General features: G+C 60.9%; 99 protein-coding genes, 2 tRNA genes, 2 rRNA genes, 2 pseudogenes and 1 riboswitch. Of the genes and pseudogenes, 57 read left to right on the forward strand and 48 right to left on the reverse strand.

Annotated elements, in window-relative coordinates:
- Positions 1–9: 9 nt before the first annotated feature.
- Positions 10–85: transfer RNA gene (locus tag BSY240_RS13375), tRNA-Ala, on the reverse strand.
- Positions 86–240: 155 nt separating this feature from the next.
- The gene (locus BSY240_RS13380) at positions 241–627 is read right to left on the reverse strand and encodes a TIGR02300 family protein (RefSeq protein WP_054149375.1); all 387 of its coding nucleotides are present in this window, start codon (positions 625–627) and stop codon (positions 241–243) included.
- A 220-nt stretch (positions 628–847) separates the two neighbouring features.
- Between BSY240_RS13380 and cmk the strand changes: the two genes are divergently transcribed.
- Both cmk and rpsA read left to right on the forward strand, forming a co-directional pair.
- On the forward strand, positions 848–1,474 hold the full coding sequence (gene cmk, locus BSY240_RS13385) for a (d)CMP kinase (protein WP_150127473.1): 627 nt from the start codon (positions 848–850) through the stop codon (positions 1,472–1,474).
- Positions 1,475–1,626: 152 nt separating this feature from the next.
- On the forward strand, positions 1,627–3,330 hold the full coding sequence (rpsA, locus tag BSY240_RS13390; RefSeq protein ID WP_054149374.1) for a 30S ribosomal protein S1: 1,704 nt from the start codon (positions 1,627–1,629) through the stop codon (positions 3,328–3,330).
- Positions 3,331–3,401: 71 nt separating this feature from the next.
- Here rpsA and BSY240_RS13395 read toward each other — a convergent pair whose 3' ends face one another.
- Complete coding sequence (locus tag BSY240_RS13395; protein ID WP_150127474.1) at positions 3,402–5,114, reverse strand: hypothetical protein; 1,713 nt, start codon at positions 5,112–5,114, stop codon at positions 3,402–3,404.
- 213 nt (positions 5,115–5,327) lie between these two features.
- Here BSY240_RS13395 and BSY240_RS13400 point away from each other — a divergent pair, with 213 nt between their 5' ends.
- Positions 5,328–6,725, forward strand: coding sequence for a nicotinate phosphoribosyltransferase (locus tag BSY240_RS13400; RefSeq protein ID WP_069042633.1), 1,398 nt, complete (start codon positions 5,328–5,330; stop codon positions 6,723–6,725).
- A gap of 1 nt (position 6,726) precedes the next feature.
- Here BSY240_RS13400 and BSY240_RS13405 read toward each other — a convergent pair whose 3' ends face one another.
- The gene (locus BSY240_RS13405) at positions 6,727–6,978 is read right to left on the reverse strand and encodes a hypothetical protein (RefSeq protein ID WP_069042634.1); all 252 of its coding nucleotides are present in this window, start codon (positions 6,976–6,978) and stop codon (positions 6,727–6,729) included.
- A gap of 154 nt (positions 6,979–7,132) precedes the next feature.
- On the opposite strand from BSY240_RS13405, the gene BSY240_RS13410 reads away from it, so the two are divergent.
- Positions 7,133–7,456, forward strand: a complete 324-nt coding sequence (locus BSY240_RS13410; RefSeq protein WP_054149371.1) for a DUF6665 family protein — start codon at positions 7,133–7,135, stop codon at positions 7,454–7,456.
- A gap of 14 nt (positions 7,457–7,470) precedes the next feature.
- Here BSY240_RS13410 and BSY240_RS13415 read toward each other — a convergent pair whose 3' ends face one another.
- Positions 7,471–8,094 carry a ribonuclease D gene (locus BSY240_RS13415; RefSeq protein ID WP_054149370.1) on the reverse strand — a complete coding sequence of 208 codons (624 nt, stop codon included), beginning with the start codon at positions 8,092–8,094 and terminating at the stop codon, positions 7,471–7,473.
- A 175-nt stretch (positions 8,095–8,269) separates the two neighbouring features.
- On the reverse strand, positions 8,270–8,440 hold the full coding sequence (locus BSY240_RS24170) for a hypothetical protein (protein ID WP_171901535.1): 171 nt from the start codon (positions 8,438–8,440) through the stop codon (positions 8,270–8,272).
- A 226-nt stretch (positions 8,441–8,666) separates the two neighbouring features.
- On the opposite strand from BSY240_RS24170, the gene BSY240_RS13425 reads away from it, so the two are divergent.
- Positions 8,667–10,091, forward strand: coding sequence for a phosphomannomutase (locus BSY240_RS13425; RefSeq protein ID WP_069042635.1), 1,425 nt, complete (start codon positions 8,667–8,669; stop codon positions 10,089–10,091).
- Between the two features lie 52 nt (positions 10,092–10,143).
- Positions 10,144–10,899, forward strand: coding sequence for an SDR family NAD(P)-dependent oxidoreductase (locus BSY240_RS13430; RefSeq protein ID WP_069042636.1), 756 nt, complete (start codon positions 10,144–10,146; stop codon positions 10,897–10,899).
- Between the two features lie 36 nt (positions 10,900–10,935).
- On the opposite strand, the gene BSY240_RS13435 is transcribed toward BSY240_RS13430, so the two are convergent.
- Genes BSY240_RS13435 through BSY240_RS13445 form a run of 3 tightly spaced genes read right to left on the reverse strand, consistent with a single transcriptional unit; the run spans position 10,936 to position 14,287 of the window.
- Entirely contained in the window at positions 10,936–12,153 is a 1,218-nt protein-coding gene (locus BSY240_RS13435; RefSeq protein WP_069042637.1) for an SAM-dependent methyltransferase, read from the reverse strand.
- Positions 12,150–12,944, reverse strand: coding sequence for a DUF1365 domain-containing protein (locus tag BSY240_RS13440; RefSeq protein ID WP_069042638.1), 795 nt, complete (start codon positions 12,942–12,944; stop codon positions 12,150–12,152). Before BSY240_RS13440 ends, BSY240_RS13435 begins: the two co-directional genes overlap by 4 nt.
- On the reverse strand, positions 12,941–14,287 hold the full coding sequence (locus tag BSY240_RS13445) for an NAD(P)/FAD-dependent oxidoreductase (protein ID WP_069042639.1): 1,347 nt from the start codon (positions 14,285–14,287) through the stop codon (positions 12,941–12,943). The genes BSY240_RS13440 and BSY240_RS13445 overlap by 4 nt, the downstream gene beginning before the upstream one ends.
- 253 nt (positions 14,288–14,540) lie before the next feature.
- Between BSY240_RS13445 and BSY240_RS13450 the strand changes: the two genes are divergently transcribed.
- Genes BSY240_RS13450 through BSY240_RS13470 form a run of 5 tightly spaced genes read left to right on the forward strand, consistent with a single transcriptional unit; the run spans position 14,541 to position 18,896 of the window.
- Complete coding sequence (locus BSY240_RS13450; protein WP_006725285.1) at positions 14,541–15,110, forward strand: sigma-70 family RNA polymerase sigma factor; 570 nt, start codon at positions 14,541–14,543, stop codon at positions 15,108–15,110.
- On the forward strand, positions 15,107–15,784 hold the full coding sequence (locus tag BSY240_RS13455) for a ChrR family anti-sigma-E factor (protein ID WP_069042640.1): 678 nt from the start codon (positions 15,107–15,109) through the stop codon (positions 15,782–15,784). Before BSY240_RS13450 ends, BSY240_RS13455 begins: the two co-directional genes overlap by 4 nt.
- A 39-nt stretch (positions 15,785–15,823) precedes the next feature.
- Entirely contained in the window at positions 15,824–16,225 is a 402-nt protein-coding gene (locus tag BSY240_RS13460) for a DUF2177 family protein (protein WP_069042641.1), read from the forward strand.
- 39 nt (positions 16,226–16,264) lie between these two features.
- The gene (locus tag BSY240_RS13465) at positions 16,265–17,278 is read left to right on the forward strand and encodes a ligase-associated DNA damage response exonuclease (RefSeq protein ID WP_082347633.1); all 1,014 of its coding nucleotides are present in this window, start codon (positions 16,265–16,267) and stop codon (positions 17,276–17,278) included.
- 1 nt (position 17,279) lies between these two features.
- Positions 17,280–18,896, forward strand: coding sequence for a cisplatin damage response ATP-dependent DNA ligase (locus tag BSY240_RS13470; RefSeq protein ID WP_069042642.1), 1,617 nt, complete (start codon positions 17,280–17,282; stop codon positions 18,894–18,896).
- Between the two features lie 4 nt (positions 18,897–18,900).
- Here BSY240_RS13470 and glpK read toward each other — a convergent pair whose 3' ends face one another.
- The 13 genes from glpK to BSY240_RS13535 all read right to left on the reverse strand — a co-directional run bounded on the left by glpK (position 18,901) and on the right by BSY240_RS13535 (position 33,620).
- Positions 18,901–20,394, reverse strand: a complete 1,494-nt coding sequence (gene glpK, locus BSY240_RS13475) for a glycerol kinase GlpK (RefSeq protein ID WP_054149360.1) — start codon at positions 20,392–20,394, stop codon at positions 18,901–18,903.
- Positions 20,395–20,475: 81 nt separating this feature from the next.
- Positions 20,476–22,194 carry an ABC transporter substrate-binding protein gene (locus BSY240_RS13480; RefSeq protein WP_069042643.1) on the reverse strand — a complete coding sequence of 573 codons (1,719 nt, stop codon included), beginning with the start codon at positions 22,192–22,194 and terminating at the stop codon, positions 20,476–20,478.
- A gap of 83 nt (positions 22,195–22,277) precedes the next feature.
- Positions 22,278–22,559: a DUF2160 domain-containing protein gene (locus BSY240_RS13485; protein WP_054149358.1), complete on the reverse strand. Its 282-nt coding sequence runs from the start codon at positions 22,557–22,559 to the stop codon at positions 22,278–22,280.
- A 10-nt stretch (positions 22,560–22,569) separates the two neighbouring features.
- On the reverse strand, positions 22,570–23,388 hold the full coding sequence (locus BSY240_RS13490; protein ID WP_054149357.1) for a carbohydrate ABC transporter permease: 819 nt from the start codon (positions 23,386–23,388) through the stop codon (positions 22,570–22,572).
- 11 nt (positions 23,389–23,399) lie between these two features.
- Entirely contained in the window at positions 23,400–24,266 is an 867-nt protein-coding gene (locus BSY240_RS13495) for a carbohydrate ABC transporter permease (protein ID WP_054149356.1), read from the reverse strand.
- A gap of 3 nt (positions 24,267–24,269) precedes the next feature.
- A complete protein-coding gene (locus BSY240_RS13500) occupies positions 24,270–25,340 on the reverse strand; it encodes an ABC transporter ATP-binding protein (protein WP_069042644.1) in 1,071 nt (356 codons plus the stop codon).
- A gap of 11 nt (positions 25,341–25,351) precedes the next feature.
- On the reverse strand, positions 25,352–26,431 hold the full coding sequence (locus tag BSY240_RS13505) for an ABC transporter ATP-binding protein (protein WP_069043977.1): 1,080 nt from the start codon (positions 26,429–26,431) through the stop codon (positions 25,352–25,354).
- Positions 26,432–26,479: 48 nt separating this feature from the next.
- A complete protein-coding gene (gene glpD / locus BSY240_RS13510; RefSeq protein WP_069042645.1) occupies positions 26,480–27,991 on the reverse strand; it encodes a glycerol-3-phosphate dehydrogenase in 1,512 nt (503 codons plus the stop codon).
- Between the two features lie 91 nt (positions 27,992–28,082).
- Complete coding sequence (locus BSY240_RS13515) at positions 28,083–28,871, reverse strand: DeoR/GlpR family DNA-binding transcription regulator (protein WP_069042646.1); 789 nt, start codon at positions 28,869–28,871, stop codon at positions 28,083–28,085.
- Positions 28,872–28,945: 74 nt separating this feature from the next.
- Positions 28,946–29,941, reverse strand: a complete 996-nt coding sequence (locus tag BSY240_RS13520; protein WP_442855986.1) for a FecCD family ABC transporter permease — start codon at positions 29,939–29,941, stop codon at positions 28,946–28,948.
- Between the two features lie 68 nt (positions 29,942–30,009).
- Entirely contained in the window at positions 30,010–30,966 is a 957-nt protein-coding gene (locus BSY240_RS13525) for an ABC transporter substrate-binding protein (RefSeq protein ID WP_069042648.1), read from the reverse strand.
- A 20-nt stretch (positions 30,967–30,986) separates the two neighbouring features.
- Positions 30,987–31,781, reverse strand: coding sequence for an ABC transporter ATP-binding protein (locus BSY240_RS13530; RefSeq protein ID WP_069042649.1), 795 nt, complete (start codon positions 31,779–31,781; stop codon positions 30,987–30,989).
- A gap of 202 nt (positions 31,782–31,983) precedes the next feature.
- Positions 31,984–32,214, reverse strand: a riboswitch (cobalamin riboswitch).
- A gap of 122 nt (positions 32,215–32,336) precedes the next feature.
- Positions 32,337–33,620 (reverse strand): NAD(P)/FAD-dependent oxidoreductase, encoded by a 1,284-nt coding sequence (locus tag BSY240_RS13535; RefSeq protein ID WP_069042650.1) that lies wholly within the window; start codon positions 33,618–33,620, stop codon positions 32,337–32,339.
- A 121-nt stretch (positions 33,621–33,741) separates the two neighbouring features.
- Here BSY240_RS13535 and BSY240_RS13540 point away from each other — a divergent pair, with 121 nt between their 5' ends.
- Positions 33,742–33,945 carry a hypothetical protein gene (locus tag BSY240_RS13540; protein ID WP_069042651.1) on the forward strand — a complete coding sequence of 68 codons (204 nt, stop codon included), beginning with the start codon at positions 33,742–33,744 and terminating at the stop codon, positions 33,943–33,945.
- Between the two features lie 81 nt (positions 33,946–34,026).
- On the forward strand, positions 34,027–34,851 hold the full coding sequence (locus BSY240_RS13545; protein ID WP_069042652.1) for a manganese catalase family protein: 825 nt from the start codon (positions 34,027–34,029) through the stop codon (positions 34,849–34,851).
- A gap of 441 nt (positions 34,852–35,292) precedes the next feature.
- Here BSY240_RS13545 and BSY240_RS13555 read toward each other — a convergent pair whose 3' ends face one another.
- Positions 35,293–35,472: a hypothetical protein gene (locus BSY240_RS13555; protein WP_054149345.1), complete on the reverse strand. Its 180-nt coding sequence runs from the start codon at positions 35,470–35,472 to the stop codon at positions 35,293–35,295.
- 13 nt (positions 35,473–35,485) lie between these two features.
- On the reverse strand, positions 35,486–36,031 hold the full coding sequence (locus BSY240_RS13560; RefSeq protein ID WP_069042654.1) for a DUF4142 domain-containing protein: 546 nt from the start codon (positions 36,029–36,031) through the stop codon (positions 35,486–35,488).
- 141 nt (positions 36,032–36,172) lie between these two features.
- Between BSY240_RS13560 and BSY240_RS13565 the strand changes: the two genes are divergently transcribed.
- The 17 genes from BSY240_RS13565 (at position 36,173) to hutC (ending at position 55,836) form a co-directional block, all read left to right on the forward strand.
- The gene (locus tag BSY240_RS13565) at positions 36,173–37,126 is read left to right on the forward strand and encodes a sugar-binding transcriptional regulator (protein ID WP_069042655.1); all 954 of its coding nucleotides are present in this window, start codon (positions 36,173–36,175) and stop codon (positions 37,124–37,126) included.
- Between the two features lie 147 nt (positions 37,127–37,273).
- Positions 37,274–38,587 (forward strand): ABC transporter substrate-binding protein, encoded by a 1,314-nt coding sequence (locus tag BSY240_RS13570; protein WP_069042656.1) that lies wholly within the window; start codon positions 37,274–37,276, stop codon positions 38,585–38,587.
- Positions 38,588–38,731: 144 nt separating this feature from the next.
- Positions 38,732–39,604 carry a carbohydrate ABC transporter permease gene (locus BSY240_RS13575; protein ID WP_069043978.1) on the forward strand — a complete coding sequence of 291 codons (873 nt, stop codon included), beginning with the start codon at positions 38,732–38,734 and terminating at the stop codon, positions 39,602–39,604.
- A gap of 10 nt (positions 39,605–39,614) precedes the next feature.
- Positions 39,615–40,439 carry a carbohydrate ABC transporter permease gene (locus tag BSY240_RS13580; RefSeq protein WP_069042657.1) on the forward strand — a complete coding sequence of 275 codons (825 nt, stop codon included), beginning with the start codon at positions 39,615–39,617 and terminating at the stop codon, positions 40,437–40,439.
- A 12-nt stretch (positions 40,440–40,451) separates the two neighbouring features.
- Positions 40,452–41,450 (forward strand): ABC transporter ATP-binding protein, encoded by a 999-nt coding sequence (locus tag BSY240_RS13585; protein ID WP_069042658.1) that lies wholly within the window; start codon positions 40,452–40,454, stop codon positions 41,448–41,450.
- Positions 41,447–42,226: an L-iditol 2-dehydrogenase gene (locus BSY240_RS13590; RefSeq protein WP_054149339.1), complete on the forward strand. Its 780-nt coding sequence runs from the start codon at positions 41,447–41,449 to the stop codon at positions 42,224–42,226. The genes BSY240_RS13585 and BSY240_RS13590 overlap by 4 nt, the downstream gene beginning before the upstream one ends.
- A 34-nt stretch (positions 42,227–42,260) precedes the next feature.
- A complete protein-coding gene (locus BSY240_RS13595; protein WP_069042659.1) occupies positions 42,261–43,745 on the forward strand; it encodes a mannitol dehydrogenase family protein in 1,485 nt (494 codons plus the stop codon).
- Positions 43,746–43,751: 6 nt separating this feature from the next.
- Positions 43,752–44,459, forward strand: coding sequence for an HAD family hydrolase (locus BSY240_RS13600; protein WP_069042660.1), 708 nt, complete (start codon positions 43,752–43,754; stop codon positions 44,457–44,459).
- The gene (locus tag BSY240_RS13605) at positions 44,452–46,077 is read left to right on the forward strand and encodes an FGGY family pentulose kinase (protein ID WP_069042661.1); all 1,626 of its coding nucleotides are present in this window, start codon (positions 44,452–44,454) and stop codon (positions 46,075–46,077) included. The genes BSY240_RS13600 and BSY240_RS13605 overlap by 8 nt, the downstream gene beginning before the upstream one ends.
- A 136-nt stretch (positions 46,078–46,213) precedes the next feature.
- Positions 46,214–47,587 carry a formimidoylglutamate deiminase gene (hutF, locus tag BSY240_RS13610; protein WP_069042662.1) on the forward strand — a complete coding sequence of 458 codons (1,374 nt, stop codon included), beginning with the start codon at positions 46,214–46,216 and terminating at the stop codon, positions 47,585–47,587.
- A 43-nt stretch (positions 47,588–47,630) separates the two neighbouring features.
- The gene (locus tag BSY240_RS13615) at positions 47,631–49,139 is read left to right on the forward strand and encodes an HAL/PAL/TAL family ammonia-lyase (RefSeq protein WP_069043979.1); all 1,509 of its coding nucleotides are present in this window, start codon (positions 47,631–47,633) and stop codon (positions 49,137–49,139) included.
- Positions 49,136–50,356, forward strand: coding sequence for an imidazolonepropionase (gene hutI / locus BSY240_RS13620; RefSeq protein ID WP_069042663.1), 1,221 nt, complete (start codon positions 49,136–49,138; stop codon positions 50,354–50,356). The genes BSY240_RS13615 and hutI overlap by 4 nt, the downstream gene beginning before the upstream one ends.
- Entirely contained in the window at positions 50,353–51,888 is a 1,536-nt protein-coding gene (gene hutH, locus BSY240_RS13625) for a histidine ammonia-lyase (RefSeq protein WP_069042664.1), read from the forward strand. Before hutI ends, hutH begins: the two co-directional genes overlap by 4 nt.
- Position 51,889: 1 nt before the next feature.
- Positions 51,890–52,690 (forward strand): N-formylglutamate deformylase, encoded by an 801-nt coding sequence (gene hutG, locus BSY240_RS13630; RefSeq protein ID WP_069042665.1) that lies wholly within the window; start codon positions 51,890–51,892, stop codon positions 52,688–52,690.
- A 12-nt stretch (positions 52,691–52,702) separates the two neighbouring features.
- The gene (gene hutU, locus BSY240_RS13635) at positions 52,703–54,376 is read left to right on the forward strand and encodes a urocanate hydratase (RefSeq protein WP_069042666.1); all 1,674 of its coding nucleotides are present in this window, start codon (positions 52,703–52,705) and stop codon (positions 54,374–54,376) included.
- Positions 54,377–54,393: 17 nt separating this feature from the next.
- Positions 54,394–55,011 (forward strand): HutD/Ves family protein, encoded by a 618-nt coding sequence (locus tag BSY240_RS13640; RefSeq protein ID WP_083229623.1) that lies wholly within the window; start codon positions 54,394–54,396, stop codon positions 55,009–55,011.
- 87 nt (positions 55,012–55,098) lie between these two features.
- Positions 55,099–55,836, forward strand: coding sequence for a histidine utilization repressor (hutC, locus tag BSY240_RS13645; protein WP_069042667.1), 738 nt, complete (start codon positions 55,099–55,101; stop codon positions 55,834–55,836).
- Positions 55,837–55,894: 58 nt separating this feature from the next.
- Here the strand turns inward: hutC and BSY240_RS13650 are convergent, their stop codons facing one another.
- The 3 genes from BSY240_RS13650 to BSY240_RS13660 are packed head-to-tail and all read right to left on the reverse strand — an operon-like array spanning position 55,895 to position 61,154.
- Positions 55,895–58,948 carry an efflux RND transporter permease subunit gene (locus BSY240_RS13650; RefSeq protein WP_069042668.1) on the reverse strand — a complete coding sequence of 1,018 codons (3,054 nt, stop codon included), beginning with the start codon at positions 58,946–58,948 and terminating at the stop codon, positions 55,895–55,897.
- Positions 58,945–60,030, reverse strand: coding sequence for an efflux RND transporter periplasmic adaptor subunit (locus BSY240_RS13655; RefSeq protein ID WP_069042669.1), 1,086 nt, complete (start codon positions 60,028–60,030; stop codon positions 58,945–58,947). Before BSY240_RS13655 ends, BSY240_RS13650 begins: the two co-directional genes overlap by 4 nt.
- Positions 60,027–61,154, reverse strand: coding sequence for an efflux RND transporter periplasmic adaptor subunit (locus tag BSY240_RS13660; RefSeq protein ID WP_171901575.1), 1,128 nt, complete (start codon positions 61,152–61,154; stop codon positions 60,027–60,029). Before BSY240_RS13660 ends, BSY240_RS13655 begins: the two co-directional genes overlap by 4 nt.
- A 187-nt stretch (positions 61,155–61,341) precedes the next feature.
- On the opposite strand from BSY240_RS13660, the gene BSY240_RS13665 reads away from it, so the two are divergent.
- Entirely contained in the window at positions 61,342–61,953 is a 612-nt protein-coding gene (locus tag BSY240_RS13665; protein ID WP_069042671.1) for a TetR/AcrR family transcriptional regulator, read from the forward strand.
- A gap of 21 nt (positions 61,954–61,974) precedes the next feature.
- On the opposite strand, the gene BSY240_RS13670 is transcribed toward BSY240_RS13665, so the two are convergent.
- From BSY240_RS13670 to cyoA, 5 genes are read right to left on the reverse strand one after another with little or no spacing between them, the layout of a single operon-like run.
- Positions 61,975–62,679 (reverse strand): SURF1 family protein, encoded by a 705-nt coding sequence (locus BSY240_RS13670; RefSeq protein ID WP_069042672.1) that lies wholly within the window; start codon positions 62,677–62,679, stop codon positions 61,975–61,977.
- 14 nt (positions 62,680–62,693) lie between these two features.
- Positions 62,694–63,092: a cytochrome o ubiquinol oxidase subunit IV gene (cyoD, locus tag BSY240_RS13675; protein ID WP_054149323.1), complete on the reverse strand. Its 399-nt coding sequence runs from the start codon at positions 63,090–63,092 to the stop codon at positions 62,694–62,696.
- Positions 63,092–63,715, reverse strand: a complete 624-nt coding sequence (gene cyoC / locus BSY240_RS13680; RefSeq protein ID WP_371418499.1) for a cytochrome o ubiquinol oxidase subunit III — start codon at positions 63,713–63,715, stop codon at positions 63,092–63,094. The genes cyoD and cyoC overlap by 1 nt, the downstream gene beginning before the upstream one ends.
- Positions 63,709–65,721 carry a cytochrome o ubiquinol oxidase subunit I gene (gene cyoB / locus BSY240_RS13685; RefSeq protein ID WP_069042674.1) on the reverse strand — a complete coding sequence of 671 codons (2,013 nt, stop codon included), beginning with the start codon at positions 65,719–65,721 and terminating at the stop codon, positions 63,709–63,711. Before cyoB ends, cyoC begins: the two co-directional genes overlap by 7 nt.
- 12 nt (positions 65,722–65,733) lie before the next feature.
- Positions 65,734–66,939 (reverse strand): ubiquinol oxidase subunit II, encoded by a 1,206-nt coding sequence (gene cyoA / locus BSY240_RS13690; protein ID WP_069042675.1) that lies wholly within the window; start codon positions 66,937–66,939, stop codon positions 65,734–65,736.
- 237 nt (positions 66,940–67,176) lie between these two features.
- On the opposite strand from cyoA, the gene BSY240_RS13695 reads away from it, so the two are divergent.
- The 3 genes and pseudogenes from BSY240_RS13695 to BSY240_RS24390 form a co-directional block, all read left to right on the forward strand.
- Positions 67,177–68,511 carry an MFS transporter gene (locus BSY240_RS13695; protein WP_054149319.1) on the forward strand — a complete coding sequence of 445 codons (1,335 nt, stop codon included), beginning with the start codon at positions 67,177–67,179 and terminating at the stop codon, positions 68,509–68,511.
- 248 nt (positions 68,512–68,759) lie between these two features.
- A pseudogene (locus BSY240_RS24385) lies at positions 68,760–68,942 on the forward strand (two-component system response regulator); the annotation flags it as partial.
- Positions 68,943–69,053: 111 nt separating this feature from the next.
- Positions 69,054–69,265 (forward strand): annotated as a pseudogene (locus BSY240_RS24390) (IS3 family transposase); the annotation flags it as partial.
- Between the two features lie 297 nt (positions 69,266–69,562).
- On the opposite strand, the gene BSY240_RS13705 reads toward BSY240_RS24390, so the two are convergent.
- Positions 69,563–69,958 (reverse strand): YybH family protein, encoded by a 396-nt coding sequence (locus BSY240_RS13705; protein WP_069042677.1) that lies wholly within the window; start codon positions 69,956–69,958, stop codon positions 69,563–69,565.
- A 30-nt stretch (positions 69,959–69,988) separates the two neighbouring features.
- Positions 69,989–70,615, reverse strand: coding sequence for a TetR/AcrR family transcriptional regulator (locus tag BSY240_RS13710; protein WP_069042678.1), 627 nt, complete (start codon positions 70,613–70,615; stop codon positions 69,989–69,991).
- Positions 70,616–70,757: 142 nt separating this feature from the next.
- Here BSY240_RS13710 and BSY240_RS13715 point away from each other — a divergent pair, with 142 nt between their 5' ends.
- The 6 genes from BSY240_RS13715 to BSY240_RS13740 all read left to right on the forward strand — a co-directional run bounded on the left by BSY240_RS13715 (position 70,758) and on the right by BSY240_RS13740 (position 76,991).
- Entirely contained in the window at positions 70,758–71,831 is a 1,074-nt protein-coding gene (locus tag BSY240_RS13715; protein WP_069042679.1) for an ABC transporter substrate-binding protein, read from the forward strand.
- 229 nt (positions 71,832–72,060) lie between these two features.
- Positions 72,061–72,924, forward strand: a complete 864-nt coding sequence (locus tag BSY240_RS13720; RefSeq protein ID WP_069042680.1) for an ABC transporter permease — start codon at positions 72,061–72,063, stop codon at positions 72,922–72,924.
- Between the two features lie 2 nt (positions 72,925–72,926).
- Positions 72,927–73,715 (forward strand): ABC transporter permease, encoded by a 789-nt coding sequence (locus BSY240_RS13725; protein WP_054149314.1) that lies wholly within the window; start codon positions 72,927–72,929, stop codon positions 73,713–73,715.
- Positions 73,712–74,797 carry an ABC transporter ATP-binding protein gene (locus BSY240_RS24605; protein ID WP_069042681.1) on the forward strand — a complete coding sequence of 362 codons (1,086 nt, stop codon included), beginning with the start codon at positions 73,712–73,714 and terminating at the stop codon, positions 74,795–74,797. The genes BSY240_RS13725 and BSY240_RS24605 overlap by 4 nt, the downstream gene beginning before the upstream one ends.
- Before the next feature lie 10 nt (positions 74,798–74,807).
- On the forward strand, positions 74,808–75,545 hold the full coding sequence (locus tag BSY240_RS13735) for an MBL fold metallo-hydrolase (protein ID WP_069042682.1): 738 nt from the start codon (positions 74,808–74,810) through the stop codon (positions 75,543–75,545).
- Positions 75,546–75,557: 12 nt separating this feature from the next.
- Complete coding sequence (locus tag BSY240_RS13740; protein ID WP_069042683.1) at positions 75,558–76,991, forward strand: aldehyde dehydrogenase family protein; 1,434 nt, start codon at positions 75,558–75,560, stop codon at positions 76,989–76,991.
- 64 nt (positions 76,992–77,055) lie between these two features.
- Here the strand turns inward: BSY240_RS13740 and BSY240_RS13745 are convergent, their stop codons facing one another.
- From BSY240_RS13745 to BSY240_RS13770, 6 genes are all read right to left on the reverse strand, one after another.
- Entirely contained in the window at positions 77,056–77,949 is an 894-nt protein-coding gene (locus BSY240_RS13745) for a dihydrodipicolinate synthase family protein (RefSeq protein WP_069042684.1), read from the reverse strand.
- A gap of 26 nt (positions 77,950–77,975) precedes the next feature.
- Positions 77,976–79,595 carry an ABC transporter ATP-binding protein gene (locus BSY240_RS13750; RefSeq protein WP_069042685.1) on the reverse strand — a complete coding sequence of 540 codons (1,620 nt, stop codon included), beginning with the start codon at positions 79,593–79,595 and terminating at the stop codon, positions 77,976–77,978.
- Positions 79,588–80,505, reverse strand: coding sequence for an ABC transporter permease (locus tag BSY240_RS13755; protein ID WP_069042686.1), 918 nt, complete (start codon positions 80,503–80,505; stop codon positions 79,588–79,590). Before BSY240_RS13755 ends, BSY240_RS13750 begins: the two co-directional genes overlap by 8 nt.
- A 9-nt stretch (positions 80,506–80,514) precedes the next feature.
- A complete protein-coding gene (locus tag BSY240_RS13760; RefSeq protein ID WP_069042687.1) occupies positions 80,515–81,429 on the reverse strand; it encodes an ABC transporter permease in 915 nt (304 codons plus the stop codon).
- A gap of 79 nt (positions 81,430–81,508) precedes the next feature.
- Entirely contained in the window at positions 81,509–83,008 is a 1,500-nt protein-coding gene (locus BSY240_RS13765; RefSeq protein WP_054149306.1) for an ABC transporter substrate-binding protein, read from the reverse strand.
- A 23-nt stretch (positions 83,009–83,031) separates the two neighbouring features.
- Positions 83,032–83,907: a DMT family transporter gene (locus tag BSY240_RS13770; protein ID WP_069042688.1), complete on the reverse strand. Its 876-nt coding sequence runs from the start codon at positions 83,905–83,907 to the stop codon at positions 83,032–83,034.
- A 232-nt stretch (positions 83,908–84,139) separates the two neighbouring features.
- Here BSY240_RS13770 and BSY240_RS13775 point away from each other — a divergent pair, with 232 nt between their 5' ends.
- From BSY240_RS13775 to BSY240_RS13785, 3 genes are read left to right on the forward strand one after another with little or no spacing between them, the layout of a single operon-like run.
- Positions 84,140–85,330: a sialidase family protein gene (locus BSY240_RS13775; protein ID WP_069042689.1), complete on the forward strand. Its 1,191-nt coding sequence runs from the start codon at positions 84,140–84,142 to the stop codon at positions 85,328–85,330.
- Between the two features lies 1 nt (position 85,331).
- Positions 85,332–86,288 carry a 4-hydroxythreonine-4-phosphate dehydrogenase PdxA gene (pdxA, locus tag BSY240_RS13780; protein WP_054149304.1) on the forward strand — a complete coding sequence of 319 codons (957 nt, stop codon included), beginning with the start codon at positions 85,332–85,334 and terminating at the stop codon, positions 86,286–86,288.
- Positions 86,289–86,293: 5 nt separating this feature from the next.
- Positions 86,294–87,406 carry an iron-containing alcohol dehydrogenase gene (locus BSY240_RS13785; RefSeq protein WP_236759255.1) on the forward strand — a complete coding sequence of 371 codons (1,113 nt, stop codon included), beginning with the start codon at positions 86,294–86,296 and terminating at the stop codon, positions 87,404–87,406.
- Positions 87,407–87,481: 75 nt separating this feature from the next.
- On the opposite strand, the gene BSY240_RS13790 is transcribed toward BSY240_RS13785, so the two are convergent.
- Positions 87,482–88,207: a FadR/GntR family transcriptional regulator gene (locus BSY240_RS13790; protein WP_054149302.1), complete on the reverse strand. Its 726-nt coding sequence runs from the start codon at positions 88,205–88,207 to the stop codon at positions 87,482–87,484.
- Positions 88,208–88,209: 2 nt separating this feature from the next.
- On the reverse strand, positions 88,210–89,238 hold the full coding sequence (locus BSY240_RS13795) for a four-carbon acid sugar kinase family protein (RefSeq protein WP_069043981.1): 1,029 nt from the start codon (positions 89,236–89,238) through the stop codon (positions 88,210–88,212).
- Positions 89,239–89,559: 321 nt separating this feature from the next.
- Between BSY240_RS13795 and BSY240_RS13800 the strand changes: the two genes are divergently transcribed.
- The 7 genes from BSY240_RS13800 (at position 89,560) to BSY240_RS13830 (ending at position 97,086) form a co-directional block, all read left to right on the forward strand.
- Positions 89,560–90,273, forward strand: coding sequence for a FadR/GntR family transcriptional regulator (locus tag BSY240_RS13800; RefSeq protein WP_054149301.1), 714 nt, complete (start codon positions 89,560–89,562; stop codon positions 90,271–90,273).
- Between the two features lie 58 nt (positions 90,274–90,331).
- Positions 90,332–91,306, forward strand: a complete 975-nt coding sequence (locus BSY240_RS13805) for a sialic acid TRAP transporter substrate-binding protein SiaP (protein ID WP_054149300.1) — start codon at positions 90,332–90,334, stop codon at positions 91,304–91,306.
- 68 nt (positions 91,307–91,374) lie between these two features.
- Positions 91,375–91,950, forward strand: coding sequence for a TRAP transporter small permease (locus tag BSY240_RS13810; RefSeq protein WP_069042691.1), 576 nt, complete (start codon positions 91,375–91,377; stop codon positions 91,948–91,950).
- 3 nt (positions 91,951–91,953) lie between these two features.
- The gene (locus tag BSY240_RS13815) at positions 91,954–93,360 is read left to right on the forward strand and encodes a TRAP transporter large permease (protein ID WP_069042692.1); all 1,407 of its coding nucleotides are present in this window, start codon (positions 91,954–91,956) and stop codon (positions 93,358–93,360) included.
- 56 nt (positions 93,361–93,416) lie between these two features.
- The gene (locus BSY240_RS13820; RefSeq protein ID WP_054149297.1) at positions 93,417–94,487 is read left to right on the forward strand and encodes an L-idonate 5-dehydrogenase; all 1,071 of its coding nucleotides are present in this window, start codon (positions 93,417–93,419) and stop codon (positions 94,485–94,487) included.
- Complete coding sequence (gene uxuA / locus BSY240_RS13825) at positions 94,484–95,683, forward strand: mannonate dehydratase (RefSeq protein ID WP_069042693.1); 1,200 nt, start codon at positions 94,484–94,486, stop codon at positions 95,681–95,683. The genes BSY240_RS13820 and uxuA overlap by 4 nt, the downstream gene beginning before the upstream one ends.
- Entirely contained in the window at positions 95,683–97,086 is a 1,404-nt protein-coding gene (locus tag BSY240_RS13830) for a mannitol dehydrogenase family protein (protein ID WP_054149295.1), read from the forward strand. The genes uxuA and BSY240_RS13830 overlap by 1 nt, the downstream gene beginning before the upstream one ends.
- An 87-nt stretch (positions 97,087–97,173) precedes the next feature.
- Here BSY240_RS13830 and otnC read toward each other — a convergent pair whose 3' ends face one another.
- Genes otnC through BSY240_RS13845 form a run of 3 tightly spaced genes read right to left on the reverse strand, consistent with a single transcriptional unit; the run spans position 97,174 to position 100,106 of the window.
- On the reverse strand, positions 97,174–97,815 hold the full coding sequence (gene otnC, locus BSY240_RS13835) for a 3-oxo-tetronate 4-phosphate decarboxylase (protein ID WP_069042694.1): 642 nt from the start codon (positions 97,813–97,815) through the stop codon (positions 97,174–97,176).
- Complete coding sequence (otnK, locus tag BSY240_RS13840; protein WP_069042695.1) at positions 97,812–99,077, reverse strand: 3-oxo-tetronate kinase; 1,266 nt, start codon at positions 99,075–99,077, stop codon at positions 97,812–97,814. Before otnK ends, otnC begins: the two co-directional genes overlap by 4 nt.
- Positions 99,078–99,104: 27 nt before the next feature.
- Positions 99,105–100,106 (reverse strand): LacI family DNA-binding transcriptional regulator, encoded by a 1,002-nt coding sequence (locus BSY240_RS13845; protein WP_083229627.1) that lies wholly within the window; start codon positions 100,104–100,106, stop codon positions 99,105–99,107.
- A gap of 198 nt (positions 100,107–100,304) precedes the next feature.
- Between BSY240_RS13845 and BSY240_RS13850 the strand changes: the two genes are divergently transcribed.
- The 7 genes from BSY240_RS13850 (at position 100,305) to BSY240_RS13880 (ending at position 107,544) form a co-directional block, all read left to right on the forward strand.
- Complete coding sequence (locus BSY240_RS13850; RefSeq protein ID WP_171901576.1) at positions 100,305–101,423, forward strand: sugar ABC transporter substrate-binding protein; 1,119 nt, start codon at positions 100,305–100,307, stop codon at positions 101,421–101,423.
- A 71-nt stretch (positions 101,424–101,494) separates the two neighbouring features.
- Positions 101,495–103,015 (forward strand): sugar ABC transporter ATP-binding protein, encoded by a 1,521-nt coding sequence (locus BSY240_RS13855; RefSeq protein ID WP_069042697.1) that lies wholly within the window; start codon positions 101,495–101,497, stop codon positions 103,013–103,015.
- Positions 103,012–103,980, forward strand: a complete 969-nt coding sequence (locus tag BSY240_RS13860) for an ABC transporter permease (protein WP_069042698.1) — start codon at positions 103,012–103,014, stop codon at positions 103,978–103,980. The genes BSY240_RS13855 and BSY240_RS13860 overlap by 4 nt, the downstream gene beginning before the upstream one ends.
- On the forward strand, positions 103,977–104,951 hold the full coding sequence (locus tag BSY240_RS13865; RefSeq protein ID WP_069042699.1) for an ABC transporter permease: 975 nt from the start codon (positions 103,977–103,979) through the stop codon (positions 104,949–104,951). Before BSY240_RS13860 ends, BSY240_RS13865 begins: the two co-directional genes overlap by 4 nt.
- The gene (gene ltnD, locus BSY240_RS13870; protein ID WP_069042700.1) at positions 104,951–105,865 is read left to right on the forward strand and encodes an L-threonate dehydrogenase; all 915 of its coding nucleotides are present in this window, start codon (positions 104,951–104,953) and stop codon (positions 105,863–105,865) included. Before BSY240_RS13865 ends, ltnD begins: the two co-directional genes overlap by 1 nt.
- 1 nt (position 105,866) lies before the next feature.
- On the forward strand, positions 105,867–106,634 hold the full coding sequence (gene otnI / locus BSY240_RS13875) for a 2-oxo-tetronate isomerase (protein ID WP_069042701.1): 768 nt from the start codon (positions 105,867–105,869) through the stop codon (positions 106,632–106,634).
- A gap of 22 nt (positions 106,635–106,656) precedes the next feature.
- Positions 106,657–107,544, forward strand: coding sequence for an SMP-30/gluconolactonase/LRE family protein (locus tag BSY240_RS13880; RefSeq protein ID WP_069042702.1), 888 nt, complete (start codon positions 106,657–106,659; stop codon positions 107,542–107,544).
- Between the two features lie 89 nt (positions 107,545–107,633).
- Here BSY240_RS13880 and BSY240_RS13885 read toward each other — a convergent pair.
- The 3 genes from BSY240_RS13885 to BSY240_RS13895 form a co-directional block, all read right to left on the reverse strand.
- A tRNA-Met gene (locus BSY240_RS13885) sits at positions 107,634–107,710 on the reverse strand.
- Between the two features lie 176 nt (positions 107,711–107,886).
- Positions 107,887–108,001, reverse strand: a 5S ribosomal RNA gene (gene rrf, locus BSY240_RS13890).
- A gap of 117 nt (positions 108,002–108,118) precedes the next feature.
- A 23S ribosomal RNA gene (locus BSY240_RS13895) occupies positions 108,119–110,917 on the reverse strand.
- Positions 110,918–111,033: the final 116 nt, after the last annotated feature.

The following is a 111,033-nucleotide window of genomic DNA, read 5'->3' on the forward strand; positions in this document are numbered from 1 at the left end:
CGGAAAATTTGGTGGAGCTAAGCGGGATCGAACCGCTGACCTCTTGCATGCCATGCAAGCGCTCTCCCAGCTGAGCTATAGCCCCATCAGGGTACCGGGTTTATTCCGGCTCCGGGAACCCGTTTGGAAGCACCGCTTCCGTCGGGGTGGCGGCTTGATACTTCCGGTAATCGGAGATGGCAAGCCGAAAAATGAAAGCCCGGGCATTTTTTTAGGCCCGGGCTCGAAATGCTTGAAATATCAGACTTCGTCGTCGTCGCCGGTGACGCCGATCAGGCCGGTCATGTCATCGTCGTCGTCGTCTTCGTCAGCTTCCAGGAAGGTGTCGTCATCGTCGCCGTCGATCTCGACGTCGTCGTCGCCCATATCAGGGATGTCGTCGCCGCTGGCCGTTTCGTCAGCGTCCTCGAGCGAGACGAGCTCGACATCGGTGTTTTCGGTATCGACTTCCGCGACGTCCTCTTCCTCAGCCTTTTCCATGATGGCTGCGACCGAGGTTTCCTCGAAATAGGAAAGCGGCCAGGACTTGTTCGTGTACGGCGACACGATCGGGTCCTTGTTCAGGTCGTAGAATTTCTTGCCGGTGTCGGGGCAAGTCCGTTTCGTTCCAAGTTCTGCCTTCGCCACTGTCAAAGCCTCATGAAGTCGTGAAGAATAAGGGCATGCGCCAAGCGCCCGGCGCGAGGCCGGCCAAACTGTAGTCGGTCCCCTTAATCGCTGATGCCCGTCCTGTCAAAGGCTATCTGCGCAGGTATTTTGGCAACCGGGGGTTCACATGCTTCGCTTGGCAAGGGCTGCCAAGATTTGTATCAGCGATGGCATCAACGATAGAGACAATGAGGACCGGATGATCATTGCAATCGACGGACCGGCCGCCGCCGGCAAGGGGACGCTGTCGCGCCGGATCGCGGAGACCTACGGGTTCCACCATCTCGACACCGGGCTCACCTATCGCGCGACCGCAAAGGCGCTGCTCGACGCCGGGTTATCCCTCGATGATGAGGCGGTGGCGGAGCGCATGGCGCTTGCCGTGGAGCTCGCCGGTTTGGACCGCGACGTTCTCTCGGCGCACGAGATCGGCGAAGCAGCGTCGAAGATCGCGGTCATGCCGGCCGTTCGCCGGGCGCTGGTCGAGGCACAGCGTGCCTTTTCGAAGCGCGCGCCCGGCACCGTGCTCGACGGCCGCGATATCGGCACCGTGGTCTGCCCGGATGCTCCGGTCAAACTTTACGTGACGGCGTCACCCGAGGTTCGTGCGAAACGCCGTTATGACGAGATCCTGTCGAAGGGCGGCAGCGCCGATTTCGACGCGATCTTCGCCGACGTGACGAAACGCGACGAGCGGGACATGGGACGGGCCGACAGCCCTTTGAAACCAGCTGAAGACGCGCACTTGCTAGATACTTCCGAAATGAGTATAGAGGCCGCATTCTTGGCGGCGAAGGCTCTCGTCGACGCTGCCCTGACGAAATGAAGTGACCAGGTTTCGGACAAGCCGAAGCCTGAGGGCCGACATCCAGTCCCCGCGCCGGAATTGCTCTTCTAAAAGAGCGGATCGGTTGTTGGCCAAGATCAACACTAGCCCCCGGCGCTCACGCATCCAGTTGGATGCGACCAGGAGATTTCATGTCTGTTTCTACCCCGTCGCGTGAGGACTTCGCAGCCCTCCTCGAAGAATCCTTTGCCAAGACCGATCTGGCAGAAGGCTATGTTGCCAAGGGCATCATCACGGCCATCGAGAAGGACGTCGCAATCGTTGACGTCGGCCTCAAGGTCGAAGGCCGTATCGCACTGAAGGAATTCGGTGCACGCGCCAAGGACGGCACGCTGAAGGTCGGCGACGAAGTCGAAGTTTACGTCGAGCGCATCGAAAACGCTCTCGGCGAAGCTGTTCTGTCGCGCGAGAAGGCTCGTCGCGAAGAAAGCTGGATCAAGCTCGAAGCCAAGTTCGAAGCTGGCGAGCGCGTTGAAGGCGTTATCTTCAACCAGGTCAAGGGCGGCTTCACGGTTGACCTCGACGGCGCTGTTGCCTTCCTTCCGCGTTCGCAGGTCGACATCCGTCCGATCCGCGACGTGACCCCGCTGATGCACAACCCGCAGCCCTTCGAAATCCTCAAGATGGACAAGCGTCGCGGCAACATCGTTGTTTCGCGTCGTACGGTTCTTGAAGAGTCGCGCGCCGAGCAGCGTTCGGAAATCGTGCAGAACCTCGAAGAAGGCCAGGTTGTTGACGGCGTCGTCAAGAACATCACCGATTACGGTGCGTTCGTTGACCTCGGCGGCATCGACGGCCTGCTGCATGTCACCGACATGGCATGGCGCCGCGTCAACCATCCTTCGGAAATCCTGTCCATCGGCCAGTCGGTCAAGGTTCAGATCATCCGTATCAACCAGGAAACCCACCGCATCTCGCTCGGCATGAAGCAGCTCGAGTCGGATCCGTGGGATGGCATCGCTGCCAAGTACCCGGTTGGCAAGAAGATCTCCGGTACCGTCACGAACATCACGGATTACGGTGCATTCGTCGAGCTGGAGCCGGGCATCGAAGGCCTGATCCACATCTCGGAAATGTCCTGGACGAAGAAGAACGTTCATCCCGGCAAGATCCTTTCGACCACGCAGGACGTCGACGTCGTCGTTCTCGAAGTCGATCCGTCCAAGCGCCGTATCTCGCTCGGTCTCAAGCAGACCCTCGAGAACCCGTGGCAGGCATTTGCCTTCAGCCATCCGGCCGGCACTGAAGTCGAAGGCGAAGTCAAGAACAAGACCGAGTTCGGCCTGTTCATTGGCCTCGAAGGCGACGTGGACGGCATGGTTCACCTGTCGGATCTCGACTGGAACCGTCCGGGCGAGCAGGTCATCGAAGAGTTCAACAAGGGTGACGTGGTCAAGGCCGTCGTTCTCGATGTTGACGTCGAGAAGGAACGCATCTCGCTCGGCATCAAGCAGCTCGGCCGCGACGCTGTCGGCGAAGCCGCAACTTCGGGCGAACTGCGCAAGAACGCTGTCGTTTCGTGCGAAGTCATCGGCATCAATGATGGTGGCGTCGAAGTGAAGCTCGTCAGCCACGAAGACATCACGTCCTTCATCCGCCGCAACGACCTGGCCCGCGATCGTGACGATCAGCGTCCGGAGCGTTTCTCGGTTGGTCAGGTTTTTGACGCTCGCGTCACCAACTTCTCCAAGAAGGACCGCAAGGTCATGCTGTCGATCAAGGCTCTCGAGATCGCAGAAGAGAAGGAAGCCGTTGCTCAGTTCGGTTCGTCCGACTCTGGCGCTTCGCTCGGCGACATTCTGGGTGCAGCCCTGAAGAACCGCAACAACGACTAATCCTCGCTGTTCGCTGAATGCAAAGAACCCGCCGGGAGCGATCCCGGCGGGTTTTTCTTCGGTCTTGAGTATCAGTTGAGACCGGCCATCCGCAGGTAGAGCTCGTGAGCGGGCTCGGGCGGGAGCGGCAAAGCCGTCTCTGAAGGCGCCGGGAGGGCGGACAGCTCCGCCACCATGCCCTCCTGCATATACGTCTCCGCTGGTTCGCCGGCCGGGCGCTCGTCTTCGGGCATCACGACGTCTGCGGCATCCTCGTCACCATCGACAGCTTCGTCCCTGTCATCGTCCTCGGCATCCGTCTCCCCATCCCGATTGCCGGAATCCTCTTCTTCCTTCTCCTCGACGCGTTCGACGTCGAATTCGTCTTCCACTTGGTAGGGAATGAAGGGCAAAGGCATGCCTTCCCGCGCAATCGGAAACCTCGCCAGCGCCTGCTCCGACAACGGGATTGCGCCGGGCGCTGGGCGCTCCTCTGTCGTTTCCGTCAGGTCTGCATCCTGCATGCGCGCTAGCTGCTCGGCTGAATCGCTCATTTCGTCGGATGAGACCGGCGGCGCGGCAGGTGTCGCCGCCAGTTGCGCTTCCAGGCCGGGAGCGATGCTCGGCCGGGCTGTGGCTTTTGGCTCGGTCGAAAGGCTCTTCAGCTGCAGGAGTGCCCGAACGAAATCCGATTCGAGCAGCTCGGCGAGCCAGCCCGCCGGCATCGGTGGTGTGGGCCTCGCCTGCCCCGGCACGGCGATCACCGGCATGGCTGCGGGAGATCCAGCGGAGGGCGTCTGGCGATCCGGGGTGGCAATTCCATCAGGAGCCCGTTCCTCCGGCTGTCTCGCGGCGCCGCTTGCTGGCATGGGCAGCCTTTGGCCGCTTTCGGCTTGCGTGGCTGGGCTGCCGGTGGGCGATTGCGACAGGCCTGCGAACGGTGCCGCTCGGCTCGTCTGCGGTTCCGTCCCGGCCTTCTGCAGCGGCTGGCTTGCGCCTGTCGCCACCGGCAAACTTTCGGGTCGACCCGACGCAATACCGAGGCCCGGCAGGGAGCCGGATGGCGTTGCCGTTGTGGCTCGGGCGGAGCGCGTCACATCCATGTCTGGACGCTGCGGCGGACCAGCATTCGCGGCGCGCACTTCGGCATTGCCTTTGGCTTCGGCAGCGGCTGGCGTGTTCAGAGGTCTGTTTTGCCCGGCTGCCGTCTGTGCGGTGCGCTGGGGGTCGTTCGGCGCACGTCCGACATCGTTTGCGGCCAAGGGACGACTGACGCTCTGAGCCGTCGGGCGAGCTTCGCCGGCCGCCTCCCGATAGGACGAGATGACCGAGCGCGCCGCTCCGTCCCTGTCCGTCTGACGATAGAGTTCGAGATAGAGTGCCAGGGTTGCCCGTTCCGGGCCCGAGGGGGTGGCCATGGCCGCCAGCAGTGTGCGCAACTGCAGTCCGGCAAACGACTGGGTCAGAAGCTTCTGCAGCTTCAGGCGATCGGCGGCCGGCAGTGCCGCGATGCCTTCGATCAAGCGACCCATGTAGTCGCCAGGCGTCTCGTCGGCCCGCCGCTCGATCTTCAGGGCGGCGCCGAGGACGTCTGCCAGAACAGAAAGATTCTGAGACATGCGCTCAGGACCCGATAGGAGCATGATGTTCAACTGGCCGGCGATTGCAGCGCTCTGGTTGATGGCCGTTGGCATTGGCGGTGAGGCAAGCGCTGTTGCGCGAGAGCCGGCCGGTTGTTCCGGTCGCGGCTTTGCCTCGGTCGCAGACGTGTAGGGCACAGTGGACGCAAGGACTGGAGGAAGCATGGCAACCTCTCCGGTTCTGGTGCCTCGGGACAAGAGTTTCGGGCGATGTCTTAAGCCGTACCACGGCTGCCCGATCCTCAATCCTTGCCTGATTTGGTTAATGAAGCACTAAGACGCAATCTCAACGGGCGACACCAGCCTCGCGCATTGATTGGCGTGCACGATGGACGAGGCGGCGCACTGTCGCCGATTCGATCCAACACGGACGCAGGCATGACACGCAATCTTCTCCTGAACACCGACAGCTACAAGCTTGGCGTCTTTCTGCAGTATCCGAAAGATACGCGGGCCGTCAGCGCCTTCGTCACCACGCGGGGCAACTCCTTCCGTCCCGAGGTGATGTTCTTTGGTCTGCAGATGTTCCTGAAAGACTACCTGTCGAAGCCGATCAGCCGTGGTGACATCGAGGAAGCCGAAGAGATTGCACGCCACCACGGCCAGCCTTTCGACCGCAAGGGGTGGGAGCATATTCTGAATGCGCATGGCGGACTGTTGCCGCTGCGCATCGAGGCACTGCCCGAAGGCGCCGCAATCCGCCGCGGGGTGCCCGTCATGCAGGTGGTCAACACCGATCCTCTCGTGCCGTGGCTCACCTCCTATATGGAGACCGCGCTGCTTCGCGCCGTCTGGTATCCGTCGACTGTCGCGACGACGGCCTGGCGCATCCGGATGGCGATACAGCCCTTCCTGGATCGGACAACGGACGATCCAGACGGGCTGCAACCGAGCCGGATCAGCGACTATGGTTGCCGCAGCACATCCAGCGTCGAACAGGCGGCGATCGGCGGGGCAGCGCATCTTGTGCACTTCCACAGCTCTGATTCGCTTCCCGCCATTCTGCAGGCCCGTCGCTTCTACAAGGCCTCGATGCCGGCCCAGTCGATCCCGGCTGCCGAACATGGAACGATCATTGCCTGGGGCCAGCCGCACGAGACGGAAGCCTATTCCCACATGATCGACAATTTCGCGAGTTTCGGCGGCTATTCCGTTGTCTCCGATAGCTTCGACCTCCACAACGCCGTTTCAGAGATCTGGGGCAAGAAACTGCAGACCAAGGTGCGCGCTGCCGGTGGCGTTCTCGTGGTGCGGCCGGATAGTGGCGATCCGATCGAGACACCGGTCCAGGTCGTGGCCCAACTCGCCTACGCCTTTGGCACACGGCTGAACGGCAGGGGTTTCAAGGTGCTCGACGGCAATGTCCGGGTGATCCAGTCGGACGGCGTTTCGATCCAGGATATTCAGATGATCCTGGGCCGGCTCGAAGGCATGGGTTTCTCCTCCGAAAACATCTCCTTCGGCATGGGATCGGGCCTGCTGCACAAGATCAACAGGGACACGATGTCCTTCACCATGCGCACGAGCGCCGTTCAGGACGATAAAGGCCAGTGGCGTCCGGTTGTGCGCCGCCCGTCCAATCCGCAGCAGAAGGTGTCAATGGCAGGCCGTGTGGCCGCGATCGCCGATGGCTATGACATCATGCCGATCCAGCTGGAAGATCTCGGGAACCGCCCCAACCTCTTGCAGCCGGTCTGGCAGGACGGGGAGCTTCTGGTGGACTGGAGCCTGGACGAAATCCGGGCGAGGGCAACGATCGCCAGCCTGCCGCGCTAGCTTAATCGACGAGACGCATGAACCGCGGATAGAGGCCAGCCTCATCCGAGGGGACTGGAACGCGCTCGCCAAAAGCCTCGTCCGAGCGGCTGCGCTCATCGACGATAAATGCGTCCAGCCAGTTGGCTGGCGCATATTGCGGGCCCTGGTCTTCAATGTCGGCTTGTTCCGCAGGCGCTTCGATCAGATCGAGATCATAGCTGGATGAACTACGCGATACCGAGTCTAAGAGGATAGTAGCTGCTTCCGTCATGGTCGCCTGATCAACGCCTTATGTGCAACGAGCAACTTGAAAGGCTCGCCGCGTCACCAATTTCCATGCGGGGATCATGCGAAGTCTCGGTTAATGAAACCTTGGCGAAATGGGCAAAGCTCCCCTCAAATCTCACCCATGAGAAGATCTAGCCATGAGCTTCAAAACTCCAGCCTCTCTGCTTTCTCCGGCGCTTCACGACAGCGTCACGCCCCTCGACCTGGAACTGGCCGGTGAAAAGGCCGATGCCTTGGCACGGGCGGGCCGGAAGGCTGAGGAGGCTCTTGAGACGCTGGCTGGCGCGCGCGGTGTGGACGGCACCCCGATTGAGGCCCTGCGCCATGCAGCAGCCGACGCGGTGTTTTGCTTGATGATCCAGCGGGAGCTTTGTGGTTTGCGAAACCAGGGCGATATGATCCGACGGTATGCCATCCCGGCCGATGTCATGTCCCGGGTCGGCATTGTCAGGCGCGACTGAGGCCGCCAGGCAGGTCAGCTATGCGCGAAGATGTCGGTTTCTTCCCAGCCGAGAAGATCGAGCTTGGACCGCGTGGGAAGGAATTCGAAGCAAGCCTTGGCATGTTCCATCCGGTCGTCGCGCAAAAGGCGCTGCGTGAGCTTGTCGCGGAGGGCATGCAGATGCAGCACGTCCGAGGCCGCATATTCGAGCTGCGCCTGGCTCAGGGTCTCGGCAGCCCAGTCAGACGATTGCTGCGCCTTGGAGATATCGACCTCGAGCATTTCCTTGAGATTGTCCTTGAGACCGTGCCGATCGGTGTAGGTTCGGGTCAAGCGGGATGCAATCTTGGTGCAGAACACGTTGGTCGTGGTCACGCCGAAGGTTTGAAACAGGACCGCAATATCGAAGCGACCATAATGGAAGATCTTCTGACGGGCCGGGTCCGCGAGCATCGCCACGAGGTTGGGCGCATCCTTTTGATTTTTGGCGATCCGGATTACGTCGGCGGTTCCGTTACCGGGAGACAGTTGGACGACGCAGAGACGATCGCGGCGAGGGACGAGGCCGAGGGTCTCCGTATCGATCGCAATGGCGTCGATATAGCGACCGGCGGCATCGGACGAGATGTCCCCCTCGTGATAGCGGATCGTCGTCATCGGTTACTCCAGAAGTCAGATGTTGTCCCTGCCCGCTATAGACCAAAGCACACCCTTGCACCATCCCGCGCCTGCCCGGACCACTCAAGGCGGTCACAGCCTTGTGATAGGTGCATGAGAAACTGCTAAGCAGGATAGAGATTTGCTCAATTGCTACGCAAACGCGCTTTTGTTTTCAGAGAAACGCGCCGATGCGAAAGATACGAAAGCGTGTCGCTGCAAAAATCGTAGCAGCGCGTTCCTGCCCGGACATCAAGCCATGCATTTTACGCACTGCTGCGTTGCAACAAGCGCGCTTGGCAGAATCGAGCGCCGTGGATATAACCAAAGCATCGAAGCGGCGCACTCCTCCTCCCAGTGCCGCTCGGTAGGATCGGCAATACTCCTCCTCCTCCCAATTGCCGATCAAGTTTAAGAGCCTGGCGCATCCTCCTCCCGCGCCAGGCTCTTTTCGTTTCTGGATCCCCCCACAGATTTGGACTTGCCTGACGGCCAAGCGATACTTCCGCTTGATGCCTTGGGTCACAGGCCCATATAACGCCATCTGTTCGCGAGACCCTCAGGAGGCATGCATGACAGTAAAGTTCGGTACGAGCGGCTTGAGAGGGCTTTCGACAGATCTCGTTGGCTCGGTCTCAGCACTTTATTCAACCGCCTTCGCAAGACACATGCTGGAAAGCGGCGCACTGCAGCCGGGATCGCCTGTCGTGGTCGGAAGCGACTTTCGTCCGTCGAGCCCGGAAATCTCATCCACGATCATGGCCGCGATGAAGCGCCTTGGCCTTGTTCCGATCGACTGCGGCACCATCCCAACCCCGGCGCTGGCGCTCTACGGCGCCTCGATCGGGGCGGCCGGGATCATGGTCACCGGCTCCCATATTCCCGCCGACCGCAACGGCATCAAATTCTACCGGCCCGATGGAGAGGTCAACAAGAGCGACGAGGAGGCGATCACGCGTCTCGCAGCCGCATTGAAAGACGATGCAGACGCCAACAAGGTCGAGGCCGGCTCCGGAACGGCTGGCGAGGCAGAGGCAACGCAGCTCTTCATCGACCGCAATCTCGGCATCCTTGCGCCCGATGCGCTGAAGGGAAAGCGGATCGGCATCTACCAACACAGTTCGGTCGCCCGCGACATGCTGGTCACGGTGTTTGAGCGTTGCGGAGCAACCGTGTTTCAGCTGGGGCGCTCGGAGCAGTTCATCCCTGTCGATACCGAAGCGGTATCGGCGGACACGGTCACGCAACTTGCGCATTGGAGCGACGAACTCGCCCTCGACGCGATCATCTCGACGGATGGCGACGGGGACCGGCCGCTGGTGGCCGACGAGCATGGCAGGCCGCTGCGCGGCGATCTGCTCGGACTGATCGTTTCCCGCTTCCTCAAGGCGAAGGTTGTAGCAACGCCTGTCACATCGAATTCCGGCCTCGAGCAGGACGGCGGCTTTGCCGTGCGCCGCACGCGCGTCGGCTCGCCTTTTGTCATTGCTGCCATGGAGGACGCGCTCTCGGCTAGAGAATCCGGCGTGCTCGGCTTTGAGGCGAATGGCGGCCTGATGCTGGGATCGGATTTCACCATCGGTGAAAAGACCATCGCGGCTCTGCCGACCCGGGACAGCTTCCTACCGGCGCTGGCCGTGCTCGGAACCGCGGCAGAACGCGGCCTTTCGCTCTCAGAACTGGTTGACGATTTCAATCTCCCGGTGGCGCTTAGCGACCGCCTGGAGAACTACGCAAGTGAACGCAGCGCCTCGCTCATGGCGCATCTCAGGGCATCGGGAGATCACTTGTCGGCTTTCCTCAGCCCAATCGGTGCCGTCAAAAGCGTCAGCGACATCGATGGATTGCGGGCAACGCTGGCCGATGGCCGGGTGATCCACTTTCGGCCCTCTGGCAATGCGCCGGAAATGCGCTGTTATGTCGAGGCCGCCAACAAGGAAGACGCAGAGGATCTGCTGAAGCAGGGGCTTTCGCTGCTCTCCAGCTGGACGGCCTGAACCGAGCTCACCCCCGGGGCGTATTGTTCAGGAGATCAAGCAAGAGGATATCATGAACAAGATTGCCTGGATTACGGGTTCCAGCACCGGCATTGGCCGGGCGCTCGCCGAACGCCTCCTTCGAGACGGATACCGAATCGCCGTCAGCGCCCGCAGTGTCGATGCGCTCGCTTCGCTCTCAGCCAGTCATCCCGGCAAGGTCGGCGTCTACCCGCTCGACGTCACCGACCCCGCAGCCGTCAAGCAGGCATTTGCGGCGATCGAGAGCGAAATGGGCCCGGTCGATCTCGCCGTCTTTGCGGCCGGTTCCTACACCCGCGATTATGCCGAGGACTTTGACAGCGCGCGGACCCGCCAGATGTTCGAACTCAACGTGCTCGGCACCGCCTCGTGTCTGGAAAGGGTGATGCCGGCGATGATCGCGCGGCGCCGCGGACACATCGCAGTCGTCGCCTCGGTGTCAGGCTATGTCGGGCTCCCCGGCGCTGCGACCTATGGCGCGACGAAAGCCGCGCTCAACGTGATGTGCGAAGCGCTCTATCCCGAGCTCGAGCGTCATGGCGTGAAGATGACCATCATCAACCCGGGTTTCGTCGACACACCGCTGACCAAGAAGAACGACTTCCCGATGCCCTTCCTGGTCTCCTCGGAAGAGGCCGCCGACACGATCGCCAAGGGTCTGGCCAAGGGCAAGTTCGAGATCATCTTCCCCTGGAAGATGGCACTCGCGATCCGTTTCCTGCACGCCCTGCCCCACGCGCTACGCTTTGCGTTGACGCGCAAGATGCTCCGGCCGAAGGGCTCTTGACCGGAGTACAAACTGCAAATCTGGGAAACCTGACGTTCAGGCTGGCTTGTCCAGCCTGAACTGCACGACGTCGATGCGACCGAAGCGGAAGCCAACCGCGCAATAGTGCAGGTAGAGACGCCACATGCGGTAGAAGCGGCGGTCGAAACCGAGAGGCTCGATCTTCTGCCAGTTGGCCGTGAAAGCGCTGTCCCAGGCGATCAGCGTACGGTCGTAATCGCGGCCGAAGCGGAAGCGATCACCGACCTTCAGGCCTGCACCCTCAGCGTCCCGCTCGAAAACGGTCACCGAGGGCAGCATGCCGCCGGGGAAGATATAGGTCTGGATGAAATCAGCGCTGCGACGGTAGTAGTCGAAGCGGCTCTCATCGATGGTGATGGTCTGGATCAGCGCCTGCCCGCCTTCGACCAGCAGGTTCTGAATGGCCTTGAAATAGACCGGCCAGTTTTCTTCACCCACCGCCTCGAACATCTCGATCGAAACGATCTTGTCGTATTGCCCGCGACAATCGCGGTAGTCCTCGAGCCTGATGTCGACCCTGTCGGCGAAACCGGCCTTATCGAGCCGCTCGCGGGCGAATTTCGCCTGTTCGGTCGACAGCGTCAGCCCGGTGACCCTGCAGCCGGTCTTGCGGATCGCATGTTCGGCAAAGCCGCCCCAACCACAGCCGATTTCCAGGACATGATCCTCAGGACCGATCTTCAGTTCTTCGACGATGCGGGCGTATTTTGCCTCCTGCGCATCGGCAAGGCTCATGCTGGGTGCGCTGTAGAGCGCGGAGGAATAGGTCATGGTGCGGTCCAGCCACAGGCCGTAGAACGCATTGCCGAGATCGTAATGATAGGCGATATTTCGCCGGCTACCCTTCTTCGAGTTACGGCGCAGCTTGTGACGCAAGCGGGCGAGCGTCATGAAGATGGATGAGGAGGACAGAACTCGCCCGAGCTGCGCTTCGTTGGCCAGCGCCAGTTCGAGCACCGCGCCAATGTCAGGCGAATCCAGATCTCCGTCCATATAGGCCTGGGCAAATCCAAGGGTCCCGCTGGTCAAGAGGCGAAAGACCGGGCTCGCATTGCGGACACACAATACGGCATTCGGGCCCGGGTTTGCACCGATCGCGACATGTTCACCATAGCCTTCGAACTGAAGTGTCAGGCGGCCCACGGCGATCCGGTCGGCCCAGCGGCACATCATGCGCTGCCAGAATGTGAGAGAGCTAACCACAGGGTGCATTTCCTGCTCAGCGTGACTCATGACTTATTCATCCCATTCTGCACGACGATCGTAGACGCTATTCTGGCTGCTGCTGGCTTATGTCGGTAGATGGGTACGCCCTTCCACCAAAGCTTCAGCGCCTCCCAATGAATGCCCCCCATCACTTTAAGGGTCATCAAAGGATACTTCAGCAACATGTGCAACAAACCTTTGTCTGACAAAGGACGGCGCCGGCCGGAAAAAGTTGCAAACAAAAGTGGCCCTTCCGGATCGCTCTCGCCGATATTGATGGTCACATCATCGGTCGGCGGGCTGATACGGAAATTGTATTCACAGTTCATGGGCATGAATGGCGAGACATACATCTCCTTTGCGCAACTATGGCGCAGGATGCCGTTCTCTTCAGCCTCGACCGGGATCACATAGGTGTGGCGCTCGTTGAAGGTGTTGCAGACCTCGTAGAGGACTGCGGCAAGCTCACCTTCGGCGCGATAGCAGAAAAACACCGTGATCGGATTGAAGACATAGCCGAAGATCCGGGGATAGCAGAGCATGTGGATCTTTATGCCATCGGCCTCCACGCCGGCCGCGGCCAGGCGCTCGTCAACCCAGGCTCTCAGTTCGCCGGTGCGGCCATTGCCATGGTCCGCGTCATGCACCGAATAGAGCGCCGCTCTGTTGTAACCGAACAGACGCAGGCCTTCATTCAACTGGTCGATCTCATCGAGGTCGACCAGGAGCGAAAACACGCTGTAGCGCAGGCTGTGCTTCTTGGGCCGGCTGCGGGCATGCAGCACATGCCCGGCATAGATTGCGGAGTTCAACTTCATTCCGCCGCCTCGAGCTGGCGACCGATGACGATGCGACCCGATTCGTTTTCGACCGACCATGGACGACGGACACCGCCGAGAGCTTCGGCGACGGCAAGCCCCGCCTGCAGGCCATCCTCATGGAACCCGCTACCGAAATATGCACCGCAGAACCATGTGTTGCGGCGGCCCTGAAGCTGCCAGATACGGCGCTGGGCGCGAATTGCGGCGACATCGAAGAGCGGGTGTTCATAGTTGAAAGTCTCGATGATCTTGGACGGATCGATCGGACGGCAGGGATTGAGGGTGACGAAGAGAGGCGTTGCCGGATCCAGCGACTGCAGCTTGTTCATCCAGTAGGTGACGCAAAGGGTTTCGCTCGAGTCTGCCTGTTTCTCCGCCACATAGTTCCAGCTGGACCAGACCGACTTTCGCTTCGGCATCAAAGTCTCGTCCGAATGCAGCACGGCGAGATTGGGCGTGTACTGGAAGGACTCGAGGATCTCGATCTCTTCGCTATCCGCGTCTTCCAGGAGATCGATGCTCTGGTTTGCGTGGGTGGCGAGAACGACGTCATCAAAGACCTCTACGCCACCATGTACATCGGTCACCTGAACGCCGGCAATACCTCGGCGGACACCTGTCACGGCCGTGCCGAGGCGCACTTCCCCGCGGAAGTCGGCCAGGATACGGGCCACATATTCGCGGCTACCGCCCTTCACCGTGCGCCATTGCGGCCGATCCTTGAGAACCAGCAATCCATGGTTTGCGAAGAAGCGGATGAAGGCATGCAGCGGATAAAGCCGCATCTCCGACGCCGTGGTCGACCAGATCGCAGCGCCCATCGGCAGGAGATGATCCTCGATGAAGGAAGGCGAATAATCGGCGGATGCGAGGTAGTCGCCAAGCGACACGCCTTCGAGTTCACGACGCTCAAGAAGGCCGGGGGCTTCCTTGTAGAAGCGAAGAAGGTCCTTCACCATGCGCCAGAAGCGCGGACGCAGAATGTTCGACTTCTGCCCCAAGAGCCCCGAGAGCCCCGAACCCGAATATTCGAAGGCGCCACCGCCGAGAGAGGCGGCAAAAGACATGTTCGACGGCAGGGTTGGCACATCGAGATGCTCGAAAAGCTTCACCAGATTGGGGTAGTTCCGGTCGTTGTAAACGATAAAACCGGTGTCGACGGGGATGTCTTTCTGGGCGCCGGGGGCGATCACCGTATTCGAATGGCCGCCCGGCCGGCTCTCGGTTTCGTAAACAACGACATCGGCGCTCTTTGACAGCAGCCAGGCGGATGAGAGGCCCGAAATCCCCGATCCGATGACCGCGACCCTGCGTTTACCGCCGGATGCGGCCTTCGTCATACCAGTGTCCATTTCCCGCCCTTTGCCACATCTTCAATTCAATCTGTTTGTCGCTGATTACGCAAAGCAAATCTCAATGGATTGATCGCAGCGAATAAATTCACAGGCAGTGATCCGAGCCGAGAACCGCGGCGTAGACCGCTGCATGATGAACGCGATACACATCTCGGCAGATGCGTGCCACAATGACCCCGGGCGAATTGCACCGCAAAAGGTCGTTGCGCCGCTCAAACGAGGGAAAAAAAGCGTTTCGATGACCGAGTCGGTGGAAGAACTGGACCAGCGTAACTTCTCGCAGCTTTTGGCCGCCGTCGGCCGCGATAGAGACATCGAAGCCTTCGAGACGATTTTCAAGTTTTATGGTCCGAAGGTGCGTGCCTATATGGCGAAGCTTGCCCGTGACGGACAGGCGGCCGAAGAGCTGATGCAAGAGACGATGCTTGCGGTCTGGAACAAGGCCGAGCAGTTCGACCCAACAAGGGGAAATGTCTCAAGCTGGATCTTCACCATCGCCCGTAACCAACGCATCGACGCATTCCGTCGCGAGAGGCGTCCGACCTTTGACCCGTCTGATCCGGCCTTCGTGCCGGACGACGTACCACCGGCCGATGTCGAATTCGAAGGCAAGCAGGAGGCTGATCGCCTTCGGCGCGCCATGGAAACCCTACCACCCGAACAGCTCGAACTCCTCAAAATGTCATTCTACAGAGAAGCATCCCACAGCACGATCGCAGCCGAACTCGGACTGCCGATGGGGACCGTGAAATCACGTATCCGCCTCGCTTTCGCGAAGCTGCGTGCAGCATTGGAGGAGCGGGCATGACCCTCCACGTCCAACACCACATCAGCGACGAGCTTCTGCTCGATTATGCGACCGGAAATCTGGCCGAGGGCTGGAGCATTGCCGTTGCGACACATCTGGCGCTTTGCCCGTCCTGCCGCAACAGGCTCTCCTTCATGGAGCATACCGGCGGTCAATTGCTCGAGGCGACCGAGGTGACCGCCGAAGAGACGCCAGCGTCAGACAGCTGGTCGTCAATGAAGGCAAAGCTCAACTCGCAGGGCACGTCGCGGCTCGCCGCGGCAAAGCCGGTTGCCACTCCGACCGATCTTCCGGTTTTGCCTGAGCCGCTGCGCTCCTATCTTGGCGGCGACGTCGAGGCCTTGAAATGGAAGGCACTCGGCCGCGGCGCCTATCATATCCCGATCAAGACGAGAGATACTGAGAGCCAGGTTCGCCTCTTGAAGATTCCGGCCGGCAAGCCGGTTCCGGAGCACTCGCATGGCGGCCGCGAATTGACGCTGGTGCTCAAAGGCGCGTTCACTGACGGTGCGACCGTATTCAAACGCGGGGACATCGAGGAAGCCGACGAGACGCTGACGCATCAGCCGGTGGCGACACCGGACGAGGATTGCATCTGTCTCGCCGTGACCGACGCACCGCTGAAGTTCAAGAGCCTTCTGGTCCGCCTGGTTCAGCCGGTTCTTGGAATTTGATGGGAGGCCGGGCAGGCGCCCGGTCGAGAGGGAAGACAAATGCCTTACGTGATCGCCTACATCTCCACGGCCGTTGTTTTCTTCGCCATCGACTATCTCTGGCTGACGCGGATTGCGATCGGTTTTTACCGCGAGCATATCGGCAGCCTGCTGCTGGCGGCCCCCAACTTTGCTGCCGCCGGGATTTTCTATCTCTTCTACGTGGTCGGACTTGTCTATTTTGCGGTCATGCCGGCCGTGTCCGCCGGAAGCATCGTCACCGCATTGTTCAACGGGGCGCTCCTTGGACTTCTGGCTTACGGCACCTACGACATGACCAATCTCGCCACGCTGAAGGGCTGGTCGCTGCAGGTCAGCCTCGTTGACATGGCGTGGGGTGCATTTCTCTCGGCAACCGCTTGCGCTGCAGGTTATCTCGCCGTTTCGCGCTTTACGCAGTGAGTGCTGGAAGGGCGTCTTCGGGCGCCCTATGTTCACGGCATGATCAAGCCGGACCTTCTCCTTCACCCAACGCCGGGCGGGCTTTACTGCCCGCTCGGCGACTTTTATGTCGACCCGGTCCGGCCAGTTGACCGGGCGCTGATCACTCATGGACATTCGGATCATGCCCGTTCGGGGCACGCCCATGTGCTCGCCACGCGCCAGACACTCGACATCATGGCGATACGCTACGGCGAGGACTTTTGCAGCACCTCACAGAGTGCGACCTTCGGAGAGACGATATCGGTCAACGGCGTGACCGTCCGCTTTCATCCGGCAGGCCATGTGCTCGGCTCCGCACAAATCGAGATCGAAGCGCAGGGGACCAGGATCGTGGTGTCCGGCGACTACAAGCGTGGCGCCGATCCGACTTGCGCCAGCTTCGAGCCGGTGCCCTGCGACGTGTTCATTACCGAAGCAACCTTCGGTCTGCCGGTGTTCCACCACCCCGATCCGCGGCTGGAGATCCAGAAACTGCTGACCTCTCTGCAGCAATTTCCGGAACGCAGCCACTTGATCGGCGCCTATGCGCTGGGAAAGGCACAGCGGGTGATCTCGCTCATTCGGCGGGGTGGCTATGAAAAACCGATCTACATTCATGGTTCGATGGCGCGGCTCTGCGACTATTACACCGAACAGGGCGTGGAGCTCGGCGAGCTTCGCCCGGCGACGACCGAGGACAAGAAGTCTGGCGCCTTCAAGGGCGCCGTGGTGATCGGTCCGCCCTCCGCCTTCAACGACCGCTGGGCACGGCGCTTCGAGGATCCCCTCGCGATCTTTGCGTCCGGCTGGATGATGGTGCGGCAGAGGGCGAAACAGCGAGGCGTGGAACTGCCGCTCGTCATCTCCGACCACTGCGACTGGCCGGAGCTTCTGGACACGATCCGCGAGGTGGGGCCGCAGGAGGTCTGGGTCACCCATGGGCGCGAGGAAGCGCTGGTGCGTTGGTGCGAACTTGAGGGTATCAAGGCTCGGCCACTGCACCTCGTCGGCTACGAAGACGAGGGAGACTGACATGAGGGCCTTTGCTCGCCTCCTCGATCGCCTCGTGCTGACCCCCAGCCGCAACGGCAAGCTGACGCTACTCATCGACTATTTCCGGCAGACGCCTGATCCGGATCGCGGCTATGCGCTGGCCGCGCTCACTGATGGGCTCGACATCAAGGGCGTGAAGCCGGCGCTGCTGAAAGAATTGGTCCTGGAGCGGATGGACCCGATCCTGTTTCAATATTCCTATGACTATGTCGGCGATCTGGCAGAAACCATTTCACTAGTCTGGGAGCCGCAGACGCTTGAGGCCGAAGGCGAGGAAGATCTCGAAAGCCTGTCAAAGATCGTCGAACGGCTTCAGCGGCTCGGGCGCAACGAAACGCGCTCCGTCATGCGCGACCTCTTTGACCGGCTCGATACGTCGGAGCGGTTCGCCCTGATCAAGCTCGTCACCGGGGGGCTTCGAATCGGTGTCTCCGCTAGGCTCACCAAGCAGGCGCTGGCGCTCTATGGCGACAAGGATGTCGTCGACATCGAGAGCCTCTGGCATGGGCTAAAGCCGCCTTATACCGAACTCTTCGCCTGGCTGGAGAACCGGGTCGAAAAGCCAGTTCTGTCGACGCCGGCGATCTTCCATTCGGTGATGCTGTCCACGCCGATCGAAGACAGGGATCTCCCCAATCTCGATCCGAAGGATTTCGCGGCGGAATGGAAGTGGGATGGTATCCGCGTGCAGCTTTCCTGCTCCGGCGGGAAGAGCCGGCTCTATTCGCGCTCCGGCGACGATATTTCCGGTGCCTTCCCCGATATCGTCGACGCAGCGCGGTTCGATGGCGTGATCGACGGAGAACTGCTGGTCGGTGGCACCTCGCGCAGCAATGCGCCGACGCGGACCTTTTCGGATCTCCAGCAGAGGCTCAATCGCAAGACGGTGACGGCCAAGATGCTGGAAGAGTATCCGGTCTTCATCCGCGCTTACGACATCCTGTTCGATGGTGAGGCAGACGTTCGGTCCGAGGCTTTCCTCACACGCCGTGAGCGGCTAAGCGCGCTTGTCGAGCGGCAGGAGCCACGGCGGTTCGATCTGTCGCCGCTCGTTTCCTTCTCGACCTGGGAGGAGCTGGAGCAGTTGCGCGCTGACCCACCCGATCCGGTGATCGAAGGGGTGATGCTGAAGCGGCTGGACAGCAGTTACCAGGCCGGGCGGGCCAAGGGGCCCTGGTTCAAGTGGAAACGGGACCCGATGAATGCCGATGCCGTGCTGATGTATGCGCAGCGCGGGCACGGCAAACGGTCCAGCTACTATTCGGACTTCACCTTCGGGGTCTGGACGGCGATCCCCGGCGAAGGGGATGTGCTGGTGCCGGTGGGCAAGGCTTACTTTGGCTTCACCGACGAGGAGCTTGAGGTGCTCGACCGGTTCGTGCGCAACAATACGGTGGAGCGCTTCGGCCCGGTTCGCAGCCTGAGGGCAGAACCCGAGCATGGCTTTGTCGTCGAGGTGGCCTTCGAGGGGCTTGCTCGCTCGACGCGGCACAAGTCGGGAGTCGCGATGCGGTTTCCCCGCATCGCGCGTCTCCGTCAGGACAAGCTTCCGAAGGACGCCGACCGGTTGGAGACCCTGGTCGCGCTCATCGCCTAGTCGGTTAGCGCGTGGTCAGGCAACGGGACACGCTGTCCTGCCAGCCGGCAATAGCTGCTTCCCGTTCGGTCACATTCATGCCCGGTTCGAAACGGCGGTCGCGCTTCCAGGTCGCGGCGAAGCCCTTCTGGTCGGGCCAGAGGCCGGCGCGGGATCCTGCGAGCCAGGCGGCGCCGAGGACCGTGGTTTCCAGCACGACGGGACGATCGACGGGGGCGGCCAGGATGTCGGCCAGCCGCTGCATCGTCCAGTCGGAGGCGACCATGCCACCATCGACGCGGAGCACCGTCTTCGATGCGCTGCCGTTCCAATCCTTCTTCATGGCTTCCAGGAGATCATGGGTCTGGTAGGCGACGCTTTCGAGTACGGCGCGAGCGAATTCCGCCGGGCCCGTTCCACGGGTCAATCCGAAGATGGCGCCACGGGCATCGGCATCCCAATGGGGTGCGCCAAGCCCGGTGAAGGCCGGCACAAGATAGACGCGCTGATGCGGGTCGGCCTTGCTCGCGAGCGCATCCGTCTCCGAGGCGACCTTCACAAAGCCCATCTGGTCGCGAAGCCACTGGACGGCGGCACCGGCGATGAAGATCGAGCCCTCAAGAGCGTAAGTGGTTTCGCCATTCATGCGATAGGCGATGGTGGTGAGCAACCGGTTCGAGGAAGCGACGCGATCGCGGCCGGTGTTCAGGAGTGCGAAGCAGCCCGTGCCATAGGTCGATTTCATCATACCGGGCTCGAAACAGGCATTGCCGATGACGGCGGCCTGCTGGTCGCCGGCGACGCCGAGGATCGGGATTTCGGCGCCTAGCACGGACGCATCGGTAATGCCGAAATCGTCGGCGCAATCCTTGACCTCCGGCAGCATGGCGCGCGGGATTTCGAGGATCGAAAGGAGTTCGTCGTCAAAGCGGTTTTCGCCGATGTCATAGATCAGCGTGCGCGAGGCATTTGTCGCGTCGGTCGCGTGGACCTTGCCGCCGGTCAGCTTGTAGATGAGCCAGCTATCGACCGTGCCGAAGCAGATCTCGCCATTTTCGGCGCGGGCCTTCAGGCCGTCGGCATTCTTCAAGAGCCAGGAGAGCTTGGTGCCTGAGAAATAAGGATCGAGCAGCAGGCCGGTCTTTTCGGTGAAGAGCGGTTCCAGGCCCTTATGTTTCAGTTCGTCGCAGAAACGGGCCGTGCGGCGGTCCTGCCAGACAATGGCACGGTGGACCGGCTGGCCGGTCTCGCGGTCCCAGACAACGACGGTTTCGCGCTGGTTGGTGATGCCGATCGCGGTGACATCGCCGATCTTGATCTTGGCGGCAGAGAGTGCCTTCTCGATGGTCGCCAGCACGCTCTGCCAGATCTCGTCCGCATCATGCTCGACCCAGCCGGAATCCGGGAAATGTTGGGTGAACTCCTGCTGGGCGACGCCGACAATATGCATCTCGTGATCGAAGATCATCGAGCGGGTCGAGGTCGTTCCCTGGTCGATGGCCAGAATGTAACCGCTCATCAGGCTGAAACTCCTTAAGTGAAGAAGCCGGGGCGTAGTTTGCGCCCCGGCGATTGTCAATTCAGCGGCGATCGCCGGTCGTTACTGCCAGCTCTTGACGAGCTCGTCGTAGTTGACCGTCATCGGCTGTTCTTTTTCGTTCTCGATCTTCAGCTGTGGCGCGATATTGCCCTTGGCAACGGCATCGGCGTTCCACTCTTCGAGGGTCTTTTCCTCGGCGAGCTTCGGACCGATATCGCCCTGGACGCCAGCGCGTTCGAGACGCTCAAGGACCTTTTCCTGCTCGGCGCAGAGCGAGTCCATGGCTTCCTGCGCAGTCTTTGCACCGGAAGAAGCATCACCGATTGCCTGCCACCAGAGCTGAGCCAGCTTCGGATAGTCAGGAACGTTGGTGCCAGTCGGCGACCACTGCAGGCGAGCCGGCGAGCGGTAGAATTCGACCAGACCACCAAGCTTCGGAGCGCGCTCGGTGAAGGACGGATGGTCGAGCGTCGACTGACGGATGAAGGTCAGGCCGACATGGCTCTTCTTCACGTCGACGGTCTTCGAGGTGACGAACTGGGCATAAAGCCAGGCCGCCTGGGCGCGATCGACCGGGGTCGAGGTCATCAGGGTCCAGGAACCGGCATCCTGATAGCCGAGCTTCATGCCGTCCTTCCAGTAGACGCCATGCGGGCTCGGAGCAAAGCGCCACTTCGGCGTGCCGTCCGCGTTGACGACCGGCAGGCCTTCCTTGACGAAGTCGGCGGTGAAGGCGGTGTAGGTGAACATCTGCTGGGCGATTTCACCCTGCGACGGCACCGGACCGGATTCGGAGAAGGTCATGCCCTGGGCGGCCGGAGGGGCGTACTTCTTCATCCACTCGAGATACTTCTCGATGGCGTAGACAGAGGCCGGGCCGTTGGTGTCACCACCACGGGCGACGCAAGAGCCGACCGGGCGCGAGTTTTCATCGACCTTGATACCCCACTCGTCGACCGGAAGGCCGTTCGGGATGCCCTTGTCGCCGTTGCCAGCCATGGAGAGCCAGGCGTCGGTGAAGCGCCAGCCGAGCGACGGGTCCTTCTTGCCGTAGTCCATGTGGCCGAAGACCTTCTTGCCGTCGATTTCGCGACCGGTGAAGAATTCAGCGATGTCCTCATAAGCCGACCAGTTGACCGGAACGCCGAGGTCGTAGCCGTACTTCGCCTTGAAGTCGGCCTTGTTCTTCTCGTCGTTGAACCAGTCGTAGCGGAAGAAGTAGAGGTTGGCGAACTGCTGGGTCGGCAGCTGATAGAGCTTGCCATCAGGGGCGGTCGTGAAGGACTTGCCGATGAAGTCGTCGATGTCGAGGGTCGGGCTGGTGACGTCCTTGCCTTCGCCGGCCATCCAGTCGGTCAGGTTGCGAACCTGCTGATAGCGCCAATGGGTGCCGATCAGGTCGGAGTCGTTGATGTAGGCGTCGTAGATGTTTTCGCCCGACTGCATCTGCGTCTGCAGCTTTTCAACGACGTCGCCTTCACCGATCAGGTCATGGGTGACCTTGATGCCGGTGATGGCGGTGAAGGCCGGAGCGAGGACCTTCGATTCATATTCATGCGTGGTGATGGTTTCGGAGACGACCTTGATCTCCATGCCGGCGAAAGGTTTCGCGGCATCGATGAACCACTGCATCTCGGCTTCCTGTGTGGCACGATCGAGTGCCGACATGTCGCCGACCTCGGCGTCCAGGAACTTTTTCGCCGCTTCCATGTCGGCGAATGCGACACCCGTCATGGCAAGAAGCATGGCGGCCGTCGTCGTCAAAAGGTGCTTTCGCATTATGTCCTCCCTAAGGTTGCGATTGCATTCGGTTTGCAGTCTCGAGAATGGCGACCTCCCGCCGCCATCCCGTCTTTTCTGCTCTAGACGTAGCGGAAAACGCCGATGGCGTAGACCACGGACAGAGCAAGAGCCCACCACAGGTTCGGTCCAACGAGACCGAGCCAAGCGAGATTGATGAAAGCCGACCCGAGCAGCGACACGAAAAGGCGGTCACCGCGGGTCGTCTCGAAGCGTAGAATGCCGGTTCGCGGATTGCCGCCCGGGGACAGATATTCCCAGACCGCCATCGACAGGATCAGGCACAGAATCACGATGAAGAAGATCGCGGTCGGCGTGGTCCATGCCATCCAAGTGAAATCCATCGAACCCTCCTCAGACCCGGCCCAGGGCAAAGCCCTTGGCGATGTAATTGCGAACGAAATAAATGACGAGCGCCCCGGGTATGATCGTCAGTACCCCGGCTGCTGCGAGAACACCCCAGTCCATGCCCGAGGCCGAGACCGTGCGCGTCATGATCGCTGCGATCGGCTTGGCATCCGTCGTCGTCAGCGTGCGAGCGATCAGGAGCTCCACCCAGGAGAACATGAAGCAGAAGAAGGCGGCGACACCGATGCCGGATGCGATTAGCGGCATGAAGATCTTCACGAAGAACTTCGGGAAGGAATATCCGTCGATATAGGCCGTCTCGTCGATTTCCTTCGGCACGCCCGACATGAAGCCTTCCAGGATCCACACGGCGAGCGGCACGTTGAAAAGGCAGTGTGCAATGGCGACGGCGATATGCGTGTCGATCAGGCCGAAGGCGGAATAGAGCTGAAAGAAGGGCAGCGCGAAGACAGCCGGCGGTGCCATGCGGTTTGTCAGCAGCCAGAAGAACAGATGCTTGTCACCGAGGAACCTGTAACGCGAGAAAGCATAGGCTGCCGGCAGCGCGACGGCAACCGCGATCACGGTGTTCAGGCACACATAGATGATCGAGTTGATGTAGCCCTTGTACCACGACGGATCGGTGAAGATCACCGCGTAGTTGGCAAGTGTCGGATTGACGGGCCAGAGCGAGAAGGCGCCCGTGATCTCCGCATTCGTCTTGAAGCTCATGTTGACGAGCCAGTAGATCGGCAGCAGCAGGAAGATGATGTAGATCGTCGGAACCAGGAAGCCGAGACCGGTGCGGTTATCAGTGCTTTTCATCGGTATCTCCCTCAGCCCTTCGCGTCACTGTTGGTCATGACGGTGTAGAAAACCCAGGACAGAGCCAGGATGATCAGGAAGTAGATGATCGACATGGCCGCCGCCGGGCCGAGGTCGAACTGGCCGACCGCCATCTTGACGAGGTCGATCGACAGGAAGGTGGTCGAATTGCCGGGGCCGCCGCCGGTCAGGACGAAGGGCTCGGTGTAGATCATGAAACTGTCCATGAAGCGCAGCAGCACGGCGATCAGAAGCACGCGCTTCATCTTCGGCAGCTGAATGAAGCGGAACACGGACCAGCGCGATGCACCGTCGATCTTGGCTGCCTGGTAATAGGCATCCGGGATCGAGACGAGGCCGGCATAGCAGAGCAGCACGACAAGGCTCGTCCAGTGCCAGACATCCATCACGATGATGGTGACCCAGGCGTGGATCGGGTTCTGCGTGTAATTATAGTCGAATCCGATGGCGTTTAGCGAATAGCCGAGAAGACCGATGTCGACGCGGCCGAAGACCTGCCAGATGGTGCCGACGACATTCCACGGAATAAGCAGCGGCAGCGCCATCAGCACGAGGCAGACCGGAACGCCTAGTCCGGTTTTCGGCATGTTGAGCGCGATAAAGATGCCAAGCGGCACCTGGATCGCAAGAATGATCATGGAGAAGATCAGGTTGCGTCCAAGCGCATCCCAGAAACGGTCCGACGACAGGATGTCGGAAAACCAGTCGGTACCGGCCCAGAAGAACTGGTTGTTGCCGAATGTATCCTGGACGGAATAGTTGACGACGGTCATCAGCGGGATGACGGCCGAGAAGGCCACCAGCACCAGGACCGGGACGACCATGAACCAGGCCTTGTTGTTCCAGGTTTTTTCCATGGGTCAGCCCTCCATGCCTACGCGCCAGGAATCGGCGAAGATGCCGAGACCTTCTGGGACGAATGTGATGCGGGGATCGGCGGGAATATCTGCATCTTCGGGCACGACAACGGACAGCGACTGGTCGGCAAAGCGGGCGCGCACGATCTTCTGTCGACCGATGTCCTCGACCTTGTCGATGGAGATCGGAATGCCTTCCCGTCCGAGGCGGATGAATTCGGGCCGGACACCGAGCTCGATCTTGCTCTGACCGGAGAGCTTCGGTGCGCCCGGCAGGTTGATCGCCTGATCACCAATCATGGCGGTTGCGCCGCTCACCTTTGCCGGCATGACATTCATACCAGGAGAACCGATGAAATAGCCGACGAAGGTGTGGCTCGGCCGCTCGAAGAGTTCGGCCGGCGTCCCGATCTGCACAATCTGACCGTCATACATGACGACGACCTTGTCGGCGAAGGTGAGCGCCTCGGTCTGGTCATGGGTGACGTAAACCATGGTGAAACCCGACTGGCGGTGCAGGCGCTTGAGTTGCGAGCGCAGGACCCACTTCATGTGCGGATCGATGACCGTCAGCGGCTCGTCGAAGAGGATCGCGTTAACGTCGGAGCGGACGAGGCCACGGCCGAGGGAGATCTTCTGCTTCTGGTCCGCCGTCAGGCCTTGCGCCTGCTTGCGGGCCATGGGCTGCAGGTCGATCATGTCGAGGATCTCGTTGACCCGCTTGTTGACCTGATCTTCGGGGACATGGCGGTTGCGCAGCGGAAAGGCCAGATTGTCGTAGACCGTCATGGTGTCGTAGACGACCGGGAACTGGAAGACCTGGGCGATGTTGCGAGCGGCTGTCGGCAGGTTGGTGACATCAACGCCATCGAATTCGATGCGGCCGTCGGACGGATGCAAAAGGCCGGAGATGATGTTGAGCAGGGTGGTCTTGCCGCAGCCCGAGGGCCCAAGCAGCGCATAGGCGCCGCCATCGTCCCATTCGTGGTGGACTTCCTTTAGGGCATAATCGCCGGCTGCGCGGGCGGCCGGGGTGTAGGCGTGGCGGATATGGTCGAGATTGATGCGTGCCATGACGTTGCTCCTCACGCGGCCATTTCGGCCGGCGCGCCGAGCGCCTTGCCGTCGGCGCCGAACGCCATCAGGTGACGGGTATCGATGAAGACATCGATCTCGCGATCGGGATCGATGTCGTGGATGCCATGGGCCAGGCACACCCAGCGGGCGGTGCCGTATTCGACATGGATGAAGCTCTCCGAGCCTGCGATTTCAGAAACCAGCGTCCGCGAGCGCATCGGCATGGCGCCAGGCAGAGCGGTGAGCGACAGATGATGTGGGTGGAAGGCGACCGTTACGGGGCCGTCCGCGATCGACGCCAGATGGGCCGGTACCGCGAGAACTGGCTGACCGTTCAGCTCGAAACTTGCGCCCCGCTTGACGAGCGCGATTGTGTTGAGTGGCGGATCGGCGAAAGTTTTGGCGGCCAAGAGGTCCAGGGGGCGGCGATAGACGTCGATCGTCTGACCGAACTGGGTAATCCGGCCTTCTGACAGGGTCGCGGTGTTGCCGCCGAGCAGCAAAGCTTCAGATGGTTCGGTTGTCGCGTAGACGAAAATCGCACCGGATTCGGCGAAGATCTTCGGGAGCTCTTCGCGCAGTTCCTCGCGCAGCTTGTAGTCGAGGTTGGCGAGCGGTTCGTCCAGCAGCACAAGGGTGGCGTTCTTGACGATGGCGCGGGCCAGCGCCGTACGCTGCTGCTGTCCACCGGACAGATTGAGCGGTGTGCGATCGAGATAGGGCGTCAGACGCAAGAGATCGGCAGCCTTGCGAACCTCGCGATCGATTGTGGCCGCATCCTTGCCGGCGACCCGCATCGGCGAGGCGATGTTTTCGTAGACCGTCAAAGCCGGATAATTGATGAACTGCTGGTAGACCATCGCGACATTGCGCTTCTGGACCGCCATGCCGGTGACATCCTTGCCGTCGAAATGGACGGTTCCGGAAGTCGGCTTGTCGAGGCCTGCCATCAGGCGCATCAGGGAAGTCTTGCCCGAAAGGGTGGGCCCGAGCAGGACATTGAGCGTACCCCGCTGCAATGTCAGATCGGTCGGGTGAATGTGATATTCACCTCCCGCCATTTTCGAGACTTTACGCAGTTCCAACATATGCCCTCGGGCCTCCTCCAAACCGTCGGTCTTCATCAGCATGGGCGATCAGGCCGCCGCCAGCATCCCCAAATAGGCATCCAGTCCCTTCGCCTCCTCCGGCGTCAGGAATAGTCCCTGTTTCGTCCGGCGCCACAGCACGTCTTCGGCCGTGACCGCCCACTCCGTCTCCACCAGCCAGCGAACTTCGACCTCGTACAGCGTGCCGCCGAAATGGCGCCCGAGATCGGCCGCGCTCTTCGCCTTGCCGAGGATCGCTCTTGAATCTGTGCCGTAGCAGCGAATCAGGCGCTCGGCATGGATGCGATCCAGGAAGGGATAGGCTTTGATTAGTCCGTCGACCGTCGGCTCGAAGGCCGTGGCCGAGAAATCGCCACCCGGTAGTCGGCTGCCTGCGGTCCAAGAGGCGCCTTTTTCGCCGATCGCTTCACCGATCTTTTCCAGCGCATGTTCGGCCAGACGACGATAGGTGGTGAGCTTGCCGCCGAAGACATTGAGCAAGGGGGCGTCGCCGCTATTACCCTCAACCTTCAGCACGTAATCGCGCGTCGCCTCCTGAGCCTTCGAGGCGCCGTCATCGAAAAGAGGACGCACGGCCGAATAGCTCCAGACGATGTCGTCTGGGCGTACCGGTTCCTGGAAATATTCGCTTGCCGCATCGCAGAGATAGTTCACCTCTTCGGGGCTGATGCGAACGTCCTTCGGGTCTTCGGTGAAATCCCGGTCCGTCGTGCCAATCAGGGTGAATTCACCCTCATAGGGGATGGCGAATATGATGCGGTTGTCGGGGTTCTGGAAGAAGTAGGCGCGTGGATCGGTGAACTTCTTGCGAACCACGATGTGGCTGCCCTGGACAAGACGGACATTGTGCACATTGTTGCGGCCGAAGGCACCGGCCAAAACCTGATCGACCCAAGGGCCGGCCGCGTTGACCAGCATCCGGGCCTTGTGAGTTACGACGGAGCCGTCGCGCTGCGACTTTGTTGTGACAACCCAGTGGCCGTCTTCGCGATGGGCCGAGACAACACGGTTACGGCTCAGGATCGTTGCGCCGCGGATCTGTGCATCGCGGGCATTGAGAACGACCATGCGCGCGTCATCGACCCAGCCGTCCGAATATTCGAACGCCTTGGAGAAGACCGGCTTCAGAGGCTTTCCGGCCGGATCGCGGCGCAGATCGAGGGTCTTCGTCGGCGGAAGCAGCTTTCGGCCACCGAGATTATCGTACAGGAAAAGGCCTAGGCGAATGAGCCAGGCGGGGCGAATGCCGCCCTTCTGGAAGGGCAAAACGAACCGCAAAGGCCAGATCACATGCGGCGCCATGGCCCAGAGGACTTCGCGCTCCATGAGCGCTTCGCGGACCAGGCGAAACTCGTAATGCTCGAGATACCGAAGACCACCATGGATGAGCTTCGTTGCGCCCGAGGAGGTGCCGGAGGCGAAATCGTTCATTTCAGCCAAGGCAACGGAGTAACCACGGCCGGCCGCGTCGCGCGCGATCCCAGTCCCGTTGATCCCGCCGCCGATCACAAAGAGATCGTATATTGGCTGCCCCGACATCATTCCTCCGCATGTTCGCACCTGCAGCATTTACTGCTATTGCGAAAGTCCAGCTATCTTTTTCGAAATTTAAACGAATGTCAAACGAAAGTTATTCCGCCGCTAGATCGCGGTCGACCGGTGCGGTTTCGATGATCCTGACATCGCGCTCGGCGCAAATGTCCCGGATGCTGCTGGACGGACAATTGTCGGTGATAAAGGTTTGAACTTGCGAAATATGCCCGATGCGGACCGGCGCGGTGCGCTCGAATTTTGATGAGTCCGAGACCAGAATGACATGCCGCGCGTTGGCGATGATGGCCTGGGCGACTTTCACTTCGCGGAAATCGAAATCGAGCAGTGCACCATCTTCGTCGATCGCCGAGACGCCGATAACAGCGAAATCCACCTTGAACTGACGGATGAAATCCACGGCCGCCTCGCCGACGATACCGCCGTCCGATCCACGAACCACACCGCCGGCGATCACCACCTCTATCGAGGGATAGACACGCAAGCGATTGGCAACATTGATATTGTTGGTGATGACCATCAATTCCCTGTGGTCAACAAGCGCTTCGCCCACGGCTTCCGTCGTGGTGCCGATGTTGATGAACAGGGAGGAGTTGTCCGGGATCAGGTTGGCGGCGGCACGGCCTATCGCCTGCTTCTCCCCGGCCGCCATCGAACGGCGCGCCTCGTATTTAACGTTTTCGTTTCCGCTCGGAAAGACGGCGCCACCGTGGATACGGTTGAGTGCGCGTGCGTCGCAAAGGTCGTTCAGATCCTTGCGAATGGTTTGTGGCGTGACCGCGAAGCGCGCAGCGAGCTCGTCCACCAGAACGCGGCCCTGCTCCTTGGCCAGCGTCATGATCTCGGCCTGTCTCGCGGAGAACATCATGCCGCCCCCTCCCCCTATTTCGTTTTTTCTTCAGTCTAGGCAAAAACGAAACAGGAGCAATAGGCAGGCTCCAACTATCGCCGTCGCAGGAGAAGAATGAAAGCGAGCCCGCCTGCCAGACCGGTAATCACCCCGATCGGGACATCCTCGGGCGCCATGATCGTGCGCGAAACGATATCGGCCAGAATGAGGATAACGGCACCGGCCAACGCCGAAAGGGGAATGACCCTGATATTGTCGCTGCCGGCGGTCAGGCGGACAAAATGCGGAACCAGCAGGCCCACAAAGCCGATGGCACCCGAAAAGGCGACCATCACACCAGTCAGAAGCGCGGTGATCACAAAAAGCTCCGCGCGGAACCGGGCGACGGGAATGCCGAGCGTCGCTGCCGTCTCATCACCCATGGCCATGGCGTTGATTTCCCGGGCGCGAACGACAAGGAAGATGAGGCAAACTGAAAGCACCGCCACTGGATAGAGAAGATGCGACCATTGGGCGAGGCCGAGCCCTCCCAACATCCAGAAGACCACCGTATGAGCGGCGCGCGGGTCGCCGAGGAAAATCGCGAGATTTCCGAGCGAGGTCGCCACGAAGGCGATGGCCACACCGGTCAATACGAGACGATCGGCGCCCGCGCCGGTGAAGCGCGTCACGGTGACAACCGCGAGCGTCGCAGCCAAGGAGCCGCCGAAGGCAAAGAGCGGTACGGTGACCAGACCGAAGACAAGGCCGGTATGGAGAAGAGCGATAATCGCACCTAGGGCGCCGCCGGATGAGACGCCGAGCAGATGCGGATCGGCCAGTGGATTGCGAGTCACGGCCTGCAGGACGGCTCCGACCGTCGCGAGTCCGGCTCCGACGAGGCCAGCCAGGATGACGCGCGGGAAGCGAACGTCCCAGACGATGCTCTCGCGACCGGGCGACCATGTCACTTCAAATGTACCGGGTGCGAGTTTGTTGGCCACGATCGACCAGACAGTGCTGACCGGAATGGGAGCCGAACCCAGGGACACGCCAGCGGTGAGGCAGAGGGCCAGCAGCACGATAGCCAGACCCATCCAGAGAAACATGCGACCGTGCATCATTCTGCCTTGAATTTCGTACTGGGCGGGACCGGTTCGCGGTCCCGCCTTGAGGATTACATGTTGCGCGGATGGAAGGTGTTCGCGAGCCGCTCGATTGCCTGGACATTGCGCGGTCCAGGTGTTGCCTCAACATATTCCAGAACCACAAAGCGATCCTGCTTGACGGCATCGAGATTCATGAAGGCCGGGTTTTCCTTCATGAAAGCGATCTTCTGTTCGGCCGTTACATCGCCGTAGTTGACGATGACGACGACTTCCGGATTGCGCTCGATGACCGGCTCCCAGGACACTTCCGTCCAGCTCTTTTCGACGTCTTCCATAATGTTCACGCCGCCAGCCGCCTCGATCATGGCTGTTGGGATGCCAAAACGGCCGGAGGTGAAGGGCTTTTCGGTGCCGGAATCATAGACGAATACGCGGACCGGCTTTTCGATGTCGCCGATGCGGGTGGTGATGTCGTCCAGTTGCTTGCGGTAGCCGACAACCAAGGCCTCGGCGCGGTCCTCGACGTCGAAGATCTTGCCGAGGTTCAGCAGGTCGATGAACATGTCGTCCATCGTCGGCTTGTTCTTCGCCATGATATGGATGCAGGATTCGGTGAGTTCATAGACCTTGATCTTGAAGGGTTCGAGCGTTTCGGGCGTCACCTCGCCGCCGACCTTCATGCCGTAGTTCCAGCCGGCGAAATAGAAATCGGCATCGGCGTTCAGCAGCACTTCCTTGGTCGGGTATTTCGGCGAAAGTTCAGGCATTTCCTTCACGCCGTCCCGCAGCCCCGCATCCAGCGTCTTCCAGCCGGAGATCCCGGTATAGCCGACCATGCGGTCCTGCAGTTTCAAGGCCAGCATCATCTCGGTCAGGTTGACGTCATTGGAGACCGCGCGCGCCGGAGGTGCGTCGAACGTAACGTCGCGATCGCAGCTCTTGACCGTGATAGGATAGGCAAAGGCCGATGAGGCGGCGAAGACCGAAGCAAAGAGCGTGGCGGACAAAAGAAGACGGGCAGCCATATGGGCGGATCCTTCTAAAATCAGGTCAAGGCAAGGGAAAAGGAAAAACGATGGGATCGAGCGCCCTCCGCCTGCTGGCGCGCGGCGAGGACACCGAAGGTTCCGGACAGGGCCTGTTCGGTCAAAACAGCTTCCGGTGGGCCGAACGCATTCATCCGGCCGCCATGCATCAGGGCAATATGCGTTGCAAACTCGGCGGCGAGGTTAATGTCGTGCAGCGTGGTGATGATCGTCAGGTTTAAAGCGCCGAGCAGATCGAGGATCTCGAGCTGGTGGCGGATATCCAGATGGTTGGTCGGCTCGTCGAGTATGAGGATTTCAGGCTTCTGCGCCAGCGCACGCGCCACCAGGACACGCTGCTTCTCACCTCCTGACAAGGTCGAGAACTGCCGGTTCGCCAGCCGCAGCAGATCGAGATGGTCGAGCGCGTGCTCTGCTTCGGCCCGGTCTTCTTCGCTCCAGCCCGCAAGGCCTTCGCGCCAGGGAACGCGCCCCATCATCACTACGTCGCGGACGGTGAAAGGGAAGTCGCCCGGCATTTCCTGCAGAACGACCGCCACCCGACGGGCAAGCTGGCGGGCACTCATCTGCCAGATATCCTGGCCGTCGACCTCGACGCGCCCCTCCAGCGGGCTAACACCGCGATACAGGCAGCGAAGAAGCGTGGTCTTGCCAGCCCCGTTCGGCCCGACGATTGCCAGCCGGTCGCCGGCATCGAGGGAAAAGGAAACGCCTCGGACCAAGTACTGGGATGGCTTCGGTCCCCAGCCGATATCGGTGACCCGGATCGGGCAGCCCTTGCTGGTACAGCTCATGGGCGTGCCCCCTCGAACGACGAAACGCCGAGCGTTACGCCATGGCCAAGGCCGATCGCCCGTCCCTGCGCTTCATGATCTGGAAGGAAATGCATGCCAGTCCTCCGCAGGATTTCTCCGGAGGCAAAATGGCATGCGGTCGGCGCGCCAGACGGCGCAGCGCAAAAGCCAGTTCGTATCCATCGGAACACCCCGTCCGCTTCGTTTTCTTCACTTGACGGCAGGTCTCCTGGCTCGCGGATATGCGCTTTCCATTTGCCTTCCCACGGTGACCCGCAGTGGCCCGGCGCTTTCACGCCGCGAGAATGGACAGCAATCCGCTTACAGTTGCGGGGGCAGCCACGGTCTTGGTCCCTATTGGGTCGTCCTCACCGTGTTCCCTATTAATCCCCTCGGAGTCATCCGGCGGGGAACCGTCACTGCTTGCATAGGACCTGCAGCCCCTGGCGGTCAAGCCTGGATCTTTTTGTTATGTAATATCGTTACGTGTATAGATCCGAATCCGGGTTGTCCACCTTCAAAGCGCATCCGCCCTCAGATTCTCAACGGAGGTCATTACCTCTCAGGGGCAACGAAGTTCTCATCGATCAGACGCGCGCCTCTCTGCCGGGTGGTGTAGCGCCAGATCCACTGAACACTGACAAGCAGGCGTTTCTCGAAATTGACCAGCAGATAGACATGGACGATGGCCCAGAGCAGCCAGGCGAGACGGCCCTTGAGCTGCCAGGAGCCGAAATCGAAGATGGCTGCGTTTCTTCCGATGACCGCCGTGTTGCCGCGATTACGGAAACGGAAGTCTGGCACAGCCGCTCCTTTCAGGAGGTTGGCCTTGAGCGCTTTGCCGAGGAACGTCCCCTGCTGTTTGGCCACCTGTGCGAGCGCGGGCAATGCTTCGCCATTTTCTCCCAAAGCCAGCGCGGTATCGCCGATGGCGTAGACCCCGTCCATGCCATCAACCGAGAGGTCGCGCACCACCGGCAGGCGCCCGCCCGGGCCCGGCGAAAGGCCAAGCCATTCCGCGGCCGGCGATGCTTTGACCCCGGCTCCCCAGACGATGCAGCTCGCCGGCAGGAAAGCATCCTTGACCTTAACGCCCTCGGCAGTCACGTCTTCGACAGGCGTGTTCAGCCTGATATCCACGCCGATGTCGCGCAGATAGTCGGCCGCATAGGTCGAGAGATTTTCGGGGAAGGTTGCCAGAATACGCGGACCGGCCTCGACGAGGACGACGTGAAGTTGCTCTGGTCGCAGGCTACGGAAATCACGATCAATCATGAATCGACCGAGTTCTGAAATGGCGCCGGCCATTTCGACGCCGGTCGGGCCGCCACCGATGACGACGCTGGTCAACAGGCGGCGCATCTCTGCCTCATCCTGGCTTCGCTCGGCCTGCTCGAAGGCGAGCAGGAGGCGGTGACGAATCTGGCGGGCTTCGTGAATCGATTTCAGCCCCGGTGCATGTTTCTGCCAGTCCTGATGGCCGAAATAATTGTACTGCGAGCCGGTCGCGAGAACGAGGCGGTCGTAGGAGATCGCTGCGCCATCGGCGAGAGAGACTGCGCGGGCGTCCGTATCGATCGACACCACCTCTCCCATCAGCACGTGGATGTTGTCCGATCGTCCCAATGTACGGCGGATCGGCTCGGAGATATCCGCAGGCGAAAGCGCTGCCGTCGCGACCTGATAGAGCAATGGCTGAAACAGATTGTGATTGCGCCGGTCGATCACGGTCACGTCGACTTCTGCGTCTGCCAGAGCCTTTGCGCAGGCAAGGCCTCCAAAACCTGCGCCGACGATCACGATGCGCGGCCGGCTCCCGATACTGGATCGTTCTTCCATCATCACCTCACTGTCTGCGCGAATTGTTCCGGGACAACCTGAAGGCGTCCGGAATGTTCCTGGGGAACTGTTCGCAGTCGGGACGGTTGGTCACGGAGAGCTCAAGAAGAGGAGACCCAAGATGGGCATGAACGCACCGAAAGATGGCAAGCCGGGAACAACGGATCAGTCGCCCCGCTGGGAAGGACCGCAGGAGAATCGACCGACGGGATATCTGCCGGCCAAGGACAATCCTAAGGTCGACCGGGATGCCGTGGGCGAAAATTTGCAGGACCCGGAAAAGCGAAATCTCGGCGATTCGCTGAAGACCCGCGACGACCAATAACCCCACTCCTGATGGTCAGAAAATCAGGAACAAGCCGGTAGGGTCCTTTTTAGGCAACCGTCAAACACGAGGAAAGATGCGATGTTCTATACCGACAATAAGTTGCAATATCCCGTCCGAGTTGAGACCCCGGACCCTCTGTTTGCCCGCGCCCTACAGCAGGCGATCGGAGGCGTGGAAGGAGAAATCCGCGTTGCCATGCAGTATTTCTTCCAGGCCTGCGGCGCCCGGGGCAACCCGAAGTTTCGCGACCTGCTGATGAACACAGCAGCGGAGGAACTGGGGCATATCGAGATGCTCGCAACGGCAGTTGCCATGAACCTGGAAGGCGCCCCCCTGTCACTCAAGGAAGAGATCGCGGCCGATCCAGTCGGTGGCGGGGTTCTTGGCGGCATCAACCTCAAGAACCTTCTCTCGGCGGGGCTCTCTGCCATGCCGGTGGATTCGGACGGTGTGCCCTTCGACATGTCGCACATCTATGCGAGCGGCAATATCGCCGCCGACATGACCGCCAATGTTGCTGCGGAATCGACCGGACGCGTCCTTGCTACACGCCTTTACACCATGACGAACGATCCGGGCATGAAGGACATGCTGTCCTATCTCATCGCCCGGGACACCATGCACCAGAACCAGTGGATGGCGGCACTGGAGGAGTTGGGCGGGCCGACAGGCGTGTTCCCGATTCCGAACAGTTTCCCGCAGGAGCAGGAAAAGCAGGAGTTCAGCTACGCATATCTCGGATTTCAGCAGAACGGCAGCGCAGCTGCAGCCGGGCGTTGGTCCGAGGGACAGTCGGTCGATGGCAAGGGACAGTTCGTGTCCCAGCCGATGCAATCTCTCGGCCCCAAGCCGGATCTGGGACGAGCGAAACCCAACAGCGGCGCTCAGACCGAGCAGCTCTGATCACGCGAGTCATAGGCCGAAAATTCTTTGTTCCATAAATGGAACAAAGCTTCTCATTACCGGTTCAGAGAGGAGATCATTGTTCCCTCCCCCGAACCTCCCCCCCGGCCGCCCCAAGGGCGCCTACCTGAACCCCGCTTCGGCGGGGTTTTTTTTGGGGATTTGCATCAGATGGATCCCCTCGACGCGCTACCGCGAGACTGGCTGGAACCAGCCTCGGAGGGAGCGGCTGCCGAAGGCCTATTGCTGAACACTGTGGGGGGGATAATCCTTGGTGTCCTCATTGTCCTGGATGCCCCCGCCGCCCAGTGCGTAAAAGCTGGCAGCGAGGATCACGAGGAGGACGACAAGAGCCAAAAGGCGTAGGGGGGACATAGCTTTTGCTCCTTATGGGAGTTGTTTGGATGGGGCGCGACTTCCCTCTGCGTTACCCGTTTGGCGTTATGGTGTGCTGATGTCTCCGGTTGCGCTGGGCGGAACGTCCGGCACGGGCGCGTGACGCGTGGGGGCGTCAGTGGGAGCGGTCTCGGTCACCTCCTGCTGAAATTCGGCCATCAGTAGCATCACGATAGCGACGAGGATTGCGCCCAAGAGGGCGGCGAGTTGCCATGTTCTACTCATCTACAGCCTTCAATCACGGATTGGTTTGGGATTGCGCTCTGACCTTGTGCATTCGGACCAGCGGATAGTTGGCAATCGCATAGGTCTTCAGACTTCCGGCCGATCCATGATCGGCATAGGCGCCCAGCAGCCTGATGGCCTGATCATGCGCCTTCATCTGGGAGGACATATAGGCGGGGTCGAACTGGCTCTCCTCTGCCTGTTCCAGCGCGGTAAGCGTCTGTTTCTGTTCCATCGACAGTTCCAGAACCATCGCGATCGAATCGGCCTTGGCGGCTTCGGTCAACTGTTTCTGGGCACGCTTGTGGTCGTCCAGCATGGTGCGGGCGAAAGCCCTCACCTCCTCGTCCTGGCTTTGCTTCAGAGCGAGTTCCGCGGACAGTATTTCGAACTCGTTGGTAGCGGCGGCCCGTTGCGCGAAGCCTTTGGGGCCCAATGCTTCAGTCTCCGCAGAAGCCTGGGGGGTCGGCAGCTGCTGGATTGGTGCCGTCTGCTGGGCCGTTGCCGTGGAGACAAGGCAAAGTGCCGTTGCGGCTGCGAGCGAAATGGAACGTGTCATGATCGTTCTCCTTGAACAATGGGGTTAAAGGTTCAACCCGTCAGCCTTCAAACCGTTCCAACACATGCACGAGCGCGGAGCCCGGATTTGACAGGAGAGGGCAAAATTGGCAGCAGTGTTTCCACACGGAGAGGAGACCGCATGGCACGGCGTGGCGAGGGGCAGACAAGACTGGACGATGCAGCACGGGCCGGATGGCTCTACTATGTCGCCGGCAAAACCCAGGACGAGATCGCGGCTGCCATGGGCATATCCCGACAAAGCGCCCAGCGCCTCGTATCCCTTTCGATTGCGGAAAAGCTGATCAAGGTCCGGCTCGATCATCCCATCGCGGCATGCCTGGAACTTGCCGAAGCCGTGAAGCGCAAGTTCGGCCTGAAGGCGGTGGAAATCGTTCCTACCGATCCCGGATCCGAGTCCGCGACAGTGGGAGTGGCTGAAGCGGGCGCGGCGCAACTGGAGCGCTGGCTGAAACAGCCCGAGCCACTGGTCATCGCGATGGGAACGGGTCGAACACTCCGGTCGATGATCGATCAGTTGTCTCCGATGGAATGTCCGCAGCACAAGATCGTCTCGCTCACGGGGAACATCAGCCCCGACGGGTCGGCTGCCTATTTCAACGTCATCTTCTCCATGGCCGATGCGGTGAAGGCACCACACTTCCCGATGCCGCTGCCGGTCATCGTCTCCTCTCCCGCCGAGCGGCAGTTGCTGCATGACCAGCCTCTGGTCGCGCCGACAATCGCGCTCGCGCGCCGATCGGACGTCACCTTTGTCGGCATCGGCGAGATGAACATGCGTGCTCCGCTTCTCGTCGATGGCTTCCTGAAGGCCGACGAGATGGAAGATCTCCTGCAGGCCGGCGCGGTTGGAGAGATCTGCGGCTGGATCTTCGGGGACAACGGCGAGTTGCTGACCCATCCGGTCAATGAGCGGGTTGCGAGCTTGCAAATTCCCGCCCGGGAAACCTCGACCGTGATCGGTCTCGCACGGGGTCGGCGCAAGCATCCGGCCATCCTGGCGGCCGTCCGGGGTCGACACATCAATGGGCTGATCACGGACGAGGACGCTGCGCGTCACCTTCTGGCGAGCTAGGCTTCTATAAAATTTTAATTCCAGAACAGTTGGTTAGCTATTTCATGCGGCAGCGCAGCATGAAATGCGGATTGACATTTTCTGCTCTACGATTGAGTAATTGCCCATGAGCAAAGCGAATGCTCATTTTTCTTCTGGGAGGAAGACATGACATTGAAGACGATTTTGCTGGGCGCGTGCTCGGCGCTGGCGCTTGCCGGCATGGCCTCGGCCGAAACCCTCACGATCGCGACCGTCAACAACGGCGACATGATCCGCATGCAGGGCCTGACCTCGGAATTCACCTCGGCCAATCCCGACATCCAGGTTGAATGGGTCACACTCGAAGAAAACGTTCTGCGCGAACGTGTGACGACGGACATCGCCACGAAGGGCGGACAGTACGACATCATGACGATCGGCACTTACGAAGTTCCGATCTGGTCCAAACAAGGCTGGCTGCTGCCGCTCGAAAACCTTGGCGCCGACTACGATGTCGATGATCTGCTTCCGGCGATTCGCTCAGGCCTGACCGGCGAAGACGGCAAGCTCTATGCTGCTCCGTTCTACGGCGAATCCTCGTTCATCATGTACCGCAAGGACCTGATGGAGAAGGCCGGGCTCACCATGCCGGACGCTCCGACCTGGGAGTTTGTGGCCGACGCGGCGCGCAAGATGACGGACCGCGCCAACGACATCAACGGCATCTGCCTGCGCGGCAAGGCGGGCTGGGGCGAGAACATGGCCTTCCTGACGGCCACATCGAATGCGTTTGGCGCCCGCTGGTTCGACGAGACCTGGAAGCCGCAGTTCGACCAGCCGGAATGGAAGAACACGCTCGACTTCTACGTCAAGCTGATGAACGACGCCGGCCCGCAGGGCGCGTCCTCGAACGGCTTCAACGAAAACCTCGCGCTCTTCCAGCAGGGCAAGTGCGGCATGTGGATCGACGCCACCGTCGCCGCTTCCTTCGTGACCAACCCGAAGGACTCGACCGTCGCCGACAAGGTGGGCTTTGCGCTCGCTCCCGACACCGGTCTCGGCAAGCGCGGCAACTGGCTCTGGGCCTGGAACCTCGCCATCCCGGCAGGCACCCAGAAGGCAGAAGCTGCCGAGAAGTTTGTCTCCTGGGCGACCAGCAAGGCCTATGCGGAGCTCGTCGCTTCCAAGGAAGGCTGGGCCAATGTTCCTCCGGGGACGCGGACCTCTCTCTACGAGAACCCGGAATACCAGAAGGCGGCGCCGTTCGCGAAGATGACGCTCGACTCGATCAATGCCGCTGACCCGAAGAACCCGACCGTCAAGCCGGTGCCCTATGTCGGCGTGCAGTTCGTCGCCATCCCCGAGTTCCAGAGCCTCGGCACCTCCGTCGGCCAGCTCTTCTCGGCCGCACTTGCGGGCCAGATGTCGGTCGATGATGCGCTTGCCCAGGCTCAGAGTCTGACGACACGCGAAATGACCCGCGGCGGCTACATCAAGTAATCCACCCTCCCGAACCACCTGCCCGGATTGCGATCCGGGCAGGAAAGGCTTCGACCGTTTGCGGCCAATGCCGGTCGTCGTCACCTAGCCTCCAACGGGCCTACGGACCTCGTCTCCGACATGGCCATCAGGGCGAGCTTCATCATGGCTACTCAAAACACACGCACCCTGGCCCGTCTGATGATGGCGCCGTCCGTCGGGCTCCTGTTGATCTGGATGATCGTGCCACTGTCGATGACGCTGTGGTTCTCGTTCCAGAACTACAATTTGCTCAACCCTGCCAATGTCAGCTTCGCTGGCCTGTTCAACTACCGCTATTTCTATACGGATCCGGCCTTCTTCCAGTCGATCTGGAACACCATGCTGATCGTCGGCGGCGTGCTGTTCATCACCATCTTCGGCGGCACGCTGCTGGCGCTGCTGCTCGACCAGCCGATCTTCGGCCAGGGGATCGTGCGTATCCTCGTCATCTCGCCCTTCTTCGTCATGCCGCCGGTCGCTGCATTGATCTGGAAAAACATGATCATGCACCCGGGCTATGGCGTGCTGGCCGACATCAACCGGGCGCTCGGCTTGAGCCCCGTCGACTGGTTCGCGCAATATCCGCTTCTGTCGATCGTCATCATCGTTGCCTGGCAATGGCTGCCGTTTGCAACGCTCATCCTGCTCACCGCGCTTCAGTCACTCGATGGCGAGCAGCAGGAAGCGGCCGAGATGGATGGTGCGCGCTTCATCGACAAGTTCATCTATCTGACGCTTCCGCATCTCGCCCGCGCAATTACCGTGGTCATCCTGATCCAGACCATCTTCCTGCTCGGGGTCTACGCGGAAATCCTGGTCACCACCAATGGCGGCCCGGGCTATGCCTCGACCAATCTCGTCTTCCTGATCTACCGAACAGCCCTTCTGGGTTACGACGTCGGTGGCGCTTCGGCAGGCGGCATCATCGCAATCATTCTCGCCAATATCGTCGCCATCTTCCTGATGCGCGCCGTCGGCAAGAACCTCGACCGGTAAGGACAAGGCCATGGCTCGCAACGTCACAACCCGGCGCAAGATCATCTTCACGGCCATCGCCTGGACGATCGCCTTCGTGATCTTCTTCCCGATCCTCTACACGCTGATCACCAGTGTGAAGACGGAAAGCGAAGCGATCCAGGGCTTTGACCTGATCCCGACCTTTACCTTCGAAAATTACGTGACGGTCCAGACACAGCGCGACTACATCAAGCCTTTCATGAACTCGGTCATCCTGTCTGTGGGCTCGACGATCCTGGCACTTTTCGTCGGCATCCCGGCCGCCTGGGCCATGGCGTTTTCGCCGTCCAAGCGGACCAAGGACATCCTGATGTGGATGCTCTCGACCAAGATGATGCCTGCAGTCGCCGTGCTCGTTCCGATCTACCTGCTGTTCCGCGACTTCGGTCTGCTCGATACCCGGATTGGTCTGACGATCATGCTGACGCTGATCAACCTGCCGATCGTCATCTGGATGCTCTACACCTATTTCCGCGAGATTCCGGGCGAAATCCTAGAAGCCGCGCGAATGGACGGTGCCTCGCTTTTCAACGAGATCGTCTATGTGCTCGCGCCCATGGCCCTGCCAGGCATTGCCTCGACGCTTCTCCTCAACATCATTCTCGCCTGGAACGAAGCCTTCTGGACGATCCGTCTCACCACCACCAATGCGGCGCCGCTAACCGCCTTCATCGCCTCCTTCTCCAGTCCGCAAGGGTTGTTCTGGGCGAAACTGTCGGCCGCCTCGACGATGGCGATTGCGCCGATAGTGATCCTCGGCTGGTTCAGCCAGAAGCAACTCGTGCGCGGCCTGACCTTTGGCGCCGTCAAGTAAGGAAACCCGACCATGGGCAGCATCAAACTCGAACAGCTCTCCAAGTCCTTCGGCGAGCATGCGGTCATCCCGGGGATCGACCTTGAAATCAATGACGGTGAATTTGTCGTCTTCGTCGGGCCGTCCGGCTGCGGCAAGTCCACGTTGCTGCGCCTGATCGCCGGCCTCGAAGACGCGACCGGCGGACGCATTGTGATCGACGGCAAGGATCAAACGCATACACCGCCGGCGCAGCGCGGCCTGGCAATGGTGTTCCAGTCCTATGCACTTTATCCGCATATGAGCGTGCGCTCGAACATCGGCTTTCCGCTGAAGATGGCGAAGGTCGACCCGGCCGAGATCAACCGCAAGGTCGAGGAGGCAGCGCGCATATTGAACCTCACCGATTACCTGGAGCGCCGGCCCGGGCAACTCTCCGGCGGTCAGCGACAGCGCGTCGCTATCGGCCGTGCCATTGTCCGCAATCCCCGTTGCTTCCTGTTCGACGAGCCGCTTTCCAACCTCGATGCGGCGCTTCGCGTCGCCATGCGTCTCGAGATCACCGAACTGCATCAGAAGCTCAAGGCAACCTCGATTTACGTGACCCACGACCAGGTGGAGGCCATGACCATGGCTGACAAGATCGTGGTTCTCAACAAGGGCCGCATCGAGCAGGTGGGATCGCCGCTCGACCTCTATCGCAGCCCGGCCAATCTCTTCGTCGCCGGCTTCATCGGTTCGCCGAAGATGAACCTGATCTCTGGCAAGGCGGCTTCCGCCCATGGCGCCCACACGATTGGCATTCGGCCGGAGCATGTCACGCTCTCGCTCGACAGCGGCATGTGGCGTGGTCTTGTGACAGTCGCCGAACATCTTGGCTCCGACACGTTCCTGCATGTCGAGGTGGATGGTGTCGGCACGATCACCACGCGGACCGGAGGGGAATTCCCGGTCCGTCATGGCGACACTGTTTATGTGACACCGGATCTCAATCGACTGCACAAATTCAATGACAAGGGACTGGCAGCATGACCGGCAGATTGAGCGGAAAATCGGCAATTATCACAGGCTCAGCCCGCGGCATCGGCCGGGCCTTTGCGGAAGTCTATATTCGCGAAGGTGCAACGGCGGTTGCGATCGCCGATATCGATTTCGACCGCGCATCGGCAACGGCATCGGAGATCGGCCCTGCGGCCTATGCCGTCCGGATCGACGTCTCCGATCAGGCATCGATCGACGCAGCGATTGCTGCCTGTGTCGAACGCGCCGGCGGCATCGATATTCTGGTCAACAATGCCGCAATCTTCGATCTCGCTCCGATCATCGAGATTTCCCGCAAGAGCTATCAACGCGTTTTCGACATCAATGTCGGAGGAACGCTGTTTACGATGCAGGCCGTGGCCAAGCAGATGATGGCGCAAGGGCGTGGTGGCAAGATCATCAACATGGCGAGCCAGGCCGGACGACGCGGCGAACCGCTGGTCGGCGTCTACTGCGCCTCGAAGGCTGCCGTCATTTCGCTCACCCAATCGGCTGGCCTCGACCTCATCAAGCACGGGATCAACGTCAACGGGATCGCGCCTGGCGTGGTCGGCAGCGAGATGTGGGACGAGGTCGACGCGCTCTTCGCAAAGTACGAAAACCGTCCGCTTGGCGAAAAGAAGAAACTTGTCGGCGAGGCGGTCCCCTTCGGCCGTATGGGCCGGGCGGAGGATCTGACCGGCATGGCAGTCTTCCTCGCCTCGGCGGAAGCCGACTACATCGTCGCCCAGACCTACAATGTCGACGGCGGAAACTGGATGAGCTGACGGCTCGTGCGGCCCCCAGCCAAGGAATGCACTCATGACGATTAAACTCTCGCTTGCAACTCTGGCAGATATCGGTGACCGGGCGTCCCTGCCCTCCTATCGCCGCGAGGACATCCGTCCCGCGATCCTGCATTTCGGCGTCGGCAATTTCCACCGCGCCCATATGGCGATCTACCTGCACGAACTCTTCAACAGCGGTCGCGATCTCGATTGGGGCATTATCGGCGCTGGTGTCATGGCCTCCGACCAGCGGATGCGTGACACGCTGAAAGCCCAGGATTTCCTCACGACCGTGGTCGAGCAGGATATCGATCGCTCGGCCGCGACCATCACCGGGCCGATGCTGGATGTCATCACGGCACCGGATTTCGATCGGATCATCGCGACGCTCTCCTCCCCCGATATCCGGATCGTTTCGATGACGATCACGGAGGGTGGGTATTTCATCGATGCGGCAACCGGCAAGTTCGATCCTGATCATCCGGCGATCGTCGCCGACGCGAAGAACCCTGGCGAGCCGAAGACGGTCTTCGGACTGATCATCGCCGGCCTCAAGGCGCGCCGCGCTGCGGGCGTTCCACCCTTCACCGTCATGTGCTGCGACAATATCCCCGGCAATGGCGAGGTGACGGAAGCCACCGTCTGCGGGTTGGCGCGCCTGTCTGATCCTGATATCGCCGACTGGATCCATCACAACGTCGCCTTTCCGAATTCCATGGTGGACCGCATCACGCCTGCGACCGGACTGCGGGAGATCGACCTCACTCGCGAAAGTTACGGGATCGAAGACGGCTGGCCCGTGTTCTGCGAGGGCTTCAAGCAGTGGGTGCTTGAAGACAAGTTCCCGCTGGGACGCCCTGCTCTGGAAGACGTGGGCGTGACCTTTGTGCCCGATGTGGCACCCTACGAGTTGATGAAGCTCAGGATCCTGAATGGTGGCCATGCGGCAATCGCCTATCCGGCGGCGCTGATGGACATTCATTTCGTGCATGAATCCATGGAGAACCCGCTGATCCGGGCCTTCCTGGCGAAGCTCGAAAACGACGAGATCATCCCGGTCGTGCCGCCTGTGCCTAACACCAGCTTGCAGGACTATTTCGCGCTCATCGAGAACCGCTTCGCCAATCCGAAGATTGGCGACACCATCCCGCGCCTGGCGCAGGATGGCTCGAACCGTCAGCCCAAGTTCATTCTACCCTCGACGGCAGATCGTCTGGCCCAGGATCTGGACGTGCAAGGCCTTGCTCTCGTCTCGGCCCTCTGGTGCCGCTACTTCGAAGGCACGAGCGATGGCGGAAAGCCGATCGCCTTCAACGATCCAAGCGCGGAGCGGCTGCACGCGGCTGCACTCACCTCTCGGAATGATCCCATGGCTTTCATCGGGATTACCGACATCTTTGGATCCGTCGGAGCCAATCCGCAGTTCCAGAAGCGATTCGGTGAAGCGATCGCAAGCTTGCGGAGCCAGGGCGCCGCCGCTACGCTCCAGCGCTATCTCGACGGAACCCTTGCAAGCTGAGTGACCATGGACCCGCAGCCGATCCGCCTGGTGATCTTCGACTGTGACGGGGTTCTCGTCGACAGCGAAGGTATCGCGCTCGAGGTTCTGGTCGAAGCGCTGGCCGAAACGGGAATTGGATTGACGACCAGCGAGGCGGCGGAGCGCTTTCTCGGGCGAAGCCTTGGTTCGCTGACAGAGGTGGTTCGATCCGAATTCGGTGTCGAAATCGATCCCGCTTTCCTGGCCGGCATGCGGGATAGGCTTTACGCGCGGTTTCGTGCGGAATTGGCAGCCCTTCCAGGGGTCGCATCCGCTATCGATTCGCTCAAGGCCATGCAGGTCTCCTGCTGTGTGGCCTCGTCCAGTCAGCGGGAACGGATCGAGCTCTCCCTGTCCGTGACCGGACTTCTTCCCCGTCTCAGCCCACATATCTTCAGCGCGACCATGGTCGAACGCGGCAAACCCGCGCCGGACCTTTTCCTCCATGCGGCTGCCGAAATGGGTGTCGCGCCAGCGCAGTGCATCGTGATCGAGGACAGCCCCGCCGGCATCCGTGCGGCGCAAGCCGCCGGCATGAAGGTCATCGCCTTTACCGGCGGATCCCATACCGGGAATGCCAGCTACCGGGAGGCGCTCACGCATCTGAAGCCGGATGGGCAGTTTGACGCCATGGAGAATTTGCTCCACTTTGTCCGCGGAGCGAGGAGACTGGAAGATCTGACTGATGCGTGAGCACCTCTTGGCCGTGGATGTTGGCACGGGCAGTGCACGGGCCGGGGTGTTTGATCTCAGCGGTCGGCAACTTGCCCGCTGTGTCGTCCCGATCAGCGTTCACCAGCCTCTGCCCAAGCATATGGAGCAGGACAGCGAAGAGATCTGGGCGGCAGTCTGCAGCGCGGTTAAGTCTGCCCTTGCCGAGAGCGGAATTTCTGCTGACGAAATCCTGGCCCTCGGGTTCGATGCCACATGTTCGCTTGTCGTGCGTGACCGCGATGGACGCCCGCTTTCGGTCTCAGAAACACGCTCGCCGAACCTCGACACCATCTTGTGGATGGACCATCGAGCGCTCGAGGAAACCGAATACTGCAACGCGATCGCCGATCCGCTGCTCGAACGCTTTGGCGGACGGCTTTCGGTCGAGATGCAGATCCCGAAACTGCTCTGGCTCAAAAGGCACAGAGCGGATCTCTGGGCCGAAAGCGCACAAATCTTCGATCTCTGCGACTTCCTGACCTGGCGCGCGACCGGCTCCGAGAAACGCAGCCATTCAGCGCTCGCCTCGAAATGGGGCTATATGCCGGAGGCGCCCGGTGGGCCACCGATCGACTACTACCGGAAAGTTGGACTCGGCGATGTCATGGAGCGAGCGGGGCTGCCGCCCCTTTCGGAACGGCCGGGTCAGGCGATCGGCTGCCTCTCCCGAACCAGCGCCGCGGAACTTGGTCTCGACGAGCAGTGCCTTGTCGCCGCGGGGCTGATCGATGCTTACGCGGGAACTATCGGCCTCTTCGCCGCGGGGGAACGGCCGAACGTCACGCTCGATGCCGAAGCCGTGCTGATTGCAGGCACTTCGAGCTGCATCGTGCGGCTTTCGAGCGAGCCTGTGTCCGGCACCGGCTGCTGGGGCGCCTTTCGGGATGCCGCGATTGCCGGCCTCTGGTTGACGGAGGCCGGGCAGTCTGCCTCGGGTGCCTTCCTGGACCACATTGTAACGCAACATCCGGCCGGCGGGATTCCCATGAAGGCACGCCACCGGGCAATCCTCGACGGGATCGCCGAGTGTCTGGCAAGCGAAGGCCCAGATTTCGGCCTGCCGATCAGCGTCCTGCCGGACCTGCACGGTACACGCTCACCCGTGTCCGATCCGATGCTCACCGGGACAATCGCGGGGCTCGATCTCGATCGCAGTGAGCGCTCCCTTCTCAGGCTCTACTGGAGAAGCTGCGTGGCGCTTGCCTGCAGCATCCGCCACATCATCGACCATCAGCCGCGCCGTGCGGGCGCGCCGAGACAGCTTCTGTTGGCCGGCGGCCTGGCCGACCATCCGCTTCTGGCGCAACTCTATGCCGATGCGACCGGCTGCGATGTCTTCGTGCCGATCGACTGCGACGCCGTTCTGCTCGGCTGCGCACTGCATGCGGCTGTTGCCGCTGGCGCCTTTTCGACTTCTGCCGAAGCGGGGAGCCGGATGCGGTATGCCATGAAGCACTTTCCTCCATCGCCGAAGCGGCAACAGGCTCTCGCGCGAGATCACGCGCTGCTCTTGGCCATGATGCGGCATCGCGAAGAACTCGCGACGCTTGCAAGCCCTCAAGGCAGAACGCCGGACGCCGTTTCCCTGGCCATCTGATCCCACGCGGCCTCAAGAGTCGAGGTCTCGGCCGCGTGCAGTCAACGGAACACCGGATCCGACGGCGCATCGGTGCCCTCTTGCGCCGAAGCTTGGAACCTGCCATGTTGCCTATACAACTTGCAAAGGTTTCGAGATGAAAGCTTCTCAAAGTCTGTTCTGTGAGCGCGTGCTTCTGCCCGAGGGCTGGGCAAGCGATGTGACAATCGGGATCGATCAGAGCGGCTCGATAGCCACGATCGAACGCGGCACGGTGTATGGGCCAGATTCAACCATGCTGGCCGGACCCGTGGTTCCAGCACTGCAAAACCTGCATTCTCACGGGTTTCAGCGGGCAATGGCCGGTCTCGCCGAGATCGCCGGCTCAACCGATGACAGCTTCTGGACATGGCGTGACACCATGTATCGGCTGGTCGGGCAGATGTCGCCTGACGATGTCGAGGCTGTTACGACAAAGTTGTATAGTGAACTTCTGAAAGGTGGTTTCGGTCATGTCACTGAATTTCACTATTTCCACCATGCTCTGCCTGAGGTCAGCACGTCCGACGGCTTCGAGATGTCCAGCCGTATCCTGCGTTCGGCCGAGACGGCCGGGATAGGCCTGACGCACCTGCCGGTCTTCTATGCCCATGCCGGCTTCGGAGGGATCGAGCCCAATGCAGGACAGCGTCCGTTCATTCATAGCGTCGACAGTTTCCTGGCTCTTCTCGATCGGCTGGCGCCTGCTTGCACGACTGCCGATGTGCGCCTTGGTCTGGCAATCCATTCGCTGCGGGCTGCGACGCCGGACGAGATGCGCGCGGTGCTCTCGGCGGAGCAAACTGGCGGGCCCATCCATATTCATGTGGCCGAACAGGAACGGGAGGTGGAGGACTGCCTTGCCTGGAGCGGCCGCCGTCCGGTCAGCTATCTGCTCGACGAGTTTGCGCTCGACGAGCGCTGGTGTGCCATCCATGCGACGCACATGACTGCGGAGGAAACGGCACGGCTGGCGAAGTCAGGTGCGGTCGCGGGTCTCTGCCCGGCCACCGAAGCCAATCTCGGCGACGGGATCTATCCCGCAACGGAATTCACGGCCCTGGGCGGGCGCTTCGGGATCGGCACGGACAGCCATGTCGCAACCTCGGTGGCGGAAGAATTGCGCGTGCTGGAATATGGGCAGCGGCTGCGCGATCGACGCCGCAACCGGCTTGTATCCGGTCCTGGCGCCTCGGTCGGCCGCACGCTGATCGACGCAAGCCTGTCCGGCGGTGCTCAGGCTGCGGGTCTCAAGACGAGCGGTATTCGCGTCGGCGCGCGCGCCGATCTCGTCGTGCTCGACGGTGCCAACCCTTTCATCGCCGCTGCCAAAGACGATCAGATCCTCGACCGCTGGATCTTTGCGCTCGGCAGCGAGGCCGTGCGCGACGTGATGGTTCGCGGGAACTTCGTGGTTCGGGAGGGTCGCCACCGTGCCGAAGAGCGCATCGACGGCGACTTTGCCCGCGCGCTGAAGAGGATCCTGCAATGAGTTTCATTAGCCGGCGAATTCTTTTCAGCAGATGGAGCGCCTGATGGTGCAGACGATCACTCTCGATAAGGTGCTGACTTCAGATGCGATCGCCGCGATTGCCGAGGGCGCCAGGCTGGCCTTAAGCGAAACGGCGCGGCAGCGGATTCTCGATGCCCGCGCGGTCGTCGATGCTCTGGTCGACCAGGGTATCCGCGGCTATGGCATCAATACCGGTGTTGGCGCACTCTGCGACGTGGTCATCGATCGCGAGGAGCAGGCGTCACTCTCCCGCAATCTGTTGTTCAGCCATTCCTGTGGTGTCGGTGAACCGCTCGGGCGGGTCGAAACACGCGCCATCATGGCAGCCCAGGTCGCCAATTTCGCGCATGGTTATTCGGGCATCCGGCTTGAGGTTGTCGAGACACTCATCGCCCTCCTGAACAAGGATATGCTTCCGGTGATCCCGTCCAGGGGTTCCGTCGGTTACCTGACGCATGGCGCGGCCATCGGGCTGGTCCTGATCGGATCAGGCGAATGCCGTCATGACGGCAAGCTAATATCGGGCGCAGACGCGCTGGCCGCGCTTGATATCAAGCCGCTGGTGCTCCAGGCGAAGGAAGGTCTGAGCCTGATCAACGGTACACCCTGCGCCACCGGCCTTGCTTCGCTTGCCGTCACCAGGCTCGCGCATCTCGTCGACTGGGCAGATGCAGCAGCGGCGATGACCTATGAGAACCTCGGCGCGCAGAGCGATCCATTTGCAGAAATGCCGCTTTCCCTGCGGAAGTCCGATGGGCTGCAGCAGGTCGGGCAGAACTTGCGGACATTGCTGGCCGGAAGCGCGCTTCTGGCGGAATCTGCGGGCAAGCGGACGCAGGATCCGCTCAGCCTCAGGGCCGTGCCGCATGTGCATGGCGCAGTGCGCGATGCGCTCGCGGAGGCCCGCGCGGTGGTGGATCGGGAGCTTGCGAGCGTCACCGACAACCCCGCCGTGAGCGGATCGCCTGAAGACCCGAAAGTGCATTCGCAGGCGCATGCGGTCGGTGCCGCCCTTGGGCTCGCCATGGATCATCTGGCGACGGCCGCAGCCGAACTCGCCGCCATTTCCGAGCGGCGGATCGACCGCCTGGTCAACCCGCTGGTGAGCGGTCTGCCGGCCTTTCTCGCATCGGGCAGCGGTGTCGAATCCGGCTTCATGATCATTCAGTATACAGCGGCAGCACTGGTGGCGGAAAACCGCCGGCTGGCGATGCCGGCAAGCCTTGACGGTGGCATCACATCCGGCCTGCAGGAAGACATCCTGACCCATGCGACGCCAGCAGCTGCCAAGGCGCTCGCCATCCTCGACAATCTCGAGACGGTGCTTGCCATCGAACTGACCGCCGCCGCGCAGGCCCATGACCTGCAGCCCTCCAAGGCCAAGAGAGCTGCGATGACGCAACGGATCCATGAGCTGATCCGCCAAGCGGTGCCCTTCTACCGGGACGACCGGCCCTTGAACAGCGACATCCAGCAGATCCGGACACTCCTGAAGACGACGGCCGTCTGGTCCGAAAGCGAGGGCGCATGACGATTGTACTCACCAATGCACAACTCGCGACCATGTCGCCTGACCGGCCAGGGCTCGGCATGATCGAGAATGGCAGGGTGATGATCGAGGGCGGGCGGATTGTCGCTGTCGGCGAGGCGGACGAGATCGCGATCCCCGGTAGCGCCGAGGTGATCGACTGCGAGGGGCGCTGGGTGACGCCGGGCCTGATCGATTGCCATACGCATCTGGTGCATGCCGGCAATCGCGCCAAAGAATTCGAGATGCGTCTTGCCGGCGCTTCCTACGAGGAAATTGCGCGCGCCGGCGGCGGTATCGTCTCGTCGGTGCGCCAGGTGCGCGAGGCGAGCGAGGAGGATCTTGTCACCCAAACCCTTCCCCGGCTTGATGCGTTGATCGCCGAGGGCGTGACGACCGTTGAGGTCAAGTCCGGCTATGGGCTCACCGTTGAAGACGAGCTCAAGATGCTGCGTGCTGCGCGTCAGCTCGGAGACGAGCGTCGGGTCGCCGTCACCACAACCTATCTCGGAGCGCATGCAACGCCTGCGGACTACAAGGGGCGCAATCGCGACTTCATCGAAGACGTCGTACTGCCGGGCCTGAGGGCTGCCAAGGTGCAAGGACTGGTCGATGCGGTGGACGGCTTTTGCGAAGGCATCGCCTTTTCGCCGGATGAGATGCGGCTTGTCTTCGATGCGGCGAAATCTCTCGGACTGCCGGTGAAACTGCATGCGGATCAGCTGTCGAACCTCCATGGGGCGGCGCTGGCAGCCGAGTATCAGGCGCTCTCGGCAGACCATCTGGAATACACCGATGAAGAGGGTGCTTCCGCGATGACACGGGCCGGAACCGTCGCCGTGTTGCTGCCCGGCGCCTATTACTTCATCCGCGAGACGAAGAAGCCGCCGATCGAGCTCTTTCGCAAACATGGAACGGCCATGGCGCTTGCCACGGACTGCAATCCGGGCACCTCGCCGCTCACCTCCCTGCTGCTGACCATGAACATGGCGGCCACGCTGTTTCACATGACGGTTGAGGAATGCCTTCTCGGCATGAGCCGCAATGCCGCCCGCGCGCTCGGACGTCTCGACACGGTCGGCACCATCGAGGTCGGCAAGCAGGCCGACCTTGCCATCTGGTCGGTCGAGAGCCCGGCGGAACTTGTCTACCGCATCGGCTTCAACCCGCTGCATCAGCGCATCTGGAACGGCCACATCACCAAAGGAATTCTGTCGTGACCATTACGCTTCACCCCGGCCGCGTCTCTCTCGCCGAACTGGCTGAGATCTACTGGAGCGGCGAAAGTGCCGTGCTCGACCGCAGCTTCGACGCCGGCATTGAGAAGGCGGCCGCACGGATTGCGGAAATCGCCGCCGGCAACGCGCCGGTCTACGGCATCAATACCGGCTTCGGCAAACTCGCCTCGATCAAGATCGACGCGGCCGATACGGAGACACTGCAGCGTAATCTGATCCTGTCGCATTGCTGCGGCGTGGGCCAGCCGCTGGCGAACAATATCGTGCGCTTGATCATGGCGCTTAAGCTGATCTCGCTCGGTCGCGGCGCCTCTGGTGTCCGCCTGGAACTGGTTCGCCTCATCGAGGGCATGCTGGCAAAAGGCGTCACCCCGCTCATCCCGGAAAAGGGCTCCGTCGGCGCATCCGGTGATCTCGCGCCGCTCGCGCATATGGCCGCCGTGATGATGGGCGAGGCGGAAGCCTTCTTTGAGGGCGAACGGCTCTCCGGCGCCGAGGCGCTGAAGCGCGCGGGGCTGACGCCCGTCGTGCTGGCGGCCAAGGAAGGTCTGGCGCTGATCAACGGGACGCAGGCCTCCACCGCGCTGGCGCTGGCCGGCCTGTTCCGCGCCCATCGCGCCGCACAGGCGGCGTTGATCACAGGTGCGCTCTCGACGGATGCCGCCATGGGCTCGTCGGCACCCTTCACCGCCGACATCCATACGCTGCGCGGCCACAAGGGCCAGATCGATACGGCAGCCGCTTTGCGCGGCCTGCTCGCCGATTCGGTGATCCGGGAAAGCCATCTGGACGGCGACGAGCGTGTGCAGGATCCCTATTGCATCCGTTGCCAGCCGCAGGTCGACGGCGCCTGCCTCGATCTGTTGCGCATGACCGGGCGCACGCTCGAGATCGAGGCGAACGCCGTCACCGACAATCCGCTGGTGCTTTCCGACATGAGCGTCGTCTCGGGCGGCAACTTCCATGCGGAGCCCGTGGCCTTCGCCGCCGACCAGATCGCGATTGCCGTTTGCGAAATCGGCGCGATCGCACAACGGCGCATCGCGTTGCTGGTCGATCCGGCCCTCTCCTACGGGCTGCCGGCCTTCCTTGCCAAGAAACCGGGGCTCAACTCCGGTCTGATGATCGCGGAAGTTACGTCGGCTGCCTTGATGAGTGAAAACAAGCAGATGGCCCATCCGGCCTCGGTCGATTCGACGCCGACATCCGCCAATCAGGAAGACCATGTCTCGATGGCCTGCCATGGGGCACGGCGCCTACTGCAGATGACCGACAACCTCTTCTCGATCATCGGCATCGAGGCGCTGACCGCCGCCCAGGGCGTGGAATTCCGCGAGCCCCTGACGACGAGCCCGGAACTGAGACGTGTCATCTCCACCTTGCGTGCCCATGTCGCCACACTGGAAGAGGACCGCTACATGGCGCCCGATCTCGAGGCTGCCGGTCGCCTGGTGGCGGATGGGACCTTGGTTTCGGCCGTCTCCGCCGGATTGCTGCCGGGGCTGGAGGGCTGAGATGGCCGTCTTCGAAATCACCCAAGGCAACTCGCCCGTCATTCTCGCCTTCCCGCATACGGGCACGGATGTCCCACCCGCGATCTGGGATCGGCTTGATGACAACGGCAAACTGCTGGCCGATACCGACTGGCATATCCATGAGCTCTATGCCGGGTTGTTGCCGGATGCGACGACGGTCCGGGCGACCTTCCATCGCTATGTGATCGATGCGAACCGCGACCCTGATGGCGTGAGCCTCTATCCGGGGCAGAACACCACCGGCCTCGTTCCGGAAACGGATTTCGACGGGGTGGCGATCTGGAAAAGCGGCGAAGAGCCGAGCGAGGGCGATATCGCCGATCGGCTGGCAGGCTTCCATCAGCCCTATCATGCGGCGCTGAAGGCTGAAATCGAGCGCGTGAAAGCGTTGCATGGCGTGGCGGTGCTCTATGACTGCCATTCGATCCGTTCGTTGATCCCCTTCCTGTTTGAAGGGCCTCTGCCGGATTTCAACATCGGCACGGACATGGGCCGCACCTGCGATGTCAGGATCGAGAAAGCCGCCGCCGAGATCGCCGGTCGGGCCGAGGGCTACAGGTCTGTGGTCAACGGCCGCTTCAAAGGCGGCTGGACGACACGGCATTACGGGCGGCCGGAGACCGGCGTGCACGCCATCCAGATGGAACTGGCGCAGATCACGCATCTCGCCATCGAGGCACCACCCTTCGCCTATGACGCCGGAAAGGCCGAGGCGCTGCGACGCCATCTCAAGGACATTCTGACAACCATCGAAGCCATCGCGCTCGATCTGAAACGCTGAGGAGCGAGGACCATGAGCAATCCCAGACACAATATCCGCGACGTCCGCGCCGCCACCGGAACCGAACTCTCGGCCAAGAGCTGGATGACGGAAGCGCCGCTGCGCATGTTGATGAACAATCTCGATCCCGATGTTGCCGAGCGGCCGCATGAGTTGGTCGTTTATGGCGGCATCGGGCGTGCGGCCCGCACCTGGGACGATTTCGACAGGATTGTCGAGACGCTGAAGACGTTGACCGAAGAAGAGACGCTGATCGTCCAGTCGGGCAAGCCGGTCGGTGTGTTCCGCACCCACAAGGACGCGCCGCGCGTGCTGATCGCCAATTCCAACCTCGTGCCGCATTGGGCGACCTGGGATCACTTCAACGAGCTGGATAAAAAGGGGCTGGCCATGTACGGCCAGATGACCGCCGGCTCGTGGATCTATATCGGCACGCAGGGCATCGTGCAGGGCACCTATGAGACCTTCGTGGAGGCTGGCCGCCAGCACTACAACGGCAATCTCAAGGGCAAGTGGATCCTGACCGGAGGCCTTGGCGGCATGGGTGGTGCCCAGCCGCTCGCCGCCGTCATGGCCGGCGCCTGCTGCCTTGCCGTCGAATGCGACGAGACCCGCATCGATTTCCGCCTGCGCACCCGTTACGTCGACGCCAAGGCGCATACGCTGGACGAGGCGCTTGCCCTGATCGACCAGTGGACGAAGGCCGGCGAAGCCAAATCCGTCGGCCTCGTCGGCAATGCCGCCGAGATCTTCCCGGAACTCGTGCGTCGCGGCGTGCGCCCTGACATCGTCACCGACCAGACCTCGGCCCATGATCCAATCCATGGCTATCTGCCGCTCGGCTGGACGGTTGCCGAATGGCGGGCAAAGCAGGAAAGCGATCCGAAGGCGGTGGAAGTCGCCGCACGCGCCTCGATGAAGACCCATGTGCAGGCCATGGTCGACTTCTGGAACAGGGGCATTCCGACGCTCGACTACGGCAACAACATCCGCCAGGTCGCCAAGGAAGAAGGCTTCGAGAATGCCTTTGCCTTCCCCGGCTTCGTGCCGGCCTATATCCGCCCGCTCTTCTGCCGCGGCATCGGCCCGTTCCGCTGGGCGGCACTTTCGGGCGATCCGGAGGATATCTACAAGACCGATGCCAAGGTGAAGGAGCTGCTGCCCGACAACACGCATCTGCATAACTGGCTGGACATGGCACGCGAGCGCATCGCCTTCCAGGGTCTGCCCGCCCGCATCTGCTGGGTCGGCCTTGGCGATCGCCACAAGCTCGGCCTCGCCTTCAACGAGATGGTGCGGACTGGCGAGCTGAAGGCACCCGTCGTCATCGGACGTGACCATCTCGACAGCGGCTCCGTCGCCTCGCCGAATCGCGAGACGGAAGCGATGAAGGACGGCTCGGACGCCGTGTCCGACTGGCCGCTTCTGAACGCACTCCTGAACTGCGCCTCGGGTGCGACCTGGGTCTCGCTGCATCATGGCGGCGGCGTCGGCATGGGCTTTTCACAGCATTCCGGCATGGTCATCTGCGCCGATGGCACGGACGATGCTGCACGCCGGCTGGAGCGGGTGCTGTGGAACGATCCGGCGACCGGCGTGATGCGCCATGCCGATGCGGGCTATGACATCGCGCTCGACTGCGCCAAGGAAAAAGGCCTTCGTCTGCCCGGCATTCTCGGCAATTGAGGGGACGCGAAACGCCCATGTCCATCCGCATCCAGCGCTTCGACGAGCACCTGAAGATGCCCTGGAAAAACGGGCTGGGGATCACCCGCGAGGTGATCTCCAGGCCTGCTTCGGATGGAGCCGGCGGGTTCGACTGGCGAATCAGTCTTGCGACCGTCGGGACCTCCGGTCCGTTCTCGGTCTTTGCCGGGATCGACAGGACGATAGCCGTTCTGCAAGGCGACGGCATGCAGTTGACGGTCGATGGGAGGCAGGAGCCGCCGCTACTCGTGGAATCGCCTCCCTTCGCCTTTTCCGGCGATTCGGAAGTGCAGGCCGATTGTCTTGGCGGCGAAACCCTCGATCTCAATGTCATGAGCCGTCGCGGGTTTTTCGTTCATAGCATGACGAAGATCGACGTCTCAGCCGCACAGACGCTTTCGGTGTCGGGGGACACCGTCGCAATCGTGTTTCGGGGTGATGCCCTTGTTGCGATCGATAGCATGGGATCGGAAGTCGGGCTCGGCGATATCATGATCTCAGAGCAGGTACCGTTTGAGTTCACCGTCGAGCCTCGCGCGGCTGATTGCACGCTCTACCGCGTCGAAATGATTGCCGTTCTGGATCGGGCCTCCGGTCCCGAACCGGTTGCCTAGACAAGGCATGTGCCGATAAGGGAATGCCCGAAGCGCGGCGGCTAGAAACCCGCAAGATCGCTTCGCTACCATCAGGATCGACCCACCATGTCCGACGACCAGCCAGGCTTTGCACTCCCCGAGGAACGGCAGGATACGCCGCTCTACGAGCAGATGAAGGCCGAGATCAAGGCGCGGATTGAGCGTGGCGAATGGCCGATCAATTACCGCATTCCCTCCGAGAACGAGCTGGTCGAGATGCTGGGGGTCAGCCGGATGACGGCGCATCGGGCGCTCAGGGAACTGGCCAACGAAGGCGTCATCGTGCGTGTCCAGGGGCGAGGCTCCTTCGTTGCGCCGAAGAAGCGCCGGGCCAATGTCAGCGACGTGCGCAACATCGCCGAGGAGATCGCCGAGCGCGGCGGCGAGCATTCCGTAGAGATCGTGCTGATGCAGGCGGAAGTTTGCGATCACGATCTGGCGGACAGGCTGGAAGTGGAGGCCGGCACATCAGCCTTTCATTCGGTCATCGTGCACAAGGAGGACGACCTGCCGATCCAGCTCGAGGATCGCTTCGTCCATGCGGAGCTTGCGCCCGCCTATCTCGATCAGGATTTCCTGGCGATGACGCCGAATGCCTATCTGAGCGGTATCGCGCCGATTTCGCGTGCCGAGCAGTTCGTTGAGGCGGTACTTCCACAGCCCTGGGAATGCCGGCTGCTGGCCATCGCAAGGTCCGAACCCTGTCTTCTGGTGCGGCGTCGGACCTGGTCCGGCGACCGGCTGGTGACATCCGTTCGGCTTCTCTATCCGGGTAGCCGCTACAGTCTCGAAAGTTCTTATTGAGCCGAGAAGAAAACCGGCCGCAAGCTTTGTCGAGGCCGGTCGAAGTTGGCCCAGTCGGTCAGGCTGTGACCGAGGGCTCCTTGATCCGGAACCAGATCAGATAAAGCGCCGGCAGGAAAAGCAGCGTCAGCACCGTACCGACAATGATGCCGCCCATCATCGCGAAAGCCATTGGCCCCCAGAAGATCTCAGAGGCGATGGGGATGAGCGCGAGACTGGCTGCGGCAGCCGTCAGCATGATCGGTCGCATGCGGTGCTCGGTGGCCTCGCGTACGGCGTCCCAGGCATGCCGGCCGTTGCGTTGCAGCGTATCGATCTCGACCACGAGGATGACCGAGTTTCGGATGAGGATACCGATCAGGGCCAAGACGCCGAGAATGGCAACGAAGCCGAGAGGCGCCCCGCTGGGCAGGAGGGCTGCGACAACACCGATCAGTCCGAGCGGGGCGACAATCACCACCATGAAAAGGCGCTGGAAGCTCTGCAGCTGGAACATGAGGATCGTCGTCATGGTCAGAAGCATCAGCGGCACGACGGCCGCAATCGGTGCCTGGCTTTTGGCGCTGCTTTCGACCGAGCCGCCGACCGCGACATGATAACCCGCAGGAAGATCGGCGGCAAAGGTTTCGACCTTGCCCTTCAAGGCCGCATCAATGGTGGCCGGCTGCGTGGCATCGGTAATGGCAGCTTTCAGCGTGATCGTCGGACTGCGATCACGACGCCAGATCACGGGCTGCTCCATGCCGTAGGAGAAGGTGGCGATGGAGGCGAGCGGTACGGACTGGCCATCACCGCCGGGTAGCTGCAGATTGCGGAGTGTTTCAACAGACTGACGCTCGTCGCCCGGCGCACGGCCAACAACGTTGATCAGATAGATACTGTCGCGCAGCTGGGTCATGGTGGAGCCACCGGCCATATTGTTGAGCGCCGTCGCGATATCGCTCGAGCTCACGCCGAGAAGGCGGGCCTTGTCTTGAAGCACATCGACCTTGACGGTGCGAGCCGGCTCCATCCAGTCGAAGACGATGCGACCGAGACGTGGCTCCGTGCCGATGACGGCTGCAAGTCCGGCTGCGTATTCGCGCACCTTTTCCGGATCCGGGCCGCTGACGCGGTACTGGATCGGCCGACCGACCGGCGGCCCAAGCTCCATTTCCTTGACCAGAATGTCCGTACCCGGATAGCCATCTGCGGCAACCGCCTTCAGCTTTTCCTTGAGAGCCTCACGGGCTTCGATGCTCTTTGTCACGATGACCATCTGGCCGAAATATGGGGCCGACGGCTGCACGTCGAATGAGAGAACGAAACGCTTGGCGCCTTGCCCAACATAGGACGTCCAGTGGTCGATACTGTCGTCATTGGCGAGGTAGGCGGCCTCGAATTCATCCATGTCGGCCTTGGTCTGGGCCAGCGTGGAGTTCTGCCGCCCGGTCCAATCGACGATCAGCTCCGGACGATCCGATGCTGGGAAGAACTGCTGCTGGACGAAGCCCATGCCATAGACGGAGAGGAGGAAGACGCCGAATGTGGCGGCGACCGTCATCTTCGGCCGATGCATGCAAGCCGCCAGAATGCGCGAGAACATCTGGGCAACCCTGCCCTTCTGCTCATGATGCCGCTCCATCTTTGCCGGAAGGATCAGCACCCCGAGAACCGGCGCGAAGAGAACGGCCACAATCCAGGAAACGATCAGGGCAACGGCAATGACGACGAAGAGCGAGAAGGTGAACTCGCCGGCGGCGCTGTCGTTTAGACCGACGGGAATGAAACTCGCGACGGTGACCAGGGTGCCGGTCAGCATCGGAAACGCCGTCGAGGTCCAAACCGCTATCGCTGCCTTGGACAGGGGTTCGCCCTGTTCAAGCTTGGACACCATCATCTCGATGGCGATCATGGCATCGTCGACCAGGAGGCCGAGCGCGATGATCAATGCACCCAGCGAAATGCGCTGGAGGGAGATGCCCAGATACTCCATGGCGACGAAGGTGATGGCGAGGACCAGCGGGATCGACAGAGCGACCACGAGCCCGGCTCTGGCGCCGAGACTTATGAAGCTGACGACGAGAACGATGGCGATCGCCTCGAAGAGGGCCTTGGTGAAACCGCCGACCGCCTCGTCGACGACAACTGCCTGATCGGCCACATGATGAATGCCAATGCCGATGGGCAGGTTGGCGGTTACCTTTTCCATCCTCTCGGACAGGGCTTCGCCGAATTCGAGCAGGTTGGAGCCCGGCTTCATGCCGATCGCAAGACCGATCGCCGGCTCGCCATTGACCCGGAACAACGCCTGTTGCGGGTCGACATAGCCGCGCGTGATGGTCGCGACATCGCTCAGTCGAAAGAAGCGGTCGTTGACGCGAAGGTTGACCTTTCTCAGATCGTCTTCGGTGGAGAACTGACCTGAGACGCGCATGCTGATGCTCTCGGACGCGGTGCGCAGAGTGCCTGATGCGACGACGGCGTTCTGGTTCTGCAGTGTCTCGACGATCTGTTGCTGGGTGATGCCGAGCGCGGCCATACGCCGGGTGGAGAATTCCAGATAGATCACTTCGTCCTGAGCGCCGATGAGATCGACCTTACCGACATTGGGAACGGCAAGGATCTCGGTTCTTGCCGCTTCCAGATAGTCCCGGAGCTGTCGCTGTGTCAGTCCGTCCGCCGTGAAGGCATAGATATTGCCATAGACATCACCGAAGCTGTCGATGAAAAAGGGACCGACCACACCCTGAGGGAGGTTGGGAACGATGTCATTGATCATGTTCCGGACCTTGACCCAGGTCTGGCTGACGTCCGCCGCCTTCGTGTTCTCGAGAAGGTTGACGTAGATCGTCGCCTGTCCCGGCGCATTGATGCTCTTGGTGTAGTCGAGGGATTCGAGTTCCTGCAGTTTCTTCTCGATCCGATCGGTGACCTGACTGGTCATTTCGTCGACCGATGCTCCCGGCCACTGGGCCTGGATCAGCATCGTCTTGATCGTGAATTCGGGATCTTCTTCCCGTCCGAGATTGAAATAGGCCATGATCCCCGCAACCGTGGAGAGGATCATGAAATACCAGACGAGCGACTTGTGCCGCAGTGCCCATTCGGAAAGATTGAATTTGCTGTTCATCGGGCGATCTCGTCGGTGAAGGAAACGATCTGATTTTCGGTGAGGGAGTTCACGCCGGCGCTGACCACGCGCTCTCCGGCCTGCAATCCCGAAACAATGTCATAGCCGCCGCCATCGGCCTTTTCGGCTTCGACAGGCCGACGCGCCACGGCACCGCTGGCCGGGTCGATGACCCAGACAAATGCGCCGCCTGACTGATCGGCACCCATGGCCGTTTCAGGCAGCCAGATGGCGGTGGCGACGGCTGCGATTGGTCTCGCGACCACGGTGCTGCCGAGGCGAAACGCTTTGTCCGGGGCAGAAAGCGCAAGCTTGGTTCGCCGCGTCCGGGTTGCGCCATCAGCCTCGGGTGCGACCTCCCGCACGCGACCTTGTGCCTTGATTTGCGGGTTCGACAGGAGGGTGACCTCGTATTCCGTGTCGGGCAGTTGAAGCGCCTTCAGCGTGTCGGGGACATCGATGACAGCATCGAGGGCCTCCAGCCGGGCGATCGTCACGGCCGATTGACCGGCTGCAACGACCTGTCCGACTTCCGCGCTAACGGCCGAAACGACACCATCGGTTTGTGCGACGACAGTGGCATAGGTTGTCTGCTCACGCGCTTTCGTCAGATCGGCTTCCTTTTGCCGGACAGTCGCCTCGGCGGCTTCCGCGGTCTGCTCGGCTTCTTCCAGTCGCTCACGCGTGGTCGCCTGGGTTCTCAGAAGTGTCGCCTGACGGCTGGCATTGACCTGCGCCAGATCGAGTTTGGCATTTGCGGATGCAAGATCTGCTTCGGCCTGGCGGACAGCGAGCTGAAGGCTGGTCGTGTCGAGCGTCATCAGAACCTCGCCGGCACGAACGACATCGCCGACATCGACCATGCGCGCGGTGACCCGACCGAGCAGACGAAAGCCGATGTCGACATTCAGCTTGGCCTCGACGGTCCCGGTGAAGGTCGATCCAGGCTCACTCGCGCGCGGCCCGGCGATGACCGAGAGAGCCGGACGCTCCTGCGGCGCGGCCTGTTCTTCGGCCTCGCTGCAGGAACTCAGCGCAACGACCGCAAGGCACAGAAATGCAATTGCTTTCACTTGCTTCATTGCGCGTCTCCCTGAACCGTACGAACCTTTTGTTTCGGATAGAGAAACTGCGTTCCCTCGACGACGAACTGATCACCGGGTTCAAGCCCGTTGGCGACGATGATCCGGTCGGCGTCGTAGCGCAGCACCTCGATTTGACGGGTCTCGACTGTCTCCGTGGCCGGATCGACGACGAAGACTGCGGGCTTTCCGTTGGCACTGGTCAAAGATTGGGACGGAATGGATATTCGCCCCACTTCCGAGAGCTTCGCATAGGCCACAATTGCCGAACCCAGCGTGATCTCCGGTGGCGGATCGGTGATCGACAGCTTCAGTCGTACTGTGCCGAGCTTGCGATCCACCGAGGGGCTGATCTCCTGAATGTGCGCGACTGCGCGAATATCCGGCCGATCGACAAGGGCGACTTCGACCGATTCAGGCGGCGTGTCCCTGGTCAAGGCACTTTCATCCACGTTGAAGACAGCATCGAGCTCGCCATCATGGGCGAGCTTGAATGCGGCCGATGATGGCTGCACGACTTCTCCCGGCTCGATGCTCACAGCCGTGATGAGGCCATCGGCATCGGCTTTCAGCTCGGTCTGAGCCAGGCTTTCCTGCACGCTGGCGAGATTTGCCTGTGCTGCATCGAGATCATTGACTGCCGAATCATATTGCTGGATCGCCTCGTCCAGCTGCTGCTGTGGCAGAGCACCTGTCTGTGTCAGGGTGCGACGGCGGTTGAGATAGGATTCGGCGGTGCGCAAGGTGGCTTGGCGGGCGCGGATGGCCGCTTCTGCCGCCGCCAGATCCGCCTTCTGTTCCGTCGGATCGATGCGGGCAAGCACCTGACCGACCTTCACCCGATCGCCGACCCCGACATCACGGGCGATGACGCGGCCGCTGACCTTGAAGGACAGGACGCTTTCGACCCTCGGCTTCACCTCCCCGGTACCGGAGACCGTGACGGCATCGGACACGGTGGCTGCGGTCGCGACCCTCACCGTCGGCACATAGCCGGCCTTTTCCGACGCCTCGTCGCTGCAGGAGGCGAGAAGGAGGGGCAGAACTGCCGCCAGCAGCCATGGGAGTTTTCTTGACGTCGGGGGCAACCGACCCATCTGGCGCGTTACCAACGGGGTGGGCATCGCAGGCTCCTGAAAACGAGGGAGGATTTTATTCATCGTCTGTTGAATATATGCCGGAATGCGGCTAGGCTTGTCAAGCGAACGAATTGAGGGTGGTGTGAAACAGGTTAAGAACGTGCCAGAGCGGAAACGGGGTCGGCCTCGCCGGGGCGCAGAACAGAATGCCGAAGGCCTTCTGGAGGCTGCAATGGAGACCTTTGCGGCAAATGGTTTCGAGCAGACATCACTGCGCGCAATCGCAGCGACCGCAGGTGTCGACGTCGCGCTGATATCCTACCGCTACGGATCAAAAATGGGCCTTTGGCAGGCGATCGTGACCGAAGTGGCGCGCGAAACCGTGGAATTGCTCGAGGCAGCGATTGCTCGGGCCCAAGACCGCCCGCAAGCAGAGCGTGTCGATTTCATCAGTTCCGAAGTCGTGGACGTGATCTGGCGGCGAACACATTTTTCGAGAATTATGTTTTCGGAAATCATTCAAAGCCGGGACGAGGAACGAAAGGATTTCATCGAGGAGGCCTTGGCGAAGCCATTTCTCGAAGTCGTCTATCCTTTCGTGCAGTCAAGCCTTGAGGCGGCGGGGCAGAAGCGTCCGTTCGATATCAAACTGGGCATGATGGCGTCGATCGCGCTTGCGGGACTCTTGAGTTCAACGCGCGAGTTCACCGGCCGCTTCGTGGAGGTGGCGAGACATGACGAAATGCTGCAATACCAGGTGAAGCAGATCATCAAGAGCATGTGGACCGGCCCCGCTAACAACGCGGTGCCCACCCCTCAAGCAGCTGGAACGAAGGGATCCTGACCAACCGTTGCAAGGGCTCTATCAGCGGTGTGGTTCGCCGGGTCCCGTTGCACGGTAAAGCAGATAGGCAAAGACGGCAGCCAGACCGAACCATGTCATGGCATAGCCGAAATGCTTGTTCGGGAAGGAGACGACGGTCAGCCCGCCAATCGGGAGTGCGTCGCCGCGTTCGTCAGAATCGATGAAATAGGGCGCCACGTCACCTAGCCCGAGCGTACCGGCCATCGCAAAGGTGTCGCGAGAGAACCAGCGGCCATTGGCGGGATCATTGTCCCGCAAAAAGGCGCCGCCGGGTTGGGTGAGCCGCAAAAGCCCCGTCACCTCGGGCTCGCCAGCAGGTCGCTGACGATCTGCCGGCGACGTGCGATCATCAGGTACGAAGCCTCTGTTGACGAAGAGCCGCCACCCTTCGAGCGTTTCGAAAGGCGACATGACCCAGAAACCGGACCCGCGGGCCGTAACGGCCTTGACGAGGATATCGTCGCCCGGAAGATAGCGGCCTTGTACCTCGACGCGGCGATATTCCGCGGTGTCGAAGGAGACGGCAGCCCAGTCATTAGGACCGGGCGCAGAGACCGGCGGGGCAAGAAGCCCCGCTTCGACCCGTTCTATGAGTGCCGTTTTCCACTGAAGACGCTGGAGCTGCCAGACGCCCAGCCCGAGGAGCAGGGCGATGGCGAGCGTGCCGAGCCCGATGATCCACCATGGTCGGCCCGCTCGCGTCATGTCACCTCGCTGTCTCAGGAGCCGAAGCCCTGGAAGCTCTCGTGATCCATTGATGGCATCATGTTGGTGTTGAGGTTGTACATGACCCAGACGGAGCCAGCGATCATGATCACCACGACGATGACAGTGAAGATCATCGACAGCATGGTCCAGCCTTCGTCCGACCGGGTGTTCATGTGCAGGAAGTAGACCATGTGGACGAGAACCTGGACGACAGCGAAGGCGATCACGGTCACCGCGGTCAAGACGCGGCTTTCGAAGCCACCGCTCATGACAATCGCAAAGGGAATGATCGTCAGGATCGCGGCCAGCACGAAGCCGGTCAGGTATGACCGGTAGCTGCCATGATCATGACCGGTGCTGTCGTGACCATGGTCGTTGTGGCCATGGGGCTTGATGGAGTGTTGCGACATCAGATCATCCCCAGAAGATAAACGAAGGTGAAGACCCCGATCCAGATGACATCGAGGAAGTGCCAGAACATGCTCAAGCATTCCATGCGTCGGGTGTTGGCAGGGATCAGGCCTTTCTGATTGACCTGGATCATCAGCGTGACAAGCCAGATGCAGCCGAACAGCACGTGCAGGCCGTGCGTGCCGACCAGCGCGAAGAAGGCCGAGAGGAAGGCCGAGCGCTGCGGACCAGCGCCGAGCTCGATCAGGTGATGAAACTCGTAGATCTCGAGCGCCAGGAAGGCGATGCCGAGCAGGAGAGTGATGGCAAGCCAGATCTGCATGCGGGCCTGCCTGCCCTCATACATGGCGAGCATGGCGAAGCCGAAAGTGATCGAGGAGACCAGCAGGAAGCCAGTGTTGATCGCAATCAGGTTCAGCTCGAAGAGCGCCTTTGGGCCGGGACCGGCCGCATAGCTCTGGCCGACCACGGCGAAGACCGCGAAGAGGACTGCAAACATCAGGCAGTCGCTCATCAGGTAGATCCAGAAGCCGAGCCGCGTCGACGCGCCTTCCGGATGGTGATGCGGCTCGGTTTCCCAATAGACGGCAGGCGTATCGGTTTGGGTGACGGTGCTCACGATTGTTGCGCTCCTACGCTTGCCAGTTCGCGCTCACGCGCCTTTTCGACACGCTCGACCTCGTCGACGGGGACGTAATAGTCCCGATCGTAGTTGAAGGTATGGGCGATCGACACGGCGATGATCGCGAGGAAGGACACGGCCGCCAGCCACCAGATGTACCAGACCAGCGCGAAGCCGCAGAGCGTGGCAAGCGCGGAGATCATGACGCCTGAGCCGGTGTAACGCGGCATGTGGATCGGCAGATAGGGTGCCTTCGGGCGTGTCTGGCCAACCTGCTTCATGTCGTGCCAGGCGTCGAGATCGTGGACGACAGGCGTGAAGGCGAAGTTGTATGCCGGCGGCGGGGAGGACGTCGCCCATTCGAGCGTGCGACCATCCCAGGGGTCGCCGGTGACATCCATGTTGTCCTTCCGGTTCCAGATCGAGACTGCGATCTGGATGAAGAAGGCGGCGATGCCGACAGCGATCAGCACGGCGCCCAGCGCTGCCAGAATGAACCATATCCTGAGATCCGGATCATCAAAGACGCGCATGCGGCGGGTGACCCCCATCAGGCCGAGCACGTAGAGCGGCATGAAGGCGAGCCAGAAGCCGCTGACCCAGCTCCAGAAGGAGACCTTGCCCCAGAAGACATTAAGCTGGAAGCCGAAAGCCTTGGGCCACCAATAGGCGATCGCCGCAAAGCAGCCGAACAACACACCGCCGATGATGACGTTGTGGAAGTGCGCCACCAGGAAGAGCGAGTTGTGCAGGACGAAGTCTGCCGGCGGGACAGCAAGAAGTACGCCGGTCATGCCACCGATGGTGAAGGTCAGCATGAAGGCGACCGTCCACATCATCGGCAGATCGAAGCGCACCCTGCCCTTATACATGGTGAAGAGCCAGTTGAAGATCTTGGCCCCCGTGGGCACCGAGATGATCATGGTGGTGATGCCGAAGAAGGCGTTCACCGAGGCGCCCGAGCCCATGGTGAAGAAGTGGTGCAGCCAGACGACATAGCTCAGGATCGTGATGCAGACGGTGGCATAGACCATCGAGCTGTAGCCGAATAGACGCTTGCCGGAAAAGGTCGAGGTGATCTCCGAGAAGACGCCGAAGAGCGGCAGGATGAGGATGTAGACTTCCGGGTGACCCCAGATCCAGATGAGGTTGATATACATCATCGGGTTGCCGCCGAGATCATTCGTGAAGAAGTTCGTTCCCACGTAGCGATCAAGCGTCAGGAGGATCAGCGTCATCGTCAAAACCGGGAAGGAGGCGACGATGAGGATGTTGGTGCAGAGTGCCGTCCAGGTGAAGACCGGCATGCGCATCAGGGTCATGCCCGGGGCACGCATCTTGACGATGGTGACGAGCAGGTTGATGCCGGACAGCGTCGTTCCAACCCCGGCGATCTGGAGGCCCCAGATATAGTAATCGACCCCGACCCACGGACTGTAGCCGATGCCCGACAGTGGCGGGAAGGCAAGCCAGCCGGTCTGCGCGAACTCACCGACGAAGAGTGAGGCCATGACAAGCACGGCACCGCCGACGGTCATCCAGAAGGAGAAGTTGTTGAGGAAGGGGAACGAGACGTCTCGCGCGCCGATCTGCAGCGGCACGACGTAGTTCATCAGTCCCGTGACGAAGGGCATCGCCACGAAGAAGATCATGATCACGCCGTGGGCGGTGAAGATCTGGTCATAGTGATGGGCGTTAAGATAGCCCTCCGAGCCATTGAAGGCGAGCACCTGCTGAAGGCGCATCATGATGGCATCGGCGAAGCCTCGCACCAGCATGACCAACGCCAGAATTATATACATGATGCCGATCTTCTTGTGATCGACAGAGGTCAGCCATTCCCGCCAGAGATAGCCCCAAAGGCGGTAATAGGTCAGCGCGCCCACCGTTGCAGCGCCCCCGACCGCAACCACAACGAAGGTTGCAAGCACGATCGGGTCCGACGGGATCGCACTCCAATTGAGGCGACCGAGAAGAAGCGTGGTGGAATGGTCTATCGTAGCCATGCCAAATTCCTGTCAGAGTTGCGGCGCATTGCCGGATGCCTGCCGGACGAGCGTGAGAAAACGTTCGGCCTCACCGCCGAAAGGCGATACCGGCTGCGGCATGTTGTGTCCCATCAGTGGACCCGAAACGACGGGCTGGTCGTTGTAGGAAGCAGGCTTTGCGGCCAGCATCTGCTCCAGCTCTTCCGCCGAGCAGAAGCCGAGAACCTTGAAGGGTTCCCAGCCGAAGACCGGCTCGCGCGTGCCGCGGCGTTCATGCTTGTCGTAGATCAGGGCGCTCATGTTGACCGTTCCGGCGAGACCCGTTCCGCCTTGGGCGTCGAGCGCCATCATTTCGGCCATGCAGATCTTGCCGTCTTCGACGCACATGTTGACCACGCGCGGAAATAGCTGCGGATCGACACTGGCAAACGTGATCGGCGTGACGTTCTCGGTGGGACGCTCGAGCTCGAGATACTTCGCCCGGTCCAGCTTGTCGCTGCCCGCGCGCGCCTCCTCGACCCAGGCCTCGAAGGCGGCAGCGTCGGTTGCGTTTGCCTTGAAGCGCATGCCAGAGAAGCCGGCACCCGAGTAATGCGAGGCGAGCCCCTGGAAGGTACCTTCCTTATTGAAAACACCGTGCAGCGTCGTCTGCATGCCGGGCATGGCGTAGATCATGCCGGCCATGTGCGGGATGTAGAAGGCATTCATCACCGAAGAGGAGGTCAGCGAGAATCGGATCGGCCGATCGACCGGGACCGGAAGTTCGTTCACCGTGGCGACGCCGTATTGCGGGTAGATGAAGAGCCATTTCCAGTCGAGTGCCACGACCTGAACCTCAAGCGGCTCCTGCTGCGGATCGAGCGGCTGCTCCTCAGACACGCGCGCCAGTGGCCTGTAGGGATCGAGAAGATGGGTACCGACCCAGGTCAGCGCACCGAGGCAGATGATGATCATCAGGGGGATCGCCCAGATGATCAGCTCGAGCTTGGTCGAGTGGGACCAGTTCGGCCTGTAGATCGCCTGACTGTTGGATGCACGGTAGTGCCAGGCGAACCAGCAGGTGAGCGCCATCACCGGAATAATGATGATCAGCATCAGAAGCGTGGAGATGACCAGAAGGTCACGCTGCTGGGCGGCGACGTCGCCGGTGGGAGCAAGGACTTCAGCCTTGCAGGCGGACAGGAAAAGGACCGCCACCACGGCGGCCAATATTTTCGGGAGGCGAAGCTCTTGCATCTCTTACCCTGATACGCTGACGGGTCACAGAGCAGGGGTCCCCCCGAACACCACTCGACGACCATTGACATTCGCCAAGCTAGTTAGTTGGGTTTTGCGGTGCAGCACATACGACAATTTGTCACCTGTCAATTTGGCCGCACCTGCGGCATTTCATTTCAGCATGTTAGACTAAGGCGAACGCTGTATCCCCCGGTGCGCGCCCGCCCAGTACAATCGAGAAAGTGATCCCGCGACATGGCGAGCATGACCGGTTCTGCACCCCCGGCCGCACAGAACGGCCGCACAACTTCAGACGATGACCATCACGTTTCACCGTCCGATATCGCTGTCGGCGTCATCATCGGGCGCACGTCGGAGTTCTTCGACTTCTTCGTGTTCGCGATCGCGTCCGTCATCGTCTTTCCGGCGCGCATCTTTCCGTTCCTCGATCCGCTGACCGGGACGCTCTGGTCCTTCGTGCTGGTGGCGCTCGCCTTCGTGGCACGACCGCTCGGCACTGTGATTTTCACAGCCCTCGACCGCAGACATGGCCGCGTGACCAAGCTGACGGTGGCGCTTTTCCTGCTGGGAACTTCCACTGTCGCCATGGGGCTGGTGCCGTCCTATGAAACCGCCGGATGGTGGGCAATCGCCATGCTGGCGCTCTTGCGCATCGGCCAGGGTCTGGCGCTTGGCGGGACCTGGGATGGCCTTGCACCGCTGCTGGCCATCACTGCGTCGAAGGACAAGCGTGGTTTCTATGCCATGATCCCGCAGCTCGGCGCTGTGGTTGGTCTTGCCGTCGCCGCCGTGCTGTTCGCCTACCTCGTCATGACGCTGTCGGCCGCCGACTTCCTCGACTGGGGCTGGCGTTATCCATTCTTTGTCGCCTTCGCGATCAATGTCGTCGCGCTCTTTGCGCGTCTGCGCATCGTCGACACGCCCGAGTTCAAGGAACTCTTCGAGACGAACGAGCTAACCCCGACGGGATTGCGCGCCACCCTGTCGCAGGACGGACGCACGGTTCTGCTCGGCGTTTTCGTGCCGCTGGCGAGCTTTGCCATGTTCCACATGGTCACGGTCTTCCCGCTTTCGTGGATTTTCCTCTACACGGACGAGGCGCCGGGCACCTTCCTCCTGATCGAAGCGGCCGGTGCTGCCGTCGGCATCCTTGCCATGCTGTTCTCCGGCTGGCTTTCGGACCGTATCGGCCGTGACAGGATCCTCGTCTGGGGGGCCTGGGCCATCGGTGCCTTCGCGCTGACGGCGCCTCTGCTGCTGAACGGCGGCCAGGCCGGTGTCGTCGCCTACATGATGGTTGGTTTCGTCATTCTCGGCTTCAATTTCGCCCAGTCCTCCGGAACCATCGCCTCTCTGTTTGACCGTCGAAATCGCTACACGGCCTCCGCGATGGTCTCGGCACTCTCCTGGATGTTCGGGGCAGGGTTTGCACCTTTGGCAGCACTGTTGCTGTCTACCTGGTTCGGTCTGTTTGCAGCCGGCCTCTACCTTCTGTCGGGGGCCGTCTGCACGCTGATCTCGCTCGCGCTCGCACGGCAGATATCGCTGCAGCCCAAGGGGCATGACTGAGCGAGAACGAATATCGGCCTAACCTGCGCTTCACCGCCAGCCCCCCGGAATAGACCACTCCGGGGGTTTGTTTTTTGGCCTCGCTGTTCAGTCAAGCCGCCGATCTGCTCTAAAATCAGTTAGCATGGCCGCAGGCTCAAAACTTAGGCCGCAAGCTTGCCAACCTTGCAGCATTGCGTCCTCAATCGCTTAAGAACCACCTCGACCTCACTATCCTTGTGATCCATGACAACGCTGTTCGCGCAGCGATGATCGAGCACGGTTTGCTGCGCGAGGCAGGTCGTTAGCACGTCACAGCTGCTCTCGAGGGGCAGGGAACTGCCAAGACGGAGCAGACACTGCCGCCAGACGTCATCATCATCGACATCGACAATCCGAACCGTGACATGATGGAGCCTCTCTTTCAGCTCACCCGCTCGGTGAGAGGCCCATGGCCAAGCTGCCGCCGCTATCTTTCGACCTTCAGGGCAAAAGGGGGCTCGTGGCCGGCGGATCAACTCACAGATGGCCGAAGGTTCCGGTGCGCTCGGTCTCGGATCCGTGATTGCGAAGCCATTGCCCATGTCGAGACAACTGAGTGCATCGAGAGCGAGGACGTCCAGAACCTGGTCATCGCGGCGGTGGAGAACCGCATTCGTTTCATCAACACACTTCCAAGCCAAATGAATGGCTGACTGACGACGATTCCTGCTTCAACGCAGACAACACGACATCACTGCTCATCGTTATCGGCATGGAGCCGTGCTCCACACCATTCGCAGGCGTGTCGAGATGCTTCTGCCTGCCCCCATCTTTTGTGTGGCTCAGTATGTTTATGCTTTTGGGCTCGGTGGATCAGTTCGTCTTGCTCAAGGTCTCCTGGATCACAAAGCCTGAGCAGAACCGGCGAGTGACCCGCCCCCAGCCAGGCCGCAATGGGCAATCTGGCTTTTCTTTCGTGGCTCACATTGTAGGAGCGGTACATCACATAAAGAATTCAGATGCAGACCATGCGTTGGCAGCCGATGGCGTCTAGCCAATGAACCGCAGGTAGTCCAGCCACAAACAACAACTACATCGGGAGCGGGGAAAGATGCTCATGAATGGCGAGCCATCGACCGTCCGGCTGGTGGGCAAAGACGATCGTCTCACGCTCGTGGTTCGTCATCGCTTCGCCGCCGATCACGAGATCGGTCTCCACCGCATGGGTGAAGATGGCGACATCGCCGACGATGTGTACGCTGCGGTTCGTTGAGCGGCAGGCCTTGACGCTAAAGCCGTCGCGGGTTTCCCACAGCGCCCATTCCGCCTCATAGGCCGCGCGATCCGCGAGAGTGCGATCGAGATTGTAGAAGATGAAAGTCGCCGACGGCGCGAAGGCATCGAAATAGGCCTTGGTGTCGTGGCGACCGAAGGCTGCCACCAGGGCATCGGCTGCGGAAAGCACTGCGGTCGTATGATCTGTCATCTCTGTCATTTCTTCGGGAATTCGGTGGCGTCAGACGCGCTTGACGCTGCTGATCAACTCGGCGATCGGGCGGTTCTGCTCGGCGACACGGGCCTTGAGCTCTTCAAGCGGCATGCTCTCGTGCTTGCAAAACTCGATGAACATCATGTTGAGATTGTTGAAGAAGACCTCTCCGAGCGCCCGCGCGTCGACGCCGGCGATGACTACGCCACGCCGCTGGAGCGTCTCGATAAGCTGAACGACCTGGGCACAGAGGCGCCCGTCAAGTTCCGTATAGCGCTTTGAGAGCGGCGTCTCAGGCTGCTGGATCGCAGATGCCATGGCGGTGCGCCACATCTCCTTGCTGAGATAGACAAGCGAGTGATCGTAATACTGGTTGATCAGGGCACCGAGCGCCTCGATGACGCTGAGTGGCGGGTTCGCGACAATGCGTTCGCCTGCCTCGAGCACTTCGGTCACTTCCATCGAAACCGTGGCGACGAGAACATCGCCCTTGTTCTGATAGTAGTTGTAGAGTGTGCCGACCGAGACCTCTGCCATCTCGGCGATGTCCTCGATGCGCGCACTGTCGTAACCCTGTTCGCGGAACAGGGTGGTGGCCGCTTCCAGGATGCGACGGTTCCTGTCGGCCTTCTGTCGGGCGCGCAATCCGGTCATGGCTAACTCCGTTGGAATCTCCTCAAATTTGAGATTGACTTAAAAAATGAATTCACTCAATCTTTTTCTCAAGGCGCCGAAACGAGCGCTATTCTGATCAACGCGAGGGTCCGCTCGGGGCCTTCGACAAGAGGGTGAACTTATGGAAAAGACCGTACTGGGCGGGCTCTCCCGCCGCCTGCTTCTTGCGACCGTTGCCATCTCCGCCTTGTCCGGCGGGGCTCATGCCCAGGAGGAGCTGAACGCCCTCGTCTGGTGCGACCACACCGACCCGGCACTGATCGAGCCTTTCGAAAAGGCGAACAACGTCAAGGTGAATCTCAAGGAATATGAGGGAACCGGCGCCGGTCTCTCGATCGTCGAGCAGTCGCGCCCGGGCGACTGGGACGTCTTCGTGATCGATGGTGTCGACGTGCCGCGCGCCGTCGAAATGGATCTTCTCGCCGAAATTCCGGCCGACAAGCTGCCGATGGCCGACATTTTTCCGGAAGTCCGCATGGAGGCCAACAACACCAAGGACGGCAAGATCTACGCCGTGACGGAAAAGTTCGGCTACAACACGATTTCCTACGACAAGAGCAAGGTCGATCCGAAGGACATGGAAGACCTGTCGATCTTCTGGTCCGAGAAATACAAGGGCCGCATCGCTCTCTATGACTACTACCTGCCGATGATCGGTCTGACGGGCCTTGCCATAGGCAAGAACACCGCCGACCTGACGGAAGCCGATCTCCCGGCGATCAAGGAAAAACTCTTCGAGATGAAGAAGGTCTCGCGCCAGGTGAGCGATGTCGTGGCCTCGCAGACGGCGCTCGTCAGCGGCGAAGTCGACATCATCCTCGGCGGCGGCGAATGGGTGACCGCAGGTCTCACCGCCGAGAAGCCGGACCTCGACTGGACCGTCCCGAAGCAGGGCGCCCTGCGCTGGGCGCAGTCGATCGGCGTGTTTAAGGATTCAACCAAGCAGGATCTGGCCATCAAGTTCGTGCAGTACATCCTGAGCCCCGAAGGCCAGGCCCGTCTTGCCACCTCGTCCTGCTACTGGGGCATGCCGGCAAACGCGAAGGCCGGCGAGCAGCTCACCGACCAGCAGAAGACGGCGCTCCGTTGGGACAAGCAGCCCGAATACCTGAAGAACACCCAGCTCTATCCGGTGGCCAATGCCGATCTCGACGCGGCCATGCAGGACGTCTGGACCGAAATGCTGCAGCAGTAGGCGCTGCCCATAAAGGGCGCGGGAGGTGTCTTCCGTCCGCGCCCCAAGCCTTCCCTCACGTAGTTATTTCTTGACGAGCATCGCGGCCCGGGCGGGTCACATGCTCGGGTAAAGAACTGCGCGCATTCGGCAGAATTGAGCCCTGAAGTTTGTCGCTGCCTTTGAGATCGGCCATCATGAAAACCCGCCAGCCGAGCCGATTGCCCTGAAAGAACGGAGTGTCCCGTCGATGACCGCCACCGCGCTCGAGCGCAGAGAACGCCGCAAGGCCTGGGGATTTGCGCTGCCGGCAGTCCTGTGGACCGTGGCCTTCTTTCTCGTGCCCTTCTTCTACATGGCGGCAATCAGCTTCTGGAAGCGCGAGGGCCGCGAGATCGTCGCCGTCTGGGCGCTCGACAATTACGCGGCCTTCTTTGGCAAGCCGCATCTTCTCAAAGCGCTGTTCAATTCGCTCGAAGTGACGCTTACCGTCACGGTCATTTCGATCCTGCTTGCCTATCCGCTGGCCTGGATCATCGCCGAACGCGTGCCGCGACGCTGGCAGCGCTTTGCGCTGATCATGGCGATCCTGCCGTTTTGGACCTCCTATGTGGTGCGCTCCTATTCCTGGCTGTTGGTGCTGTCCAAGGGCGGTGTCGTCAACCAGGCCCTGATGTGGACCGGCCTGATCGCCGAACCGCTCGAACTGTCAGCAACGCGGACCGGCACGGTGATTGGCTTCGTGCATTTCTTCGTCATGCTGCTGACGCTAACGATCTATGCCAATCTCGTTCAGCTCTCGCCGAACTACCGCCGTGCGGCAGCCGATCTCGGCGCAAACGGCTTTCAGACGTTCTGGCACGTGATCCTGCCACTGACGCTTCCCGGCATCATGGTCGGTGCCTTCCTTACCTTCGTGCTGTGCATCGGCGACTACATCACCCCGCAGATCCTCGGCGGCAACAATGAGCTCGTATTGCCGCAGGTGATCATGCTGCAGCTCGGCCGCCGCGCGGATTTCCCCATGGCAGCCGCCCTGTCGCTGGTGTTGATGGTGGTCGTGACGATCGCCTATCTCGCCTGCGCCCGCTGGCTGAAGATGGAGAGGACGTGACCATGCGACATCTCAACATGGCACTTGCGATCCTTTATGCCGGCGGGCTCTATCTCTTCATCTTCCTGCCGGTCGCCGTTCTCGTGATCTTCTCCTTCCAGGACGGCACGCTACCCGTGCCACCCCTGCATGGCCTGACCTGGAAGTGGTATGGCGAGATCTTCGCCGATAAAAAGCTGATGGCAGCGCTCTTTAACTCGCTCGTCGTTGCCATCGTATCGTCTGCAATCTCCTGCCTGCTCGGTTTCCTCGCAGCCTATGCATTTGCCCGCTACAAGCTTCCCGCATCCGGCCTGCAGCGCGCCCTGATCGTCGCGCCGATGACGGTCAGCACACTGATCATCGGGCTCGGCCTGCTGTCGATGCTGTCCAGGCTCAATGTTTCGCTGTCGCTATGGACCGTCGGCATCGGTCATGTCGTGATCAACCTGCCGCTGTGCTTTGCGATCATCTACGCCTCCATGGGCGGCCACCAGGTCAACATCGAACGCGCCGCTCGCGATCTTGGGGCCCGGGACTGGCAGGTCATGACGCTCGTCACGGCGCCGATGCTGATGCCGTCCATCCTTGCCGCCTTCTTCCTGTCGGTCACCTTCAGCTGGGACGAATTCATCATCTCTTTCCTGCTGTCGCGCTTCGACGTGACGCTGCCGGTCGAGATCTGGAGCATGCTGCGCTCCGGCCTTGACCCCAAGACCAATGCCATCGGCAGCGTCGTCTTCCTCATCTCCGTCGCGTTCCTCATCGTGATGGAACTCGCCGTTTTCAGAAAATCCGGAAAATCCCAATGACTGCAGACGTCTCGATCCGAAACGCCACGAAAGTCTTCGGTGCCTTCCGCGCGCTCGACGATGTCTCGCTGGAGATAGCCGCCGGCGAGTTCATCGTGCTTCTCGGCCCCTCTGGCTGCGGCAAGACGACCCTGCTCTCGATCCTAGGTGGCTTTATCGAGTCGAGCGCTGGCACGATCGCCATCGGCGGTAAGGACATGACACATGTTGAGCCGGCAAAACGACCAACCACGACCATGTTCCAGGACTACGCACTGTTTCCGCACATGAAGCTCATCGACAATGTCGGCTTCGGTTTGCGCATGCGCGGTATGGGAAAGGCCGAGCGCAGTGAAAAGGCGCTCGCCATGCTAGATCTCGTGGGGCTCAAGGCCTCCGCATCGAAGAAGCCGCACGAGCTTTCCGGCGGCCAGCGTCAGCGTGTGGCGCTTGCCCGCGCACTTGCCGTCGATCCTGATGTGCTGCTGCTCGACGAACCGCTCGGGGCACTGGATCTGAAGCTTCGTCGTCAGATGCAGGACGAGTTGAAAGCCATACAGAAGCGTGTCGGCACCACCTTCATCCATGTCACCCACGATCAGGAAGAGGCCATGGCGATCGCCGACCGGATCGTGGTGATGAACCACGGCCGGATCGAGGATGTCGGCAGACCCTCGGACATCTACATGCGGCCGCGCTCGCTGTTTGCCGCAGGCTTCATGGGCGAGGCGAACTTCCTGCCCGGTCGGGTGATCTCGATTGCGGAAGGCGAAGCGCAGTTGGAAACGGCGCTCGGCTCAGCCATCATTCCCATCACGGCTTTCACCGGGGGCACGCCTTCGCCAGAGCAAAAGATCACCTTGTGCATTCGCCCCGAACATTTCCGGTCCGCCGGCGAGGAGGGCGCAATGGTTGCGCTCGGCCATGCACGGATCACCGACAGCGCCTTCTTCGGAGCGCACCACCGATGCCACCTTCAGCCCCAAGGCCATTCCGAGATCGTGATAACCGCCCATCTGCCGCAAACCGCACACCCGCAGCCGGGCGATGAACTCGAGTTGACGGTGAAGGCAGATACCATCGTTGCTCTGGTCGAAGCGTAGGAGACACGTGATGAAACCGCGCATCCGCCCCGAGGACTGGTACAGCGTCCGCCGTCTCGACGACGATGTGAGCTATATCTGCGAGCCGCATATCCAGGAATTCTATCGCTGCAACATCTGGCATGTGCGCGGGCGCGATCGCGACATGCTTGTTGACAGTGGCATGGGCGTTGTTTCGCTTCGCGAATGGGTACCGCTTGTCACGGAGCGTGAGCTGATCGCGGTGGCAAGCCACACCCATTTCGATCACATCGGCTGCCACCACGAGTTCGAATGCCGTGCGGTCCATTCGGCAGAGGCGGATCTGCTCGCTGATCCGACACGCGAAAACACGCTGGCCGACCCCTATGTTACCGACGACATTTTCGACGCCCTGCCGCCCGAGCCCTATTGCTCGAAGTGTTATGCGGTGAAGCGGGCGCCGGCGACGCGCCTACTGGAGGACGGCGACATGGTCGACCTCGGCGATCGGCAATTCGAGATCATTCACACTCCCGGCCATTCCCCCGGGGGCATCGCGCTCTACGAGAAGGCGACGGAAATCCTGTTTTCCGGCGACATTATCTACGACGGTCCGCTGATCGAGGACACCTACCACTCGAACGCCAATGACTATCACGCTTCGATGGAGCGCCTGCTGCGGCTGAAGGTGCGGCTGGTGCATGGCGGCCATTTTCCAAGCTTCAGCGGCGAACGATATCGGGAGCTGATCACCGGTTGGCTCGACGCAAAACACAAGACAATCTGACGGGAGGCAATCATGCTCGACAAGCGCAAGTTCTACATCAACGGCGAGTGGGTCGACCCGATCGCGCCTCACGACCTTGAGGTCATCAATCCCGCGACCGAAAAGCCGATCGCCGTGATCTCGATGGGCACGGCCGCCGATATCGACCGCGCGGTTGCCGCTGCCAAGACGGCATTTCAGAGCTACAGCCGCACCAGCCTCGATGAACGCATTGCACTTCTCGAAAAGCTGCTTGAGATCTACACCCGCCGCTACGACGAGATGGCACGGACGATCACGCTCGAACTCGGCGCCCCGATCACCATGAGCACCGACCAGCAGGCGCATGTCGGCGTCGGCCATCTCGAAGGTTTCATCGAGGCCCTGAAGCGCATCAAATTGCGCGAAGAACTGCCAAACGGCGACATCGTGCTGCGCGAACCGATCGGCGTCTGTGGCCTCATCACCCCCTGGAACTGGCCGATCAACCAGATCGCCCTGAAGGTCGTTCCGGCACTGGCGACAGGCTCGACCTGCGTTCTGAAACCCTCCGAGTTCACGCCTCTCAACGCCCTGCTCTACGCCGAGATGGTACACGAAGCGGGCTTCCCGGCCGGGACGTTCAACCTTGTGAATGGCGATGGCGCCAATGTCGGTGCAGCGCTCTCGAAACACCGGGATATCGATATGATGTCCTTTACCGGCTCGACCCGCGCCGGCACAGCCGTCAGCAAGGATGCCGCCGATACCGTGAAGCGCGTAACCCTGGAGCTCGGCGGCAAGTCGCCCAACATCGTCTTCGAGGATGCGGATCTCGAAGAGCGCATTACCTGCAGCGTGCTCGAATGCTTCAACAATTCGGGCCAGTCCTGCGATGCTCCGACGCGCCTGCTGATCCAGCGTTCCGTTTACGATCAGGCGGTAGAAATCGCCCAGCGCGTGGGAAGCGAGGTCAGCGTCGGCAATCCGGAAGAAGCCGGCGAACATATCGGCCCGCTGGTCAGCGACATCCAGTACGGCCGCGTGCAGACCCTGATCGAGGCTGGCATCGCTGAGGGCGCCGAGCTTCTCGTTGGTGGCCCGGGCAAGCCTGAGGGTTTCGAGACAGGCTACTTCGTCAAGCCGACCATCTTTGCCGGCGTCAACAACCAGATGCGGATCGCCCGCGATGAGGTCTTCGGACCGGTGCTGGCGATCATTCCCTTCGACACCGAGGAGGAAGCGATCGAGGTCGCCAACGACACCAATTACGGCCTGGCCGCCTATATCCAGTCCGGGGATCTCGACCGCGCCGAACGTGTTGCAGCGCGCCTTCGCGCCGGCATGGTGCATATCAATGGCGCGCCACATCGCTATGGCAGCCCGTTCGGCGGCTACAAGCAGTCGGGCAATGGCCGTGAGGGTGGTATGTTCGGTCTTGAAGACTTCCTCGAGATTAAGACCGTGCATCGGCCTAGCGCGGCCTGAGGATCAAATCCTTACCGACCGCGGATACCATCAAGGCCGCGGTCGCCAAGGTACCTAACCTGCTCTAGTGGGACTGGACCGAGAGACCAAATCGCCGAAGAATATCCGCGATCTTTGCGTCCTGCTCCGGATCCGGCAAGAGTGCCGGTTGGCGGCTGGCGCCGACCGAACTGTCCTGGAGGAAGAGCGCCCGCTTGACCATGGCAGGCGCAAAGCCCAGCGCATAGAGATCGGTGCGGAAGGCCGTGAAGACCGCCTGCTGGCGCTCAGCCTCTGCAATGTCACCGCCGTTATAGCCGTTCAGGATCGCTGCAAGCACATCCGGCAGCGCATTGCCGAGACCGGAAATGCAGCCGGCTGCGCCATTCTGCAACGCCCAGAGCACGAGATGGTCAGGCCCGGAATAGACATCGAAGCCAGGCATGTCGCGGGACACCGCAAGATAGGCTTCCAGCGTCTCCTTGGCGCCGCCCGAATCCTTGATGCCAGCGATGTTGCCGTGGGTTGCGAGCTTGCGCGCGGTCTCCGGTTCAATGTGGTTCTGGGTGCGGGCCGGGATATCGTAGAGATAGGTCGGCGTCTTCACCGCATCCGCAACCGTCGAGAAGTGCCGGATGAGACCGTCCTGAGTGCAGGCGATGAAGAAGGGGGTGATGACGGCAATTGCCGTTACGCCGATCCGGTCGAATTCCTTCGCCAGCTTGATCGTCTCGAAGGTCGCCGGCATTCCGGCATTAACGATCACGTCGACCTTACCGCCGACTTCATCGACCACGGCTTCGGCGAGCTTTACCTTTTCCTCGAAGGTGAGTGCAGTGAAATCGCCATTGGTGCCGGCGCACATGATGTTGTTGCCCGCAGCCACCTGGCGGCGCACCTGAGCTCGGGTGGCTTCGTAATTGATCGTCTCGTCCTCGTTGAAGCAGGTGACGAGCGCGACGAAGGCCTTTTTCGACATGACAATGTTCTCCGGAATTTTCTGACTTACGAGGCGCGGCTGAGACGTGCGGCGCGGTTCTGTGCCTGCACGTCGGGATCGGGATCAAGCCCGGCGGCGAGCAGCGCCTGGGTGTAGGTTTGCTTCGGCGTCTCGAAGATCTCTCTGACCGTGCCGAGTTCCACGACCTCACCCTTCTGCATGACCATCACATGGTCAGCGAAGTCTCGCACGACCGGCAGGTCATGGGCGATGAAGATGAAGGCGATGCCCATCTGCTTTCTCAACCCGTCGAGAAGCGCGATGACCTGGGCCTGGACCGAGACATCGAGCGCCGATACGGCCTCGTCGCAGATGATCAGCTGCGGTTCGAGCGCGAGAGCGCGGGCGATCGCGATGCGCTGGCGCTGGCCGCCCGAGAATTGGTGCGGGTAACGGCCCATATGCTCAGGTCCCAGACCGACCTGGGTCAACAGTTCGGCCACCCGCTCCCGCCACTTCGCTTTGGGCAGGATATCGGGATGGATGACCCAGGCTTCCGAGATCAGCTGGTAAACGGTCATGCGCGGATTGAGCGACTGTGTCGGATCCTGGAAGACCATCTGCAGATCGCGACGCAGCTTGTAGAGTTCGGCGGGCGACAGCTGGAAAAGGTCCCTGCCCTTCCACAGCGCCGACCCGGAATCTGGCTCATCGAGCCTGAGCAGGATGCGGGCGAGTGTCGATTTTCCCGAACCGCTTTCGCCGACAACAGCCAACGTCTCACCGGCCAGCAGGTCGAAGGAGACGCCCTTCAAGGCAGCAAATGCGCCGTAGTTCTTGCGCACGTCTCGCACGCTCAGCACGGGTTCGGCACCCTTCAGCGGCTGATGCATTTCGCCTTTGCCCGGCGCTGCCGCGATCAGCTTCTTCGTATAGGGATGCTGCGGATTCTTGTAGACCTCGCGCACCGTGCCAGCCTCGACCAACACGCCCTTTTCCATCACCACCACCCGATCCGCAATCTCGGCCACGACGCCGAGATCATGCGTGATGATGAGAACGGCCATACCGGTCTCGCGCTGCAACTCCTTGAGAAGCGCCAACACCTCGGCCTGCACGGTGACATCAAGCGCGGTCGTCGGCTCGTCCGCGATCAGGAGATCGGGACGTAAGGCCAGCGCCATGGCGATCATCACACGCTGGCGCTGACCGCCGGAAAACTCGTGCGGATATTTGTCGAGGGCGTGTTCGGGATCGGGAATGCCGACACGACCGAGAAGGCGAAGGGCCTCTGCCTGGGCTTTCGTGCTGTCCGTGCCATGCGTGGTGAGCGCCTCGCGGATCTGCCAGCCGACGGTATAGACCGGATTGAGATGGCTGAGCGGATCCTGGAAGATCATCGCGATCTTGCGACCGTTGATTTCGCGTCGCTGCGACAGCGGCATCGTCAGGAGATCGACACCGTCGAGCAGGATTTCACCCGAGGAGATGCGACCAGGCGGCATGTCGATCAGGTTCATGATCGCCGAAGACGACACCGACTTGCCCGACCCGCTTTCGCCGAGGATCGCGAGCGTCTCGCCACGGTCGAGATGGTAGGACATGTCGCGCACGGCTTTCACGACGCCGACTGCCGTGTGGAACTCGACCGAGAGGTTGCGGACTTCGAGAAGATGGTCAGCCATTCTTGGCTCCTTTCATTTCCAGACGCCAGCGCTGCACCGGATCAAGCGCGATCCGTAGCCAGTTGGAGAGCAGGTTGAGCGACATCGTCGTCAGGATGATCGCGAGCCCTGGCCAGAAGGAAAGCCACCAGGCATTGGTGAGGTATTGTCGCCCCTGGCTGATCATCAGGCCCCAGGTGATCTCCGGCGGCTGAATACCGATGCCGAGGAACGACAGCGCGCTTTCGGCCAGCATGACATAGGCAAAGTCGAGGGTGGCGAGCGTGGTCAAAGTGGGCAAGACCACCGGCAGGATATGCCGGAACAGGATGCGCTTGCTCGACGCGCCCATCACGCGGGCTGCCTGCACGAACATGCGCTCGCGGATTTCCAGCACCTCGGCCCGCGTGGTGCGCAGATAGACGGGGATGCGGGTGATGGCGAGCACCATCATCAGGTTGAGGATCGAGGACCCGAGAATGTAGAGCACGATGACGGCAATCAGCAGCGACGGGAAGGACATGATCACGTCGGCGAGCCGCATGATGATCTGGCTGACCCGCGGAGAGGAAAAGCCGGCGATTAAGCCCAGAACCGTTCCAATGACAGCCGAGATCAGCACGGCACCGGCCGCGACCATCACGGTGTTCTGGGTAGCGACAATGATGCGAGCCAGCAGCGGCCGGCCGAGCGCATCCGCGCCCATCCACCAGACCCATGCTCTCTCGAAATCAAAGGGCGCTGCGTTGCGACCGCGCAGGTTTTGTTTGGTGGCGAGGTCGCCCAGCCAGCTTGGGCCAATGATGGCCATCAAGAGAATGATGAGGAGAAAGATCGCGGCGCAAAGCGCAAACTTGTCAGCCAGCAGCATGCGGAACATGCGCTTGAGGAACGGCGGTTCGTCGATGATGGCGGTTGCTTCGATGGACATGCCTTCTCCTCAATTCCGGATGCGGGGATCGAGAAGCGCATAGGCAAGATCGATCAGCAGGTTCATGAGGAAGATGGCGAGCGCCGTGACGAGGATCGCGGCCAGCACGACATTGAAGTCGCGCTGCAAGATGGAATCGATCATCAACTTGCCCACGCCCGGAAAGCCGAAGATGGTTTCGATGATGACGGCACCGTTGAGCAGGCTCGCAGCCTGATCGCCGATCACGGTGATGACCGGCAACATGGCGTTGCGCAGCGCGTGGATGAAGATGATCGGGGTCGACTTCACACCCTTGGCCCGCGCGGTTTTGACATAGGCCGATGAGAGCGCCGATATCATCGAGCCCCGCACGACCTGCACGATGATGCCGAAAGGCCGGACGAAGAGCACGCCGATTGGCAGGATCCAATGCCAGACTGACCCAGTCCCCGACGTCGGCAGCCAGGAGAGGTTCACCGCAAAGATGACGATCGCGACGATGGCCAGCCAGAAATCCGGGACGGAGGCTCCCACCAGCGAGACGATGGACGAGAAACGGTCGAAAAAGCCGCCGGCCCGGAAGGCGGCGAGTGAGCCGACAACGATGGCGGCAGCGGTCACCAAGCTCATGGTGATGACGGCGAGCCATAGCGTCCAGACGAAAGCTTCGAGGACCACGTCGAGCGCCGGCCGCGCCTTGCGCAGGGATTCGCCGAGATCACCCGTCACGACATCGCCGACATAGCGGCCAAACTGGACCAGCAAGGGATCGTTGAGGCCATGCAATTCCCGGAACTGATTCTTCATCTCCTCGGAGGCTTCGACCGGCAGGAACAGGGCTGCCGGATCACCTGTCAGGCGAGAAAGGAAGAAGACGATGACCACAAGTCCGACCAACGAGATCAAACTGGCCACGGCGCGTTTTCGGATGAAGCTCAGCATGGCGTCCTCTAAGAAAACGGTGCGGCGGGATCATCCCGCCGCATGTCTTGCATTGGTACGGGCGGCGCCCGCCAGACGGTTACTTGATCTTGATCTCGGAGAGCTGGAGCATGGAATTCGTCGCCATTGTCGGCTTGAAGTCCAGACGCTCGGAGACACGCGAGAAACCGACCATGTGGAAGAGAAGCACATCGGCGACCACTTCGTCATGCAGATAGGCGATCGCTTCCGACCAGAGCTTTGCACGATCATCGCCGACAGCAGCCGATGCACGCTGGATCAGGTCGTCGACCTTCGGATCGGAGAAGCCGGACTGCGTACCTTCCGTTGCATATTTGAAGAACATCGAGAAGGACGGATCCCCCTTCGAGTTGTCGTGCATGGCAGCGACCAACTGCGGACCACGGCCCTCTGCGAACGGCTTCGAGTAATACTGCTCGTGTTCGGCGACTTCAACGAACTTCAGCTCGATCTTGAGGCCGACTTCCTGCATCTGCTGCTGGATCGCCTCCATGATCTCGGTGACGTTCGGGAAGTTGGCCGAACGGGCAATGATGGTGATCGGTGTATCGACCTTCACGCCATCCGCCTTTGCCTCTTCGATCAGCTTCTTGGCTGCCTCTGGATCATAGGACGGCACCTTGACGTCTGGATTCCAGCCGAGTGTCGGTGGCGGCACGATTGCGGTGGCGAGCAGTGCGCTCTCCGGCAGCAGCGTGCCGAGGAAGGCCTCGCGATCGACTGCAAGGTTCAGCGCCCGGCGAATGCGGACATCGTTCAGCGGCTCGATGTTGTGATCGACACGCAGATAGACGGTTTCGCTGTCCAGATAGGAGAAGTCGGTCGCCGGGTTGGTGGCTTCGACCAGGGAAATGGACGGAGAGAGATCGGCTTCGCCTGCCTGAACCATGGCCGCACGGACCGCTGGGTCAGCGCGGAACAGATAGGTTGCTTCCGTCACCTCGGGCTTCGCACCCCAGTAGTCGTCGCGACCCGTCAGAACGATCTGCTGGCCAGGGGTCCAGTTGGTGAGCTTGTAGGGACCTGTCCCGACCGGCTCGCGAACAAATTCCAGCGGTGTTTCTTCCGGAACGATCGTGACCAGAGTGAGGAGCAGCGGCAGAATCGGCTGGACCGGGTCGGCCTTGAAATCAACCGTGTAGTCGTCGACGACGGTCGGCGTGACCGTCATGCCGCCGAAGTAACGACGGGATTCGCAGGTGTTCTTGTCGCTCATGATGCGGTCAAAGCTATGCTTGACGTCCTTGGCATCGAAGGCGGTGCCGTCGGAGAACTTGACCCCCTGACGCAGATGGAAGCGCCAGCTGCCGTCGGTATTCTGCTCCCACTTCTCGGCGAGGCGCGGCTGAACACCAGCACCGCCGCGCACATCGAGTTCGGTCAGCGTTTCGCTGACATTCTCCATGATAATACGACCGATATTCGAGCGCGTCGCCATGCAGGGTTCGAGAAGATCAGCCTCTTCGGCCAGCACGACCTTGATCGGGCCGGAACCGGCATAGGCTGGTGACAGGGACGTGCCCATGGCTAGGGCACAAAGCAATGCAGTCTTTCTCATTTTCATTCTCCTCCCAGATGAATTCAGTTTGAAGCTTTCACGCCTCGCGAGCGCGCAGCCATGAGAGCCGCGAGGCAGATCAGAACAGCGCCGACCACGGTGGTCAGGCCGATGGTTTCGTTGAACAGGGCAAAACCGCCGACGGCTACGAGGGGCAACCGCAGGAAATCGACCGGCGCGACAACGCTTGCGGGGGCAAGCGACATGGCATGCGTCATCAACCCCATGCAGCTGGTGCCGACAACGCCCTGAAGGGCCAGCAGCGCCAGCTCCCGGTTTCCCGGCATGGCGAAGAAGGGTACGGCGAGCGCGAGCGAAATCGGCACGGTCAAAAGAAGGTTCCAGACCACCAGGGTCGAGGTCGTGTCACCGCGCGACATCGATTTCAGGATCAGCTGGATTGCGGCTTGCAGAAACGCACCCGCCAAAGCGAGCCCGACTGCGAGCGTGAAGCCCGAAGGTGATGGCCCGACGATGACCATGGCGCCGGAAAAGCCGACCACGACGGCAAAGAGCATCGAAAGGCCGGGTAGCTCCCCAAGAAGGACTGTTGCGCCAAGCACGACGAAGATCGGGGACATGAAGGCAATGGCCGTGACGTCCGCAAGCGGCCCCATGCTGAAGGCAGCAAAGAAGGCGACCATTGCCAAAAGCTTGAAAAGCGCCCTGATGGCGTGCTGCCCGAGCGTATGCGTTGATTGCAGCACCTTTGGCCGCAGAACGACGAAAGGCAGGAGCACGGCGGCACCGAACAAGGCGCGGAAAAAGGCAATCACGAAGGGATGCACGGCACCATCCAGAGCACGCACGATGACGGCATCGGATGCAGCCAAGACCGCCGCTCCGACTGCAAAGAGCACTGCAGCGGGAACCCGCTCGCCTTTCCCTTCTGCATGCATACCGTCCTCCCGAACCGACCTCCACGTCGGCATGCTCAAAACATCCAACTTCCGGCCATCTTTGTCAAATGATTTCCCGATGTAAAATTCACCGGCTCCAAATCTCAGAATTTATGTCAACTATTACAATGCTATAGCGGACATACGAAACCTGTATCCGCCAGTTTACAACATAAACAAACTTGACAACTTTGGAAAAATGATCGACTTCGGAGGACAAGAGGAGCATTCCATGACACCTGATGACATTGCCCGGCGCATGACCGGCATACTCACCACGTCGGATTCCGATCGGACCGAGGCCTATCTTCCGTCGCCGATGGTGCAGAACCACGCATCCTTCCTGCACAGACAGGCAGACGGCAGTCTGATTTGCGCTTGGTTTGGCGGATCGCTGGAAGGAAAGTCGGACATTTCCATCTACGCTTCCGTCCTTGCAGCGGGTGCGTCTGCCTGGGGTCCGCCGCAGCAGCTGAGCTCCGACCCCGATCATTCCGAGCAAAACCCCGTTTTGTTTCAGGCACCCGATGGGCGCCTGCTTCTGTTTCATACCTCGCAGCCCTCAGGCAACCAGGACGAATGCCGGATCCGCATGACCGAAATCACCACCGACGCGTCGGACCCGACGGTCTTGATGGCGTCCGACGGCCGCTATCTCGACCTGCCCCGAGGCAGCTTCGTGCGCGCACCGGTCGCGATCAGCGCTGATGGGACCTGGCTCCTGCCGATCTTCAGATGCATCCCACGCCACGGCCAGAAGTGGAACGGCAGTCATGACACCGCCGCCGTTGGCATAAGTGAAGACGGCGGAGCAACCTGGCGACTGGAAGAACTCAGCCAATCGATCGGCTGCGTGCACATGTCCCCGGTCGCTTTGAGTGACACGACGATGGCCGCATTTTTCCGGCGTCGCCAGGCGGATTTCGTCTACCGGACGGAGAGCCATGACGCCGGCCGGACCTGGAGCACGCCCGCACCGACTGATCTGCCCAACAACAACTCCTCGCTCGCGGCCATCGCTTTGGACGACGGGCGTGTTGCAGTCATCTGCAATCCCATCAACTCCGCGGCCTCCCCGGACCGTCGCACCTCCCTCTACGACGAACTCGGCGAGGAAGACGACAGGCCGGAGGCGGACCCGACCGGGGGCTGCGCCCCCATCTGGGGAGTGCCGCGAGCGCCTGTCACAGTCTGCATTTCGAGCGATGGCGGATTGACATTCCCGCAGCGGATCCAGATCGAGGATGGCCGGGGAACCTGCCTGTCCAACGATTCCACCGATGGACGAAACAAGGAAATGTCCTATCCCTGGCTGCTGGCAGATCAGGATGGATCGCTCCATATCGCCTACACCTATCACCGACGCGCGATCAAATATGTCCGGCTCGCCCCCGGCTGGGATCGTCCCGAAAACGGAGAATGACATGAGCGGCATTATCGGCATCACCATGGGCGATCCCTGCGGCGTCGGCCCCGAAATCTCGGTCCGCGCCCTGGCCGAGATGTCGGCAGAAGACCGCGCGGCCACACGCATCTACGGCAATCTCGCGACCTTGAACGCCGCACGTGATGCACTGGGCCTGTCCATTGATCTCGTGCCCAATGTCGTCGACGTCGAGGTGGAAGGCGCTCCGCTTCCCTGGGGCACCTTGAGCCCCGTCGCGGGCGACGCCGCCTTCCGCTTTATCGAAAAGGCAGTCCGCGATGCAGAAGCCGGAACGATCGGCTGCATTGTGACGGCCCCGATCAACAAGGAAGCCCTGAACCTTGCCGGCCACCATTATGACGGCCATACCGGGATGCTGCGTAGCCTCACAGGCTCGAAGGCCGCCTATATGTTGCTTGCCTCGGAACGCCTGAAGGTCATCCATGTCTCGACCCATGTTTCGCTGCAGGAAGCGATCCGCCGGGCGACCACCGAACGGGTGCTGGCGACCATCAAGGCCGGCAACGACCACCTCAAGCGCATCGGCTACGACAAGCCGCGCATCGCGGTTGCCGGCATCAATCCCCATTGCGGCGAAAACGGCCTCTTTGGCACCGAAGACGACGACCAGATTGCACCCGCCGTTGCCGCAGCGCGCGCCGAGGGCATCGACGTCCAGGGGCCGATTTCGGCCGATACGGTCTTCTACCGCGCCTATTCCGGCGCCTTCGATCTCGTGGTCGCGCAATATCATGACCAGGGCCATATCCCGATCAAGCTTGTCGCCTTCGACACGGCCGTCAACGTCTCCGTCGAACTGCCGATCGACCGCACCTCGGTCGATCACGGCACCGCCTTCGACATCGCGGGCAAGGGCATCGCAAACCACGGCAACATGAATTCCGCCATCGCCTATGCCCGCAAGCTGGTCGCCGGCCGGACTCAGCAAGGATGACCCTGATGACCGCATCCATCACCCTTCACCAGCCGCGCCGCCTGATCGTCGGCGCCGGCGCGATCAGCCAGGTCGGCGGCCTTGTGGACGATGCAACGTCCGTTCTCGTCATTGCTACCCCGATCACGGCAGGCTTCATCGATCGGCTCATGTTGCCCGGCAAGATCGAGATCTTCGACGCGATCCCCGGCGAACCTGACGTAGCGACGTTGGATGCGGCCCTTGCGGTTGCGCGCAGGGTCAGGCCCCAGGTCGTTGTCGGGCTTGGCGGGGGTTCTGTCCTCGACGTGGCCAAGCTCGTTGCCGCTTTGTGGGACAGCGAGCAGACACTCGTCGACGTTGCAGGCCCCAACAGGGTGGCTGGCCGCAACACCCGCCTTGTGCAGGTCGCGACAACCGCCGGGACGGGCTCCGAGGCGGGCATTCGCTCGCTGATCACCGATCCGGTGAAGGGCGCCAAGATCGCGGTCGAAAGCCCGCACATGATCGCCGACATTGCAGTCCTCGATCCGGAACTGACCTTCTCCGTACCGCCGGCAGTCACCGCCTCAACAGGCGTCGACGCCATGGCCCATTGCGTCGAGGCCTTTACCAACAAGCGCGCCCATCCGATGATCGATGGCTTTGCTCGCATGGGTTTCCGCCTCGTGGGCAAATATCTCGCCCGCGCCGTCAAGGACGGGTCTGACACCGAAGCGCGCGAAGGCATGATGCTTGCGTCCTACTATGGCGGCATCTGCCTCGGGCCGGTGAACACGGCGGCCGGACATGCTATCGCCTATCCGCTCGGTACGCGTCTCGGTCTGCCGCATGGCCTCGCCAACGCGATCGTGTTTCCGCATGTGCTCGCCTTCAACCAGTCGGTCGTCCGAGACAAGACGGCGGAGGTGGCCGAGGCCCTCGGGTTCGGTGCAAGCGCGCCCGACGCCCTGCTGGAGAATGCCTGCCGCTTCTGCACGGATCTCGATATCGAAATGCAGCTCTCCCGCCACGGTGCCAAAGAAGATGCGCTCGCCGGCTATGCAGCAGAAGCCCATGGCAACCGTCGTCTGATGGACAACAATCCGGCCGAGATGGCGGTCGAGGACGTGCTCGCAATCTACAGAGCGGCGTACTGACGGACCATTTTCATCTGCACAAAATGAAGGGGCCCAATCGGCCCCTTCTTTGATTCTGCGCTGAGCATTCTCCGCTCATCCCTCGGAAACCGCTGCCAGAGAAGCGCTGGACTGGAAAAGGCGGGCGCGTGACCCGGTCAGATGTGTGTGCATCAACTCCCTGGCGCGAGCGCCCTCGCCTGCCGCGATTGCCTCGGCGATTGCCTCATGCTCAGCAAAGACCCGTGAAAGGCCGGCATTGTCCCGTTTGACGGAAACCCCATGGAAGCGCATGCCTACGGCGATGTGATCCTTCAGCGCCTCCATGGCGGTCGAAAAATACGTATTGTTGGCAGCGCGTGCGATCGCGAGATGGAACTGGAAGTCGGCATCTTCGCGGTGCGCCTGCCTGTTGGTCGCATCCCGCATCAGTTCAAGCGCCTCGCGGATCGCGGCGAGCATGCCGGGGGTGTGCCGCAGGGCTGCGGCTTCTGCCGCCGCCGGCTCGAGGTTCAGGCGGAATTCGTAGCAGTTCAGAAGATCGGCAACGTTTTCCAGCTGACCGAAGCCGAGCGGCTGCTTCATCCCGACAGAGCGCACGAAACTGCCCGCGCCGCGGCGAGAATAGATGAAGCCCTGCTCGCGCAAGCGCCTGAGCGCTTCACGAATGATCGGACGGGATACCTCGAACTCGATCGCCAGATCGTGTTCGGTCGGCAATCGCTCATCCGGTTGGTAAGACCCCGATTTGATCGCCCGATGCATCCGCTCGAATACCAGATCCGCCAGGCTCTTACGTGCCGTTCCGCTTTGCAGTCCCATTGTCAGCCCCTGCCCCCATGCAGCTTTTCGGCGAGCATCACCAATGTTTCCGGCACTCCGAATCCGCCTGATTTGGCGATGATACATTGCCCACCGGCATAGGCCAGCCCGAGCCCTGGCAGACATTCACCCTGCAAACGAAAACACTTGATCCCCATGCGAGCCATAACGGCTTCTGCGGTCGAACCCCCGCAAAGGAGCAGAGTGCGAGCACCCACAGTCAACTCGGGGTGCACTGAGGACGCAAGGTTTCGAGCGACCTCCTCCGAGCTCATCTCTGTGTCGCCGGAGACCGCCTGCACAAGTATTGGGAACGTATGCGGTTGGGCGACAATCTCCAGCAAGCCGTTGGGTGCCGGATGGTGGTTCACAGCCTCCATCTCGCGCAAGCGATCGACCTGCTCCACGGTGATGCGATCATACGACCCGATGACAAAGAGTGCGGGGCCGATGGGAGGCTCAACCAGCTCGGACATCGGCTGGCCGGTCATCTCGACAGCCAATGCCTCGGCAAGCCCTCTTGCGCCGATGAAGAGATCGATGCCCTCTGCGTGGGCGCCCGCCAGAGCATCACGCATGTCCTGATCTGTCGCTGCATCGACGATGCTGCATCGCGCTGCATGGTGACCCAAGGCGTTCGCCACGGAAATGGGCGTCGGCACTCCAAATCCCTGGACAAGTCCGTCGCGGACGACGCGGCCAAAGGCAGGAATAGCGGGCGCGACAAGTGCCCGCTTGAATGGAATGGCATCAAGCTCGACTGCGATATGCCCCTTGAGGCGCGAGTCGACCTTTTTGAACAGCGTGACATTGGGCGGCAGTGCTTCCATCACCTGACGCATGGCTTGGAACGCATCTTCTGCAGACCGCTCCCGAGAGGCCAGATTGATCGACAGGACAGCTGGCAACTGCGAAAGCCCTGACGGGACCGCATTCGGCGTCAAGGCGACTTCGGTATGCAGCCCGCGCGCGGCAAAGGGGGCAGCTGTGTCCAATGCTCCGGTCAGATCATCGGCAATGATGACAAGCACCATCATGCTCCATGTTGTTATCTTCTTGATCGAAATATGATCGCATTTCCAGAACGATGCAACAGCAAGATAACAAATCATAGCCTGAGAACGCCAGCTTGGCGAGCACCGTTCCGCCTGCTTCTCCAGACATGCTAACCTGCTCGATGCCCGTTCGAGCGCAGCCCTTCCTCCAGCGCAACTGAGCACCCTCCGACGAACCGCCACACTCGGCCCTGTTGCAAACCCGCTTGACAGGATCGATTAAAAAATCATACTCAAAATTGGTCAGACAATCTGACCGCCTGCGTATCAGGGGAGTGATACGCTCGGAGGATTTTCATGTTCGTGGCTTTGGAGCCGCGCCGGCTTTATCGCCAGGTCGCGGAGCAGATCCGTGCGCTCATCGAAACGGGTGAATTGAAGCCGGGCTCACGGCTTCCGCCCGAGAGGGAGCTCGCAGACCGTTTTTCGGTCTCAAGACCGACTGTCCGTGAAGCGCTGATCGTGCTCGAGGTCGAGGGACACATTCAGATCCGCATGGGCTCTGGTGTCTACATCAGCAGCCGGCCCGGGCCGACCCTGGATGCGATCGACCATGATGACAGCGAAGGACCGCTGGAAATCCTGCAGGCGCGCTGCCTGATCGAAAGCGGCATCGCGGAAGAGGCCGCAAGGCTTGCTACGGCGGAAAGTCTCATGCGTATCGACGCCATCCTGGACCGCATGGAGGGCGCACTGGACGATGGCGCGGTGGCGCTGGCGTGCGACCGCGATTTCCATACGGCGATCGCCGACATCATCGGCAATTCGGCGCTCAAGCACTTTACTGGCCTGATCTACGATTCGCGCATGTCGCCGTATTTCAAGAAGCTGGCCAGCTATTTCGAGGGGCCACATACCTGGAAGCTGGCGCTCGAAGAGCACCGCATCATTCGCAACGCGATCGCAGCCCGGGACCCGGACGGTGCCCGAGAGGCCATGCGGCGCCATCTGACGCTGGCGCAGAGGAGATTCTCGGAAAGCTTTGAGGAGGAGCCGACCAGAGAAGACTGACCGTTCAGGCCTTGCGCCGACGGTTTTCCAAAGAGTTCTGTTTCAATGGGAGGAATACATGAAACTGACACTTAAGACGCTTCTTGGAGCAGCGGCAGTGATTGTCGCGTCCACGGTCTCGGCCCATGCCGAGACCGTTCTGAAATGGGCCCATGTTTATGAAACCTCGGAGCCCTTCCACACGGATTCCGTCTGGGCGGCAGAAGAGATCGCCAAGCGAACCGAAGGCCGGTACAAGATCGACGTCTTTCCGGCTTCGCAACTCGGCAAGGAAGCCGACATCAACCAGGGTCTCAAGCTCGGCACCGTCGACATCATCATCTCAGGTTCGAGCTTTGCCGCACGCGACCACAATCCGATCGGCGTCACCTACTATCCCTATATCTTCCGCGACCCGAGCCATCTCCTGGCCTACACGAAGAGCGACGTCTTCAAGAAACTGACCGCCGGCTATGAAGAAAAGACCGGCAACCATATCGTCGCCGTCAGCTACTACGGAACGCGGCATACGACCTCAAACCGCCCGATCGGCAAATGCGCCGACATGGAGGGCTTGAAGATCCGCGTGCCGGATGTGCCGGCCTACCTGGCAATGCCGCGGGCCTGCGGCGCTAACACAACACCGATCGCTTTTGCGGAAGTTTATCTCGCTCTGCAGAATGGCACGGTCGAAGCCCAGGAAAACCCGCTGACGACGATCGAGGCCAAGAAGTTCTACGAAGTCCAGAAGAACATCGTGCTCACCGGCCACATCGTTGACCACCTGAACACGGTGGTTTCCAAGACCCGTTGGGCAAGTCTGTCGGATGAAGACAAGGCGATCTTCACCGAAGTGATGCTGGAAGCAGCAGCACGCACGACAAAGACCATCGAAGCCCGTGAAATGGCGCTCGTTGACGAGTTCAAGGCGAAGGGCATCACAGTTACCGAAGTCGACAAGGCTGACTTCGAAGCGAATGTCATCGCCAAGGCGAAGTTCGAGGACTTCGGCTACGACAAGGCTGATTGGGAAGCCATCCGCGCCATCAAGTAATGGCGCCGTCCCGGCGCCTGTCCGGCGCCGGGACCCATTTTCAAATCATAGAGAATTGGAGCCGACCCATGACGGAGCACCCGCACGCGCCGATCAGTGTGGAGGAGATGGCGCATGCTTTCGAGGAGGAAGCCACGCCAATTGATCTATCGCATCACGCCATCGAAGACTGGGTAACGCTGGCCGTCTTCTGGGGCATGGGCCTAGCCGTATTTCTGCAGTTCTTTACACGCTACGTTTTGAACAACAGCTTTTCCTGGACCGAGGAAATCGCAGCCAACTGCCTCGTCGTGGTCGTCTTCATGGGGTCAGTCATGTGCGTGCGCACCATGCGGCATATCCAGGTGGACCTGCTCTACCGCTTTCTGCCAACGCGGGCGGTCAGGGTGCTCGAAACGGTCGTCGATGCCATCGGCATCGCCTTCTTCGCCTACATGACCTGGTTGATGTGGCGCTATCTGGAGATTGTCGGCGGGGAGCGCATGGTCACCGTGGACCTGCCACGTGGCATCGTCTTCTATACCGTCTTTGCAGCCTTTGCGCTGATGTCTGTCCGCTCCATCAATAACCTCGTCAAGGATCTGACGGGGACGAAAACCGCGCGCCAGAGGGCGCAGGAAGACATTCACGCAGGGGGGATCTAGACTATGCTGCTTCTCATCGGTTCCTTTCTGTTTCTGTTGATCCTCGGCACGCCGGTTGCGGTCTCCATGGCCGTCGCATCACTCGCCTATCTCGTGATCTATGGCGTTGCCCCTGACATCATCGCGGCCCAACGCATGATCGCCGGTGTCGAGAGCTTCCCTCTGATTGCGGTGCCCTTCTTCATTCTGGCCGGCAATCTCATGAACATTGCCGGGGTGACGGGCCGCATCTACAAGTTTGCCCTGTCACTCGTCGGCTGGATGAAGGGTGGCTTGGCGCAGGTCAACATCATCGGCTCCGTGGTTTTCTCCGGCATGTCCGGAACGGCGCTTGCCGATGCCGCCGGCATTGGGACCATCGAAATCAAGGCCATGAAGGACCATGGCTATCCGGTGGAGGCCGCCGTTGGGGTTACCGCGGCCTCAGCCACTCTGGGTCCCATCTTCCCGCCATCTCTGCCCTTCGTCATTTACGGCATGATGGCCAATGCCTCCATCGGGGCGCTGTTCATGGCTGGCATCATTCCAGGGGTCGTCATGACGATCCTGATGATGCTGACGGTTTACATCTTCGCCAAGCGCAAGGGCTGGGGCTCTGATACCCCATTCGAGCTGAAGCAATTGCTGGCTGCCTCGCTGGAAGTGGTGATCGTCCTCGCCTTCCCTGGCGCCATCTACCTGATGATCCTGGCGGGAATGTCGGTCAATATCGCGGTGCTGATCGGACTTGCGGTTCTCGTGGCGCTCGACTGGTATTTCGACTTTTCCGCGGTCATGGCGCTGATGACACCCGTGCTGCTGATCGGCGGCATGACGATGGGCTGGTTCACGCCGACAGAGGCGGCCGTCGCGGCCGTTCTGTGGTCGTTGTTTCTCGGGCTCGTCCGCTACCGGACAATGACGGTGAGGACGCTGGCTAAGGCCTCGTTCGACACCATCGAGACCACGGCCTCGGTGCTGTTCATCGTCACCGCCGCGTCGATATTCGCCTGGCTGTTGACGGTGAGCCAGGCAGCGCAGCTGTTCGCAGACTTCATGTTCAACCTGACTGACAACTGGTGGATGTTCCTGATCATCGTCAACGTCCTTTTGTTGGTCGTCGGCGCCTTCCTCGATACGATTGCCGCGATCAGCATCCTTGTGCCGATCCTGATGCCGATTGCGGCCCGCTACGGCATCGATCCGGTACATCTCGGCGTGATCATCACGCTCAACCTCATGATCGGGCTTCTGACCCCACCCGTCGGCATGGTACTTTTCGTGCTGTCGCGCATCTCCAAGCTGTCGGTGGAAAAGACGACGCTGGCCATCCTGCCCTGGATGATCCCGCTCTTCCTGGCGCTCGGACTCATCACCTTCATCCCAGCCATCACCATGTGGCTGCCGACGCAACTCGGTCTGATCCGTTGATCTGCCGGTCCGCACTGGCGGGCTGATCTCGGTCTTGAACGAAAGGTCTCTGTGCGATGCAAACTCGCGTTGCCCGCCTTCATGCTGAGCGCGACCTGCGCGTTGAGCATCTCGACTATTCGACATGTCGAGCTGGAGAGGTTCGGCTTGCCATGGCGGCAGGCGGCATCTGCGGCTCGGACCTGCACTATTACCAGGATGGCGGCTTTGGCCCGGTCCGTGTCCGCGAACCGATCATCGCCGGTCACGAAGCCTCCGGCTTTGTGGAGGAAATTGGCGACGGTGTTTCAGGTCTTGAACTTGGGCAACTTGTGGCGGTCAATCCGTCCCAACCCTGCGGCCAGTGCCAGTATTGCCGGATCGGGCAACCCATTCACTGCCTGGACATGCGCTTCATGGGCTCGGCCATGCGCTTGCCGCATGAAGACGGCATGTTTCGCGAGCACTTGGTCGTGCCCGCCATTCAATGCCATCCGGTGGGTGGGGGCGTCACACCGGGAGAAGCGGCCTGCGCAGAGCCGCTGGCGGTCTGCCTCCATGCAATCGCTCAGGCCGGCGATCTCAACAGCAAGGCCGTTCTTGTCACGGGCGCGGGGCCGATCGGTCTCTTGACCGTGGCCGCCGCGCATCATGCAGGTGCCGGCCAGATCGTGGTCACGGATCTGGCCGACTCCGCCTTGTCGCGTGCGCTCTCGATGGGCGCCACGCAAGCCATCAATGTAAAAAGCGAGCCGGACGGTCTTCTGCCCTTCACGGAACACAAGGGCTATTTCGACGTGGTCTTCGACTGCTCAGCGGCTGGAACTGCCCTGCGCTCCGCGTTTACTGCGATCAAGCCGCGGGGCATTCTGGTCCAGGTCGGCGTGACTGGCGACGTCACCATTCCCCTCAACGCACTGGTCGGCAAGGAAATCGTCTGGCGCGGCTCGCAGCGGTTCCATGAGGAATTCTCTGAGGCCGTCGCCTTGATCTCGACGCGCCAGATCGATGTGCGTCCGATCATCTCCCACAGTTTCCCACTCGATGCGGTAGTGGAGGCGTTTGAACAGGCCGGTGACCGCTCGAAGGCCTGCAAGGTGCAGATCACATTTCAACAGACGGATAAAAGCCTAAAGGACGAGAGATGAGACATACCTGGCGCTGGTTCGGCCCCATCGACAAAGTCAGTGTGAGAGATGCGGCGCAGGCCGGCGCCGAGGGCATCGTGTCGGCATTGCATCACATCGCAACCGGAGAGCTCTGGCCAGAAGACGAGATTGCCAGACGGCATGACGCGATCCGCGCAGGGGGCCTCGTTTGGGATGTGGTCGAGAGCATTCCGGTGTCCGAGGACATCAAGACACAGACCGGCGACTGGAAGCGCCACATCGCCAACTGGCAGGAAACGCTCAGACGCCTGTCGGCCTCGGGTATACGAACAGTCTGCTATAACTTCATGCCGATCCTCGACTGGACGCGGACGGATTTGCGGTGGGAGACGGGTCACGGCGCCAAAGCCATGCGCTTTGATCTCGTCGATTTCGCAGCTTTCGACATCCATATCCTGAACCGCCCCGAGGCTGCCGCAGACTATCCGGACTGGCTGACCGACGAGGCAGCACGGCGTTTCTCCGGCATGGAGGATGCCAAGATCGCGGCCCTCGGCAAGAATATCGGTGCTGGCCTGCCGGGCTCGGCCGATGGCTACACGCTCGAGCAGTTGCTTGAGAAGCTCCGCTCCTATCAAGGCGTCAACCGCGAACGGCTGCAGCAAAACCTCGTCGATTTCCTGAGCGAAGTCGCGCCGGTCGCCCAGCAGGTCGGCATCAATATCTGCGCACACGGCGATGATCCACCCTGGTCGCTGCTCGGTCTGCCGCGCATACTTTCAACAGAGGCCGACTATGCGCATATGCTGGATGCCGTCGATATTCGCGCCAACGGTGTGACGCTCTGCACCGGATCACTCGGCGCGCGCCCTGACAATGATCTGCCTTTTCTTGCCAAGCGCTTTGCCGACCGCATCCACTTCGTCCACCTCCGCAACGTGACCCGCGACACCGACACAGTCCCCTGCTCCTTTTTTGAGGACGAACATCTGGAAGGCGGGACCGACATGGTGGCTGTCATCGCAGCCTTGATCACGGAGGAGGCAAAACGGCGCAAGGAAGGGCGTGAAGATCACCAAATTCCCATGCGCCCCGACCATGGACAGGAAATCCTCGATGACCTGACGCGTGGGGCACAGCCGGGCTACCCCGCCATCGGCAGGCTCAAGGGCCTGGCAGAGCTTCGCGGCATCGAGCGCACGCTGTCGCATGCCCAATACGGGCTGGGAGGCTGATGATGCAAAGGCTCTCCAGCACGACAGGTCTTCCGGATAGGGTTCGTCAACCGCAATTTGACCGGACGAAACTAAAACCCGGCATCGTACATATCGGGATCGGCGCCTTCCACAGGGCGCATCAGGCAGTGTTCACGCAGCATGCTCTGGAAGCCGAATTCGGACCCTGGGGCATCATTGCCGTAAACCTGCGCTCGTCCGAGCCGGTCGAAGCGCTCGCAGCACAGGATGGCCTCTATTCCATCACTACGCGGAGCGAGGCGGGCGATCAGTCCGAAGTCATCGGCGCGACTGTCGACTGGATCTGTGCCGCTAATGATGGCGCCCGGGTGCTTTCAGCCCTGGCCGATCCGGCGATCCGTGTTGTGACGCTTACCGTGTCGGAGAAGGCCTATGGTCTTGATCCGGCAACGGGCGGGTTGGACCACGCTCATCAAGCCATTGCCGCGGACCTTAAGTGGCCAGATGCGCCCGTTGGTGTGCTGGGCTTTCTCGTTGAGGGGCTTGCCCTGCGGCGCGCTGCAGGGCTTGCACCCTACACGGTTCTCTGTTGCGACAATCTACCATCCAACGGCAATGTCGTGCGTCGCCTGGTTCTGGAGATGGCCCAACTGCGCGATCCCGCGCTGGCCGATTGGATCGCCGATAAGGGTCGGTTTCCCTGCTCCATGGTCGACCGGATCGTGCCCGCCGCCACCGACACCACCCGGATTCGTGGCGAAAGGCTGCTCGGAGCCCTGGACGCACTGGCAATCGATACGGAGCCATTTTTGCAATGGGTCATCGAGGATGACTTCGTTTCCGGTCGCCCCGCCTGGGAGGCCGGCGGCGCAATCTTCGCCGGGAATGTCGAGCCCTATGAGAAGATGAAGCTACGATTGCTCAACGGTACGCATACGCTGCTCGCCCATCTCGGGATCCTTGGAAATCTCGACTATATTCGCGACGTGATGGCCGTACCGCATCTGGCGGCAAAAGCGCGCCTGCATATGGAAGAGGTCGCCTCGACGCTCGATCCGGTGCACGGCATCGACCTTGCCGCTTACATCGACGATCTTCTGGCGCGCTTTTCCAATCCGACAATCGACCATCGCAATATCCAGATCGCGCTCGATACCACGCAAAAATTACCGCAGCGGCTTTTGGCGCCCACCGTCGACATGTTGGCGAAAGGTCAGACAGCGGGCGCGACGGCCTATGCAGTGGGGGTCTGGATGGCATCGGTGAAGAAGCGAGGTGATTGCGGTGATCCCCGTCGCAGCGAGGTGATTGCGGCGGCGGCAAGCATGGGCGCCACCGACCCCTCCGCACCGTTTTTCGCAATAGCTGGTCTATTCCCGCAGGAACTGATCGATGCACGCGACTGGCGCGACAGGATAAACGCAGCGATCCTGTCGTTCTAGCTGATCAGGGCGAAGACATGGAGAAGCGGGAAGAACAGACTTGCAGCTAAAGGTCATCGAGGCCTGCCCGCGCAGCAGACGATTGGGCTAGGGCGAGCGCAAAGCGTCGACCTGCGCGGAGGTCAGCAGCCTTAAGCGTTCGCCTCGCAGCATCAGGAAGAGCTTGGCGGTCTCTTCCAGCTCCTCCATCGCATACTGTGCTTCTTTCAACGTCTTGCCCGCAACGACGGGGCCGTGGTTGGCCAGAAGGACCGCATGGCTATGCTCAGCCCTTTCGCGCACGGCTTCGGCGAGCGCTGCATCCCCTGGCGGATAATAGGGGGCCATCGGCAGGCGCCCGACCCGCATCACGTAATAGGCCGTCAGCGGCGGCAGAACATCGTTGGGATCAAGACCGTCGAGAATGCTGACGGCTACCGCATGGGTGGAATGCAGATGCACGACGGCGCCCGAGCTTTCCCGCGCGCAATACATGCATTGGTGCAAGAAGGCTTCCTTGGTCGGCTTGTCGCCGCTGACATGCACGCCATCGGCGGTGAATTTCGACAGTCGGCCGGGATCGAGCGACCCCATGGAGGCATTGGTCGGCGTCATTAGCATCTCGCCATTCGAGAGCCGCGCGCTGATATTGCCGGTCGAGCCGAAGGTGAAGCAGCGATCGAAGAGGGATTTGCCGACCTCGGCGATCTCGTCGCGCAGGCGGGTTTCCTCGGAAAGAATTGACGTCATGGCAGGATCTCCCAGGCCTTGAGGAAGAAATCGGGCGCACCAAAATTCCCGGACTTCAGCGCCAGTGCCATCGGCTCCGTCTGTCCGAGTGTCAGCGTCCAGGGTACGCCAGGATCTATCTCGGGACCGATAAAGAGCGCGTCGGGTGCAAGCGCCCCGACCACGGCACCCGAGGTCTCGCCACCGGCAACGATCAGGCGACGGACACCGGCGGCCTCGAGCCCGAGCGCGGTCTCGGCGAGGAAATGCTCGATGAGCGATCCGGCCCTCTCGCGACCGAGGGCAGCCTGGGCTGCCTTTACCTCGTCCGGTTCGGCACTCGAATAGATCAGTGGTGCCCGTGCCGACTGGCCGAGTGCCCAGGACAGAGCCTGCTCAACCCGGAAACGTCCCTCGGCGATCTCGATAGGATCAAGCTTGAGCGCGGGCACGCCCGCCTCGATCGCCGTGCGGATCTGGCTGCGGGTCGCATCCGAACAAGACCCGGCAAGGATCATCGACCGTCCCGCCGGCGCGGAAAAGGCGAGCGCGTCTCCAGAAGAGCGCAAGCGGCCGGCGCGACGGAAATTTTCAGGCAGACCGAGCGCTATACCGGAGCCGCCGGTGATCAGGGTCAGTCCGGCAGCGGCCTCACCGATCACCCGGAGATCGGCATCGGTCAACGCATCGACGACCAGCGCCTGTTCGCCCTTGTCACGCGCAGCTTCGAAGGCTTGCGCGACGGCTGAAGCTCCCTGCCCGACCGTTTCACGGGTCACCAGCCCCACCTTCAGCTGCGACTGGCCGGCCATCAGGCGAACCAGCGAGCTGTCGGTCATCGGGGTCAGCGGATGATTGCGCATCGGGCTATCGGACAGCAGCTGGTCGCCGACAAACAGATGGCCCTTGTAAATGGTTCGGCCATTGGCCGGGAAAGCCGGGCAGACAATCGTCAGCTCCGTGCCGAGCGCCTGCATCAGCGCCTCGGTGACGGGACCGATATTGCCTTCCGGACTGGAATCAAAGGTCGAGCAATATTTGAACAGGAACTGCATCGCACCCGCCGTTTGCAGGAAGGAGAGGGCTTCGAGCGACATGGCGACAGCTTCAGCTGCAGGATTGGTGCGCGACTTCAGCGCAACCACCACTGCGTCGACGCCCGAGAGATCAAGGCCGGCCTTGGGAACGCCGATCGTCTGGATGGTTCGCATGCCCTCCCGTGACAGCATCAGGGCAAGGTCGGTGGCTCCGGTCAGGTCGTCGGCAATGGCGCCCAAAAGCATGGTAGTCTCCGGTGAAGTGGCGCGCGGTCAGGCCGTTGCGCCGTCGATGATGGCAAATCCGGTATCGATGATCTGCGCTTCGCCCGGCCGTTCGGCCTGAGCGAGCAGCGCTTCGACCGCTGTCTTGCCGATGTTGAAACGGTTCGAGCGGACCGTCGACAGGGGCTTGGGCAGCGCCTGGCCTATTTCCAACCCGTTGAAGCCGAAAAGGGCGAGCCGCTCCGGCACCGGAATACCGGCGCCCAGACAATGCATGAAGCCACCGACCGCCATGTCGTCGTTCGAGAAGACGACGGCATCGGCCACAGCGCCATCGGCCAGCAGACCGGCCAGCGTGTCGCGGCCGGCAATCGTTGAGCTCGGACCGTCATGGCGCTTCTCGACGGAGAACGACAGGCCGGCTTCAGACAGCGCTTCGCAGAGGCCGTCATAGCGGGCGCGGGCGCGGCGGTCGGCTGTCCAATCGTGACCGACATAACCGATACGGCTATAGCCGCGCCGCACCAGATGCTCGGCTGTCGCGCGACCGGCCCGTCGATGAGACAGGCCAACCGCGAGATCGATCGGCGTATCGTCGATGTCCATAAGTTCGGCAATGCGAATGCGGCTGTTCTCCAGCATGCGGCGCGCAGCGTCTGTGTGTTCGAAGCCAGTGGTGATCAGGGCTGTCGGCTGCCAGGCGAGCAGCGAGGAGACGAGTTGCTGCTCCTTGCCGAGGTCATAATCGGTGACGCCGATCATCGGCTGATAAGGCGTGTCGGCGAGACCGGCATGGATGCCGCGCAGCACCTCAGGAAAAACGATGTTGGAGAGCGACGGCAGGATCACGCCAATGATCAGCGAGGCCGAGGAGGCGAGCGAGCCGGCCGCGCGATTGGGCACGTAGCCGAGCGTGTCGATGGCGTCGAGAACGCGCTTGCGGGTTTCCTCCGCAATCGAGCCCTTGTTGCGGATGACCCGTGACACGGTGTTCTCGCTGACATTCGCCAGGCGAGCCACATGAGTGAGCGTCGGCGTCTCCGGCTGCATTTGTTTCGTCTCCTCCCCTGCCGCATTGCCCGATTGGCCAAGACGGCGACACGCGATCTGCTCTTCAGGACCGTGCCATGAACTTTATCTCAGCGCTAACATATTTCGCTTGATCGTGGCTAGAGGATGTGCTTAAAAAATTATGTTAGCGCTGAGATTAGCGCTTTCTGGGAGATTACACTTCGGGAGGAGTTCACCGTGAGAACCTTTAACAAGGCCGCGCTTGCCGCGTCGGCCGCGATGCTCTGCGTCTTCAGTTTCAGTTCGGCCGTCCGCGCCGAAGACACCCATCGTCCGGAGTGCTTCTCTGCAGCACCCGACAGTGCCAAGGTCATCAAGTACGAGAAGCGGGATGGCCCCTACAAGGTTGCGTTCGTCAACGGCTTCGCCGGCAATGACTGGCGCGTGACCGCCATCCAGGGCGCGAAGGCCTGGGCGGCCCGCGAAGAAAACAAGGCAAAGCTGTCCGAATTCACCGTCGTCTCGGTCGGCAATGACAGCGCCGCCCAGATCGCTGCGATCGACAACTTCATCGCCGCCGGCTACGACGCGATCACCTTCATCGCCGTCAACCCGACCGCCTTCTCCTCCGTCATCAAGCGCGCCGAACAGGCCGGCACAGTGCTTGTACCCTTCGACAACGTGCTCGACACCGATGCCATCGTGCAGGTGAACGAAAACCAGTTCGAGCTCGGCGCGATGAAGGCGGAAGCCGTCGTGCGTGAGATCGAGAAGGCGAAGGGCAAGGTCGAGGGCAGCGTTCTCGAAGTCTCCGGCCTGCCGGGCAATGCGACGGACCGTGACAACCATCTCGGCATGCGCTCCGTTTTGGACAAGCATCCGGGCCTCAAGGTCGTTCAGGTGGTGGGCAACTGGGATGCCGGCACCGTCCAGAAGGTCACCGCCGACGCGATCGCCACCAATGGCAACTTTGACGGCGTCATGGTCCAGGAAGGCACAATCGGCGCACTGAACGCCATGAAGAATGCCGGTCACCCGGTCGTTCCGATCGGTGGCGATGCCGGCAACGGCGCCCGCAAGCTGATCGCTGAAGGGAAATATCCGGGCCTCACCGCAGCCCAGGCGCCTGTCATGTCGGCCGTCGCACTCGAAGCCGCTGTCTCGCTGCTTGAAGGCAATGCCTTGCCGCAGAAGGTGTTCCTGCCGATCCCGAACAAGGACAATGCAGAGCTGAAGGAAGGCACCGACTACTTCCCGAACCTGCCGGACACCTTCTACACAACGACAGGCTATCCGAACTGCTTCCCGGTCTTCACCCCGGAAGAGCTGCTCGGCCAGAGCCCCGACAATACCTGATCCTCCCGGCTGGGCGGCGGGGCCTGACCTGTGAAGGTGCCGCCGTCCGACCCATCCCAGGACATGCCAGAATGACGACAGCTCCGCTCATCGAGCTTTCGGGGATTTCGAAGTCCTATGGGCCGATCCAGGCCCTGAAGACGATCGATTTCTCCGCCCGACCGGGCTCCGTGCACGCCATCCTCGGCGAAAACGGCGCCGGCAAATCGACCCTGATGAAACTGCTTTCCGGGGCCATCCAGCCAACGACCGGCGAGATCCGCCTCGAGGGCAGGCCCATCCGGTTTTCCGGAACGCGCCAGGCGTCTGCCGCCGGCATCGTCTGCATGTTCCAGGAACTCTCGCTCCTGCCGACACTCTCCGTTGGCGACAACATCACGCTTGCCCGCCCGCAAACACGCTTCGGCTTCATGCTCGCCAAAGCCTATGACGAAGCCCGTGCAGCCCTCGACCTGATCGGTGCCGAGAGCATTTCTCTCGACACGCCCGTGGAGGAACTCTCTCTCGCAGACCGGCAGCGGGTGGAAATCGCCAAGGCGCTCTACCAGAAACCGCGTCTTCTCATCCTCGATGAGGCCACCTCCGCACTCGGCGCCTCCGCCGTCGAGAAAGTGTTCACCGTCATCCGCAAACTGCGCGACGAAGGTTGCTGCATACTGTTCATTTCCCATCGTTTCCACGAGGTCGAGGCCCTCGCCGACACGATTTCTGTGTTTCGCGCCGGACAGCATGTCCACACCTTCCCGGCAGGCACGATCGACAACCAGAGCATCGTGTCGCTGATGATCGGCGAGACAATGGACCGGCTTTTCCCGCCACCGCGTCCGGCCATGCCCGCAAATGTTGCGCCGCTTCTTTCCATCAAGGACTTGTCCTTCGCCGGTGAGCTCTTCGACGTCGGCTTCACGGTACGCCCCGGCGAGATCTATGGTCTCGGTGGCCTCGAAGGCCAGGGCCAGCAGCGCGTGCTCGAAGCGATCTTTGGCACACTCTCGGGCGTCAGCGGGTCGATCGAGCTCTCCGGCAAAATCTATGAGCGCCGCTCGCCGCATCGGTCGAAGTCACCGGAGATCGGCATCGCTCTGGTTCCCGAGGACCGCAAGACCGAGGGCATGATCCAGCCGCTGTCGATATCAGACAACATGCGGCTTGCCGGCATCGGACTTCACGGCGACAGCGAAGCGCTCGACGCCCGCTGCCTCGCCCTTCTCGAACGCCTCGAACTGACCTATGGCCAGCTCACCGACCCCGTCATGTCGCTGTCGGGTGGCAACCAACAAAAGGTGCTGCTTGCCAAATGGCTGGCGCTTGGACCACGCTGCCTGCTGCTGCTCGATCCCACCCGCGGCATCGACGTGAAGACCAAGGCGCAGATCTACCGCCTGCTCACCGACCTTGCCGGACAGGGCATCGCCATCGTCATGCAATCGACGGATTACGAAGAGCTCGTGCATCTCTGCGATCGGGTCGCAGTCTTCTATCGTGGCCGCATCGCGCGGGAACTCAACGGCGACACACTGACGCCTGAAAACCTGATTTCAGCCGCCATGGGCCTCAGCACTGCCCCATCAGCGCCGGAGACCGTGCAATGACCGCGCTCTACATCCGACGCAACCTGCGCGTCATCATCCCGACCATCGCTTTTGTCGCCCTCTTCGTGCTCTACATCGCCACCCATCCGCGGGGGCTCTCCACCTATGTACTGACGATCTGGTCCAACCAGTCCGCGCTCCTGGTGTTTGCCGCCTTCGCTCAGTTCTTTGTTGTCCTGGTACGCGGCATAGACCTCTCGGTCGGTGCCGTCGTGGCACTCACCAATGTCACGGCTTCCTTCGCACTGGCCGGCGACGGCGGATCGCTTGTTTTCGGCATGGCTGCCGTTCTTTTGGTCGGCATGGCCTGCGGGTTGTTCACGGGCCTCTTCGTCTGCTTCGGCAACGTGCCGCCGATCGTCGCGACCCTCGCCACCGGCGCGATCTATTCCGGCATCGCGCTTTACCTCAGGCCGACGCCAGGCGGCGGTGTAAACTCCGAGCTTTCCGATGCCTTCACCTACGCGATCGGCCCTATCCCGACCTCTCTGATACTAATCATTGTCACCGTGCTTGTGATCACCATCGTGCTGCGCAAGACGAGTTTCGGCATGGCGCTGAAAGCACTTGGAGCCAACGAGCATTCGGCGCAGCTCACCGGCATCAACACGACATCCATGCGCATCTCCGCCCATGTACTGGGCGGGCTGATGGCCGGCATGGCGGGGCTTTATGTCTCCATGGTCACGATGACCGGCGATGCCGGCATCGGTCCGACCTACACTCTGAACTCGATTGCAGCGATCGTGCTTGGCGGTGTGTCGCTTGCCGGTGGCATCGGCACGGCAATCGGCGTCGCCGTCGGCGCCATGCTGTTGAAGACCGTCGCCTCGCTGATGTTCTTCTCCGGCCTTCCTCCCCTCGCCCAGCCCTTTTTCGAGGGGCTGATCCTGGCGCTCGCGATTGCCTTCGGCTCCGTCGGCGTGCTGCGCATCCGCAACAAACTGAAGTTGTTCGCCCAATGACCGACCGCACGATATCAGGGCCAACAAGGCCCAGCCTTCCCGTCGATCCTGCCGTTCTCATTGTTGCAATCGGCTGCGGCCTGCTGCTGGCCGCCGGCGGAACCATTCTGCCGACATTTCTGACGGCGGGTTATATCCTGCAGCAACTGCAGATCGCCTCTTTCCTCGGGATCATTGCGGCCGGCGCCACGCTGGTTATCCTGCTTGGCCATATCGATCTTTCGGTGCCGGCCGCAATTACAGCAATCGCCATCGTCACTACGACGGTAGCGGGCTCCCAGGATCCGACATTGGCTGCTCTTGCTATTCCGATCGGGCTACTCACCGGCGCCCTGATCGGCCTGATCAACGGCATTGGCGTGGCCTTCCTGCGCCTGCCGTCGATGGTTTGGACGCTGGCGATGAACTCAATGCTGATCGGGACCGTGGTCTTCTTCACCGGCGGCTTCAAGCCGCGCGGCATGGCTCCACCACTCTCGATCACGCTGTCACTCGAGCGCAGTTTCGGCATCCCCAATGCCTTCCTGTTCTGGCTGGTGGTGATGGCGGCCATGTTTTACCTACTGCACCGGACCGTCTACGGCAAATATCTGATTGCCATGGGCAATTCGGAAAAAGCCGCCTACCTCTCCGGCATTCGCGTGCGGCTCGTCACTACCCTCACCTTCGTCGTCGCCGGCGTCTTTACGGCGATTGGCGCCATCCTGCTCGCCGGCTATGCCAACCAGGCCTATCAGGGCATGGGCGACCCCTATATGCTGCCTGTTATCACCGCTGTGGTCATCGGTGGAACGTCGATCATGGGAGGCCAGGGTGGATATGGCGGCACCATCGTTGGGGCCATCTTCATCACACTCCTGTCCTCTATCCTCTCTGTGCTGCAGATGCCGGAAGCCTTCAGGCAGATTGTCTTCGGTGTCATCATTCTGGCCATGCTTTTGATCCGTGGCTACAAAAGGAGCTTTCGCTGATGTCTCACCTTCCGTCCGTCGCCGTCGTCGGCCTCGGCTCCATGGGCCTCGGCATGGCGCGCTCGCTGGTCCGGGCCGGACATGCCGTGCGTGGCTTTGACATCAGTGCCGATGCGCTGAACGCGCTTGAAGCCGCTGGCGCCGCCGCTACCAAAAGTCCCGCCGATGCGGCAACCGGCGCCGACATTGCCGTCGTCGTCGTGGTCAATGCGGCACAGACCGAGACCGTGCTGTTTGCCGAAAACGGTGTCTTATCTGCCATGAAGCCCGGCGGAGTGGTGATCGCCTGCGCCACCATCTCGCCGTCAGAGGCCAAGCGCTTTGCCGCCTGCGTCGAGGAAGCTGGCCTTCTTTATGTCGATGGTCCGATCAGCGGCGGCTCGAAAAAGGCCGAAGCTGGTCAGCTGACCTTTATGGCCTCCGGCTCGAAGGCAGCCTTTGCTGCAGCACGACCGGCGCTCGATGCGATGGCGGGAACAGTCTACGAACTCGGTGACCAGCCCGGCATCGGCTCCTCGTTCAAGATCGTCAACCAGCTGCTGGCAGGGGTACACATCGCTGCTGCCTGCGAGGCGATTACCTTCGCCAAGAGCCTCGACCTCGACATTTCACGCGTCTTCGACGTGATTACCAAGTCGGCCGGCAACAGCTGGATGTTCGAAAACCGAATCCCGCATGTGCTGGAAGGCGATTACACGCCGCACAGCGCGGTTGCGATCTTCACCAAGGATCTCGGCATCGTCTCCGATATTGGTCGCCAGACGAAGTTCCCTCTGCCGATCGCAAGTGCTGCGCTTCAGCTCTTCATCATGACCGAGGCCGCCGGCATGGGCCGGGACGACGACAGCTCGGTGGCGCGCCTGCTCGCGAAGGTTTCCGGCCTCAAGCTGCCCGGCATGGAAGACGAGGACTGACATGCCCAAATTTGCTGCCAATCTGTCGATGATGTTCAACGAGGTGCTCTTCCTCGACCGTTTCGCGGCCGCAGCCGACTGCGGCTTCACAGCGGTGGAATATCTCTTCCCTTACGACCATCCGGCCGAACTCGTCGCCGAGAGGCTGCAGGCTGCGGGCCTTGCCCAGGCGCTGTTCAACATGCCGCCCGGCGACTGGGTGGCTGGCGAGCGCGGCATGGCCGCACTGCCCGGACGCGAGGCGGATTTCGCAGCAGCCCTGGATATGGCCATCGCCTATGCCAAGGTCATCGGCACGCCGCTTCTGCACATGATGGCGGGAATTGCACCGGCCACCGATCCGGCCGCGATCGTCACCTATCGCAACAACCTGAAGCACGCGACCGACCGCACTGGCGAGGCTGGCATCGGTCTCGTGATAGAGCCAATCAACGGTCGCGACATGCCGGGTTATTTCCTCAACGACTTCAACCGCGCGGTCGACTTCCTCGGCGAAATGGATGCGGCACATGTGAAGCTGCAGTTTGACGTCTATCACCGGCAAATCCTGCATGGGGACGTGATTATGGCGCTGCGGCAGATGGCGCCAATCATCGGTCATATCCAGATCGCCTCGGTGCCGGAGCGGCACGAACCTATGACCGGAGAGCTCGATGACCGCAGGATCTTCGGCGAGATCGATGCGGTCGGCTACCTCGGTTATGTCGGCTGCGAATATCGCCCGGCTGCGGGTACCCGCGAGGGGCTTGGCTGGATGAACAAACTCTAATCTTGTCGGGAGCTTGGGTGGAATGCGTTACACGGATTGGTTCGAGATCGTTGACCCGGCGTTCAAATCGCTGATCCTGCCGAATGTGCATGTCGACCAACTCTACACCGGCGGACGCTGGCTGGAGGGGCCAGTCTACGTGCCGGCGGCACGCCATCTGCTCTTCTCGGACATCCCGAACAATCGTGTCCTGCGATACGACGAGGTAAACGAGACGGTTGCGATTTTCGAAGCTCCGTCCAACTTTGCCAACGGCCATACTCTCGATCGTGAAGGACGGGTAATTTCCTGCGAGCACTTTACTCGGCGCGTCACTCGCCGAGAGCATGATGGTAGCCTGACAACTCTCGCCGAGAGTTTCGGTGGCAAACGGCTGAATTCGCCAAACGACGTGATTGCGGACAGCAAAGGCAGTATCTGGTTCACCGATCCAAGCTATGGCATCTCGACCCCTTATGAGGGATCTCTCGCGGAAAGCGAAATCGGAAGCCGAAACGTCTACCGGCTCACACCCGACGGTCAGCTTGAGGCCATCATCACCAATTTGCAGCAGCCGAACGGGCTCGCCTTGTCGCGTGACGAACAGACCTTGTACGTGGTCGACAGCGGTGTTCAGCCGGCTAAGCTCATGGCCTATGCTTTGGATACATCGGCGAAGCCAGCCTCCGGTCGTGTGTTTTCCGAGTGCCCTAACGGCATGTATGATGGCGTTCGCATTGATCAATCAGGACATGTATGGACGAGTGCGGGCGATGGCGTCCATTGCCTTGGGCCTGATGGGACGCTCATCGGCAAGATCCTGATTCCCGAGACAGTGAGCAATGTTTGCTTTGGAGGGCGGGAGAAAAACCGCCTCTACATCACTGCCACGCGATCCCTGTTCGCTGTGTACCTCAATGCGAGAGGCTAGCCTGAGGAATTGACGGAGCCTACGAAACGCCAAAAGCTCCTCGTGTTTTGCGAGGAGCTTTTCAGTATATGGCGTTTTTTTCGAGATTTTGGTTGCGGGGGCAGGATTTGAACCTGCGGCCTTCAGGTTATGAGCCTGACGAGCTACCGGGCTGCTCCACCCCGCGCCAAGAGCGCAACTATGATTGTTGCGCTTGAGAGTTCTTACCAAGCAAAAAGGGCCGCTTTATGCGGCCCGATGTTTTCGGCTTGGGCCGATTTTGTGTTGAGAAGATTGGTGTATTTGCGATGCAAAACCTGAGGTATTTGCTTTTACAAAACCTGACAACATTGCCTTTAGCAGACCTGGCAGCGACCTACTCTCCCGCGTCTTGAGACGAAGTACCATTGGCGCTGGGGCGTTTCACGGCCGTGTTCGGAATGGGAACGGGTGCAGCCACCCCGCCATGACCACCAGGTCGGCTAAGGGCAATGTTGTTGAGAAGCTGGTACAGGGATTACCTGTTTGTCTTTTTGAACACGTATTTGGCATCATCGCCCGGTTTTGTCCGGGCCGATGAGCATGGTCAATGAGAACGATCAAGCCAATCGAGCTATTAGTAACGGTAAGCTTCATGCATTACTGCACTTCCACACCCGTCCTATCAACGTGGTCGTCTTCCACGGCTCTGATAGGGAATACTCGTTTTCAGGTGGGTTTCCCGCTTAGATGCCTTCAGCGGTTATCCCTTCCATATATAGCTACCCTGCTATGCCCTTGGCAGGACAACAGGTCCACCAGAGATATGTCCATCCCGGTCCTCTCGTACTAGGGACAGATCCTGTCAATATTCCTACACCCACGGCAGATAGGGACCGAACTGTCTCACGACGTTCTGAACCCAGCTCACGTACCGCTTTAATTGGCGAACAGCCAAACCCTTGGGACCTGCTCCAGCCCCAGGATGCGATGAGCCGACATCGAGGTGCCAAACAACCCCGTCGATATGGACTCTTGGGGGTCATCAGCCTGTTATCCCCGGCGTACCTTTTATCCGTTGAGCGATGGCCCTTCCACACGGGACCACCGGATCACTATGACCGACTTTCGTCTCTGCTCGACTTGTCAGTCTCGCAGTCAGGCGGGCTTATGCCATTGCACTCGACGACCGATTTCCGACCGGTCTGAGCCCACCATCGCGCGCCTCCGTTACTCTTTCGGAGGCGACCGCCCCAGTCAAACTACCCACCATACACTGTCCCGGATCCGGATGACGGACCGCGGTTAGACATCCATGACGATAAGGGTGGTATTTCAAGGATGGCTCCACAGAAACTGGCGTCCCTGCTTCAAAGCCTACCACCTATCCTACACATGCCGACACGAATGCCAGTGTAAAGCTATAGTAAAGGTGCACGGGGTCTTTCCGTCTGACCGCAGGAACCCCGCATCTTCACGGGGAATTCAATTTCACTGAGTCTATGTTGGAGACAGCGGGGAAGTCGTTACGCCATTCGTGCAGGTCGGAACTTACCCGACAAGGAATTTCGCTACCTTAGGACCGTTATAGTTACGGCCGCCGTTTACTGGGGCTTCGATTCAAAGCTTGCACCTCTCCTCTTAACCTTCCAGCACCGGGCAGGCGTCAGACCCTATACGTCGTCTTGCGACTTCGCAGAGCCCTGTGTTTTTGATAAACAGTCGCTACCCCCTGGTCTGTGCCACCCCATTACACTTGCGTATAAAGGGGTCACGCTTCTTCCGAAGTTACGCGTGCAATTTGCCGAGTTCCTTCAACATAGTTCTCTCAAGCGCCTTGGTATACTCTACCTGACCACCTGTGTCGGTTTCGGGTACGGTCTGTACGGTGGAGCTATTTCCTGGAACCGCTTCCTCGCCCATTCAATCCAATAAGAATGAACAAGTTACGCGATCCGTCACTACCACCAGGCCCACGAATATTAACGTGGTTCCCATCGACTACGCATTTCTGCCTCATCTTAGGGGCCGGCTAACCCTGCTCAGATTAACTTTAAGCAGGAACCCTTGGTCTTTCGGCGAGGGGGTCTCTCACCCCCTTTATCGTTACTCATGTCAACATTCGCACTTCCGATACCTCCAGGGCCCCTCACGGGTACCCCTTCACAGGCTTACGGAACGCTCCGCTACCACTTGCAGTAAACTGCAAATCCTCAGCTTCGGTGCATGGCTTTAGCCCCGTTACATTTTCGGCGCAAAGACCCTTATTTAGACCAGTGAGCTGTTACGCTTTCTTTAAATGATGGCTGCTTCTAAGCCAACATCCTGGTTGTTTTGGGATCCTCACATCCTTTCCCACTTAGCCATGACTTGGGGACCTTAGCTGGAGGTCAGGGTTGTTGCCCTCTTCACGACGGACGTTAGCACCCGCCGTGTGTCTGCCGACTAGTACTCCCAGGTATTCGGAGTTTGGTTAGGATCAGTAAGACGGTGAGTCCCCATAGCCCATCCAGTGCTCTACCCCCTGGGGTATTCGGTCGACGCTCTACCTAAATAGATTTCGCGGAGAACCAGCTATCTCCGAGTTTGATTGGCCTTTCACCCCTAGCCACAAGTCATCCCGATCTATTGCAACAGATATGGGTTCGGCCCTCCAGTTGGTGTTACCCAACCTTCAGCCTGCTCATGGCTAGATCACTCGGTTTCGGGTCTAATGCAACTAACTGAACGCGCTATTAACACTCGCTTTCGCTGCGCCTACACCTACCGGCTTAAGCTTGCTAGTTACACTAAGTCGTTGACCCATTATACAAAAGGTACGCCGTCAGGCTTGCGCCCTCCGACTGCTTGTAGGCATCCGGTTTCAGGTTCTATTTCACTCCCCTTGTCGGGGTGCTTTTCACCTTTCCCTCACGGTACTTGTTCGCTATCGGTCATGCACGAGTACTTAGGCTTGGAGAGTGGTCTCCCCATGTTCAGACAGGATTTCACGTGTCCCGCCTTACTCAAGGACAATGAGTGTTCTACGCTTACGGGGCTATCACCCACTCTAGCCAGGTTTTCCAACCTGTTCAGCTTTATTCCTCATTGCCACTGGCCTGGTCCGCGTTCGCTCGCCACTACTTGCGGAGTCTCGGTTGATGTCCTTTCCTGCAGGTACTTAGATGTTTCAGTTCCCTGCGTTCGCTTCTAACCCCTATGTATTCAGAGTTAGATACCTTATCACAATGCTTGGAAACCCAAGCCGACCTTGCGATCAGTTTGGATTCTCCAAGCATTTAAGGTGGGTTTCCCCATTCGGATATCCATGGATCAAAGCTTATTCGCAGCTCCCCACGGCTTTTCGCAGCGTATCACGTCCTTCTTCGCCTGTGCATGCCAAGGCATCCACCAAATGCCCTTACGACACTTAATCGTTCTCATTGCCAATGCTCATCTATAGCTCAATCAGACCTTGCGGTCAGATCCAGCAATCCGGCTACCTTTTACAACCAGACCATTCAGATGCCATCGACGTGTTCGACAAGTCTG

It is taken from the genome of Agrobacterium sp. RAC06, assembly GCF_001713475.1.
Taxonomy (GTDB): domain Bacteria; phylum Pseudomonadota; class Alphaproteobacteria; order Rhizobiales; family Rhizobiaceae; genus Allorhizobium.

Excerpts from the sequence above, each read along its gene's own strand:
- cmk (WP_150127473.1), top strand. The coding sequence starts at position 848 with ATGATCATTGCAATCGACGGACCGGCCGCCGCCGGCAAGGGGACGCTG.
- rpsA (WP_054149374.1), top strand. The coding sequence starts at position 1,627 with ATGTCTGTTTCTACCCCGTCGCGTGAGGACTTCGCAGCCCTCCTCGAA.
- BSY240_RS13395 (WP_150127474.1), bottom strand. The coding sequence starts at position 5,114 with ATGCTTCCTCCAGTCCTTGCGTCCACTGTGCCCTACACGTCTGCGACC.
- BSY240_RS13400 (WP_069042633.1), top strand. The coding sequence starts at position 5,328 with ATGACACGCAATCTTCTCCTGAACACCGACAGCTACAAGCTTGGCGTC.
- BSY240_RS13405 (WP_069042634.1), bottom strand. The coding sequence starts at position 6,978 with ATGACGGAAGCAGCTACTATCCTCTTAGACTCGGTATCGCGTAGTTCA.
- BSY240_RS13410 (WP_054149371.1), top strand. The coding sequence starts at position 7,133 with ATGAGCTTCAAAACTCCAGCCTCTCTGCTTTCTCCGGCGCTTCACGAC.
- BSY240_RS13415 (WP_054149370.1), bottom strand. The coding sequence starts at position 8,094 with ATGACGACGATCCGCTATCACGAGGGGGACATCTCGTCCGATGCCGCC.
- BSY240_RS13425 (WP_069042635.1), top strand. The coding sequence starts at position 8,667 with ATGACAGTAAAGTTCGGTACGAGCGGCTTGAGAGGGCTTTCGACAGAT.
- BSY240_RS13430 (WP_069042636.1), top strand. The coding sequence starts at position 10,144 with ATGAACAAGATTGCCTGGATTACGGGTTCCAGCACCGGCATTGGCCGG.
- BSY240_RS13435 (WP_069042637.1), bottom strand. The coding sequence starts at position 12,153 with ATGAGTCACGCTGAGCAGGAAATGCACCCTGTGGTTAGCTCTCTCACA.
- BSY240_RS13440 (WP_069042638.1), bottom strand. The coding sequence starts at position 12,944 with ATGAAGTTGAACTCCGCAATCTATGCCGGGCATGTGCTGCATGCCCGC.
- BSY240_RS13445 (WP_069042639.1), bottom strand. The coding sequence starts at position 14,287 with ATGACGAAGGCCGCATCCGGCGGTAAACGCAGGGTCGCGGTCATCGGA.
- BSY240_RS13450 (WP_006725285.1), top strand. The coding sequence starts at position 14,541 with ATGACCGAGTCGGTGGAAGAACTGGACCAGCGTAACTTCTCGCAGCTT.
- BSY240_RS13455 (WP_069042640.1), top strand. The coding sequence starts at position 15,107 with ATGACCCTCCACGTCCAACACCACATCAGCGACGAGCTTCTGCTCGAT.
- BSY240_RS13460 (WP_069042641.1), top strand. The coding sequence starts at position 15,824 with ATGCCTTACGTGATCGCCTACATCTCCACGGCCGTTGTTTTCTTCGCC.
- BSY240_RS13465 (WP_082347633.1), top strand. The coding sequence starts at position 16,265 with ATGATCAAGCCGGACCTTCTCCTTCACCCAACGCCGGGCGGGCTTTAC.
- BSY240_RS13470 (WP_069042642.1), top strand. The coding sequence starts at position 17,280 with ATGAGGGCCTTTGCTCGCCTCCTCGATCGCCTCGTGCTGACCCCCAGC.
- glpK (WP_054149360.1), bottom strand. The coding sequence starts at position 20,394 with ATGAGCGGTTACATTCTGGCCATCGACCAGGGAACGACCTCGACCCGC.
- BSY240_RS13480 (WP_069042643.1), bottom strand. The coding sequence starts at position 22,194 with ATGCGAAAGCACCTTTTGACGACGACGGCCGCCATGCTTCTTGCCATG.
- BSY240_RS13485 (WP_054149358.1), bottom strand. The coding sequence starts at position 22,559 with ATGGATTTCACTTGGATGGCATGGACCACGCCGACCGCGATCTTCTTC.
- BSY240_RS13490 (WP_054149357.1), bottom strand. The coding sequence starts at position 23,388 with ATGAAAAGCACTGATAACCGCACCGGTCTCGGCTTCCTGGTTCCGACG.
- BSY240_RS13495 (WP_054149356.1), bottom strand. The coding sequence starts at position 24,266 with ATGGAAAAAACCTGGAACAACAAGGCCTGGTTCATGGTCGTCCCGGTC.
- BSY240_RS13500 (WP_069042644.1), bottom strand. The coding sequence starts at position 25,340 with ATGGCACGCATCAATCTCGACCATATCCGCCACGCCTACACCCCGGCC.
- BSY240_RS13505 (WP_069043977.1), bottom strand. The coding sequence starts at position 26,431 with ATGTTGGAACTGCGTAAAGTCTCGAAAATGGCGGGAGGTGAATATCAC.
- glpD (WP_069042645.1), bottom strand. The coding sequence starts at position 27,991 with ATGTCGGGGCAGCCAATATACGATCTCTTTGTGATCGGCGGCGGGATC.
- BSY240_RS13515 (WP_069042646.1), bottom strand. The coding sequence starts at position 28,871 with ATGATGTTCTCCGCGAGACAGGCCGAGATCATGACGCTGGCCAAGGAG.
- BSY240_RS13520 (WP_442855986.1), bottom strand. The coding sequence starts at position 29,941 with ATGTTTCTCTGGATGGGTCTGGCTATCGTGCTGCTGGCCCTCTGCCTC.
- BSY240_RS13525 (WP_069042648.1), bottom strand. The coding sequence starts at position 30,966 with ATGGCTGCCCGTCTTCTTTTGTCCGCCACGCTCTTTGCTTCGGTCTTC.
- BSY240_RS13530 (WP_069042649.1), bottom strand. The coding sequence starts at position 31,781 with ATGAGCTGTACCAGCAAGGGCTGCCCGATCCGGGTCACCGATATCGGC.
- BSY240_RS13535 (WP_069042650.1), bottom strand. The coding sequence starts at position 33,620 with ATGGAAGAACGATCCAGTATCGGGAGCCGGCCGCGCATCGTGATCGTC.
- BSY240_RS13540 (WP_069042651.1), top strand. The coding sequence starts at position 33,742 with ATGGGCATGAACGCACCGAAAGATGGCAAGCCGGGAACAACGGATCAG.
- BSY240_RS13545 (WP_069042652.1), top strand. The coding sequence starts at position 34,027 with ATGTTCTATACCGACAATAAGTTGCAATATCCCGTCCGAGTTGAGACC.
- BSY240_RS13555 (WP_054149345.1), bottom strand. The coding sequence starts at position 35,472 with ATGAGTAGAACATGGCAACTCGCCGCCCTCTTGGGCGCAATCCTCGTC.
- BSY240_RS13560 (WP_069042654.1), bottom strand. The coding sequence starts at position 36,031 with ATGACACGTTCCATTTCGCTCGCAGCCGCAACGGCACTTTGCCTTGTC.
- BSY240_RS13565 (WP_069042655.1), top strand. The coding sequence starts at position 36,173 with ATGGCACGGCGTGGCGAGGGGCAGACAAGACTGGACGATGCAGCACGG.
- BSY240_RS13570 (WP_069042656.1), top strand. The coding sequence starts at position 37,274 with ATGACATTGAAGACGATTTTGCTGGGCGCGTGCTCGGCGCTGGCGCTT.
- BSY240_RS13575 (WP_069043978.1), top strand. The coding sequence starts at position 38,732 with ATGGCTACTCAAAACACACGCACCCTGGCCCGTCTGATGATGGCGCCG.
- BSY240_RS13580 (WP_069042657.1), top strand. The coding sequence starts at position 39,615 with ATGGCTCGCAACGTCACAACCCGGCGCAAGATCATCTTCACGGCCATC.
- BSY240_RS13585 (WP_069042658.1), top strand. The coding sequence starts at position 40,452 with ATGGGCAGCATCAAACTCGAACAGCTCTCCAAGTCCTTCGGCGAGCAT.
- BSY240_RS13590 (WP_054149339.1), top strand. The coding sequence starts at position 41,447 with ATGACCGGCAGATTGAGCGGAAAATCGGCAATTATCACAGGCTCAGCC.
- BSY240_RS13595 (WP_069042659.1), top strand. The coding sequence starts at position 42,261 with ATGACGATTAAACTCTCGCTTGCAACTCTGGCAGATATCGGTGACCGG.
- BSY240_RS13600 (WP_069042660.1), top strand. The coding sequence starts at position 43,752 with ATGGACCCGCAGCCGATCCGCCTGGTGATCTTCGACTGTGACGGGGTT.
- BSY240_RS13605 (WP_069042661.1), top strand. The coding sequence starts at position 44,452 with ATGCGTGAGCACCTCTTGGCCGTGGATGTTGGCACGGGCAGTGCACGG.
- hutF (WP_069042662.1), top strand. The coding sequence starts at position 46,214 with ATGAAAGCTTCTCAAAGTCTGTTCTGTGAGCGCGTGCTTCTGCCCGAG.
- BSY240_RS13615 (WP_069043979.1), top strand. The coding sequence starts at position 47,631 with ATGGTGCAGACGATCACTCTCGATAAGGTGCTGACTTCAGATGCGATC.
- hutI (WP_069042663.1), top strand. The coding sequence starts at position 49,136 with ATGACGATTGTACTCACCAATGCACAACTCGCGACCATGTCGCCTGAC.
- hutG (WP_069042665.1), top strand. The coding sequence starts at position 51,890 with ATGGCCGTCTTCGAAATCACCCAAGGCAACTCGCCCGTCATTCTCGCC.
- hutU (WP_069042666.1), top strand. The coding sequence starts at position 52,703 with ATGAGCAATCCCAGACACAATATCCGCGACGTCCGCGCCGCCACCGGA.
- BSY240_RS13640 (WP_083229623.1), top strand. The coding sequence starts at position 54,394 with ATGTCCATCCGCATCCAGCGCTTCGACGAGCACCTGAAGATGCCCTGG.
- hutC (WP_069042667.1), top strand. The coding sequence starts at position 55,099 with ATGTCCGACGACCAGCCAGGCTTTGCACTCCCCGAGGAACGGCAGGAT.
- BSY240_RS13650 (WP_069042668.1), bottom strand. The coding sequence starts at position 58,948 with ATGAACAGCAAATTCAATCTTTCCGAATGGGCACTGCGGCACAAGTCG.
- BSY240_RS13655 (WP_069042669.1), bottom strand. The coding sequence starts at position 60,030 with ATGAAGCAAGTGAAAGCAATTGCATTTCTGTGCCTTGCGGTCGTTGCG.
- BSY240_RS13660 (WP_171901575.1), bottom strand. The coding sequence starts at position 61,154 with ATGCCCACCCCGTTGGTAACGCGCCAGATGGGTCGGTTGCCCCCGACG.
- BSY240_RS13665 (WP_069042671.1), top strand. The coding sequence starts at position 61,342 with ATGGAGACCTTTGCGGCAAATGGTTTCGAGCAGACATCACTGCGCGCA.
- BSY240_RS13670 (WP_069042672.1), bottom strand. The coding sequence starts at position 62,679 with ATGACGCGAGCGGGCCGACCATGGTGGATCATCGGGCTCGGCACGCTC.
- cyoD (WP_054149323.1), bottom strand. The coding sequence starts at position 63,092 with ATGTCGCAACACTCCATCAAGCCCCATGGCCACAACGACCATGGTCAC.
- cyoB (WP_069042674.1), bottom strand. The coding sequence starts at position 65,721 with ATGGCTACGATAGACCATTCCACCACGCTTCTTCTCGGTCGCCTCAAT.
- cyoA (WP_069042675.1), bottom strand. The coding sequence starts at position 66,939 with ATGCAAGAGCTTCGCCTCCCGAAAATATTGGCCGCCGTGGTGGCGGTC.
- BSY240_RS13695 (WP_054149319.1), top strand. The coding sequence starts at position 67,177 with ATGGCGAGCATGACCGGTTCTGCACCCCCGGCCGCACAGAACGGCCGC.
- BSY240_RS13705 (WP_069042677.1), bottom strand. The coding sequence starts at position 69,958 with ATGACAGATCATACGACCGCAGTGCTTTCCGCAGCCGATGCCCTGGTG.
- BSY240_RS13710 (WP_069042678.1), bottom strand. The coding sequence starts at position 70,615 with ATGACCGGATTGCGCGCCCGACAGAAGGCCGACAGGAACCGTCGCATC.
- BSY240_RS13715 (WP_069042679.1), top strand. The coding sequence starts at position 70,758 with ATGGAAAAGACCGTACTGGGCGGGCTCTCCCGCCGCCTGCTTCTTGCG.
- BSY240_RS13720 (WP_069042680.1), top strand. The coding sequence starts at position 72,061 with ATGACCGCCACCGCGCTCGAGCGCAGAGAACGCCGCAAGGCCTGGGGA.
- BSY240_RS13725 (WP_054149314.1), top strand. The coding sequence starts at position 72,927 with ATGCGACATCTCAACATGGCACTTGCGATCCTTTATGCCGGCGGGCTC.
- BSY240_RS24605 (WP_069042681.1), top strand. The coding sequence starts at position 73,712 with ATGACTGCAGACGTCTCGATCCGAAACGCCACGAAAGTCTTCGGTGCC.
- BSY240_RS13735 (WP_069042682.1), top strand. The coding sequence starts at position 74,808 with ATGAAACCGCGCATCCGCCCCGAGGACTGGTACAGCGTCCGCCGTCTC.
- BSY240_RS13740 (WP_069042683.1), top strand. The coding sequence starts at position 75,558 with ATGCTCGACAAGCGCAAGTTCTACATCAACGGCGAGTGGGTCGACCCG.
- BSY240_RS13745 (WP_069042684.1), bottom strand. The coding sequence starts at position 77,949 with ATGTCGAAAAAGGCCTTCGTCGCGCTCGTCACCTGCTTCAACGAGGAC.
- BSY240_RS13750 (WP_069042685.1), bottom strand. The coding sequence starts at position 79,595 with ATGGCTGACCATCTTCTCGAAGTCCGCAACCTCTCGGTCGAGTTCCAC.
- BSY240_RS13755 (WP_069042686.1), bottom strand. The coding sequence starts at position 80,505 with ATGTCCATCGAAGCAACCGCCATCATCGACGAACCGCCGTTCCTCAAG.
- BSY240_RS13760 (WP_069042687.1), bottom strand. The coding sequence starts at position 81,429 with ATGCTGAGCTTCATCCGAAAACGCGCCGTGGCCAGTTTGATCTCGTTG.
- BSY240_RS13765 (WP_054149306.1), bottom strand. The coding sequence starts at position 83,008 with ATGAGAAAGACTGCATTGCTTTGTGCCCTAGCCATGGGCACGTCCCTG.
- BSY240_RS13770 (WP_069042688.1), bottom strand. The coding sequence starts at position 83,907 with ATGCATGCAGAAGGGAAAGGCGAGCGGGTTCCCGCTGCAGTGCTCTTT.
- BSY240_RS13775 (WP_069042689.1), top strand. The coding sequence starts at position 84,140 with ATGACACCTGATGACATTGCCCGGCGCATGACCGGCATACTCACCACG.
- pdxA (WP_054149304.1), top strand. The coding sequence starts at position 85,332 with ATGAGCGGCATTATCGGCATCACCATGGGCGATCCCTGCGGCGTCGGC.
- BSY240_RS13785 (WP_236759255.1), top strand. The coding sequence starts at position 86,294 with ATGACCGCATCCATCACCCTTCACCAGCCGCGCCGCCTGATCGTCGGC.
- BSY240_RS13790 (WP_054149302.1), bottom strand. The coding sequence starts at position 88,207 with ATGGGACTGCAAAGCGGAACGGCACGTAAGAGCCTGGCGGATCTGGTA.
- BSY240_RS13800 (WP_054149301.1), top strand. The coding sequence starts at position 89,560 with ATGTTCGTGGCTTTGGAGCCGCGCCGGCTTTATCGCCAGGTCGCGGAG.
- BSY240_RS13805 (WP_054149300.1), top strand. The coding sequence starts at position 90,332 with ATGAAACTGACACTTAAGACGCTTCTTGGAGCAGCGGCAGTGATTGTC.
- BSY240_RS13810 (WP_069042691.1), top strand. The coding sequence starts at position 91,375 with ATGACGGAGCACCCGCACGCGCCGATCAGTGTGGAGGAGATGGCGCAT.
- BSY240_RS13815 (WP_069042692.1), top strand. The coding sequence starts at position 91,954 with ATGCTGCTTCTCATCGGTTCCTTTCTGTTTCTGTTGATCCTCGGCACG.
- BSY240_RS13820 (WP_054149297.1), top strand. The coding sequence starts at position 93,417 with ATGCAAACTCGCGTTGCCCGCCTTCATGCTGAGCGCGACCTGCGCGTT.
- uxuA (WP_069042693.1), top strand. The coding sequence starts at position 94,484 with ATGAGACATACCTGGCGCTGGTTCGGCCCCATCGACAAAGTCAGTGTG.
- BSY240_RS13830 (WP_054149295.1), top strand. The coding sequence starts at position 95,683 with ATGATGCAAAGGCTCTCCAGCACGACAGGTCTTCCGGATAGGGTTCGT.
- otnC (WP_069042694.1), bottom strand. The coding sequence starts at position 97,815 with ATGACGTCAATTCTTTCCGAGGAAACCCGCCTGCGCGACGAGATCGCC.
- otnK (WP_069042695.1), bottom strand. The coding sequence starts at position 99,077 with ATGCTTTTGGGCGCCATTGCCGACGACCTGACCGGAGCCACCGACCTT.
- BSY240_RS13845 (WP_083229627.1), bottom strand. The coding sequence starts at position 100,106 with ATGCAGCCGGAGACGCCGACGCTCACTCATGTGGCTCGCCTGGCGAAT.
- BSY240_RS13855 (WP_069042697.1), top strand. The coding sequence starts at position 101,495 with ATGACGACAGCTCCGCTCATCGAGCTTTCGGGGATTTCGAAGTCCTAT.
- BSY240_RS13860 (WP_069042698.1), top strand. The coding sequence starts at position 103,012 with ATGACCGCGCTCTACATCCGACGCAACCTGCGCGTCATCATCCCGACC.
- BSY240_RS13865 (WP_069042699.1), top strand. The coding sequence starts at position 103,977 with ATGACCGACCGCACGATATCAGGGCCAACAAGGCCCAGCCTTCCCGTC.
- ltnD (WP_069042700.1), top strand. The coding sequence starts at position 104,951 with ATGTCTCACCTTCCGTCCGTCGCCGTCGTCGGCCTCGGCTCCATGGGC.
- otnI (WP_069042701.1), top strand. The coding sequence starts at position 105,867 with ATGCCCAAATTTGCTGCCAATCTGTCGATGATGTTCAACGAGGTGCTC.
- BSY240_RS13880 (WP_069042702.1), top strand. The coding sequence starts at position 106,657 with ATGCGTTACACGGATTGGTTCGAGATCGTTGACCCGGCGTTCAAATCG.